Origin of the sequence: Mycobacterium sp. AMU20-3851, from assembly GCF_043974665.1 — a bacterium.
In the GTDB taxonomy this organism is placed as follows: domain Bacteria; phylum Actinomycetota; class Actinomycetes; order Mycobacteriales; family Mycobacteriaceae; genus Mycobacterium.
The window spans coordinates 4,210,481-4,325,126 of sequence record NZ_CP146371.1 but is presented as its reverse complement, the minus strand read 5'-3'; the positions used below and the strand labels follow the sequence as shown (position 1 = coordinate 4,325,126).

Sequence of the window (114,646 nt, the reverse complement as noted above, 5' to 3'; positions counted from 1 at the left end):
GTCGCTGAACCGGATCGGTTTCTTCCGCAAGCACCACCGCGCGGCCCTGCCGATCCTGCCCGCGTTCGCCTCGTCGATGTTCGTCGACGCCGACGTGGTGGTGACCAGCAGCAGCGGCTGGGCGCACGGTTTCCGCACCAACGGGGCCAAGCTGGTGCACTGCCACACCCCGGCGCACTGGCTCTACACGCCGGACATGTACCTCAAGGACGACGGCGACGTCCTCAAACGCGGGCTGCTGAAGGTGGCCGGACCCTCGCTCAAGGCGTGGGACCGTCGCGCCGCCCGGACGGTGGACCGCTATCTGGCGGTCTCGACCATGATCAAGGACCGCATCAAGGACGCCTACGGAATCGAGGCGGACGTATTGCCCTCGCCGGTGGCGATGCGCACCGACGTCGAGGTGCAGCCGGTGCCGGCCGTCGCCGAATGGGTGACCGAGGACCAGTCGTTCTACCTGTGCGTGTCCCGGCTGCTGCCCTACAAGAACGTCGACAAGGTGGTCCGCGCCTTCGCCGGCACCGACCGCCGTCTGGTGGTGGTGGGCCGCGGCCCCGAAGCCGGTCACATCGAGTCGATCCGCACTCCGAACGTGGCCCTGCTGTCGGATCTGACCGACGCACAGATGGCCTGGCTGTACAAGTCGTGCCGGGCCCTGATCGCGGCCAGTTACGAGGATTACGGCCTGACCCCGATCGAGGCCGCGGTGTGGGGCAAACCCGCGGTCGTGCTGCGCTGGGGCGGCTTCCTCGACACCGTGATCGACGGCGTCACCGGGACCTTCTTCGATGAACCGCAAGCGGATTCGATCGCCGCGGCCCTGGACCGTTTCGCCGCCGGGGGCTTCGACGCGGAGGTCATCCGCAAGCACGCCGACCAGTTCACCGAGCAGCGCTATTCCGAACGCCTCTACGAGGCGGTCGACGGACTCGTCGTGCCGTGCTGAACTCGCCCGTCGGGTACCGGTGCGCTTCCGGGCCCGGATCGGCGTACCTGTCGCTATCGTTGACGCGGTTTCCTCGACAAGGAGCAAAGATTCATGTTTCGTAAGCCGGCTACGGCAGACCCTGCCGACGTAGCGCGCAAGAAGGCCGCCGCGCCGGCCCTGCGGATGCCGCCGGAGTCGGAATACGTCCTCGACGAGAACAACCGGGTGACCCACTACAAGATGCAGAGCCTCGGGTTCGTGCCCAAGGCCAAGAACCGTCTCGGTGAACTGATCTTCAACCTGCTGGTCACCTACATCCCGTCGCACAAGATCCGGCAGGGCTGGCTGCGGCTGTGCGGGGCCGAGATCGGCAAGCACTGCTCGATCCTGCGCGGCACCACCGTGCTCGATCCGGCGTATCTGACCATCGGCGACGGGGTCGAGATCGGTTTCCGCTGCATGCTCGACGCGCGCGCCGGCATCTACATCGGCAACCAGGTCACCATCGCCAGCGACGTACAGATCATCGGCGGCGGCCACGACATCAACCATCCCGACTTCCTGCCGGTGCCGATCCCGACCGTGATCTGCGACTACGTGTGGATCGCCAGCCGGGCGATGGTACTGCCGTCGCTGGTCGGCCGCGGTGCGGTGGTGGCCGCGCAGGCCTTGGTCACCAAGGACATCGAGGAACTGAACATCGTGGGCGGCGTACCGGCCAAGGTGATCGGCAAGCGCGATCCGGATGTCTTGCTGTACACCAACACTCGTCGACCCCCGCCGTTCTACTGATGGGGGATCGGTTACGCGACCACCGGTTGGTGTTCGTCGCACCCGACGACGGGCAGACCGCGGTGGGTGACTACGCGCAGGATCTGGTGGACGCACTGCGCCCGCACATCGGCGAGATCGCCGAGGTGCGCACCGCCGGTCCCGGCCTGGACACCCTCGCCGACATCCGCCGGCACCGCAGCCGGGTCCGCAAACTGGTCGCCGACGGGCCGCCGGGGCGCACCCTGGTGCATGCCGAACTGTCCACCGGCGTGATGCCCACCTTCTGGGCGGTGGCCGGGCTGTCCGGGGTGCCGGTGACGGCCACCATCCACGACCCGCCGCAGGGCCTGTGGTTTCTGGCCCGGCCCCGGTTCATCGCCAGGTCCCGCCTGCTCACCCACGGCATCCACTACCCGCTGCGGCCGGTGTCGCGCGCGGTCGAAGGCCGGGTGCATGGGGATCGGACCCTCATCGCGCTGACCGAGACCGGTCGACAGTCGATCCAACGGACCTACCCGCGCACCCGCACCGCCTACATCCCGCACCTGGTGCGGCACCGGCCCGAGATCGCGCCCGCCCAGGACCGCCCCAAGGCGGTCGGCTTCTTCGGATTCGTCTACCGCGGCAAGGGTTTCGATCAGATCGCCGAGATCCGTGCCCAGCTGCCCGACGACATCGCGATCCGGGTCGCCGGCCGCGGCACCGAAGAACTGCCGCGCGCCGAGGGCATCGAGATCCTCGGCGGCGTCGACGGTGCCGCCGAAGACGCGTTCTTCGCCTCCGTCCGGGCCATCGTGGTGCCCTACGGCAAGCGGCACTTCTACGCCGAGACCTATCCCGCCTCCGGCGTGGTGGCGCACTCGATGGCCTACCGCACCCCGGTGATCTGCACCGGGTACGGGTCGCTGGCCGAGCTGGCCCCCGAACACGGGGTGGTGGCGGTGCCCCCGGCCGCAGATCCGGGCACCGGAGTGGCCGCCGGCCTGGCCGCGGAGATCACCGCGGTCCTGGGCGACGAGGCCCGGTTGACCGAACTGGGCGCCAACTCCGACCGTGCCCGGCAGGAGCGCTCGCCCGCACGTACCGCCGAGGCGTTCGTGGCGGTCTGGGAACAACTGATCGAACGTGGGCCCGCCGGTGACTGAGTCGACCGAACCCGCAGTCGCGAAGCCGGGTTCGCCGCATCTGTCGCGCGCGTTGTGGGCGGCGTTCTGGATGTACGGCGGCCGGGCCTGCGGCATGGTCTGGACGCTGGCCATCGTGGCGCAGCTGGGCATCGCCGACTACGGCAAGTACGCCATGGCGTACGCGGTGTACTCGCTGATCGGGTCGCCGCTGGACAACGTGTTCGTGGTCCGCTCGGTGCGCGAGTCGGAGGAACACTTCCTGGCCGACCGGGCCACCCGGTATCTGCTCGGGGTCGTCCTGATGCTGGTGGGCGTGGCCCTGCTGGAGGTGAACTACGTCGCGGCCTTCGGTCTGTTCGTCTCCGGCGGAGAACTGACCCTCAAGGCGTGGGAGAGTCGCTCACTGCGGGACGGTCAACCGCAGAAGGCCGCCCAGATCGACACCGGCAGACAATTCGCCAGCGTGGTGCCGGCCTGCCTCTACCTGTTCCTCGTGCCGGATCCGACGCTGCAGACCGCGACGATGATCCTGGTCGCGCCCTACGCGCTGGTGGCCCTCGGGGTCGGGCCGATCGCCTTGCGGCACAAGCCCGGAATGCCGGGATCCCCGCGGGTGATCGCCATCCTGGTGGGCGAGACCTTCTCCATCATGGCCGGTGTGCAGGGCGACCTGCTGCTGCTCGGGTGGCTGACCAACGACACCGTCGCCGGCTACTACGGCATCTGCACCACCGTCACCCTCGCCATCGTCGCGGTCGGGCAGACCTTCGGGATGTCCTACAACCAGGCTCTGCGCGAGGGCGAGGGCAATGTGTCGGTGGGACCGCCGCTGAAGGGCGCGATCCTGCTCGGACTGGCCGCCGGAGTGCTGGTGCTCATCACCGGCCTGGTCATGATGGTGGTGCCGGTGGTGCCGCAGGAGCTGGCCGTGGCGATGACGATCATGTCGTTGTTCTGCGGTATGCGCACCATCGGCATGGTGTTCCAGGCGGTGCTCTACAACCAGCACCGCGACGGTGTGCGGCTGATCGCCAACTCCGTCATCGTGCCGGTCAAGCTGGGTCTGGTCGCGCTGCTGTTCGGGCTCGGCGCGGTGGGCGCGGCGATCGCCTCGGTCATCGGTGACGCCCTGCTGATGGCCATCTACCTGCGGGTGCTCTACCGCAAGCCGGCCCCGGGAAAGCCGGAGACGTGAGCGCTGCCGGGGTGAAACCGACGGCCTGTTTCCTGCTGTCCAAGGATCCGGTGGCCGACCACGGTGGCGACGTCGAATTGTCGCGTCTGGTCCTGGAATTGGCCGCCCGGGATTTCACGGTGTCGGTGATCTGTCTGTCCCACGAGCCGCCGGGACGGCTGGACTTCGGTGGTGTGCCGCTGGTGCGGGTCGACAAGTCGGGAGTGCGGCCGCTGCGGCTGCTGGCCGACGTCGCCCGGACCGGACGCAGCCTGGTGCACGCCCGGTTCGACAACGACGACCTGGTCGCCGCGATCGATGCCGCCGCCGCCGACATCTACGTGGCCGAACACAGCTACATGGCCGAATCCTTCTTGCGCAGCTCACGTTCGGGTAAGTCCCGGTTCGTGGTGAACACCCACGTCAGCGAGTCCCTGGTGTGGCGTGCCACCCGGGGCGTGCTGGGCCGGCTGCAGGTCGGCCGGCTGCTGCGCGACGAGCTCCGGGTGGCCCGGGCCGCCGACGCGGTCGGCACCTTCGACGCCGAGGAAGCCGAGTTCTACCGGTCCCGCGGTGTGCGGGACGCCCGCTGGATGGACATCACGCTGCCGCCGGCGAAACAGGTCGCGGTGGCTTCCACGCCACGGCGACTGGTGCTGATGGGCACCCGGGACTGGCCGCCCAATCAGGAGGCCTTCGAAGAGGCCCTGCGGCTGTGGCCGCGGATCGCCGCCGGGATCGACGGCGCAGAACTGTGCGTGATCGGCGCCAAGGCCGCCAAGGCACCCGAACCCCGGTACCCGGCCGGCGTGCGGGATCTGGGCTTCGTCGACGATCTGCCCGCGTTCCTGGGAACCTGCCGGGCGATGATCGCCCCGATCCGGACCGGCGGCGGAGTGCGGGTGAAGATCCTGGACGCCGCGCGGATGGGATTACCGGTGGTCGGCACCACCGCGGCCGTCGGCTCGCTGGGGGATCTGCTCGGCCTGGGGGTGTTCGACGGCGACGCCGCCTTCATCGAGCAATGCCGAAAGTACCTGCTGGACAGCACCGGTGCCGCCGAGGCGGGGGACCGGCTGTATCGGCTCAACGAGGGATACTGGCGCGATCACCGGCCGCACCGGGCGGTCACCGAGCTGCTAGGTGGCAGCAGCGGGTAGTGGCGGGCCCTGGGCGGCAACGCTGCCCAGGCTCTCGGGGGACAGGGCCCCGCCCTTCGGTGCGGTGAGGGCACCTTCCTTGCGTAGCTCGTCGGAGTACTGCAGGAACACCAGGAAGAACGTGTACATGAAGGTCATCTGCGCGATCACGACGACCGGGTGATCCAGGTTCAGGGTGATGGTCGAGAACGCGATGAACACGCCGCCGTAGAACGCGTGCGGCAGTGAGTCGGTGCGGATCAGCTTGGCGGCCACCACACATCCGATGACGATCACCGCCAGGAAGGACAGGCCGGCCACCAGACCGCCTCGGTGCACCGCGATCAACGGCGCATTGGACACGAAGTTCTCGGTGAATGCGTAAGGGCCGTCTTTGAATTCGCGCAGCGACCAACCGTTGCCGAAGATCCAGTTGTCGCCCATGCGCCACGGGAACTCGCGGATCGCCGCGATGCGGTCCGACGCGCCGGCGTCGTTCTCGCCGAGTGAGCCCATCAACCGTTTGCGGACCGCCGGGATCATCATCGCGGTCGTGCCGCCCACGAACAGCGTGCCGATCATCAACATGCGGTCCCGGGAACGCATGTTGTGGAAGACGAAGACCAGCAACGCGCCGACCAGGACGCTGGCCAGCGCCGCCCGGCTCAGGGTCAGCACGATGGCCGCCATCAGGATGGTCATGAGGGTGACCCGCTGCCAACGGGTGAACAGGATGCCGGTGATGGCCAGTGCGATCACCAGGCCGATCCCGGCGGCGTTCGGGTCCACCCACAGCCCACCCAACCGCTGGAACGTCTCGCTGTCGTGACCGACGTCGAAACGGCCGGTCCGGGGCGTGGTGAGGGTGCCACCGGTGATGTAGAACTTGTCGACCGCGTAGTAGCCGATGATCTCGAACGGCTTGACGATGTACTTGGTGGAACCCAGCGCCACCGCGGCCAGGCCCCACAGCGCGCTGAAGGTGGCGGAGTAGACGAAAACCTTTCCGATGCTCCGCAATTGGTCATTCGGCAAGGCCAGCAGTGCGAACAGGAAACCGGTGGCCACTGCCCATTTGGTGAAGTCCATGATGTTGAGCGGCGTGGAGAACGTGACCGCCATGGACAAACCGGACATCACGATCAGCAGCAGGACCGCCGACATCAGCGGTGAGGACCGCCGCACCGCCCGGGGGTGCATCAGGAAGGCCAGGATCGACCCGCACCCGCACACGAGATAGATCGGCACGTGCACGCCGGGGAAATAGCCGAACGGGAACGTGGTGACGAAGACGACGGTGCCGTAGTACAGCCACAGCGGATGGCGCAAGCCGATGTACACGCCGACCACCACGGCCATCAGGCCGGCGATCGCGATCAGGATGGGTTTGCCACCCATGGCGGCGGCGACCGCCGCGAGGGGCCCGAGAACACAGGCCGCCGCTCCCGCCCAGATCTCGGTTCGTGAATATGTGGCCAGCTTCAAAAACGAACTCCTTTGCCGCCGGATCGGCGATCCATCACGCACTGAACTATCCTCGCATTGTCTTCGCTGGAATAGCCACACGTTCTTTTTCCCCTTGCACCTCACTTTGGTGTGGAGGGCAAGGTGGAGACGCTATCGTGATGACGTCATGGTGACCCAAAAGCGAACGGAGTGCCCAGTTGGCCGTCGGTGATTACGTGCGGATCTTTAGCCGGCTCTGGTGGGTGGTCCTGGCTGCGGTGGTGATCGGTGCCGCCGCCGGTGCTGTTTCGCAGCAGTTCGCCAAGCCGGAGTACACCTCCACAGCAAGGCTTTTCGTCAGCACCCAGAGCGGCACCTCGGTCGGCGACGCCTATCAGAACAACTTGTTCTCCCAGGAGCGGGTGTACTCCTACGCCGGGCTGGCCACCAGCGAGCAGGTCGCCGCACGGGCCATCGACCAGGCGAAGGCCACCATCACCGTCGATGAGTTGCGGGCCAAGATCACCGCGACCCCGCAACCTCAGACCGTGTTGCTCGACATCACCGCGACGGATCCGGACGCCGCGACCGCCCAGCTCTACGCCAACGCGGTCGCCGACCAACTCGTCAACGTCACCACCGAGCTGGAGACCTCGCGGCGCGGCGGGGAATCCGCCGCCGGCGCCATCGTCATCGACGACGCCAGTTTCGGCACCCCGGTCGAGTCGATGGGCCTGGTCACCCGCATCCTGTTGGGCGCGCTGGCCGGTCTCGTCATCGGCATCGTGCTGGCCGCGATCCTCGGCGTCTCCGACACCCGGGTGCGCCGCCGCGAGCGCATCGAGGACGTCACCTCCAACGCGTTGATCGGGTCGCTGCTGCAGAACAAGGGCCGCGAGGGCGTCCTGGATCTCGCCACCGGCGGACCCGCGGTCGAACGCCTGCGGGAACTGCGCACCAACATCCAGTTCGCGCGCACCCCGGACGGGGACCGCCCGCACGTCATCGCCATCACCAGCCCGTCGCCGCAGGACGGCCGCTCCACCACCGCCGCCGACCTGGCCGCTGCCTTCGCCGAATCCGGGCACTCGGTGCTGCTGGTCGACGGCGACCTGGTCGACCCGTCGCTGCCGGCCCTGCTGGGCCTGACCGGCGCCGAGCAGACCCGGGCCTCCCAGCGCGGTCTGACCACCCTGCTCGCCCGCCAGTCCGCACTGGCCGACTCGACCATCCGGGTCGGCAACCTGACGTTCCTGCCCGCCGGCCCGCTGCCGGCCACCCGCCGCCAGCTGTGGGGTGACGACGCGGCCGGGCAGGTGTTCGACGATCTGCGGGCGAACTTCGACTACGTCATCGTCGATACGCCGCCGCTGCTCAAGTACTCCGACGGTGCGGTGCCCGCCGGACTCGGCGACGGCGCGGTGCTGCTGGGCCGGATCGGCCACACCAAGGCCGGCGCGCTGCGCAAGGCGTTGGCGGTGCTGTCCGCGGCGCGCGTCAACCTGATCGGTGTGGCGGCCACCGGTGAACACGAGCATCGCAAGGACCGGACCGAGTTCAAGGCCGGCGAGAAGAAGGCGCTCGAACAGGAGGCCCGCGCGCAGAACAGCGGCGACCGCAATGGTTCGGGTGCCGAGGCCATCGGGCAGTTGCCGACGGTTCAGGCAGACCAGGAAGTCGGTCAGCCGCGCCACCGGGCTCAACTGGGACACCCGGAGTAGTCCGGTGCAGTCGCCGCGCCCGCGTCGGGTGACCGCGCTGCTGGCCGGTTCTCTAGCCGCGCTCGTGGTGGCCGCCTCGGTCAGTGCCTGCACCAGTGCCACCGAGACCCAGACGGCGCCCTACGTGCCGCCCACGATCAAGACCTTCGCCCCGCCCTTCGACGGCAAGCCGCACCTGGCGCCGCCGGACATGACCGACGACGGTCCGGGCTCGCTGGTCTCGGTCGAGCCGATCGCCTCCGGCGCCGAACTCCTCGACGAGGACGGCGCCACCTACATGCGGGTGGTGTACCGGTCCACCTCGGGCATCGACGGCACGCCGACCGAGGTGTCCGCCGCGATCGCCATCCCGGCCGGGACACCGCCGCCGGGCGGCTGGCCGATCATCGGCTTCGGGCAGGGCACCAAGGGCGTGCTCTACAAGTGCGCGTCCAGTCTGTTCCCGAACCTGCCGAAGCAGGCCTGGTCCATCGACCAGTTCATCAAGAACGGCTACGCGGTGGCGGCCAGCGATTTCCAGGGCTCCGGCGTGAAGGGCTATTCGCACCCGTTCCTGGATGCAAAGACATACGGCTACAACGTCATCGACTCGGTTCGGGCCGCCCGCCGGGTCGGCGCCGACATCAGCGACAAGTGGATGGCCTACGGACACTCGGCCGGCGGGCTGGCGGTGTGGGGCGCCGCCGAGGTGGCCCCGGAATACGGTCGGGGCCTGGACCTGCTGGGCACCATCTCGATGGCTCCGGCCGCCGACATCTCCGAACTGGCCGATGCCGCGTGGAACGGGACGCTGACCAACGCCCAGCGCGTCACCCTGGTGTACGCCCTGCAGTCGCTGTCCTGGTTCGAGCCGGAGATGAACCTGGACGACTTCCGCTCCGGGGTCACCGCCGAGAACTGGGACCTGGTCCTCAACTGCATCCCCACCGACTTCGACGCGGTCGCCAGGGTGTGGGAGACCATGGCCACCGAGGACCTCAAACCCCGGACCTACGAGAACGTGGAATGGCTGCGGGAGCGGCTGGCTTCCCGCGCGGTCCCCAATGTGGCGCGCATCGACACCCCGACCGTGGTCGCGTACGGCACCGATGACGAGCTGTACAACCAGGAGTGGTTCGAACGGGCGCTGAGCAAGGCGTGCGCGCTGGGCAGCAATCTGGAGATCAAGAGGGAACCGGGTAAGGGGCACGCCGACCTGGACCAGGCGTTCGTGATGGGCTGGCTCAACGACCGGTTGGCGGGTGTGCCCGCACCGCCCAGCAACTGCGCCCAGTGGCAGCAACAGTTGGACACGCCGAAATGAGGGCGCCGGTCGATGTCCCGCGGCTGCGTGACTACCTGGCGATGCTGCTGCGCGCCTGGCCGATGATCCTGGTCGCGACCCTGTTGTCGGCGGGTGCCGCCGCCGTCGTGGTGGCCCAGAAGACCCCCACCTACACCGCGTCCGCGCTGGCATTCGCCAAGGTGTCCAACGACCCGAGCACCTTCTCGCAGTACTACGGCGGCATGGGCGCCAAGCTGCGCATGCCCGGCTACGCCGAACTGGCCAAGTCCCGGTCGGTGGCCCAGCGGGCGATCGAGGCCATCGGCGAGGACACCACCGCCGAGGACCTGGCCTCCCGGATCTCGGCCGAATGGGAGCCGAGCGGGGTCGATCTGCGCGGCCGGGCCAACTCGGTGCTGCTGCGCATCACCGTCACCAACGAGAACCCGGACCTCGCCGTCGAGGAGGTCAACGCGGTGGGCAGCGTGCTGGTGAAACTGTCGCAGGACCTGGAGTGGTACGAGTCCGAGGTGTCCGACGACGTCCAGTACAAGGGGCCGCTGGCCGAACTGCTGCCGGTGGGGGTCGCCACGGCGGCGCGGCCGGTGCCCAACCCGATCCTCGGCCCGATGACGGTCGGCGCCGGGGTGGGTTTCGCCCTCAGTGTGCTGATCATGCTGTCGGTTCAGATCGCACGGGACACCCTGGTGACCCGCAGCCAAATCAATCAGATCGCCCGGGTTGCGACGCAACGGGAAGCGTAGGAGCTTCGTGAAAACTACGAGGACCGCGGCGCGTGTCCTGATGACTGGAGTGCTGGCCACGACGGTGGCGCTGACGGGCTGCGCCGGTGCGGAGACCGCGGCGCCGCCCGCGCCGCCGACGGACGGCGGCCAACTGCTGCTGCCGGCGGACTATGCCGGCGAGGGGCCGGGCACCCTGCGCTCCGCGGTCAACCTGCCGACGGTCGACCGCCGGATCGTGCGGGTGGCCGAGGTGGCCGCCCGCATCACCTACGACTCCACCTCGGGCATCGACGGTAGCCCGCAGACCGTCACCGGCAGTGTCTTCGAACCGCTCGGTGAGCCCCCCGAGGGCGGCTGGCCGGTCATCGTGTTCGGGCACGGCACCGTCGGTATCCACTCGGACTGCGCGCCGTCCCTGTCGCCCTCGCTGGCCGGTGCGGCGGACGCGATCCGGGCCCTGCTGTCACTGGGCTACATCCTGGTGGTGCCCGACTACCAGGGACTGGGCACAGACACGGGCTATCACCCGTACCTGGATGCGTCCACCGAGGGCTACAACATGATCGACGCCGCCCGGGCGACCCGCAAACTGCTGCCGACCGCCTCGGACAAGTGGGTGGCCTTCGGGGTCTCCCAGGGCGGCCAGGCATCCTGGGCGGCCAACGAACTCAACGCCACCTACTCCAGCCCGGATCTGAACCTGGTCGGATCGGTCAGTGTCTCGCCGGCCGCCGACATCGCCGGCCTGGCCGACCTGGCCTGGGCGGGGGAGTTGACCCCGCAGCAGTCGATCGCGGTGGTGCTGATCCTCACCACCCTCAAGGTCGAACATCCCGAGCTCAACCTCGACGATTACCGCCGCGGGGCGGCGCAGGAGAACTGGGCACTGCTGTCGGGCTGCTCGGCCGACTCGACCGATGAGCGCCTCGAGGTGGCCGACGCGCTGTCGCCGGATGACCTGCGCCCGGTGAACGAGGCCGCCACCGACGCGCTGCGCAACTACCTCATCCAGATGAGCGGACTGCCCCGGTCGCCGGCCAGCGCGCCGTCGCTCGTCCTGCAGGGCGACCAGGATCAGCTGATCCCGGTGGCGTGGACCGATGCCGCCGTCCAGCGCGCCTGCGACATGGGCGCCGAGATCGCGTCCTTCGTCGCGGTGGGGCGCGGCCACAGCGACTTCGACCCGACCGAGGCGCTGGACTGGATGCAGCAGCGGTTCCGGGGAGACCCGCCGGCGAGCACCTGCGCCGTCGAGGGGGGCCCGTCCATCCGTAAAGTGCCTCAACTGACATTGCCGGAATGATGACTGATAAAGCCGCAGCCAAGCTGCCCATCGAATCCCAGGTGATCGCGAGCTCGCCGACGCGCGGACGCGTCGTCGGTCTGGACGGCATCCGCGGCCTCGGCTGTCTGGCCGTCGTCGTCGGCCACGTCGGCGAGTTCTACACGCCGGAGACACACAGCAAGGCGCTGCTGGACGTGCTCGGGCTCGCGCTGATCCTGTTCTTCGTGCTCAGCGGGTTCCTGCTGTTTCTGCCCTACGTCCGCAGGCTGACCAAACCCGACGCGGCGATGCCGGACACCCGGCAGTACTTCCTGCACCGGGTGTTCCGGGTGTTCCCGGGGTATCTGGCCATCTTCCTGATCGCCAACTTCGTGTTCCGCGCGGTGTACGTCGAGAATCCGATCACCCAGGTGCCCGGCAGTGGGGACGGCACCGGGATGATCACCGACCCGGGCAAGCTGCTGGCGAACATGACGCTGGTGCAGACCTACATCCCGGATTACGTGCAGACCGGGATCAACCCGTCCTGGTCGCTGACCCTGGAGATCGCCTTCTACCTGTCCCTGCCGTTACTCGGGGTGCTGCTGTTCGCACTGCGCGGCCGGCTCAACATGCACCCGCTGAAACTGGCGCTGGTGGCCCCGGTCATCCTGCTGGCGATCTCCTACATCGGCCGACTGCTCATCCCGTACGTGTACCGCCACGTCAACGTGCACAACTACGAGCCGCCGGCCAGCGGATACATGCCCGACATCTGGCTGCAGAACTGGGGCCCGAACCTGGCGGCCGTGTTCAGTCGCAGCTTTTTGACCAATGCCGACCTGTTCGCCTACGGCATGCTGGCCGCCATCCTGTTCGTGGCGATCGAGCAGGCGGTCATCGGGCAGCGGGTGGCCAAGTGGATCCACCGGGTGGACATCCTGGCGCTGCCGGTGTTCGGCGTGCTGACCATCGTGCTGCTGCAGGCGCAGAATGCTTTCGGCTACGCCGCGCTGGGCATCGTGTCGGCGCTGTTCATCGTGATGGTGGTGCTGCCGCTGTCCTGGGGCACACCCTCGTGGTTGGCGCGGGGCCTGGACTGGAAACCGTTCTATTTCGTCGGGCTGATCTCCATGTCGGTGTATCTGTGGCACTACCCGGTGCTGCTGATGCTGGGCCGGTACGACCTCAACGCGGGGGACAGCTGGGGCGGCATGTTCCGCAACATGGCCGTGGTCACCGTGGTCACGTTGGTGCTGTCCACCATCACGTACTACGCCGTGGAGAAGCCGGGCCTGGATCTGGTCAAGAAGTTCCGGAAGCGTTGATGCGCCGCAACGTGCTGTGGGTGGCGGTGATCGCCGCGGTCGTGGTGCTGACCGCGGGATTCGTGCTGGTGGTGTCCCCGCCGGCCCGGCAGTTCGTCGGCATCGATGCCGCCGCCGACGACCCGCAGCCGATCGGGACCGCCGACCTCAGCGGGTCCGGTCCGGGCACCCTGGTCAGCGCGGTCACCATGCCAGAGTTCGACCGCCGCCTGAGCGGGTCGGCGGTGCGCGCGGCCCGGGTGGTCTACCGCTCCACCGACGGCGACACCGGTGCGCCGACGGTGGTGTCCGGGGCGGTGTTCATGCCCAGCGATCCGCCCCCGCCCGGCGGCTGGCCGGTGATCGCCTACGGCCACGGCACATTGGGCATCGACGAACCCTGTGGGCCGTCACTGTCGCCCACCCTGTTGGGCAGCGTGACCTGGGTGACCAATCTGGTGGGCGCCGGCTACGCGGTGGCCATGCCCGACTACCAGGGCCTCGGTATCGAGGGAGTGCATCCCTATCTCGACGCCCGCACGGCCGGCCTCAACCTCATCGACTCGGTGCGCGCAATGACGCGCACCTTCGACGGCGTCTCCTCGCGCTGGGCAGCTCTGGGTGGCTCACAGGGTGGCGGGGCGGCCTGGGCCGCGGGGGAGCAGGCGACGACCTACTCACCGGAGATGCTGCCGGTCGGGGTGGTGGCGCTGGCCCCGGCCGCGGACGTCGCCGGCCTGGTCGACCTGGCACAACGGCACGAACTGACCCGCGAGCAGATGCCCACCCTGGTGATCATCGTGGAATCGCTGGCGCGCCTGCACCCGGACCTCAACCGGGACGACTACCGGCGTGGACTGGCGGCCGAGAAGTGGGATGTGCTCACCGCGTGCAGCGGCAACCTGGTGCACGAGCGGGAATCGGTGATCGAGCAACTGGAGCCGGCCGATGTCGCGCCGCAGACCCCGGAGGCCGCCGACCGGTTGCGCGCGTACCTGGCCGCGTGGGCCCTGCCGCAGCAGCGTCTGTCGGCGCCGATGTCGGTGGTCTACGGAGGCGAGGACGAGTACATCGCCCCGAGTTGGACCGAGGGGGCGATCCGGCGGGCCTGTGATCTCGGCGGTGTGGTGACCGCGGATTTCCAGCCCGACAAGGGGCACGGCGACCTCGAATTCGGCACCCGGGTGGACTGGCTGGCCGAGCGTTTTGCCGGTGCTCCGGCCCAGAACGGCTGCCTTTCCACCCCTTGATCCGCGCCCGATCGGCGTTGCGACACGGCAGCCCGTGGCGCGCGTTTGCCGCCGGGATGTTCGCGCATACCCATTAGGTTGATTGGGTAACTATCCCCCGACAGAGTGGTCGCGCATTTTTGCTTGCTGAGCGGGGCGTTCCCAAAACCCGCACGGTCGTGCCGTTGTCGCGGTGGTCAATTAGTGGGGCGGCTGAGGTTTCTGGCAACATGCCATGTCGTTGCGGGTGCGGTAAGTTGCCTGCGCTGTTCGTACTCAGTCCAGTAGGCGGGGGTAGCTTCCGGTTCCCCAGCAAACTCGCAAATTTGCTCCGAAGCCTCCGATCCTGTGTAATATGTGGATTCTCGTGGGGTCTTACCCACAATTGAGAGGGAATCAGCGGTGACATTAGTTTCTCGTGACGTGAGCGCTCTCAGGGACTTCCGGGCGCCTGCAGAAGGTGGCTCCCCTCAACCGCTGGTCGCGGTTGCTGACCGCTCCCAGGGACTGGCCTGGCAGCGGCGCTACGTCGTCGGACTCCTCATCTCGGATGTCGTCGTCGTGAGCGCGGCCATGGCCTGCGCCCAGATGGTCCGGCTGGGACGTCCGGTCACCCAGTTCGACCCGCTGACCAAGTATTTCGGTCTGCTCTCGGTGGTGTTCGGCCTGATGTGGCTGGGCATGCTCGCCGCCTACGGGACCCGCTCGCCGCGGATCGTCGGCGCGGGCACCGAAGAGTACCGACGCGTGCTGTCGGCGACGATGTCCACCATCGGCGTCGTCGCGGTCACGGTGATGATCTTCCGGCCGGAGTACGCCCGCGGGTATCTCGCGGTGGCCTTCCCGCTCGGGCTCGTCCTGCTCCTGATCAGCCGCAGCTCGGCACGCCGGGTGCTGGGCTGGTACCGCAAGGACGGCCGGTGCATGAATTCGGTGCTGGCGGTCGGCAGCCCGACCGCCGTCAACAGCATGGTGCAATCGCTGTCGCGCGCACGCGATTACGGCTACTCCGTGGTCGGCGTGTGCCTGACCGGGCAGGCGGCCGGCGGCACCATCGAGGTCCCGGGGGTCGGAACGCTGCCCGTCCTGGGCGACGAACACGGCGTCGAGGCCGCCCTGGCGGCCACCGGAGCCGACACCGTGGCGCTGACCACCACTGATCACCTGGGCCCCGCGGGCCTGCGCGAATTGTCGTGGGACCTCGATCGCCTCGGGGTGGACCTGGTGGTCTCGCCCGGCATGGCCGACGTCGCGGGCCCGCGCCTGACCATGCGCCCGGTCGCCGGGCTGCCGCTGATCCACATGGAGAAGCCGCAGTACAGCGGGACCAAGAAGCTGCAGAAGCGCTTCTTCGACGTGGTGGTGTCGATGTCGGTGCTCCTCTCGGCCGCACCGCTGATGATCCTGGCCGCGATCGCCATCAAGCTCAGCAGCCGGGGGCCGGTCTTCTACGCCGCCGAACGCATCGGCATCGACGGCAAGCCGTTCAAGATGATCAAGTTCCGCACCATGGTGGTCGACGCCGACAAGCAGGTCGACCGCCTCACCGCGCTCAACGATTTCGACGGCGGCGTGCTGTTCAAGATGCGTGACGACCCGCGCGTCACCCCGGTGGGCCGGATCCTGCGGCGCTACAGCATCGACGAATTGCCGCAGTTCTTCAACGTGCTCAAGAAGGAGATGAGCGTCGTCGGCCCGCGGCCGCCGCTGCGTTGTGAGACCGACGCCTACACCGACCAGATCCGTCGTCGTCTGCTCGTGCTGCCCGGTATCACCGGACTGTGGCAGGTCAGCGGCCGCGCCGATCTGTCCTGGGACGACGCGGTGCGCCTCGATCTGTCCTATGTGGAGAACTGGTCGATCAGCGGCGATGTGCTGATCGCGTTCAAGACGATCCGCACGGTGCTCGGCGCGGTCGGCGCATACTGACCGGCGCTTGCGCCGCAGGTCCTCTGGTGCGGGCTCGGGTAATGTTGCGCCCATGCGGCGCTCGTCGGTGAACAGCCCGGCGGGATTGGCCAAGAAGATCTTCGCGGCCGTCGCCGCAGTGGTGTTGGTGCTCACCGGATTCAAACTCCTGCCGCTGGCGATCCCTGCCGCCACATGGCTTTTCAGCGCGACGTACAACTCGTTCTCGGCGCTGCAGGGCCCGCCGGTACCCGTCGCGGCGGCCGACCTGTCCGGCGACGGCCCCGGCTCGCTGATCTCGGCCACCACGATGCCCGCGGTGACGCAGACCTGGGAGGGACGCAGCCTGCGCGCGGCCCGCGTCATCTACCGCTCCACCTCCGGCGACACCGGCACCCCGACGGTGGTCTCCGGTTCGGTCTTCACCCCGCTGGGAGAGCCGCCGTCGCGTGGCTGGCCGGTGGTGGCGATCGGGCATGGCACGGTCGGTATCGACGGTCCGTGCGGACCATCGCTCTCGCCGTGGCTGCAGGGCGCGCTCAGCTTCGTGGCACCGCTGATCGACCGGGGGTACGCGGTCTCGGTGGCCGACTTCGAGGGCCTGGGCGTCAAGGGAGTACATCCCTACCTGGACGCCCGCACCGCGGGGCTGAACATGATCGATTCGGTGCGCGCGCTGCGGCACACCTTCCCGGGGCAGCTGTCGAGCACCTGGGCCGCGTTCGGCCACTCCCAGGGTGGGGCCGCCGCCTGGGCGGCCAACGAACAAGCCGGTGACTATGCCCCCGAGATGCGGTTCATCGGTGCCGTCGCCGCAGCACCGGCCGCGGACGTCGCCGGGCTGGTCGACCTGGCCGAGGCCGGCGCCCTGACCTCGGAGCAGCGGCTGAGCATGGCGATGATCATCGAATCGGCGGCGCGCCGGCACCCGGAACTCGATCGCGACGACTTCCGGCGCGGAGCCGCCGCCGAGCACTGGGCGGTGCTGACCGCCTGCCAGGGCTCGGAACTGATGCAGCGGTCGGCCGCCGCGGGCAAACTCACCGGTGACGACTTCGTGCCGCGCAGCCCCGAAGCCGCCCAAGCGCTTCGGAAACTGTTGCAGCAGTGGGCACTTCCGCAGCGTGCACTGTCGGGTCCGTTGTCGGTGTGGTACGGCGGGGCGGACGCCTACCTGGACCCGGAGTGGACCCGCGCCGCGATCGAACAGGCCTGCGCCCTGGGCGGTACGGTGACGGTTCAGTTCGAGCCGGACAAGGGGCATTCGGATGTGGACCTGGGGGCGCAGTTGACATGGTTGCTCGACCGTTTCGCCGGACAGCCGGTGCGCAATGACTGCTGAGGTGAGCCGGGTACCGCTCGACGCGGCGCGGCTGGGTGCGCAGATCGCCGGCACGTCATGGCGGCGCCTCGACGTCGTCGCCGAGACCGGCTCCACCAACGCCGACCTCGTCGCCCGTGTGGCCGGCGGGGAGGACATCGGTGGCGCGGTGCTGGTGGCCGAGCATCAGGCGTCGGGGCGGGGCCGCGGCGGCCGGGTGTGGTCCGACGTCCCGATGGCTTCCGTCGCGATGTCGGTCGGGGTCTCGGCGGCCGGGGTCGACGAGCAGAACTGGGCACTGTTGCCGCTGCTGACCGGGGTCGCGGTGGTGGAGGCGCTCGGTGACGCCGGGGTGGCCGGCTCGCTGAAGTGGCCCAACGACGTCCTGGTCGACGGCGCCAAGATCGCCGGCATCCTGGCCGAGGTGGCCTCCCCGCAACCGGTGGTGGTGGTCGGGATCGGCCTCAACGTGACCGTCGGCGCGGACGAGATCGAACAGCCCGGGGCCATCTCGGTCCTCGCCGCCGGCGGCGACACCGACCGTGAAGCCCTGGTGCTCGCCATGCTCGGGCGCCTCGGCGCCCGCATCGAGGACTGGCGCGCCGGCCGCGATGTGCTCGCGGACTATCGGCGGCACAGCGCCACGATCGGCGCGCGGGTCCGGGCCCTGCTGCCCGGGGACCGGGAGTTCGTCGGCACCGCTACCGGGGTCGACGACCGCGGTCAGCTGACCATCGAGTCGGGGGACACCGCGATGACGGTGGCGGCCGGCGACATCGTGCATCTGCGGCCCGCGCCGGACCCGCACGGGCAGTAAGGTCGCGCTGTGGGCTATCCGGACAATGTGCTGGCCAACGATGAGCAGGTGGTGCTGCACCGGCACCCGCACTGGAAACGGCTGATCGTCCCGGTCCTGGTGCTGCTGGTGGCCTCGGCGCTGGCCGCCTTCGCCGCGGCCGTGGTCGCCGAGACCGACTGGGACCCCACGGCCAAACAGGTGGTGCAACTGGTCATCGCCGCCGCCTGGCTGATCCTTGTCGGCTGGTTGACGGTGTGGCCGTTCCTGACCTGGTGGACCACCCACTTCGTGATCACCGACCGCCGGGTGATGTTCCGGCACGGGCTGTTGACCCGCAGCGGCATCGACATCCCGTTGGCCCGGGTGAACAGCGTGGAGTTCCGGCACGGGCTGGCCGACCGGATCCTGCGCACCGGCACCCTGATCATCGAGTCAGCGTCGCAGGATCCACTCGAGTTCTACGACATTCCGCGGGTGGAGCAGGTCCACGCGCTGCTGTATCACGAGGTCTTCGACACCCTGGGAACCGAGGAATCGCCGAGCTGATCGGCCCGCTTGGTGCGGCCGGGCCGGCGCCGTAGCGGGGTGACCGTCCCGGAGGGGTCGGCCTGCGGGGGATCCATCTGGTCCTCGATGGCCTCGGCGAGCCCGCCGCTGGACAGCGTCGATTCCAGGGCCGTGTCCCCGGCCCGGCCGAATTCGTCGGGGAACACCCAGCGACGGAACGCCCAGAACCGGAAGGCCATCTGCAGCAGATTGCCGATGATGTAGGCCGAGATGAAGTCCGCGACGTTCTCCACCGTCAGCGACACGTCGGGCACGCGGAGTTGCAGCACATAACTGGAGAAGTACAGCGGGGCCATGCTCAGCAGCACCCCGACCGCGCTGACCCCGAAGAACAGCAGTGCCTCGTGATGTCGCTCACGGCCGCCCCGGTCGCGGAAACTCCACTCGCGATTGAGGATGTAGGAGGCGATGACGGCGACCACGCCGGCGATGATCTTGGCGGTGACCGGCTTGGGTTCCAGCACCGTGAGTTTGAGCGTGTAGAAGATCGCCGAGTCGATGATGAACGTCGTCCCGCCGACGATCGCGAACTTGATCAGCTCATGGTGCCGCTCGGCATACGGTCGGATCACGCGCGGCAGCCGCGCGATCGTGGCATCTGCAAAGGACACGGATAGCCAGTGTACGGAACTGGCAGCCCAGGTGCTGAATCGTGCGTTCGTCGCAGGTCATGCCACCATGGTGGGCGTGTCAAAGCCGCGTAGAGAAACACGTTCGATGCCCGTGGTGGCCATGATCGGCGGCGGGCAGCTGGCCCGCATGACCCATCAGGCCGCCGTCGCGCTGGGTCAGACCCTGAGGGTGTTGGCGGAGAACCCCGGCGACCCGGCCGCCCAGGTCAGCCCCGACGTGGTGTTGGGGTCGCACACCGATTACGCCGCGCTGCGCGAGGTCGCTGCGGGTGCCACCGCGTTGACCTTCGACCACGAGCACGTACCCACCGAACTGCTGGACAAGCTCGTCGCCGCCGGCGTGAACGTGGCACCGCCGCCCGAGGCGCTGGTGCACGCCCAGGACAAGCTGGTCATGCGGCGCAAGCTGTCCGAGCTGGGGGCTCCGGTCCCGCGGTTCACCGCCGTTGCGACCGTCGACGATGTGGCCGCTTTCGCCGATGAGGTCGGCGGGCAGGTGGTGATCAAGACCATCCGGGGCGGATACGACGGCAAGGGCGTGGTGCTGGCCGAGGACACCGCGCAGGCCGTCGCCGCCGCCGAGCGCTACCTCGCCGACGGTGTCGCCATCCTGGTCGAGGAACGGGTCGCGATGCGGCGCGAGCTGTCCGCATTGGTGGCCCGCTCACCCTTCGGGCAGGGCGCGGCGTGGCCGGTCGTCCAGACGGTGCAGCGCGACGGCATCTGCGTCGAGGTGATCGCGCCGGCCCCGGAACTGTCTGCCGAGCTGGGGGCCCAGGCCCAGCAGTTGGGCCTGCGGCTGGCCGACGCACTCGGTGTGGTCGGGGTGCTGGCGGTCGAACTGTTCGAGACGACAGACGGTGCGCTGCTGGTGAACGAACTGGCGATGCGGCCGCACAACTCCGGGCACTGGACCATGGACGGCTCGGTGACCAGCCAGTTCGAGCAGCACCTGCGGGCGGTGCTGGACTACCCGCTGGGCGACACCGCCGCGCGTGCGCCGGTCACCGTGATGGCCAATGTGCTTGGCGCCCCGGAGATCCCGGCGATGAGCGTGGACGAGCGGTTGCATCACCTGTTCGCCCGGATGCCCGACGTCAAGGTGCACCTGTACGGCAAGGGCGAGCGCGCCGGGCGCAAACTCGGTCACGTCAACGTCGTCGGCGACCGCGCGGACGCCGAAGGGGTGGACGCCCTGCGGGAACGCGCCGACCGGGCGGCACACTGGTTGTCGCACGCGCAGTGGACCGATGACTGGAATGAGCACACAGCCGATGACTAATCAGCCCCGGGTCGGGGTCATCATGGGGAGCGACAGCGACTGGCCGGTGATGACCGATGCCGCCACCGCGCTGGCCGAGTTCGACATCCCTTTCGAGGTCGGTGTGGTGTCCGCGCACCGCACGCCCGGCCGGATGCTCGATTACGCACGCGATGCGGCCGGGCGCGGTATCGAGGTGATCATCGCCGGGGCCGGCGGCGCCGCCCATCTGCCCGGCATGGTCGCCTCGGCCACCCCACTGCCCGTGATCGGCGTCCCGGTGCCGTTGGCGCGCCTCGACGGACTGGACTCCCTGCTGTCCATCGTGCAGATGCCCGCGGGCGTCCCGGTGGCCACCGTGTCCATCGGCGGTGCCCGCAACGCCGGGTTGCTGGCGGTGCGGATCCTGGCGGCGGGCGACCCCGCGCTGCGCGCCCGGGTGGAGAAGTTCCAGGCCGACCTGGAGGCCACCGTGCTGGAGAAGGATGCGCGGCTGCGCGCCGACCTCCTGGGTGAGTGACGGCGGGGCCGTGCCGCCTCCGGTAACACGGGTCGCCCGCGCATCGATATGGCGGACAGCCGACTCACAGAAACGTCGGTGTCCAGGAAAAAGAGGTGCGATAACATGCCGTCCATGCTGAAGCCGCTGGGCCGGACCATCCGTCGGAGCGCCCTGATCGCCACTCTGGTCGCCGCACTCGTGTCGGCCGCGCCCGCGGTGTCGCACGCCGCGGACGTCGTCGCTCCCGCCGACGGCTACGGTTTCGGCCAGGGTGCCTCACCGACCTGGTCCTCGTTCGCCGACACCAACCGTGAGATCGAGGCTGTCGCGCGCACCGGCGCCTCCTGGTACCGGGTCGCTGTCGACTGGAGCGCGATCGAGAAGGCCAGGGGACAGTACGACTGGGCCTACCTGGACAACGCCGTCAACACCGCCAACGCCAACGGACTGCGGGTGCTCGGCGTACTGCTCTACAGCCCGGCGTGGGCACGCCCCCCGGCGCTGAACTCCCTGCTGCCGAGCGTGCCGCCGGCCAACCCGGCCGACTACGCGGCGTTCGCCAGTGCGGCGGCCGCACGCTACGCGGGCCGCGTGCAGGCCTGGCAGATGTGGAACGAGCCGAATCTGCCCATCTTCATGGGCTTCACGGAGAACCGGGCCGCCGCCTACGCCGGCCTGGCCAAGGCCGCGTACCCGGCCATCAAGGCCGCCGATCCGGGCGCGACCGTCGTGCTGTCCGGCCTGAGCCGAAAGCTGGGACCGGATTCGCCGTCGGGCTTCCTGCGTCAGCTCTACGACCTCGGTGTCGGGGGATCGTTCGATGCCGCCGCGGCGCATCCCTATGTGACTCCGGGCGGCATCGCCGCCAACCCCGAGGGCGGTTGGTCCGAGGTCGGCGCGATGCGCGGTGTGATGAACGGCGCCGGTGACGGTGGCAAGAAGATCTGGTTCACCGAGTTGGGCGCGCCGACGAGCGACACCGGCGAGGGGGTCAGCCAGCAGGAGCAGGCCAAGCAGATCACCGACGTGCTGGCCGCCGCCGCCGGACTGGGCTATGTGGGACCGGCGTTCATCTACAGCATCCGCGACAACAACAGCGGCAACCGCGGCGACAACGAGTCGAATTTCGGTGCGCTGCTGACGACGGACTGGCAGCCCAAGTACACCGCGAGCGTGCTGGCACGCTGAACCGCTGACGCGCCGCGAGCGACATCGGTCGTTGCTGTGAGGTGACCGGTAGTATTCGCGCCGTGATTCCGACAGAGCCTTCGCAGGGTGTAGTGGTGCAGCTTCTGAGAAAGTTCACGCCGCCGAAGTTGCTGGCGTTGATGCGGTGGCTTCTCATGCGGGTGCGGATCAAGGACATGCAGGCCCCGCCGTTCTGGATCGGACGGGGTTTCCAACTCCACGTCGGGCCGAACGCCAAGGTGCGGGGTTGCAAGTCGCTGTTCATCGACCGCTACAACGACTGGCGGATCGAGGGCGAACTCATCGTCGGCGACGGCGTGCGCTTCGCGCCCAAGGCCACCCTGTCGGTGCACAGCACGGTCACCATCGGCGACTATTCGCAGTTCGCCGAATGCGTGTCCGTGCACGACAACACCCATCTGGGTGCCGAGAACGACGTCCCGTTCCATTTCCGGCCCCGCGACGCCGCGCCGATCACCGTCGGCCAGAACGTCTGGGTGGGCGCCAAGGCCACCATCCTGATGGGCGTCACCATCGGTGACAACGTCGTCGTCGCGGCGAATGCCGTTGTCACCAAGGACATCCCGCCCGGCGTCATCGTCGGTGGTGTGCCGGCCCGGATCATCGGCACGACGGTCAAACAGGTCGATCCGACGGCGGGGTAGCATCGGCGAATCGCGACACCGGATACGGCGGCGCCATGCCCGGCGACTACTGGCGGTTTGCGGCGGAGCGCCCGTGAGGCGCTAAAGTTACCGGTGAGTAGCGAGGAGATTCCGATGGTTGCCAACCCTTCTTTCGACCTGTTCAAGCTCTCCGATGAGCACAACGAACTGCGCACGGTGCTGCGTGCGCTGTGCGAGAAGGAGATTGCGCCCTACGCCGCCGAGGTCGACGCGCAGGCGCGCTACACCGACGAGGCGCTCGCGGCGCTCGACGGCTCCGGGTTCTCCGCGGTCTACATCCCGGAGGAGTACGGCGGCCAGGGCGCCGACGCCGTCGCGGCCTGCATCGTGATCGAAGAGGTGGCCCGGGTGTGCGCGTCCTCCTCGCTGATCCCGATCTGCAACAAACTCGGCACCACCGGGCTGCTGATGCGCGGCTCCGAGGAGCTCAAGGGCAAGGTGCTGCCCTCGATCGCCGCGGGCGAGGCCACCGCGTCCTACGCGCTGAGCGAGCGCGAAGCCGGCAGCGACGCCGGGGCCATGCGCACCCGGGCCGTGGCCGACGGGGATGACTGGATCCTCAACGGCACCAAGTGCTGGATCTCCAACGGCGGCAAGTCGACCTGGTACACCGTGATGGCGGTGACCGATCCCGACAAGGGCGCCAACGGTATCTCGGCGTTCATCGTGCACAAGGACGACGAGGGGTTCTCTGCCGGACCCAAGGAACACAAGATGGGCATCAAGGGATCGCCCACCACCGAGCTGTATTTCGAGAACTGCCGGATTCCCGGCGACCGGATCATCGGCGAGCCGGGGACCGGCTTCAAGACCGCCCTGGCCACGCTGGATCACACCCGGCCCACCATCGGCGCGCAGGCCGTCGGCATCGCCCAGGGCGCCCTGGACGCATCGATCGCCTACACCAAGGAGCGCAAGCAGTTCGGTAAGAACATCGCCGAGTTCCAGAACACCCAGTTCATGCTGGCCGATATGGCGATGAAGATCGAGGCGGCCCGGCTGATGGTCTACACCGCCGCCGCCCGCGCCGAGCGCGAAGAACCCAACCTGCAGTTCCTGGCCTCGGCGTCGAAGTGTTTCGCCTCCGATGTCGCCATGGAGGTCACCACCAACGCGGTGCAGTTGTTCGGTGGGTACGGCTACACCGTCGACTTCCCGGTCGAGCGGTTCATGCGCGACGCCAAGATCACCCAGATCTACGAGGGCACCAACCAGATCCAGCGTGTCGTGATGAGCCGTCAACTGCTGAAGTGACGGGCCGGCCCGCGGCTGCGCTCAGGAGCGGGTGACCTTCTCCATCTCGCGGCGCCGGTCCAGTGCGGCCGGGTCCGGATGGGCCACCTGCACCAGGGACGCACCCGCGGCCAGCACCGCGAGGAAGTTTCCGATCAGCTCGTCCTCGGTGTCCCAGGACGCGGTGGAGAGCACCCGGTCGGTGTCGGTCAGGCCCTGCGCGGCAGCCGATGCGGTCGCCGCGGTCAGCAGATCCGCCGCCGCGCGGCCGTTCAGCGCCGCACCCGGGGAGCGTTCGGGGACGATCTGGTCTCCGTGCACCCGGACCGATGTCGCATAGTCGGTGACCCCGACCGGCAGGTCGGGCACCGGCTTGCCGAACGGGTCGAGGGAGAGCACCACCACCTCACCCATCGCGGCGCCGACCGCGGCGTCCGCCTCGTCGATGCGCTCGGCGGTGCACAGTGCGATCGCGGCCTCGGCCGCCTCGGTGCCCGCCTGCGGGCCCCAGAGCACCTCGGCCCCGATCCACCAGGCCCCCAGCAGGACCGCGGCCGTCTGCCAATGCGCGGGCAGCAGGACCGCCACCCGGCTGCCGGGCCCGGCGCCGAGCTCATCGCGCAACAGATTCGCGGTCTTGGCGGCCCAGTTCGCCAGCGTCACCGTCGACACCTCGATGCGTTCGCCGGTGGCGTCGTCGTAATAGGTGATCCGCGGGCCGACCGGGTCGCGCCTCATGATCGGATCGAGCAGGGCCGCACTGACTGTCGTCACGTCAGTTCACACATTGCGGGTCGTCGGAACCGGCGGTGATGATCGGCGACGGCGGTGGCGGCGGGACGGACTGCTCCGAGGAGACCAGATCGTCGCCCTGATAGCCCTGGTACCACTCGGTGGAGGCGGGGTCGGCCGAGCTGGTGCCCTCCAGGCCGGACCCGGGCCCGGTGTAGTCGTCGGACAGCACCACCTGCACCGTGCCGGGCGCCATCGAGGGATCCTCGATCACCATCAGATTGCCGAGCTGCTTCGAAACCGCCTGAACGCCAAGGTCATCGACGCTGGGTCCACGGACCTGGCTGTGGGCGACCCGTTCCCCCTCGTGGTTGCCGACGTTGCCCGCGGTGAATCCGCCCCCGGTGAGCACCTCCGATACCGCCGCGGCCAGACCGTTGATGTCGGTGTCGTTGACGACGTCGACGGTGGTCTTGTCGGGGGAGTAGGCGACCTTCTCGGTGTTGCCCTGCTCCTGCTCCTCGAGCAACCCGTGCACCCATTCCTTGACCGCGGTGGGATCGATGCGCACCACGCTCTGCATCCCGTCATCGCTCCACCCGTCCTCGCGCAGGATGGGAATGGTGGCGAACGCCACCGAACCGGCCGCGACCTCCTGCAGCTGGGTGACGAAATCCATGATGTCCCAACCCTCGGAGAGCACCACCGACCGCTGCACGGCGGTCTGCAGCCGGCCCAGGGTGGCCGGGCTGGACAGCGTCTTGCCCGAGATCACCTGGTGGGCCAGCGATGCCATCACGGCCTGTTGACGTGTCACCCGGTCCAGGTCGCCGCGCGGTAGGTCGTGGCGCTGCCGCACGAAGCTCAGCGCCCGTGGGCCGTCCAGCTTCTGCCAGCCGGCCGGGAAGTCGGCACCGGAAAGAGGTTCGTAGACAGGCTCTTTGAGGCAGACGTCCACACCGCCGAGCGCATCGGTGATCAAACTGAAACCGAGCAGCCCGATTTCGGCGTAGTGGTCGACGGTCACACCCGTCAGGTGGGCGACCGTCTCGATCAGCGCCTCGCGGCCGGCCTCGGTGCCTTCCTTCTCGCCCTGGGCCGGGTCCATGCCCTGAACCTCGATGAGGTCCTTCATGGTGGCGAGCTTGGCGTCGCCGTACACCCCGTTGATCTTCATCTTGCCCTGGTCGTCGGGCAGTTCGACATAGGTGTCGCGCGGGATCGAGATCGCGGTGGCCGACTTCCCGTTGTTCGGGATGCGGATCAGGATGATGGTGTCGGTGTTGGTCGCCACATCATTGCCGACCCGCAGCGACGCCAGCTCCTCCTCCGACAGCGGATTCCCGTGCGCGTCGGTGCGGCTGTCCACGCCGACCAGCAGGATGTCGATGGCACCGTCCTCGCCGCCCTCACCCAGGGCCGCGGAACTGACGTGGTTGATGCCGCCCTCGAAGGAACGCACCGTGCTCCAGGCCACGCCAGTGGACACCACAACCGCCACCGCGGCAATGACGCCGACCGTTCTGGTCAGCCGATTTTGCATCAGCCCAGGCTACTGTCCGCGGCCGCGATGACCGCCGAAGCGCGTCGGCGTGCCAACCATGAGTGAGGTAACTCCCGTGCCGGGCCGCTGCCGAGCTCGGTGGCGCGGACCGGGGGTCCAGTAACTTGACCGGTATGCGAAGGAGGCTGGGCAGATTCCTCGGGCGGGCCGCCGTCCTGGTCGCACTGGTGCTGTCCATGGTCGCGACCGGCCCGGCCACCGCGCACGCGGTGGTGGCCCCCGCGGACGGCTACGGTTTCGCCCAGGGGTACACGTGGGCGACCGGCGATCGCAACGATGTCCGCCGCGAGATCGCCGCGGTCTCCAGGACCGGCGCCTCCTGGGTCCGGCTGCCGCTGGACTGGTCGGTGGTGCAACCGCACTCGGGCCGCTACGACTGGGGCTACTTCGACAATCTGGTGAAGACCGCGGACCGCCACGGCCTGCGTGTGCTCGGGCTGATCTACAACACGCCGCTGTGGGCGCGCGGCGAGGGCCCGCGGTTGCTCTTCCCGTCCGCGCCGCCGCACAACCCGGCCGACCTCGCCGCCTTCGCCGCCGCCGCCGCCAAGCGGTACGCCGGGCGGATCAACGCCTGGGAGATCTGGAACGAACCGAACCTGCCGCTGTTCATGGGTTTCGTGGAGGACAAGGCGGTCCGTTTCACCGAGATGCTGCGGGCCGTGCACCCGGCGATCAAATCCGCCAATCCGAAGGCCACGGTGGTCGCCGCGGGTTTGAGCCCGCTGGGCGGCGACGATTCGCCACCCGGCTTCCTGGCGCAGATGTACGCCGCCGGCGCGCAGGGTTTCTTCGACGCGGCGGCCGCGCACCCCTATGTCTTTCCCGGCGGGCTGGCCGCCGACAGCAACAACGGCTGGTCCGATGTCCTACGCATGAATGAGGTGATGGTGGCCAACGGCGACGCCGGCAAGAAGATCTGGCTGACGGAGATGGGCGCGTCGACCAACGACACCCCCGAGGGGGTGAGCCAGCAGGAGCAGGCCCGACAGATCGTCGACGTGCTGGGTGCGGCGGCCGCCGTCGGCTGGACCGGGCCGGCCTTCATCCATGCGGTGCGCGATCTGGACACCGCCAACCGCGACGACCGGGAGGCCAACTTCGGCGCCCTGCTCACCACCGATTGGCAGCCGAAGTACGCCGCGACGGTGCTGGCCCGCTAGTGACCATGCCGAACCGAATCGTCATCGCCGGTGCCGGCGGACAGGTGGGACGCTTCCTGGCCGACGAACTGACCGCCGCCGACCGTGACCTGCTGGCCTGCACCTCGAAGCAGTGGGATGTCACCGATCCGGCAGCGGCCGAGATCGTCGAACCGGGCGACATCGTGGTCAACTGCGCCGCACTGACCGCCGTCGACGACGCGGAGGCCGACGAGCCCCGCGCGTTCGCCGTCAACGCGACCGGGGCCGGGAACATCGCCCGGGCCTGCGCGGCGGTCGGCGCCCGGCTGATCCACATCTCCACCGACTACGTGTTCAGCGGTGACTTCGGTGCCGTCGGAGACGGGACCCCGCATCCGTACGAGGTGGACGATCCGGTCGGGCCGCGCAGCGTGTACGGCCGCAGCAAGCTGGCCGGCGAGCAGCAGGTGCACGCCGCGCTGCCGGATGCCACGGTGGTGCGCACCGCGTGGGTGTACACCGGGGTGGGCACCGACTTCGTCGGCACCATGCGCCGGCTGGAGTCCGAGCGCGACACCATCGAGGTGGTGTCCGACCAGACCGGCTCGCCGACCTACGTCGCCGACCTCGTGGCGGCCCTGCTGCAGATCGCCGACGACCCGGCGCCCCCGCCGCTGCTGCACGTGGTGAACACCGGTCCGGCCAGCCGCTACGAACTGGCCTGCGCGGTGTTCGCGGGCGTCGGTGCCGATCCCGACCGGGTGCGGCCGGTAACCAGCGACCGGCATCCGCGCCCGGCGCCCCGCCCGGCGTACTCGGCGTTGTCCACGGCGCGCTATCAGGCCGCCGGGTACCGGCCGCTGCGGTCCTGGCGGGACGGGCTGGCCGCCGCGCTGGCGGCGTTGCGGTGACGGTGCCGGACCGGCCGGACATCGGACTGGCTACCCTCTAGCAACGTGGGCGACGAACTGGCTGGGCGCGGTGACTGACGAACTGAAGGTCGTGACGGTGACGTATTCACCGGGCCCGCATCTGGATCGCTTCCTGGCCTCGCTGGCACACGCCACCGAACGGCCGGTCACCGTCATCATGGCCGACAACGGGTCCACCGACGGCGCGCCCGAGGAGGCTGTGCAGCGGTATCCGAACGTGCGGCTGCTGCGCACCGGCGGCAATCTCGGGTACGGCACCGCGGTGAACCGGGCCGCCGCCGAACACGTCACCGACGGCGAGTTGTTCATCGTGGCCAACCCCGACGTGCAGTGGGGCCCCGGCAGTATCGACGAGTTGCTGGCGGCCGCCGCGCGGTGGCCGCAGGCCGGCGCGTTCGGGCCGCTGATCCGGGACCCGGACGGGGCGGTGTACCCGTCGGCGCGGCACCAGCCCAGCCTGGTCCGCGGAGGCATGCACGCCGTCGTCGGGCCGGTGTGGAAGTCCAACCCGTGGACGGCGGCCTACCGCCAGGAGCGGCTGGCACCCAGTGAACGCCCGGTGGGCTGGTTGTCCGGGGCCTGCCTGTTGCTGCGCCGCGAGGCGTTCAACGAGATCGGCGGATTCGACGAGCGCTACTTCATGTACATGGAGGACGTCGACCTGGGCGACCGGCTGGCCCGGTCGGGCCGGCAGAACATCTACGTGCCGAGCGCGGAGATCCTGCACGACAAGGGCCACTCGACCGGGCGCGATCCCGCGACGAATCTGGCGGCCCATCACCGCAGCACCTACACTTTCCTGGCTGACCGACATTCGCGCTGGTGGCAAGCTCCGTTGAGGTGGACGATCAGGGGTGCACTGGCAACCCGCGCCGGTCTGGTGGTCCGGAACTCTCGACGTAAACAGGCGAAAGGGCGCTGACGTGGCCAGCACACTCAAACCGTCGGATGTGGACGCGGTGATCCTGGTCGGCGGCCAGGGCACCCGGCTGCGCCCGCTGACCCTGTCCGCGCCCAAGCCGATGCTGCCGACCGCGGGTCTGCCCTTCCTCACCCATCTGCTGTCCCGGATCGCCGCGGCCGGTATCGAGCACGTGGTGCTGGGCACGTCCTACAAGGCCGAGGTGTTCGAGGCGGCCTTCGGCGACGGCTCCAAGCTGGGACTGGAAATCGAGTACGTCGTCGAAACCGAGCCGCTGGGCACCGGCGGCGGGATCGCGAATGTGGCGGGCAAGCTGCGCCACGACACCGCGCTGGTGTTCAACGGCGATGTGCTCTCCGGCGCCGATCTGGGCGCGCTGCTGGACCGCCACGCCGAACACCAGGCCGATGTGACCCTGCACCTGGTCCGGGTGGGCGATCCCCGGGCGTTCGGGTGTGTGCCCACCGACGCCGACGGCCGGGTCACCGCATTCCTGGAGAAGACCCAGGATCCGCCGACCGATCAGATCAACGCGGGCTGCTACGTGTTCCGCCGCGAGATCATCGATGCGATCCCCAAGGGCCGGGCGCTGTCGGTGGAGCGGGAGATCTTCCCGACGCTGCTGGCCGACGGGAACAAGGTGTGCGGCTACGTCGACGCCAGCTACTGGCGCGATATGGGCACCCCGGAGGACTTCGTGCGTGGGTCGGCGGATCTGGTCCGCGGCATCGCGCCCTCGCCGGCACTGCAGGGCGAGCGCGGTGAGTTCCTCATCCACGACGGGGCGGCGGTTTCCCCCGGCGCGCTGCTGATCGGCGGGACCGTGATCGGCCGCGGTGCCGAGATCGGGGCCGGGGCACGCCTGGACGGTGCGGTCATCTTCGACGGTGTCCGGGTCGAGGCCGGGGCGGTGATCGAACGGTCCATCATCGGGTTCGGCGCGCGGATCGGTCCGCGGGCGCTGATCCGTGACGGCGTCATCGGCGACGGCGCCGACGTCGGTGCGCGCTGCGAACTGCTGCGCGGGGCCCGGATCTGGCCGGGGGTCACCATCCCCGACGGCGGCATCCGGTTCTCCACCGACGTCTGAGCCGGCGTCAGCGGCGGGCGGCGGCCGCGAGCGCGAGCAGCGCCGGGTCGTCGCCGGGGAGCGCGTCGAGGCGCCACCAGCGCAGGTCCAGCGACTCGTCGCTGCGGGTGATCTCGGCACCCTCGGGCGCGGTCACCACGAACTGCATGTCGAGGTGGCGGGTCGGCAGTCCCAGCGAGCACGTGATCGGGTGCACGTGCAGTGCGGCCAGTTCCGATTGGATCCGTAGCCCGGCGATGCCGGACTCCTCGGTGGCTTCGCGCAGGGCGGCCGCGGTGATGTCGGTGTCGGACTCCTCGCAGTGTCCGCCCAGTTGCAGCCAGCGACCGACCCGCGGATGCAGGGTGAGCAGGGCGTGGGTCCGGTGCTGATCGAGCACCAGTGCCGAGGCGGTGATGTGCCCCGGTTCGCAGGCGCGCCGGCACGCGTCCGGGCGGCCCAGCACGAAGGACAGGACGGCGTGGCGCAGCGAATCCTGTTCGGGGCTGGGAGCATCCCAATCGGACAGGGTGTCCACGACGGAGGCGTGCAGGCTCATCGCAGCACCAGCAGGCCGTCGGTGGGCGCCGGGTCGCGCGGACCCTGCGGGTCGGCCGGATACCCGATCGCGATGGCGCCCAACGGCTCCCAGTCCGCGTCGACGGCGAGCGCGCGACGCGCCACGTCGGCGGCGAAGATCGTCGACCCGATCCAGCAGCTGCCGATGGTGCGGGCCGCCAACGCCACCAGCAGTCCCTGCACGGCTGCCCCCGCCGCGACGGTGAACATGGTGTGTTCGGCCGCGCTGCGCTGCGGATCCGGATAGCTGTGCGCGCCATCGGGAACCATGAACGGGATGACGAGTTCGGGCGCGTCGTAGAGGATCTGGCCGCGCGCGACCCGGCGGGACACCTCCTCGGCCGGACGGCCGTCGCCGGCCAGGTCGGCCTGCCACTGTTGTTTCATCGCGTCCAGCAGCCGGATTCGGGTGTCCGGATCGCGCACCCACACGAAGCGGACCGGCCGGGTGTGATGCGGGGCCGGGGCGGTCAGCGCCTCGGCGACGGCTTCGGTGATCAGGTCGGCGGGGACCGGTTCGGGGCTGAACTGCCGCACCGAACGGCGGAGCAACTGCGCCTGCTTGCGCCCCAGCTCGATGGACTCGGCGGTACCGAGCCAGAACAGGTCGTCCTCGCCGCCGCGGACCAGGGTGCGTCCGTTGGAGCCGTCGTCATGCAGGTGCAGTCCGCGCACCACCGCGACCGGGACGCCGGTCAGCTTGCCCTTCACCAGATCCCCGGCGGCGGCGAGTTCGTCGGCGACGGCGATCTCGGTGACGAAGAGCTCGTTGCCGTGCGCGTCGTGTGCCCCGGCGTAGCCGTGCAGCACGGTCAGGCCGGCGGCGCCGATGGCGACATCGGTCTGACCGTTGCGCCAGGCCCGGCCCATGGTGTCGGTGACCACGATGCCGACCCGCACGCCCAGGTGCCGTGCCAGACCGTCCCGGATCGCCGCGGCGCTGCCGTCCGGATCCACCGGCAGCAGCGCGAGTTCGCCCGAGTCGATGTTGGAGCCGTCCACGCCGGCGGCCGCCTGGACCAGCCCGATCGCATTCTCGGTGATGAACGTCTTGCCCTTGCGGGCCAGGACGCGCACGGCCTCGTCGTCGATGAGCTTGCGGCGCAGGATGTCTCGCTGCTCGGGATCGGTGGGGGCGGTGACGATGCGGCCCTCGGTCTTGGACAGCACCTTGCTGGTGATGACGACCACGTCGTCGTCGCGCAACCAACTCGCGGCACCGGCGATCGCCGCGGCGAGATCGTCACCGGGGCGGAACTCGCCGAGTCCGGTGACCGGGATGATCTCGATGGGCTTCGCGGTGCCGTGCTCGCCGGCCGGCTGCGGTGCGCTCACAGCGAGACGCCCGCCAGGTGCAGTCCGGCGCGGACCATCTCGGCGGTGGTGGCCGGATCGGTCATCAGCAGCGGGGCCGGCCGGACGTCGACACCCGCGATGGTGGCGGAGTCACCTTCGTCGATCAGCCAGCCGTCCAGGATGCCCACCCCGCTGCGGGCACCGAAATGCGCACCGACCGCCTCGGAGGTCGATTGCACGCCGATCACCGCGAGGCATTCGTCGGCCATGCCGCGCAGCGGCTTGCCGGCGATGATGGGGGAGTAGCCGATCACCGGGGCGGCGGTGGAACGCAACGCCCCGCGGATACCGCCGACGGCGAGGATGGAACCGATGCTGACCACCGGGTTGGACGGGGCGATCAAGACGATGTCCGCGCCGGCGATCGCCTCGGTCACCCCGGGTGCCGCGGTCGCCTTGTCCGCGCCGATGAAAGCGAAGCTGTGGGTGGGGATCTTCGCGCGGTAGCGCACCCACCATTCCTGGAAGTGGATGGCCTTACGTTCCCCGTCCGGATCGGTGACCACCACGTGGGTCTCGCTGCGGTCGTCGCTGGCCGGCAGCAGGCGTGCGCCGGGTGCCCAGCGCGAACACAGCGCCTCGGTGACCGCCGACAGCGGGTAGCCGGCCCGCAGCATCTGGGTGCGCACCAGATGGGTGGCCAGGTCGCGGTCGCCGAGCCCGAACCAGTCCGGTTGCACTCCGTAGGCGGCCAGCTCCTCTTTGGCATGCCACGTTTCGTCACGGTGACCCCAGCCGCGGTCCGGATCGATGCCGCCGCCCAGGGTGTACATGCAGGTATCCAGGTCGGGGCAGATCCGGACACCGAACATCCAGGCGTCGTCGCCCACGTTGACCACGGCGGTCAGTTCGTGTTGAGTGGGCGCCTCGGGATCGGCGGACGGGTCGGCAAACTGCCCCAGAGCCAGCAGATGCTGGACGCCGAGCAGAAATCGGGCGCCACCCACGCCGCCGGCCAGAACTGTCACCTTCACGCTCTCAGACCCTAGGCCAGCCGGCATTGTGAGGTGTGCCCGCCCGGGTGTGGCGAACACGCCGGAGCAAGGACACGCCGGATCTACGTCACGAGATGGTATGAAAAACGGCCCTTTAGCTTGACCGTGGCAGCTAACACGTGTCTAATCACATCAGTGTCATTTCGTGGTTCGCCCGCCGGTTTCGGTGCCGCAGACCGGGATTCGATCATCTGTTCGAATCCGGATGGCCTGACATCACAATAGTGATAGCTGGGGAAGTGCCGAGGGGCTTTGGGGATCCGCAATTTCCGGATCTGGCAAGATCTTTCAGCAGGGGCCCTAAACGGCAACAACGGGAAAACCAATCAGGTGAGGAGGCGGAACATGTCTTTTGAGCAGGTCGATTTCGACCGCGGGCTCCGGTTCGAAGACCGGATGCTCGGTTCAGTGGACAGCGCACCGCACACCACTACCGGCCCGACGACAAGCGATGCGGTTGCGCGCCCGCAATTGAGCTTGGTACCCGAACGTATCGAATTGGCGCTGGATCCGGTCGACGGCTCGTTCGACGAGGACGACCAGTGGCAGGAGCGCGGTCTGTGCGCGCAGACCGATCCCGAGGCCTTCTTCCCGGAGAAGGGCGGATCGACCCGCGAAGCCAAGCGCATCTGCCAGGGCTGCGAGGTCCGCGACCGGTGCCTGGAATACGCACTGGCCAACGACGAGCGGTTCGGCATCTGGGGTGGCCTGTCCGAGCGTGAGCGCCGCCGCCTCAAGCGCGGCATCATCTGACCCGGTTCCGGCCGCGTTACTCGTCGTCCAGCGACGGATCGATGACGGACGGCTCCACGCCCAGATAGGTGGCCACCTGCGCCACCAGTACCTCATGCAACAAATCCGCGAGTTCGTCGGTGTCCTTGGCACGCCGTTCGATCGGCTTGCGGAACAGCACAATTCGCGCCCGCGTGGGATTTCCGCGGACGTCCACCCCGGCCGGGATCAGGCGGGCCAGCGCGATCGGGCCGTCGGCGACGACCTCGGGCGGCCACTGCACACTGTCCGGGTCCTTGGGGGAGATGCGCGGGATCTCGTCGACCGCCACATCCAGATTCGACACCCGCTGATGCCACTGGCGTTCGATGGGTTCGTAGGCCTCCAGGACCGCCATGTCGAATCGCTCACTGCGGCTGCGCCAGCCCGGCACCGTCGGCGGCAACAGCGACCCGCGCATTCCACGTCCGCGTCGGGAGCCCCGATGGCTGCGCTGCACCACGGGACAGATGGTAACGGTTGGAGATCGGCCAACCGATCACGCGCGTGTCCGGGAGCCCGACGCGTCGCCGCACGATAATCTTCCCTGCGTGAACGTTCCCCGTCGCTGCTGCAGGCCAGGGTGCCCGCACTACGCCGTGGCGACGCTGACCTTCGTCTATTCGGACTCGACAGCCGTCGTCGGACCCCTCGCCACGGTGTCCGAGCCGCATTCCTGGGATCTGTGTGTCGTGCATGCCGGCCGGATCACCGCGCCGCGGGGCTGGGAACTGGTCCGCCACGCCGGTCCGCTGCCGACGCATCCCGACGAAGACGACCTGGTGGCGCTGGCCGACGCGGTCCGCGAGGGTCGCGACGGTGCGCAGTCGATGGTGAACGGTGCGACCGGCGTGACCGCCGGATTCTCCGACCCGGCCACCGGTGCGTCCGGCGGATCACTGATGGCGCCCCCGGTCCGTCGTCCGGAACCCAACGGCCGCCGGCGCGGGCATCTGCGGGTGCTGCCGGACCCCGAACCCGGGCCCGAATAGCCCGTCCGGGTCGCCGGCGCGTGCGGCCGCGGCGGTGCGGTCATGTCCGGTTCCCGACGTAGGTCATGGGACCCCCTACGGTCGTCGTGCCGAGACACTAGGCTGAGTGGCCAGAGCAGTCCGAATTTCCCCGTACACACAGAGAGCGAGGAGAGCCATGTCTCGGCCCGCTGAGGCTGTCCACGCTGTCATCAAGGCATACGACGTGCGGGGCCTGGTCGGTGACCAGATCGACGAGGCCTTCGTCCGCGACGTCGGCGGTGCCTTCGCCCGGCTGGTCCGCGACGAGGGTTCCGGCGAGGGTGTGGACACGGTGGTGATCGGTCATGACATGCGCGCCAGCTCGCCGGCGCTGTCCGATGCGTTCGCCGAGGGCGTCGTCGCGCAGGGACTCGACGTGGTGCGGATCGGGCTCGCCTCGACCGATCAGCTGTATTTCGCCTCGGGTCTGCTGGACTGCCCGGGCGCGATGTTCACCGCCAGCCACAACCCGGCCGCCTACAACGGCATCAAACTGTGTCGCGCCGGCGCGAAGCCGGTCGGGCGCGAAACAGGGTTGGCCACCGTCGCCCAAGAGGTGATCGACGGCGTGCCGGAGTACGCAGGCGCGCGCGGAACCATCCAGGATCGCGACGTGCTGGCCGAATACGGTGAGTTCCTGCGGTCCCTGGTGGACCTCGCCCGGCTGCGCCCGCTGCGGGTGGCCGTCGACGCCGGCAACGGGATGGGTGGGCACACCACCCCCGCGGTGCTCGGCGCGATTCCCGGAATCACCGTCCTGCCACTGTATTTCGAACTCGACGGCACCTTCCCCAACCACGAGGCCAACCCACTGGACCCGGCCAATCTCGTCGACCTGCAGGCCCATGTGGTGGCCACCGGGGCCGATATCGGCCTGGCCTTCGACGGGGATGCCGACCGGTGTTTCGTGGTCGACGAGTTGGGTGTGCCGGTGTCGCCGTCGGCGGTGACCGCGCTGGTGGCCGCCCGGGAGCTCGGCCGCGAGATCGGCGGCACGGTGATCCACAACCTGATCACCTCGCGGGCGGTGCCCGAGCTGATCACCGAGCGTGGGGGCACCGCGGTCCGCTCACGGGTCGGCCACTCCTACATCAAGGGGCTGATGGCCGAGACCGGCGCGATCTTCGGCGGTGAGCACTCCGCGCACTACTACTTCCGTGACTTCTGGGGAGCGGACTCGGGCATGCTGGCCGCCCTGCACGTGCTGGCCGCGCTCGGCGAGCAGCAGCGCCCGCTGTCCGATCTGATGGCCGACTACCAGCGCTACGAGGCGTCCGGCGAGATCAACTTCACCGTCGCCGACGCCCCGGCCTGCGTGGACGCCGTGCTCACCACCTTCGGTGGCCGCATCCAGTCCCTGGACCATCTCGACGGCGTGACCGTGGACCTCGGCGACGGCCGGTGGTTCAATCTGCGGACCTCCAACACCGAACCGCTGCTGCGGCTCAACGTCGAGGCCCGCACCACCGAAGAGGTCGACGAGGTGGTGGAGCAGGTGGCGAATCTGATCGCCGCGCGTAGCGAGTCCGCGCCATGACCTCCCGGGCCGCCATCATCGACCTCGACGACGTCGAGGGGTTGTTGGCTGCCGACCGGGATGGTTTGTTGCGGGCCGCGGCGATGGCCGGCGCCCAGGTGCGGGCCACCGCGGCGGCCGTCGACGAGGGCGCGCTGGGTCCGCTGCGTTCCGACGTTCCGCCCCGCACGCTGATCTGGGTGGCCGACGGCGGGCCTGCCCGCGCGGCCGGGTCCCTGTTGTCGGCGGCGCTGGGCCCGTCCAGCGCGGTGCCCATCGTGGTGGCCGCCGAAGTGCCGCCGTGGACCGGGGCGTTGGACGTCGTGGTGGTCGCCGGCGCCGACGCCGGGAACCCCGTACTGGTCACGGCCGCGGCGACGGGTGTGCGCCGCGGGGCGCGCGTCGTCGTGGTGGCCCCGCACGAAGGTCCGCTTCGCGAGGTGACCGCCGGCCGGGCCGCGGTGCTGGCCCCGCGGTTGCCGGTGCCCGAGGAGTTCGGCCTGACCCGCTACCTGGCGGCCGGGGTGGCCGTGTTGGCTGTCGTCGACGCCGGGGTCCGGGTCGACATTGCCGCGCTCGCCGACGAATTGGACGCCGAGGCGCTGCGCAACAGCGCGGCCCGGGATCTGTTCACCAATCCGGCCAAGAGCCTGGCCGATCGGCTGTCCGGGCGGGAGGTGGTGCTGGCCGGGGACAGCGAGGCGACGCTGGCACTCGCACAGCACAGTGCCGCGGTGTTGCTGCGGGTCGCCCGTCAGGTGGTGGCGGCCGTCGGGCTCTCCGATGCGCTGGTCGCGCTGAGCCGGATGGACGCCGCTCCGGTCGACCCCGAGACCGCGCTGTTCCACGACGAGGAACTCGACGGTCCGCTGCCCGCCGGCACCCGGACGGTCGTGCTGACCTCCGATGAACAGCGGCCGGTGGTGGTCACACGCACCGAGGGGTTCGCCGACCTCGACGTGGTCAGCGCCGACGATGTGCCCGATCTTGCGACCACGATCAGTGGCGTCCGCCCGGAGCAGCAATTGGCGACGGTGGCGGTGCGGTTGGAGATGACCGCCGTGTACCTACGACTGGTGCGAGGTTGAGAGCGTGAACCTGCTCCGTGGAGCAATCCGTAAATATGCTTGGGGGTCGCGGACCGCGATTGCCGAGTTCACCGGAAGGCCAAGTCCGACACAGCATCCCGAGGCCGAGCTGTGGCTCGGCGCGCACCCGGGGGACTCGGCGCACTGCGAGACCGACGCCGGGGAGCAGTCGCTGCTGCAGATGATCACCGATGACCCGGCCGGGCAGTTGGGAGAGGCGTCGCGCAGCCGGTTCGGTGACGCGCTGCCGTTCCTGGCCAAGGTGCTCGCCGCCGACGAGCCGTTGTCCCTGCAGGCCCATCCCAGCAGCCAGCAGGCGGTGCACGGTTTCGAACGCGAGGAGCGCCTGGGTATCCCGGTCAGCGCGCCGACCCGCAACTACCGCGATGCCAGCCACAAGCCGGAACTCATCGTGGCGCTGGGGCAGTTCGAGGCGCTGGCCGGCTTCCGGCCGGCCGCGCGCAGCGTGGAGTTCATGCGGGCGCTGTCGGTGGCCGACCTGGACCCGTTCATCACGCTGCTCAAGGGACAGTCCGACGCCGACGGGTTGCGGGCGCTGTTCACCACCTGGATCACGTTCCCGCAGCCCGATCTCGACGTGCTGGTGCCCTCGGTGCTCGACGGGGCGATCAACTACATCCGTTCGGGTGAAACGGCTTTCCAGGCCGAGGCCAAGACGATTCTGGAGCTCGGCGAGCGCTATCCCGGCGACGCCGGAGTGTTGGCGGCGATGCTGCTGAACCGGATCACCTTGGCGCCGGGGGAGGGCATCTACCTGCCCGCCGGGAACCTGCACGCGTATCTGCACGGTGTGGGCTTCGAGGTGATGGCCAACTCCGACAACGTGTTACGCGGCGGGCTGACACCCAAGCACGTCGACGTGCCGGAGTTGTTGCGGGTGCTCGACTTCACCCCGACCGATGATGCGCCGATCGTGGCGCGCCCCACCCGGGGTGGGCTGGAACTGGTCTACGACACCCCGGCGCCGGAGTTCGCGGTGTCGCTGCTGCAGGTCGCCGACGAGTTGGTGGGCCGCGAGATCGATGCGCCCGCCGAGCACGCCGGCCCGCAGGTGCTGCTGTGCATCGAAGGTGCGGTCAAGGTGGGGTCGGCCGCCGGGGCGGTGTCGCTGGCCCGCGGTGACGCTGCCTGGGTCGCCGCCGACGACGGCCCGGTGCGGCTGCTGGCCGACGAACCGGCCCGGCTCTTCCGGGTGACCGTCGGGCTCTGAGCCCACTGCCGCGCGCCGGCGGTGCGCTCGTTTTTTCGCGTCTTTTCCGTGCTCGGCGCACCGCCGTGCCGACCTCTGTTTACAAAACATCTGCTTTTGTCTAGACACGCGACAAAGCACGCTCTATAGTCAACACCGATGGTGATGGCACTCACAGGAGGTTGTCGACGATGACGACGCACATGGATGCGGACGCGAACGCGCCGGCCGTCGAATGGCGGGACCGCAAGCGGTATCTGTGGCTGATGGGACTGATCCCGCCCACCGCGCTGTTCGTGATCCTGCCGGTGGTCTGGGCGATGAACCAGTGGGGCTGGCAGACGGCCTCGCAGGTGCTGTTCTGGATCGGTCCGCTGCTGGTCTATGTGCTGCTGCCGATTCTCGACCGCAAGTTCGGCCCGGACGGCCAGAACCCGCCCGATGAACTGATGGAGCAGCTGGAGAACGACAAGTACTACCGCTACTGCACCTACCTGTACATCCCGTTCCAGTACGCCAGCGTCGTCTTCGGGGCCTATGCCTTCACGGCCTCGGACCTGAGCTGGCTGGGTTATGACGGCGGGCTCAGCTGGCCGGCCAAGATCGGCCTGGCGCTCTCGGTCGGTGTGCTCGGCGGCGTCGGGATCAACACCGCCCACGAGATGGGGCACAAGAAGGACGAACTGGAGCGCTGGCTGTCCAAGATCACCCTGGCCCAGACCTGGTACGGGCACTTCTACATCGAGCACAATCGCGGCCACCACGTCCGCGTCGCCACCCCGGAGGACCCGGCATCCTCACGCTTCGGCGAGACCTTCTGGGAGTTCCTGCCGCGCAGCGTGTGGGGCAGCCTGAAGTCCTCCTGGGAGTTGGAGGCCAAGCGGCTGGACCGGGCGGGCAAGCCCACCTGGCACTGGTCCAACGACGTGCTCAACGCCTGGGCGATGTCGGTGGTGCTATGGGGCGCGCTGATCGCCGTCTTCGGCCTCGGCGTCATCCCGTTCATGCTCATCTCGGCGGTCTATGGCTTCACCCTGCTCGAGACGGTGAACTACCTCGAGCACTACGGACTGCTCCGGCAGAAGACCGCCAGCGGCCGGTACGAGCGGTGCGCCCCGGTGCACAGCTGGAACTCCGACCACATCGTCACCAACCTGTTCCTGTACCACCTGCAGCGGCACAGCGATCACCACGCCAACCCGACCCGGCGCTACCAGACGCTGCGCAGCATCGAGGGCGCACCGAACCTGCCGAGCGGCTACGCCTCGATGATCGGGCTGACCTACTTCCCGCCGCTGTGGCGCAAGGTGATGGATCACCGGGTGCTCGCGCACTACGACGGCGATATCAGCCGGGTGAACATCCACCCGCGGGTGCGCGAGCGGGTGCTGGCCAAGTACGGCAACGGCGATGAGCGCTCGCGCGAAGAGCGGAAGGCCTGAGCCGATGAGTGCCTTCAAGTGCCCCGGCTGCGATTACGTCTACGACGAAGCGAAAGGCGCTCCGCGCGAAGGCTTTCCGGCCGGCACCGGGTGGGCGGAGGTGCCCGATGACTGGTGCTGCCCGGACTGCGCGGTCCTGGAGAAGGTCGACTTCGAGCCCGTCAACGAGGAGGCATCCCGATGAGCGAGAACGACTACAAACTGTTCGTCTGCGTGCAGTGCGGATTCGAGTACGACGAGGCCAAGGGCTGGCCGGAGGACGGGATCGCCCCGGGCACCCGCTGGGCCGACATCCCCGAGGACTGGAGCTGCCCGGACTGTGGCGCAGCAAAGTCCGACTTCGACATGGTCGAGATCGCCCGGCCGTGACGGTCGTCTCAGCCGTCCGCACAGCCCCGCCGGCATCCGCCCCCGTGGCGCGGCGAAGTTATAGGGTCGCGGCTATGAGCGGACCCGGACCTCGGCGTACGGCACAGCGCGTGCCGTACGCCGAGGCGTCGCGGGTGCTGCTGCGCGATTCGATCCTGGACGGCATGCGCGAGATGCTGCTGGTGCGGGACTGGTCCTCGATCACCCTCACCGATGTCGCCAAGGCGGCCGGGATCAGCAGACAGACCATCTACAACGAGTTCGGATCGCGGCAGGGTCTGGCCGAGGGCTACGCGCTGCGGCTGGCCGACCGCCTGGTGGACGCCGTGGACGAGGCGATCAACAACAACGTCGGGCAGGTCTACGACGCCTTCCTGGAGGGATTCCGGGCGTTCTTCGTCGAGTCGGCCTCGGACCCGCTGGTGATCTCGCTGCTCAGCGGGGAAGCCAAGCCGGACCTGCTGCAGATCATCACCACCGGCAGCGGTCCGATCATCGCCCGCTGCTCGCAACGGCTCACCGCGACGTTCCAAGACAGCTGGATGAAGGCCTCCGACGAGGACTCCGGGGTGCTGGCCCGCGCCATCGTCCGGCTGGCGATGAGCTACGTCTCGATGCCGCCGGAAGCCGACCACGATGTGGCCGGGGATTTGGCTAGGCTGATGACGCCGTTCGCCGAACGGTACGGTGTCATAGACACCCGGTAGCTGGCAGCGCGCTGAACAAGCGCCTGTCCCGCGAGCCCGCAGGCCGCCGGTGTCGCGTGCGCACAGCTGTGCGCTCCTAGGCAAAGCCTGTCGAAGGCCTGTTCGAGAACGAGTGACTTAAGGGGCTCTAAACATATGACTGAGTTGACCGCCGACGTACGCAACGGCATCGACTACAAGGTCGCCGACCTTTCCCTGGCCGAGTTCGGCCGCAAGGAGATCCGGTTGGCCGAGCACGAGATGCCCGGTCTGATGGAACTCCGCCGCGAGTACCACGACGTCCAGCCGCTCAAGGGCGCGCGGATCTCCGGCTCACTGCACATGACCGTGCAGACCGCCGTGCTGATCGAGACACTGACCGCCCTCGGCGCCGAGGTGCGCTGGGCATCCTGCAACATCTTCTCCACCCAGGACCACGCCGCCGCCGCGATCGTCGTCGGTCCGAACGGCACGGTCGAGGAGCCCAAGGGCACCCCGGTCTTCGCCTGGAAGGGCGAGACGCTGGAGGAGTACTGGTGGGCCGCCGAGCAAATGCTGACCTGGCCGAATGAGCCGGCCAACATGATCCTCGACGACGGTGGCGACGCCACCATGCTGGTGCTGCGCGGCGCGCAGTGGGAGAAGGCCGGCGTCGTCCCGCCCGCCGAGGACGACGACTCCGCCGAGTGGAAGGTGTTCCTCGAGCTGGTCCGCAAGGGCTACGAGCAGAGCAAGGACAAGTGGACCAAGATCGCCGAGTCGGTCAAGGGTGTCACCGAGGAGACCACCACCGGCGTGCTGCGGCTCTACCAGTTCGCCGCCGCCGGTGAACTGGCGTTCCCGGCCATCAACGTCAACGACTCCGTCACCAAGAGCAAGTTCGACAACAAGTACGGCACCCGGCACTCGCTGGTCGACGGCATCAACCGTGGCACCGACGCGCTCATCGGCGGCAAGAAGGTGCTGATCTGCGGCTACGGCGACGTGGGCAAGGGCTGCGCCGAATCGCTGGCCGGCCAGGGCGCCCGCGTCCAGGTCACCGAGATCGACCCGATCAACGCCCTGCAGGCGCTGATGGACGGCTACGACGTGGTCACCGTCGAGCAGGCGATCGGCGACGCCGACATCGTCATCACCTCGACCGGCAACAAGGACATCATCACCCTCGACCACATGAAGGCGATGAAGGATCACTCGATCTTGGGCAACATCGGCCACTTCGACAACGAGATCGACATGGCCGCCCTGGAGCGTTCGGGTGCCACCCGCATCAACATCAAGCCGCAGGTCGACGAATGGACCTTCGGTGACTCGGGCAAGTCGATCATCGTGCTCAGCGAGGGCCGCCTGCTCAACCTGGGCAACGCGACCGGCCATCCCTCGTTCGTGATGAGCAACAGCTTCTCCAACCAGGTCATCGCGCAGATCGAGCTGTGGACCAAGAACGACGAGTACGACAACGAGGTCTACCGCCTGGCCAAGCACCTCGACGAGAAGGTCGCCAAGATCCACGTCGAGGCACTCGGCGGCAAGCTGACCCGGCTCACCAAGGAGCAGGCCGAGTACATCGGCGTCGACGTCGAGGGCCCGTACAAGCCGGAGCATTACCGCTACTGATCCGGGTGCGGAAGCTACCTGTAATCGCCACGGCGGCACTGTGTGCCGCCGTGGCGATCGGCTGTTCGGGCACTTCGCAGGACGACACCGGCCCGGCGGACGCGGCGCCCCCGGCCGAGGTGCGCCACGACATCGCCGGTCTGGTCGAGGTGTTCCCCGGCGTCGGGGCCCCGGAGTCGGCGGCCTGGTTGCAGTGGGGTGAGCCCGCGGACGGCGGTATGGCGGTGCGCTGGACCGACGCCGTCGTCCGGTTGAGCCCGGCGGTGGCCGACGCCATGGTGGCCCAGTTCCAGCCCGCCGACATCGGCCGCGCGCCCCGGGTGCAGGACGCGCTCGCGGCCGAGGTGCCGGCCGGGCCGTTCCTCACCGGCGAACTTCTGGACGCCGGTTTCTCCTCCGACACCACGAGCACCTACGCGTTCCTGGATCGCGCACGGTCCACCCTCGTCCTGCAGGCGACCAGCCTCGACTGAGCCCGGTCGGCTAGACACCTCGGTTGCTGGCGTATGGTCAGGGGTGTCCGACGGCCGGCCCGCCGGGCAAAGTTCGGCGGACGGCGTTACATCTGGGCGCTGAAGCGCAACGTGATGAATCCGTAGTCATTTGGCTACCTCTTTGTTACTGTCCGGTAGTGATTCGGGCCGGGGCGCTGCTTGTCGTGATGTCATTCGGATTCGTCATCAGTTGTCTCACAACTGGTTTGGCGCATGCCGACGACTGGTATCCGTACTACAACGAGGACGAGTACACGGCGTTCTACACGCCACCGAATCCGTTGCCCGACGTACCGCCCGGCGACCTGGTGCGCTCCGAACCGTCCCGGTTGGTGATCGAACCGTCCGGTCAGGTCGGCCGGCTCAATGCCACCGGCACACGCGTCATGTACCGCAGCACCGACGGCCGCGGCAATCCGAATGTGGTCACCGGGACCTACTTCGAGCCGTTCAACGTGTGGCCGGGACAGGGCCCGCGCCCGCTCATCGTGTTCGGTCCCGGCACCCAGGGGCAGGGCGACCAGTGTGCGCCGTCGCGCCAGTTCAACCAGGGCATCCACTGGTCGCCGTATCTGGACATCATGGTCAACTACGAGTCCGGCTTCGTGAACACCATGGTGAACCGCGGGTTTGCGGTCCTGATGACCGACTACGAGGGCCTGGGCACCATCGGCACGACGCACACCTACGTCAACCGGCTCTCGCAGGGGCATGCCATGCTCGACGCCGCGCGTGCGGCCCGCAAGCTGCCGGGCACCTCCCTGACACCCGATGGGCCGGTGGCGTTCTGGGGCTACTCCCAGGGCGGCGGCGCGGCAGCCTCGGCCGCCGAATTGGCCGTCGCGTATGCCCCCGAGCTCAATGTGGTCGGCACCTATGCGGGCGCCCCGCCGGCCGACCTCGTCGACCTGATCCCGTACGCCGACGGCAGCGCGCTGGTCGGCGTGATCGGCTACGCGCTCAACAGCGTCATGCAGTCCTACCCGGAGACCGCCCCGAAGATCCGGGCGCTGCTCACCCCGCGCGGGATGGACTTCGTCGACAAGACCAGGGATCAGTGCGTCGGGGAGACCGTCACCAAGTTCATGTTCCGGCACCTGCAGCCCTACTTCAACCATCCGATCCCGGAGCTGTTGACCGACCCGCAGTTCCGCGGGATCTTCGATCTGCAGAAGCTCGGCACGCTGAAACCCAATGCCCCGGTACTGCTCAACAGCAACCGCTATGACCCGTTGGTGCCGTACGCGCCGGTGGTGCAACTCGGCAAGGACTGGTGCGCCAAGGGCAGTGACATCGAGTTCCGCACCAACGAGGGACCGCCGATCTTCAACAAGCTGGTCATCAACCACGCGTTGCCGATGGCGGTCGACGGGGAACCGGCCCTGCAGTGGATCGCCGACCGGTTCAACGGCGTGCCCACCGCGCCGAACTGCGGACAGTACTGACGCGGTGGGCGGAAACTGGTGGGGCAGCCCTCGATTCGGATGAACTAACGTAGGACCTCGGGGGAGGGATCACACGTGAGCGGTCCGGTGGCGGACGGCGAATACGCCATGCACGCGAAGGTGCGGGCGCTGCGCGGGCAGGGCCGGCTCGCGGAGGCCTTGGCGGCGGCATACCACGCCGTCACTGTGCACCCGAATTCCACTCGGGCGCATCACATTTATGCCGAACTACTGCGTGAGTGCGGACGCGAACGAGATGCCCTGGCGGTGATCGACGAGGTGCTGCGGGTCGATCCGTCGGCGGACGCTTTGGTGCTGCGCGGCGATCTGGCGCGGTGCCTGGTCGGTGCGTACGCGGCCGAGGCCGATTACCTGGAGGCGTTGCGCCGGCACCCGGGACATCCGCTGGCCGTACACAACCTGGCCGTCGCCAGGTTGCGGATGGGCACCACCACCGCGGCGGTGCGCGGGCTGCTGGAAGCGGTTCGGCTGGATCCCGGACTCGCGCGACCGGCTTTGAGCAACATCGGGTCGGCGCTCACCCGGGTGCTGCGCTGGGCGACGGCCTCGATCGTGTTCCTGGCCGCCGCGCTCATCGCGCTGACCGCACTGCAGGACGACGGTCAGTCGACCGGCTGGCCCCGACTGCTGGCGGCCGCCGCGACGCTGCCGATGATCACCGCCCTGATCTGGACGGTGCGCACCGTGCCCGGCCCGGCGCTGCGGGCGGTGCTGCGCGCCCACTGGCTGCTCGGCGCGCGACTGGTGGTGCTGGCGGTGGCGGCGATCGCCGGTGTGGTCGTGGCCGCGACAGGATCCGCGGGTGTCACCGGAATGCTGCTGCTGTTCGCGATGGTCGGGTTGACCGTGCTCGGCTGGATCGTCGGGCAGTGAACCGGCCGGCGGCTAGGCTCGCTGCGTGCTCATCGTGATCGAAGGCCTCGACGGTGCCGGCAAGCGAACCCTGACCGAGGGACTGCGCACGGCGTTCGAGACCGACGGGAAGACGGTCGGCACACTGGCTTTCCCGCGCTACGGCGCCTCCGTGCACGCCGACCTCGCGGCCGAGGCGCTGCACGGTGCGCACGGCGACCTGACCGATTCGGTGTATGCGATGGCGACCCTGTTCGCGCTGGACCGGGCCGGGGCCAGGGCGGAGATCGAGAATCTGGCGAGCACGCACGATGTGGTGATCCTGGACCGCTATGTCGCGTCGAACGCCGCCTACAGTGCGGCCCGGCTGAACCAGGGCATCGACGGTGAGGTCGTGGGGTGGGTCTACGCCCTGGAGTTCGACCGGTTCGCGTTGCCCAAGCCGGATCATCAACTGCTGCTCGATGTTTCGGTCGAGCTGGCCGACCGGCGGGCCCGGCAGCGCGCCGAGCAGGAAGCCGACCGGGCCCGCGACGCCTACGAACGTGACCGTGGGCTGCAGGAGCGCACCGCGGCGGCCTATGCCGAGCTGGCCGCCGCGAACTGGGCATCGGACTGGGTGGTGGTGCCCCCCGACAGTGACCCCGCGGCCCTGGCCCGGCGGCTCTGAGCGTTCGCCGCACTGGCGGCCCCGCGCGGGCACTGTGGCCGCCGTCATCGGGGCCAAACCGAGAAACCCGCGTGTGGCACCCGGGTTTTATCGCCTTGTGGTGACACCATGGTCACCATGAGGCAACGGATCCTGGTCGTCGACGACGACCCCTCGCTGGCCGAAATGCTCACCATCGTGCTGCGTGGGGAGGGTTTCGACACCGCCGTCATCGGAGACGGCAGCCAGGCGCTCACCGCCGTCCGTGAACTGCGGCCCGATCTGGTGCTGCTCGATTTGATGCTGCCCGGGATGAACGGCATCGACGTATGCCGCGTGCTGCGCGCCGACTCCGGCGTGCCGATCGTGATGCTGACCGCCAAGACCGACACCGTCGACGTGGTGCTGGGCCTGGAGTCCGGCGCCGACGACTACGTCATGAAGCCGTTCAAGCCCAAGGAGCTGGTGGCCCGGGTGCGGGCCCGGCTGCGGCGCAACGACGACGAGCCCGCCGAGATGCTGTCCATCCACGACATCGACATCGATGTGCCCGCGCACAAGGTCACCCGCGCCGGTGAGCAGATCTCGCTGACCCCGCTGGAGTTCGATCTGCTGGTGGCGCTGGCGCGGAAACCGCGCCAGGTGTTCACTCGTGATGTGCTGCTCGAGCAGGTCTGGGGCTACCGCCATCCGGCTGACACCCGGTTGGTGAACGTGCATGTCCAGCGTCTGCGGGCCAAGGTCGAAACCGACCCGGAGAACCCGCAGGTGGTGCTGACCGTTCGAGGAGTGGGATACAAGGCCGGACCTCCGTGATCGGTTCGTCCACGGTTGGGCGGCGTCCGTGATCTGGGGTTCGCGACGCCGGGTCCGTGGCCGTTTCCGCGGCCCGTCGCCGATGCTGCGCGGGCTGGGGGCGGTCGGCCGCGCCATCAGTTACGCCTGGCGCCGCTCCCTGCAGTTGCGCGTGGTGTCCCTGACCCTCGGCCTGTCGCTGGCGGTCATCATGGTGCTCGGCTTCGTGCTCACCAGCCAGATCACCGACCGCATCCTGGAAGTCAAGGTCCGGGCGGCCACCGAGGCGATCGAGCAGGCCCGCGGCACCGTCAGCGGCATCGTCGGCGGTGAGGAGGCACGGTCGCTGGACGCCAGCCTGCAGCTGGCCCGCAACACCCTCATCGACCGCAAGGCCGACGTCGGATCGGGGCTGGCCGGCGCGTTCGACGCCGTCCTCGTGGTACCCGGTGATGGCCCCCGGGCGGCGACGTCGGCCGGCCCGGTCCAACAGGTCCCGGATGCCCTGCGCGACTTCGTCAAGGCCGGTCAGGTCAGTTACCAGTACGCGGCCGTGCACACCGACGGGTTCTCCGGGCCCGCGTTGATCGTGGGCAGCCCCACCGCGTCGTCGACGTCCTCGGTCACCAATCTTGAGCTCTACCTGATCTTTCCGCTGAACAACGAGGAGTCCACCATCGCGCTGGTGCGCGGCACGATGGCGACCGGCGGGGTGGTGCTGCTCGGTCTGCTCGCCGCGATCGCCCTGCTGGTGGCCCGGCAGATCGTGCTGCCGGTGCGCTCGGCCTCCCGGATCGCGGAGCGGTTCGCCGAGGGGCATCTGACCGAGCGGATGCCGGTGCGCGGTGAGGACGACATGGCCCGGCTGGCGGTGTCGTTCAACGACATGGCCGAGAGCCTGTCCCGTCAGATCACCAACCTGGAGGAGTTCGGCAACCTGCAGCGCCGATTCACCTCCGACGTCAGCCATGAACTGCGCACCCCGTTGACCACCGTGCGGATGGCCGCCGACCTGATCCACGACCACAGCGAGGACCTGGACCCGGCGCTGCGCCGGTCCACCGAATTGATGGTCAACGAACTCGACCGGTTCGAGACGCTGCTGGCCGATCTGCTGGAGATCTCGCGGCACGACGCCGGTGTCGCCGAACTCGCCGTGGAGGCGGTCGATCTGCGCGCCACCGTGCAGAGCGCCCTGGACAACGTCGGCCACCTCGCCGCCGACGCCGGGGTGGCGCTGGAGGTGGACCTGCCGTCCGACGGGGTGATCGCCGAGGTCGATCCGCGCCGGGTGGAACGGATTCTGCGCAACCTGATCGCCAACGCCATCGATCACGCCGAACGCAAACCGGTGGAGATCCGGATGGCCGCCGACGAGGACACCGTGGCGGTCACCGTCCGTGATCACGGAGTCGGACTGCGACCCGGTGAGGAGAAGCTGGTGTTCAGCCGGTTCTGGCGTTCGGATCCGTCGCGGGTGCGCCGCTCCGGCGGGACCGGGCTGGGTCTGGCCATCAGCATCGAGGATGCCCGGCTGCATCAGGGCCGGCTGGAGGCCTGGGGCGAACCCGGCAAGGGCGCCTGTTTCCGGTTGACCCTGCCGCTGGTGCGCGGGCACAAGGTGACCACGAGTCCGTTGCCGCTCAAGCCGGCCGGGGTGTCGGGCGCCGCCACCGGTCCGCAGTCGCGGGTCCGGGACTCCGGGGCGCTGCGGCGTGACCGGGAGTCGGAGGGCGTATGAGTCACGTCCGCAAGACCTTCGGTGCGGTGATGGCCGCCGCGGTGGTGGTCGCCGGTTGCGCCGGGGTGCCGACGTCCTCGGCCCCGCAGGCCATCGGGACCGTCGAACGGGCGGCCCCGCCGAGCCTGCCCACCCCGACGCCGGGCATGGAACCCGATGTACTGCTGCGCGAATTCCTCAAGGCCACCGCCGATCCCGCCAACCGGCACCTGGCCGCCCGCCAGTTCCTCACCGAATCAGCCTCGCGCAGTTGGGATGACGCCGGCAGCGCCCTGCTGATCGACCGCGTCGTCTTCACCGAGACCCGCCGGCCCGATCTGGTGACGGTGAGCATGCAGGCCGACATCCTCGGCTCGCTGTCCGAGCTCGGGGTGTTCGAGACCGCTGAAGGTGCGCTGCCCGACCCCGGTCCGATCGAGCTGGTGAAGACGCCGGGCGGCTGGCGGATCGACCGACTGCCCAACGGGGTCTTCCTGGACTGGCAGCAGTTCCAGCAGACCTACAAGCGCAACACGCTGTACTTCACCGATCCCACCGGCCGGACCGTGGTGCCCGATCCGCGCTACGTGGCGGTCTCGGACGCCGATCAACTCGCCACCGAGCTGGTCACCAAGCTGATCGCCGGGCCACGGCCGGAGATGGCGCGCACCGTGCGCAACCTGCTGGCGGCGCCGCTGCGGCTGCGCGGCCCGGTGACCCGGGCGGACGGCGGCAAGACCGGTGTCGGCCGCGGATACGGCGGCACCCGCATCGAGCTGGAGAACCTGTCCAGTACCGACCCGCACACGCGGCAACTCCTTGCCGCACAGATCATCTGGACGCTGTCGCGGGCGGGCATCAACGGTCCCTATCTGATCAACTCCGACGGCGCCCCGCTGGATGACCGGTTCGCCGAGGGTTGGACCACCGCGGACGTCGCGGCCAGCGACCCTGGCGCGGCCGACGGCGCGGGAGCCGGACTGCACGCGCTGGTCGGCGGATCGCTGGTGTCCCTGGACGGTCAGCGTGCGCCCCGGGTGGCCGGTCCGTTCGGCCAGATGCCCGATCAGGTGTCGGCGGCGTTGTCGCGCACCGGGCGTGAGGTGGCCTCGGTGATGGTGTTGCGTGCCGGGGCGCCGGACATGGCCTCCTCGCTGTGGATCGGGCCGATCGGCGGCGACGCGGGGCAGGCGCTGGACGGCCGTACCCTGACCCGGCCCAGTTGGTCGCTCGACGATGCGATCTGGGTGGTCGTCGACGGGGTCAACGTGGTCCGGGTGTTGCAGGAGACCGCGTCCGGGCAACCGGCCCGCATCCCGGTGGACTCCACCGCGCTGGCCGCCAAGTTCCCCGGCGCCATCTCCGAACTGCAGCTGTCCCGGGACGGCACCCGGGCGGCCATGGTGATCGAGGGCAAGGTGATCCTGGCCGGCGTCGAGCAGACCCCGGGCGGGCAGTACGCGCTGACCTATCCGCGCCGGCTCGGTTTCGGGCTGGGCGCCACCGCGGTGTCACTGTCGTGGCGCACCGGGGACGACATCGTCGTCAGCCGCACCGACGGGTCCCACCCGGTGTCCTACGTGAACCTCGACGGGGTGAACTCCGACGGGCCGAGTGGCAATCTGCAGGGCCCGGTGACCGTCGTTGCTGCGAACCCGTCGACGGTGTACATCGCCGACCGGCGCGGCGTGCTGCAGCTGTCCGGGTCGGCCGCCGACAACGACCTCTCCTGGTCGGAGGTCCAGCCGCTGATGGTGGCCGGCGCCCAACCGGTGCTGCCCGGCTGAGTCAGCGCGGACGTTGCGCCGCGCGCTGCTGCGCGACGAACCGGATCGACATGCGCTGCAGCAGTCCCGGCGCGTAGCGGGCGAACCGCCACGCCGTGCGCGCTTGGCGCGGCCAGACCAGCAGCGCCTTGTTGCGTTCGATCGCACGCAGCGTGTCGGCGGCCAGGTCGTCGGCGGAGGCGAATCGCGTACTGCGCTGGCCCATCCGGTAGAACTCGCGGCCGACGAACCCGCCGACCGCACCCTTGTCCAGGATGGGCGTCTCGACCGCGGTCGGGCAGATCGCCAGCACCCCGACCCCGTGGCCGGCGGCCTCGCTGCGCAACGCCAGCGACAGCCCGACGACGGCATGTTTGGTCATCACATAGCTGGTGATCTGGCCGGCCGCGGCCAGCCCGGCCATGGAGGCGGTGTTCACGATGTGCCCTTGACCCTGCTTGACCAGCACCGGGTAGGCGGCGGCCACCCCGTGCACCACGCCGCGGATGTTGACGTCGATGATCGCGTTCCACTGGTCCAGGGTCAGCAGTTCGGTGTCCCCGCCCCAGGTGATGCCGGCGTTGTTGAACATCAGGTCGAGCCGGCCGGTCCGGTCCACCACCTCGGTGACACAGTCGGCGACAGCGGTCGCGTCGGTGACGTCCAGCCGGCGCCACCGGGCACCGAGCGGTTCGGCGGTGGCTCGCGCCGCGGCCTCGTCGACGTCGGTGCACAGCACCTCGGCCCCGGCCCCGGCCAGTGCGCGGCACAGCGCCGCCCCGATTCCGGACCCGGCTCCGGTGACGATGGCCTGCCGGCCGGTGAATGCTCCCACGTCTCTCCTGTCGTTGCAACGGTAAGAGGGACGGTAGTCGCCGGGCGTGCATCCTCGGCGCCGAAACCCGGCATTGGCCGCAGCGGTTTCACGCTCGGGGAGCTGTCACACCCCGGCGTCACACTGCAGAGATGCTGCTGGATCTGATCCTGCCGTTGGAGTGCGGCGGCTGCGGCGCGCCCTCGACGCGTTGGTGTCCCACCTGCGCGGGGGAGTTGGTGGCCCGTGCCGCCGAACCGCGACTGGTCACCCCGCGGCTGGATCCCGGGGTCCCGGTGTTCTCGCTGGGCCGCTACGCCGCGGGCCGGCGCCAGGCCATCGTGGCGGTCAAGGAACGCGGCCGCGCCGATCTGGTCGCCCCGCTGGCCGGCGCCCTGCACCTCGGCCTGTCCCGGCTGCTGCGCCGGGGGCTGCTGGCCGCTCCGCTGACGGTGGTGCCGGCCCCGACCCGACGGCTGGCCGCGCGCCGGCGCGGCGGCGACCCGGTGACCCGGGTGGCCGCCGCGGCGGTCCGGGCGCCGGGCCTGGACGGCGTCACGGTGGTCCAGGCGCTGCGGCTGACGGGCTCGGCGCGGGATTCGGTCGGCCTGTCCAGTGCCGACCGTCAGCGCAATCTGGCCGACCGGGTGCGGGTGGTCCGGCGGGTCCGCGGGCCGGTGCTGATCGTCGACGACGTCGTCACCACGGGGGCGACCGCGTGTGAGGCGGTACGTGCGCTGCAAACCGTCGGAGTACCGGTGCACGCCGTGTTGGCGCTGGCTGACGCCTGAAATCCACGGCCTCCCACGGCGGCCTGTTGCGCTCAGATGAAGAACTGAAAACACGTCTGCGAAATTGGTGGCACAGTCAGGTGAACAACGACTACCGTCGGGGCCAACGACCCCGTGACCTCACGGCGGCACCTGGCAGACCGGGCGCCCGTGCGGAATCGGGACTGCCCGAGTGCGGTAGGAGGTGATTACTCGACACCTGACGCCGCCGGGCGCAGCGACATGCAACGTGCCGACGGCGTATCACTCACCAATTGGGCACGTGATGCGCGTGCGACTTCCGAGAGAAACGAGTTGTCAAGCATGTCAACGAATTCCGTGGAAACCAACAGCTCCACCATGGTTATGGATGATCGGGACCAGTCGGCGGAGGCGCCGGCGCTCAAGGCCGACGTGGTCGTCAAGGGCCGCAACGTCGAGGTGCCCGATCATTTCCGGATCTACGTCGCCGAGAAGCTGGTGCGACTGGAGCGCTTCGACCGGACCATCTACCTGTTCGATGTCGAACTCGACCATGAGAAGAACCGGCGCCAGCGCAAGAACTGTCAGCACGTCGAGATCACCGCACGCGGGCGCGGCCCGGTGGTGCGTGGTGAGGCCTGTGCGGACAGCTTCTACGCGGCGCTGGAGTCCGCGGTGAGCAAACTCGAAGCACGGTTGCGTCGCAGCAAGGATCGCCGCAAGATCCACTACGGGGACAAGACGCCCGTCTCGGTCCATCAAGCCACCGCGGAACTGGCCGCGGTCGACGAGCCCGCGCCGCACGACCCCTTCGCGGTCGAGCCGCGTCCCGAGCCCGGCCGCATCGTGCGCGTCAAGGAACACGAGGCCACCCCCATGACCGTCGATGACGCGCTCTATGAGATGGAACTCGTCGGCCACGACTTCTTCCTCTTCCATGACAAGGAATCCGACCGGCCGTCGGTGGTCTACCGCCGGCACGCCTACGACTACGGACTCATCCGGCTGGCCTGAGCCAGCCCTTCACTGCGCGAGCCCCCGGCGTCCTGCCGGGGGCTCGTTGCGTGCCGGGTCCGGCGACGCCGCGCGCACTTGGGGCGGACTTTCAGACGGTCACCTCGACGGGTCGCCTACGATGGATTGTTGGCAGGCCGGGCAGCATTGCGTGAACCGGCCGACTCTATTCATCAACCCACAGGGGAAACAGCGTGCTCGATAAGTTGCTCCGTCTCGGTGAAGGCCGCATGGTCAAGCGCCTCAAGAAGGTCGCCGACTATGTGGACACCTTGTCCGACGACGTCGAGAAGCTGTCCGACGCGGAGCTGCGCGCCAAGACCGACGAGTTCCGTGGACGTATCGCCGGCGGGGAGGACCTCGACGACCTGCTGCCCGAGGCCTTCGCGGTGGCCCGCGAGGCCGCCTGGCGGGTGCTCGGCCAGAAACCGTTCGGAGTCCAGCTGATGGGCGGCGCGGCGCTGCACTTCGGCAACGTCGCCGAGATGAAGACCGGTGAGGGCAAGACCCTGACCGCCGTGCTGCCGGCCTACCTCAACGCCCTCTCCGGTAAGGGTGTGCACCTGGTCACCGTCAACGACTACCTGGCCAAACGCGATAGCGAGCAGATGGGTCGTATCCACCGGTTCCTCGGCCTGGAGGTGGGTGTCATCCTGTCCGGGCTGACCCCCGACCAGCGCCGCGATGCCTACGCCGCGGACATCACCTACGGCACGAACAACGAGTTCGGCTTCGACTATCTGCGCGACAACATGGCCCACTCGGTCCAGGAGATGGTGCAGCGCGGCCACAACTACGCCATCGTCGACGAGGTCGACTCCATCCTCATCGACGAGGCCCGGACCCCGCTGATCATCTCCGGCCCGGCCGACGGCGCCTCGCACTGGTACAGCGAGTTCGCCCGGCTCGCCCCGCTGATGGAGAAGGACGTCCACTACGAGGTGGATCTGCGCAAGCGCACCATCGGCGTGCACGAACTCGGCGTCGAGTTCGTCGAGGATCAGCTCGGTATCGAGAACCTCTACGAAGCCGCCAACTCGCCGCTGGTCAGCTACCTGAACAACTGCCTGAAGGCCAAGGAGCTGTTCCTGCGGGACAAGGACTACATCGTCCGCAACGGCGAGGTCGTCATCGTCGACGAGTTCACCGGCCGCGTGCTGGTGGGCCGGCGCTACAACGAGGGCATGCACCAGGCCATCGAGGCCAAGGAGCACGTCGAGATCAAGGCCGAGAACCAGACCCTGGCCACCATCACCCTGCAGAACTACTTCCGCCTCTACGACAAGCTCGCCGGCATGACCGGTACCGCCCAGACCGAGGCCTCCGAGCTGCACGAGATCTACAAGCTGGGCGTGGTGCCCATCCCGACCAACCGGCCGATGATCCGCGCCGACCAGTCCGACCTGATCTACAAGACCGAAGAGGCCAAGTACATCGCGGTCGTCGACGACGTGGTGGAGCGCTACGAGAAGGGCCAGCCGGTCCTGATCGGCACCACCTCGGTGGAACGCTCGGAATACCTGTCGCGCCAGTTCACCAAGCGCCGGGTCCCGCACAACGTGCTCAACGCCAAGTACCACGAGCAGGAGGCGAACATCATCGCCGAGGCCGGGCGGCGCGGGGCGATCACCGTGGCGACCAACATGGCCGGCCGCGGTACCGACATCGTGCTCGGCGGCAACGTCGAATTCCTGGCCGACAAGCGGCTCAAGGACCAGGGCCTGGACCCGGTCACCACGCCGGACGAGTACGAGGCGGCCTGGGAGTCCACGGTGGCCGCCATCAAGGCCGAGGCCAAGGAGGAGGCCGAGCAGGTGATCGCCGCCGGCGGTCTGTATGTGCTCGGCACCGAGCGGCACGAGTCCCGGCGTATCGACAACCAGCTGCGTGGCCGTTCCGGTCGTCAGGGCGACCCGGGCGAGTCCCGGTTCTACCTGTCCCTCGGTGACGAGTTGATGCGGCGCTTCAACGGAGCGACGCTGGAGACGCTGCTGACGCGGCTGAACCTGCCCGAGGACGTGCCCATCGAGGCCAAGATGGTGACCCGCGCGATCAAGAGTGCGCAGACCCAGGTCGAGCAGCAGAACTTCGAGGTCCGCAAGAACGTCCTCAAGTACGACGAGGTGATGAACCGGCAACGCACGGTCATCTACAAGGAACGCCGGATGATCCTGGAGGGCGAGAACCTCCAGCAGCAGGCGCACGACATGATGGTCGACGTCATCACCGCGTATGTCGACGGGGCCACGGCCGAGGGCTACTCCGAGGACTGGGATCTGGAGAAGCTGTGGGAGGCGCTGAAGGCGCTCTACCCGGTGGGCATCGATCACCACGACCTGATCGACTCCGACGCCGTCGGCGAGGCCGGCGAGCTGACCCGCGACGAACTGCTCGATGCGCTGGTCAAGGACGCCGAACGCGCCTACGCCGAACGTGAGGCGCAGATCGACGCCATCGGCGGCGAGGGTGCGATGCGTCAGCTGGAACGCAACGTGCTGCTCAACGTGATCGACCGCAAGTGGCGTGAGCACCTCTACGAGATGGATTACCTCAAGGAGGGCATCGGCCTGCGTGCGATGGCGCAGCGGGACCCGCTCGTGGAGTACCAGCGGGAGGGCTACGACATGTTCGTCGCCATGCTCGAGGGTCTCAAGGAGGAGTCGGTCGGCTTCCTGTTCAACGTCGCCGTCGAGGCCGCCCCGGCCCCGGCCGCGCCCACGGTGGCGCCGATGGCGTCCGGGCTGGCCGAGTTCGCCGCCGCAGCAGCCGCCAAGGCATCCGCCGCGAACGCCGAACAGCCCCAGGGGCAGGGCCAGGTGGCCACCAAGGAACGCCCCGGCATCCAGGCGAAGGGCATCGGCGAGGGCGGGGCGCCCAAGCTGACCTACTCCGGTCCGGCCGAGGACGGTTCCGCGGAGGTCAAGCGGTCCGGTGGGGCGTCGGCCCCGGCCGGCGGCGGGACCCGCAAGGAACGCCGCGAGGCGGCGCGCCGCAGCAAGAAGCGCTGACGCTCTCAGCCGATCTGCAGCGCCACCATCTGCCAGCGCCCACCGGTCAGCTCGATCCGGGCGGCCAGCGCCCGCACCCGCGGCCCGCGGGTATAGGTGGCGAAGACCTCGGCGACGGTCACCGGCAGATCGGTGCCCGCGCTGCATCCGATGCTGCGCAGCCGGATCCGGCGCAGCACGGCGGCGCCGTCCTGCTGCGGGGACCGCGCCAGAGTTTGCGCGATGTCGATCAACGACGGTGCCAGCAACCCGCGCAGTTGGGCGGCCGGACGGCGGCGATCCACCACCTCCAGCACCCGGCGCAGGGCGGCGTCGGCGAACACCACCGCGGCATGCGGGACGGGTGCCTCGCCGGCGACGGCGGCCGGTCGCGGCGGGCGTGAGCGACGGGGCCGCAGCGTTGCCGGATGTGCCGAAGGTCCTTGTGCCGCACCGCGTGCGGGTGGCTCGTAGTCGATGACTCCGGTGATGACCGGATGCGGGGACGGTTCTCGTACGTGGGACACAGGCACTCCAGCGGGCACAGAAACGGACGGGACGGCTGCTGGAGAGGCACAGTCCCTTTGATGATCGCACGGGTTCACCGGGCCCGGACGCACACATCGTGCGCAATACCGGGTACTCCCGGCTACGGTGGCGGGTAAGTCACAGCCGGGAGTGAGGGGGACGCTGTCTCGATGGTGACCAGGTTGTCGGCATCCGACTCGGCGTTCTACCGACTGGAGAACAGTTCGACCCCGATGTATGTGGGGTCCCTCTCGATCGTCCGGAAGCCGCGCGGTGGGCTGAGCTACGAGACGGTGCTGGCCACCGTCGAGCAGCGGTTGCCGCAGATCCCGCGATACCGGCAGAAGGTGCGCGAGGTCAGTCTTGGCCTGGCCCGGCCGGTGTGGATCGACGACGCCGATTTCGACATCACCTACCACGTGCGGCGCTCGGCTCTGCCCTCCCCGGGAAGCGATACCCAACTGCACGATCTGATCGCCCGGATCGGATCCCGCCCGATGGACAAGTCCCGGCCGCTGTGGGAGATGTACATCGTGGAGGGTCTGGCCGGCAACCGGATCGCCATCTACACCAAGTCCCACCAGGCGCTCGTCAACGGCATGTCCGCCCTGGAGATCGGGCACGTGATCGCCGACCGCACCCAGAAGCCACCCGAGTTCGGGGAGGACATCTGGATCCCGGGCCGCGAACCCGGCGATTCGGAGCTGTTCTTCGCCGCGGTCGGGGAGTGGATCACCCGGCCCACCGTCCAGTTGGCGGCGGTGCGGTCGGCGGTGCAGGAGATGACGACCAACACCGGGGTGCTGGTGGACGCCGGGCGCCGGATCGCCGATGTGGCCCGCACCCTGGCCCGGGGCGCCGCGCCGAGCAGCCCGCTGAACACCACGGTGTCGCGCAGCCGGCGTTTCACGGTGGCCTCGCACCCGCTGGAGGATTACCGCGCGCTGCGGGCACGCTACGACTGCGACGTCAACGACGTGGTGCTCGCGGTGGTGGCCGGGGCGCTGCGCAACTGGCTGCTGTCCCGCGGTGAGCCGGTGACCGCGACGTCGACGGTGCGGGCGATGGCGCCGAACTCGGTCTACCCCGACGCCGAAATCGATTCGGCCGGGCCGGGTCAGGCCATCAGTGAGGTCTCGCCGTTCCTGGTCGACCTGCCGATCGGGGAGGGCAACGCCGTGGTGCGGTTGTCCCAGATCACGCACGCCACCGAATCACATTCCACCGCAGCGAGTTTGGTCGACGCCCGCACCATCGTGACATTGTCGGGGTTTGCGCCGCCGACCCTGCACGCCATGGGCACCCGGGTGGCCACCAGCTTCTCGGCCCGCCAGTTCAATCTGTTGATCACCAATGTCCCGGGCGCGCAGAAGCAGATGTACATCGCGGGCACCAAGCTGCTGGAGTCCTACGCGGTGCCGCCGCTGCTGGCCAATCAGGTCCTCGCGATCGCGGTGACCTCCTACAACGGCAACCTGTACTTCGGCATCAACGCCGATCGCGACGCCATGAGTGACGTCGGGGTGTTGCCGTCCCTGCTGCGCGAATCCCTGGACGAATTGCTGGAATCCGCGCGCTGAGCGCGGGTAGGGCATTTGACTCGCCCCGCCGATCGCGATCTCATGGGTTGACCATGTCAAATCATTCGCCAAGCGAAGAACCCGTTCTGGATGTCATTCCGCACCCCGTGCTCGAGGTTCCCATCGACGAGGATGCACTGGTCAAAGGTGGTCGGCTGGACCTGGTGGTCTTCGGGGTCACCGCCGCCATCGCGGTCGGCTTCTTGATCTGGGGGTTCATCGACACCGCCGCGCTCGCGTCCGCGTCGGGCAACGCGCTGGGCTGGGTGATGACCAACACCGGGTGGTTGTTCACGCTGGCGGCCTCGGGATTCGTGCTGTTCGTGTTGTGGATCGCACTCGGGCGGTTCGGCAACATCCCGCTGGGCCGTGACGACGAGGAGCCCGAATTCCGCACGGTGTCCTGGGTGGCCATGATGTTCAGCGCCGGGATGGGCATCGGTCTGATGTTCTTCGGGGTCGCCGAACCGCTGGCCCATCTGGTGTCCCCACCACCGGGCACCGGCGCCGAGGGCAACCCGGACACCGTGCAGACGGCGATGGCGACCACGCTGTTCCACTGGACGCTGCACCCGTGGGCCATCTACGCGGTCGTCGGGCTGGCCATCGCCTACGGCGTGTACCGCAAGGGTCGCTTCCAGCTGATCAGCGCGGCCTTCGAGCCATTGCTCGGGGACCGCGCCCACGGCGGCTGGGGCAAGGTGATCGACATGCTGGCGATCTTCGCCACGCTGTTCGGTTCGGCGGCGTCACTGGGCTTGGGCGCGTTGCAGATTCGCAGCGGCCTGCAGATCGTCGGGGGTATCGGCGAGACCGGCAACGCGGTGCTGATCGGCATCATCGCGGTACTCACCTGCGCGTTCGTGTTGTCCGCGGTATCCGGGGTGGCGCGCGGTATCCAGTGGCTGTCCAACATCAACATGGTGCTGGCACTGCTGCTCGCGACGTTCGTCTTCGTCGCCGGCCCAACGATTTTCATCCTCAACCTGATCCCCACCTCGATCGGTAGCTACTTCCAGGATCTGGCGATGATGGCGGCGCGCACCGGCGCGGAGGGCGCCGAGACCGAGGCCTGGCTCGGCTCGTGGACCATCTTCTACTGGGCATGGTGGATCTCCTGGACGCCGTTCGTCGGCATGTTCATCGCCCGAATCTCACGGGGCCGCACCATCAGACAGTTCGTCACCGGGGTGTTGATGGTGCCCAGCCTGGTGTCGCTGGTGTGGTTCTGTGTCTTCGGTGGCGCCGCCATCAAGGCCCAGCAGGACGGGGCGAATCTGGCGGGGGAGGGCAGTACCGAGGCGCAGCTCTTCGGCCTGCTCAGCGAGTACCCGCTCGCCACGGTTTCCACGATCGTGGTCATGGTGCTGGTGGCGGTGTTCTTCGTCTCCGGCGCCGATGCGGCGTCGATCGTGATGGGCTCACTGTCCGAGCGCGGCACCATCGAACCGCACCGCAAGACCGTCATCTTCTGGGGTGTCGCCACCGGGGCGGTGGCGGCGGTGATGCTGCTGGTCGGCGGATCGGATGCGCTGACCGGGCTGCAGTCCATCACCATCGTGGCGGCCCTGCCGTTCGTGCTGGTGATGCTCGGCCTGGCCGTGGCCCTGGTCAAGGATCTCCGCCAGGACCCGATGATGGTGCGCCGCCGGTACGCCATCGCGGCAGTGGATTCGGCGGTGATCGCCGGCGTCACCCAGCACGGTGACGACTTCGTCATCTCGGTGGAGAAGGATCCGGACGCCGGGGCCGACACCGATGGCGACATCGAGGACACAGCGGCGCCGACGGCGGACTCCCCGGGCTAATCTCGCCTGGTGCGTGTCTACATACCGGCGACTCTGGCCATGCTGCAGCAACTGGTTGCCGACCGGTTGATCCATGCCCGCAGCGGCACGGCCTTCGCGGTGACGCCGGTCCTGCGTGAGTCCTACGCCGAGGGCGATGACGAGGAGCTGGCCGAGGTGGCGCTCCGGGAAGCGGCGCTGGCCTCGTTGCGGCTGCTGGCCGGGGAGGGATCGAGCTCGCTGCCGCCCCGGCGCGCGGTGCTGGTCGCCGACGTCGGGGGAGCCGAAGGCGGGGCGGAGGCCGTCACGCTGCGTCCCGACCTCGACGATGCGGTGGTGCGGTTGGCGGCGCCGGTGGCGCTCGACGACGTCATCGCCGCCTACGTGGACAACGCCGCAGCGGAACAGGCGGTGCTGGTCGCCGTCGACCGGATCGACGAAGCGGATCTCGGAGATGAGGACGCCGAGCTTGCTGTGGGCGACGCTCAGGACCATGACCTGGCCTGGTATGCCCCGCAGGAGTTGCCGTTCCTGCTCGAGTTACTGTGACGCAGGTCGCAGTGAAGGTTCCCGGAAGTTGACTACGCCCCCGTAAGTTACGGTACCGTAGGTTGCGTGGCGAAGAGTGAAATCAAGTTCTCGGCAAAAGTGGCCGAGACCGTGCGTCCTTCTGTTGTGGGCGCCGACCGCCACCGCGGCTGGCACGCGTTGCGCACCATCGCGGGCCGGATCACCACGCCGCTGCTACCGGACGACTACCTGAAGCTGGCCAACCCGTTGTGGTCGGCGCGCGAGTTGCGCGGCCGGGTGGTCGAGGTGCGGCGCGAGACCGAAGATTCGGCCACGTTGGTCATCAAGCCGGGGTGGGGTTTCTCGCTGGATTACGAGCCCGGACAGTACGTCGGTATCGGCCTGCTGGTCGACGGCCGCTGGCGTTGGCGGTCCTACTCGCTGACCTCGGCGCCGGCCCGCGGCACCGAGGACAAGCGGGCCGCCCGCACCATCGCCATCACCGTGAAGGCGATGCCGGAGGGGTTCCTGTCCACGCACCTGGTCGGCGGGGTGGAGCCGGGCACGATCGTTCGGCTGGCCGCGCCGCAGGGCAACTTCGTGATGCCCGATCCGGCTCCGGCGTCGGTGCTGTTCCTCACGGCCGGTTCGGGGATCACCCCGATCATGTCCATGCTGCGGACCCTGCAGCGGCACGACCAGATCACCGACATCGTGCATGTGCACTCGGCGCCGACCGAGTCCGACGTGATGTTCGGTGCCGAGTTGGCTGCCTTGCACGAGGCGCATCCGGGCTACCGGATGCTGCTGCGGACCACCCGTACCGAGGGCCGGCTGGACCTGAACCGGCTCGCCGAAGTGGTGCCGGACTGGCGTGACCGCCAGGCCTGGGCCTGCGGGCCCGAGGCCATGCTCAACGATGCCGAGCGGGTGTGGGCCGAGGCAGGTGTGCGCACGCACCTGCATCTGGAGCGGTTCGCTGTTTCGCGCGCCGCACCGCATGGGACCGGCGGCTCGGTCAGGTTCGAACGCAGCGGCAAGACCGTCGCGGCCGACGCCGCGACCTCGCTGATGGAGGCCGGTGAGAACGCCGGGATCCAGATGCCGTTCGGGTGCCGGATGGGCATCTGCCAATCGTGTGTGGTCGGTCTGGTCGAGGGCCACGTGCGCGATCTGCGGACCGGGGTGGAGCACGAACCGGGGACGCGGGTGCAGACCTGTGTGTCCGCCGCATCCGGCGATTGCGTACTGGACGCATAGCTTTTACTGACAGGTAACCTACGCATCCGTAGGTTACGTTAACGTAGCAACGGAAAGGAGGGCCGAGTAATGGCAGTTACCGACGTACCGGCGTTTACGCATCTCACCGAGGCGGACATCGAGACGCTGGGTGCCGAGCTGGACGCAATCCGACGGGACATCGAGGAATCGCGCGGCGAACGCGATTCGCGATACATCCGCAGGACGATCGCCGGTCAGCGCGCGCTCGAGATCATCGGCCGCCTGTTGCTTGCCGGAAGCTCCAAGCGGGCCTTCTGGTGGGCGGGAGCCTCGACTCTGGGCGTGGCCAAGATCATCGAGAACATGGAGATCGGCCACAACGTCATGCACGGCCAGTGGGATTGGATGAACGATCCCGAGATCCACTCCTCGAGCTGGGAGTGGGACATGGGCGGTGCATCCAAGCACTGGCGATTCACCCACAACTTCATGCATCACAAGTACACCAACATCCTGGGCATGGATGACGATGTGGGCTACGGCGTCATCCGCGTCACCCGCGATCAGCGGTGGAAGCCGATGAACCTGCTGAACCTCTTCTACAACGCCCTGTTGGCGACGTTGTTCGAGTGGGGCGTCGGTCTGCAGCACTTGGAGCTCGGCAAGATCTTCAAGGGCCGCGATGACCGCAAGGCGACGATGGTGCGCGTGAAGGAGTTCGGCGTCAAGGCCGGCCAACAGGTCACCAAGGACTACGTGCTGTGGCCCGCGCTGACCTCGCTGTCCCCGGGCGCCACCTACAAGTCCACGATGAAGGCCAACATCCTGGCCAACATCATCCGCAACGTCTGGTCCAACGCGATCATCTTCTGCGGCCACTTCCCGGACGGCGCAGAGAAGTTCACCAAGACCGACATGGTCGGCGAGACCAAGGGGCAGTGGTACCTGCGTCAGATGCTCGGCAGCGCCAATATCGACGGCGGCCGGGTGATGGACTTCATGAGCGGCAACCTGTCCTACCAGATCGAGCACCACCTGTACCCGGACCTGCCCAGCAACCGGTTGCGGGAGATTTCGGTCCGGGTCCGCGCACTCTGCGACAAGTACGACCTGCCGTACACGAGTGGGCCCTTCCTGGTGCAGTACGGCAAGGCCTGGCGCACCATCGCCAAGCTGTCGCTGCCCGACCGGTTCCTCAAGGACACCCGTGACAATGCGCCCGAAACGCGCAGCGAGCGGATGTTCTCCGAGCTCGAGGGCTTCGGCGTGACCGATCCGGTCACCGGCAAGCGCCGGGGCCTGAAGACGGCGATCGCCACCGTGCGAGGCTGGGGCCAGACCAAGTCCAAGGCTGCCTCCGCCGCCTGACACCCGGCTGAAACCACTTGACCGCGAGCGTGCGTGTCGGAACCCGACACGCCGCTCGCGGTTCGGTGTTTACGCACCTTCGCTGCTAGTACCCGGCCTCCGCCAGCGTCGCCAGCAGTAACCGGGCCGCGGCGACCCGGGCGGCCGCGGGCCCGGTCAGCGTGTCCAGCGCGCACTCCGGATCGGCCGGCGGGCCCATATGGCCGCAGCCCCTTGGGCATTCGTCGACCGCCTCGGCCAGATCCGAGAACGCCTGCACGACGTCGTCTGGTTGCACGTGGGCCAGCCCGAAGGACCGGATGCCCGGAGTGTCGATCACCCAACCGGATCCGCGCAGCGGCAGCGCCACCGACTGGGTGGAGGTGTGTCGGCCCTTGCCGACGCCGGTCACCGACCCGGTGGCCCGATCCGCCTCGGGCACGAGCCGATTCACCAGCGTGGACTTACCCACCCCCGAATGTCCCAGCAGCACGGTCACCTTGCCGGTGAGCAGCGGCGCCACCACGTCGAGCGGATCGTCGCGCCCGGCCGTCACCACCTGCAGGTCCAGATCCGCGAACTGCGCGGCGAACGGTTCGGGCGCCGCCAGATCGGATTTCGTCAGACACAGGATCGGTTGCAGACCACCGGTGTAGGCGGCGATCAACGCGCGCTCCACGAACCCGGTGCGCGGCGGGGGATCTGCGAGCGCGACCACGATCAGCAGCTGATCGGCGTTGGCCACCACCACCCTTTCGGTGGGGTCGGTGTCGTCGGCGGTGCGGCGCAACACGGTACGCCGCTCGCCGCGGCGCACGATCCGGGCCAGGGTGTCCGGCCGGCCGGACAGATCGCCCACGATGCCGACCTCGTCGCCGACCACGATCGGGGTGCGGCCCAGCTCCCGGGCCCGCATCGCGGTCACATTGCGGTCGGGGTCGCCGCCGAGCGCACAGCCCCACCGGCCGCGGTCGACGGTGACGACCATGGCCTCGGCGGCATCGGCGTGCTCGGGACGGTTCTTGGTGCGGGGACGTGAACCCTTGCCCGGGCGCACCCGGACATCGGATTCGTCGTACTCGCGAGATTTCAACGCGCGCCCAGCATGTCGGCCCACATGCCTGGGAAGTCCGGCAGCGTCTTGGCGGTGGTGGCGATGTCCTCGACCGCCACGCCGGGCACCCGCAGCCCGATGATCGCGCCCGCGGTGGCCATCCGGTGGTCGGCGTAGGACCGCCAGGTCCCGCCGTGCAGCGGTGTCGCGGTGATCTGCAGGCCGTCCGCGGTTTCGGTGCACTGCCCGCCGAGGCCGTTGATCTCCGCGCTCAGCGCCGCCAGCCGGTCGGTTTCGTGGCCGCGCAGATGCGCGATGCCGCGCAGCGTGGATACCGAACCGGGGGCGGCCAGGGTGGCCAGTGCGGCGACCGAGGGGGCCAGTTCGCCGATATCGTGCAGGTCGATGTCGATGCCACCGTAGCTCGCCGAGCCTTGGGCTTCCAGGTGGAAATCTGTCTGCCGGACATCGACATTCAACCGCTTCAGCAGGTCCAGGATGTCGCCGGCGGGCTGGATGCTGTCGGCCGGCCACTGCTCGATCCGCACCGTGCCGGCGGTGACCGCGGCCGCCGCCAGGAACGGCACCGCATTCGACAGGTCCGGTTCGATGGCCCAGTGCCGGGCCGCGACGGTGCCGGGGGCGACCTGCCAGCGGTTGGGCACGCTGTCATCGACGGTGACGCCGGCGCTGCGCAGCATCGACACCGTCATCGACACATGCGGCGCCGAGGGCACCGAATCGCCGGTGTGCAGAACGGTCAACCCCTCGGCGAAGGTGGCACCGGCCAGCAGCAGCCCGGAGACGAACTGCGAGGAGGCCGAGGCATCGATGCGCACCTCACCGCCGGTCACCGAGCCCTGTCCGCGGACGTCGAAGGGCAGGCCGTCACCGTCGATCGCCACCCCCAGTCCGCGCAGTGCCTCGAGCAGGGGTGCGATCGGCCGGGCCCGGGCCTGCTCGTCCCCGTCGAAGGTGACGGTCTCGGTGCTCAGCGCGGCCACCGCGGGCAGGAAACGCAGCACGGTGCCGGCCAGCCCGCAGTCGATCCGGCTGCCCGGGGCCGGGGCGATGGCGCCGCCGACGGACAGTTCGGTGCCCGCACCGTCGACGGCCAGGCCGAGGGTCTGCACCGCGGCGATCATCAGATCGGTGTCGCGGCTGCGCAGGGCGCCGCTGATGGTCGAGTTACCCCCGGTCCGGGAGGCCAGCGCAGCCAGTACCAGGGCCCGGTTGGTCAGCGACTTGGAACCGGGTACGGCCACCGTGGCGTGGATGGGGGCGGATGTCGACGGTGCCGGCCAGTTACTCACAGCCTCTATCCTGCCTGGTATGTGTGGGCGATTTGCGGTGACCACCGACCCGGCGCTGCTGGCGGAGAAAATCAAGGCTCTCGATGAAACTGTCGAGGCGTCGGAGAAAGGCGGCCCGGCCGCCGCCGGCAACGAGAAAGCCGCCAACTACAACGTGGCTCCGACCACCACCATCAGCACCGTGGTGAAACGTCATGACGAGCCCGATGACGAGTCGACCCGCCGGATCCGGTCCATGCGCTGGGGACTGATCCCGCCGTGGGCCAAGGCCGGGCCCGACGGTGCCCCGGACACCAAGAAGGGCCCGCTGCTGATCAACGCGCGCGCCGAGACGCTGACCACGTCCCCGGCGTTCCGCGGGTCGGCCAAGAACAAGCGCTGCCTGGTCCCGATGGACGGCTGGTACGAGTGGAAACCCGGTACCGACACCGGCACCGCCAAGAAGCCGGCCAAGACCCCGTATTACATGTACGCCGCCGACGGCGAGCCGCTGTTCATGGCCGGACTGTGGTCCACCTGGCGACCGAAAGACGCCGATCCGGGCAGCCGACCGCTGGTCAGTTGCACCATCATCACCACCGACTCGGCCGCCCAGCTTGCCGACATCCACGACCGGATGCCGCTGACCATCAGTGCCTCGGACTGGGACCGCTGGCTCGACCCGGACGCGCCGATCGACGAGGGCCTGCTGCGCGGGCACGGCGATCTGGACCGCATCGAGATCCGGGAGGTGTCCCGGTTGGTCAACAGTGTCCGCAACAACGGCCCCGAACTGATCGAGGCCGTCACACCCGAGGCGGGTCTGTTTTGACCCTCGGGCCGGTGGTGTGTGACGCCCTGGGCGCCGATCTGCGTTCGGCCGGCTACACCGTCGACGGCGTGGCCGAACTGCTCGGCGAGCAGGCCAATGCGGCCCTGGCCCGCGGGGTGTGGTGGCCGGCCGCCCGGGTGACCGAACCCGCCGACGCCGGCCGGCTGGCGACGCTGGTGCGGCTGTTCCTGCTGGGGGCCGAGGTGTCCCGGGAGCGGCTCGCCGAGGTGTTCGTGACGGTGCCGCTGGAGGCGCTGCTGGCCGGTGGGGTGCTGGAGCAGACCGCGACGGGTACGTTCCGGGCGGTCCTCGATATCCGGCCGTACAGCGACACGGACCGCGACTACCTGGTGGTCTCCGACCAGGACTCCGCGCTGCGGGACGGCCCGCTGCGCCGCGACCACGTGCTCGGCATCGGCGGGGCGGCGATGTCGCTGGCCCGAGCCGTCATCCGCACCCCGGTGCAGCGGGCGCTCGACCTGGGCACCGGTTGCGGTATCCAGGCGCTGCACCTGGACTCCCACTGTGCCGAGATCGTGGCCACCGACATCAACGAGCGGGCGCTGACGCTGGCCGGCGTCACCGCACGGCTCAACGCGATGTCCTGGGATCTGCGCTGCGGCAGCCTGTTCGAACCGGTGGCGGGGGAGCGGTTCGACCTGATCGTGTCCAACCCGCCGTTCGTGGTCGGCTCCGGCGCGGACGATTACACCTACCGGGACTCCGGTATGGCCGGAGATGCCCTGTGCCGCATCCTGATAGAACAGGTCGGGGACCACCTGAACCCCGGTGGTACGGCGCAGTTCATGGCGAACTGGATTGTCCGCCAAGATGACTGGCGTGAGCGTGTGCAGGAGTGGCTGGCCGGCACCGGACTGCATGCCTGGGTGGTGCAACGCGAACTGGCCGACCCGGTCAGCTACGTGTCGCTGTGGCTGGCCGATGCCGGCGAGACACCCGAGCAGACCGCCCGCCGGGGCGGCGACTGGCTGGACTGGTTCGCCGCCGAGGGCATCACCGGCATCGGTATGGGATTGATCTGCCTGCGCCGGCCCCGCGACGGCGAAGCGCCCGAGCAGATCCTCGAAGAGATCACCGGTGCCGACGAACTGGTCACCGGCGCGGAGGTGGAGGCGTTCTTCGCCCGCCGCGCCTATCTGCGCGACACCGATGACGAGGCGCTGCTGGGCGCGCGACTGTCTACGGCGCCGGTGTTTTTGGAGCAGCAGTCCCTGCCCGGCCCCGATGGTTGGCAGCAGGTGGGCGCCGCGGTGCGCCGACCCGGCGGACCGGGTGCGCTGCTCGGGGTCGACGAGGTGTTGACCGCGCTGCTGGCGGGGTGTCGCGGGGAGGTGCCGTTGGGCACCCTCATCGCGCTGCTGGCCGCCCACCACGGCGTGGACGCCGACGCGCTGGCCGAGGTGACGCTGCCCGAGGTCCGTGCGGCGATCGGCCACGGAATCCTGTACCAGGCGCGGTGAGCGAGCACAGCGAGCGAATCATGGATCCGGCACGGCGAAGCCGAGCCCGCGGGGCAGCGAGAAGACGGCTCAGCGCCGCCGCGCCGCCACCACCGCGTAGGACGCGTCGAAGGCGACCCCGTCGGCGGTGCTGTGCTTCTCGAACGCAGCACCGAACGCCTCCACGAGGCGGTCGCGGGTACCCACGTCGAGCCGGCCCAACACGTCGACGTGCATCGGGGATTCCTCGGTGACGAACGTGACGGCCGCTTGCAGCGAGGCGAATTGCCAGGTGTGCGCGCCGTTTTCGATGAATATCTCGTCGAAGTCTTCGGTGAGCCGGGTGGTGACGATGTCGGGTTCACCCCATTGATCCGGGGTGTAGGGGGCCGCGGGCGGCGTGCCCAGCACGTCGAGGATCGGGTTGAAGAACGGATTGTCGCCGTCGCGTACCCAGGTGGAGAAGCCGAAGTACCCGCCCGGGCGCAGCAGCCGGACCACCTCGGCGACCAGGCTGACCGGCTCCACGAAGATGATGCCCATGTTCGACAGCACGGCGTCGAACCTCTGATCGGGCAGGCCGGTCGCGGCGGCGTCGGCGGCGACCCACTGCACCGCGTCCGCGCCCGGCTTGGCGGCGGCGACGGCCAGCAGTTCGGGGGTGAGGTCGACGCCGGTCACCCGCGCGCCGGCCGCCGCGGCGGCCAGTGCGGCGTTTCCGGTGCCGCAGGCCAGATCGGCGACCACGGCGCCGTCGAGGGGACGGAGCCGGTCCATGGTCTCGACCAGTTGGGCGGCGATGGGCGCTATGCGTTGTCCGACGGCCTCATACCGTCCGGCTGACCAGATAGACACCTCGCCAGCCTATGTCACGTCAGGAATGCTCCAGCTGTGCAAGCACGGCCGGGGTCACCTCGTCGACCTCGGAGCCGAAGTCGTCGTGTTTGTCGATGAACTTGGCCACGAACGGGCAGACCGGGACGATGCGCAGGCCGGCATTGGTGGTCTCGGTGAGTGCGGTCTTGATCAATTGGGAGGCCAGACCCTTGCCGCCGAACTTCTCGGCGATCTCGGTGTGGTGGAAGATGCGTTGCTGCTCGTGGTCGACGTATTCGGCGAAGCCGGCGATCTCATCGCCTTCGTAGATCTCGAAGCGATGCAGTGCCGGTGCGTTCCTGACGATCTCGGTCATCGTGTTCCTCACGGTCCGGTGTAGCCGGGCGGGTTGGCGGAGTCGACCCACAGATCCACCCGGAGATCCTGCGATCCCGGGGTGCAGTTGTAGACCGACAGATCGGTGATACCCGATTCCAGCAGAACGTCCTCACACAGCAGCGTATTGCCGGTGAATTCGCGGGCCGGCCTGGTCAGCACCGCGTACGCCGCGTCGGAGTACACCTCGGGTCTACGGGATCGCCGCATCGACTCGTCGCCGCCGAGCAGGTTCTGCACGGCCGCGGTGGCCACCGAGGTCCGCGGCCACAACGTATTGGATGCGACTCCCGCTTCACGGAGCTCCTCGGCGATGCCCAACGCACACAGCGTCATCCCGTACTTGGCCATCATGTAGGCGGTGGGCCGCAACCATTTCTGCTCCAGCCGGATCGGCGGGGACAGGGTCAGGATGTGTGGGTTGTCCCGGCCGATCATGTGCGGGATGCAGGCCTGCGAGACGGCGTAGGTGCCGCGCACCTGGATACCGTTCATCAGGTCGAAGCGTTTGAGCGGGACGTCCAGGATGGGCGCGACGTTGATGGCCGAGGCGTTGTTCACGCAGATGTCGATGCCGCCGAACTGCTCGGCGGCCGCGGTCACCGCGGCGTGCACCGCCTCGCCGTCACGCACGTCACCGACGATGGGCAAAGCCTGCCCGCCGGCCTCCTCGATCTCCTTGGCCGCGGTGTAGATCGTGCCGGGCAGCTTGGGGTGCGGTTCGGCGGTCTTGGCCAGCAGGGCCACATTGGCGCCGTCGGCGGCCACCCGCTTGGCGATGGCCAGGCCGATACCCCGACTGGCACCGGAGATGAACATGGTCTTCCCGTGCAGAGACATGCGGCCAGCCTACGCGGCCCGAATGTCTCCCGTAACGCCAACGGTAAGCCGTACCAGATCGGCCGGGGCGAGCGCGACATCCCAGCCGCGCTTGCCCGCGCTGCACAGCACCCGGTCCCATTCCAGTGCCGAGGAGTCGATCACCGTCGGCAGCGGTCGGCGCTGGCCCAGCGGTGAGATGCCGCCCAGAACGTACCCGGTGGAGCGTTCCGCGGCGGCCCGGTCGGCCATCGCCGCCCTGGGTACTCCGAGCGCGGCCGCGGCGGCCTTCAGCGACAGCTTCGAGGGCACCGGGAGCACCGCGACCGCCAGCCCGTGTGGGACGGCCAGGATCAGCGTCTTGAAAATCTGTTCCGGTGCCAGGCCGTGCGCGGTGGCCAACTCGGCGACCGCCTCGTCGCCGAAGGAATCCGCGCGCGGGTCGTGCTGGTAGCGCAGGATCTCGTGGGCGGCGCCGTCGGCCACCAGAGCCGCGATCGCCGGGGTTGCCGCTCGTGCCACGCAGATCAGATTAGCCCGGGAAATATCGTGGCCCGACCTGCCGTTGTGCTCTCAGACGACACCCATGGACGGCCCTCCGCCCGGGAGATGTCGGTCATTGCCTTTAGGATCGTCAGATAGGGGATTTTGGTGCCAACGGCCTGCCTGGATCGTCCGGTGCTCACACCGGAGCTGTTCGGTGATGCCGCAACAGAAGGGACGGTGTTTCCCGCGATGACCGATATCGATGCGGAGGCTGCCACGCCGGCCGCGGAGACCGATGCCGAGTTGACGGCGCGGTTCGAACGCGATGCCATCCCGCTGCTCGACCAGCTCTACGGCGGTGCGCTGCGGATGACCCGCAATCCGGCCGACGCCGAGGACCTGCTGCAGGAGACGATGGTCAAGGCCTACGCCGGCTTCCGCTCCTTCCGGGCCGGCACGAACCTGAAGGCCTGGCTGTACCGCATCCTGACCAACACCTACATCAACAGCTACCGCAAGAAGCAGCGTCAGCCCGCCGAGTATCCGACCGACGAGATCACCGACTGGCAGCTGGCGGCCAACGCCGAGCATTCCTCGACGGGTCTGCGGTCGGCCGAGGTCGAGGCACTGGAGGCGCTGCCCGACACCGAGATCAAGGCGGCGCTGCAGGCGCTGCCCGAGGACTTCCGGATGGCGGTGTACTACGCCGATGTCGAGGGATTCCCGTACAAGGAGATCGCCGAGATCATGGACACACCGATCGGCACCGTGATGTCGCGGCTGCACCGGGGTAGGAAACAACTGCGTGAGCTGCTCGCCGATGTGGCCAGGGACCGGGGATTCATCCGGGATAACCAGCTCGGTGATCAACAGGTCGGTGCGCCCGAGGAGGTGTCGTCATGACCCAGTCGTCTGATGAGGAACGCTGGGCGCCGCCGGTCGGGCCGATCGACCCCGAGCATCCCGAATGCGCCGCGGTGATCGCCGAGGTCTGGACCCTGCTCGACGGTGAGTGCACCGCCGACACCCGGGACAAGCTCAAGCAGCATCTCGAGGAGTGCCCGACCTGCCTGCGCCACTACGGCGTCGAGGAACGGGTGAAGAAGCTGATCGCCTCGAAGTGCAGCGGGGAGAAGGCCCCCGAGTCGTTGCGGGCCCGGCTGCGCCTGGAGATCAGCCGAACCACCATCATCCGGGGCTGACGGCCCATACCCGCAGATAAAACAACCGCCCGGGCTCGTGGAGAGCTCGGGCGGTTTGTTGCGTCTGGCGACGCGTCAGGCGTTGGGACGACGGCCGTGGTTGGCCTTCGAGTGCTTACGATCGCGCTTCTTGCGGCCTCGCTTGGCCATGGTGAACCTCCGATTCAGGTGAATACTTGGCTATAAGTGTCTCATGCCGCGGGGAGTGCTTTTTCCCGCGTCGCGTTCGGTGGGTCATTTGGTGTTGTGGTTCGATATAGCACGGCAGGCGGACAGCTGTCGGCCGACGAGCAACGTGAGTGGGGTGAAGATGGCCGAGGATGTTCGCGCCGAGATCGTGGCCAGCGTGCTGGAGGTCGTGGTGAACAAGGGCGACCAGATCAATGCGGGCGACACCCTGGTCCTGCTGGAATCCATGAAGATGGAGATTCCGGTGCTGGCCGAGGTGGCCGGCACCATCAGCGAGGTGAGTGTCTCGGTGGGTGACGTCATCCAGGCCGGCGATCTCATCGCGGTGATCAGCTAGCCCGTCTGCGGTAGCGGCCCATGTCGACCCTCGGCGATCTGCTCGCCGAGCACACCGTTCTTCCCGGTAACGCCGTCGACCATCTGCATGCCGTGGTTGGGGAGTGGCAACTGCTCGCCGACCTGTCGTTCGCCGATTACCTGATGTGGGTGCGTCGCGACGACGACGTCCTGGTGTGTGTGGCGCAGGTGCGCCCCAACACCGCCCCCACGGTGCTGCTGTCCGACGCGGTCGGTACCTCCGCGCCGGCCGTGGAGATGCCGGTGGTGCGGGCGGCGTTCGACTCCGGCGCGATCGGCCGGGAGAAGGACGTCCAGCGACCCCACCTGACCCAGGGGCAGTGGCCCGAGCGCGGGTCGAACCCGGGGCCGGACCCGGACCGGCACGAGGTCGAGGCGGTGCCGGTGCGGCACGCCGACCGTGTCGTCGCCGTGCTGACCCACCAGACCGCGCTCGCCGAGGAACGCACCTCCAGCCCGCTGGAGCGCGCCTATCTCGACTGCGCGGCCGATCTGCTGCGGATGCTCAGCGAGGGCACCTTCCCCAACGCGGGGGACGCCGCCATGTCGCGGTCCAGCCCCCGGGTCGGTGACGGGTTCATCCGCCTCGACGTCAACGGTGATGTCACCTTCGCCAGCCCCAATGCGCTGTCGGCGTATCACCGGATGGGGCTCAATGCGGAACTGGCCGGGCACAACCTGATCGGCGTCACCCGCCCGCTCATGTCCGATCCGTTCGAGGCCCAGGAGCTGGCCAACCATGTGCGGGTCTCGGTGTCCGGCGGTGCCAGCACCCGGATGGAACTCGACGCCGGCGGCGCGGCCGTGCTCATCCGGACCATCCCGCTGCTGACCAGTGGCGAACCGGAGGGCGCGGCGGTGCTCATCCGCGACGTCACCGAGATCAAGCGGCGCGACCGCGCGTTGCTGTCCAAGGACGCCACCATCCGCGAGATCCACCACCGGGTGAAGAACAACCTGCAGACGGTGGCGGCCCTGCTGCGGTTGCAGGCCCGCCGCACCAACAATGCCGAGGGCCGGGAGGCGCTCATCGAGTCGGTGCGCCGGGTGTCGTCCATCGCGCTCGTGCACGACGCTCTGTCGATGTCGGTCGACGAAGAGGTCAATCTCGACGAGGTCGTCGACCGGATCGTGCCGATCATGAACGACGTCGCCTCGGTGGACACCCCGATCCGGATCACCCGCGAGGGCGACCTGGGTGTGCTGGACGCCGACCGGGCCACCGCGCTGATCATGGTGATCACCGAACTCGTGCAGAACGCCCTGGAGCACGCGTTCGACGGGGACGTCTCCAAGGGCGCGGTGACGATCCGCGCCGAGCGCTCGGCGCGCTGGCTCGACGTGGTGGTCCACGACGACGGCCGCGGACTGCCCGAGGGTTTCAGCCTGGAGAAATCCGACCGGCTCGGACTGCAGATCGTGCGCACACTGGTGGCGGCGGAACTGGACGGCTCACTGGGCATGCACGATTCGGATGCCGGGGGCACCGACGTGGTGTTGCGGGTGCCGCTCGGACGGCAGCGCAGAGCGGCCTTCTAATCGCATCGGGTGGCCGCCCGCTCAGTGAATTCCCAGCCAAATGTGATGCGATGCACAGAGATTCGCGCCACACCCGGTGTCGTCAGAACAAAAACTGCGGCCCCGACGTGATCGTCGGGGCCGCAGTTGGTGGTATGCGATGGATCGCTAGACGCTGGTGCGCGCCTTGGTCCGGGCGTTGCGACGCTTGAGGGCGCGACGCTCGTCCTCGCTCATCCCGCCCCACACGCCGGCATCCTGGCCGGACTCCAAAGCCCAGCTCAGGCACTCGGTGGTCACCGGGCAGCGATTGCAGACGAGCTTCGCATCAGCGATCTGCGCGAGGGCCGGGCCACTGTTTCCCACGGGGAAGAACAGTTCCGGATCCTCGTCGCGACAGACCGCCTTGTGACGCCAATCCATAGCTTCCATCTCCTCGTCAAATCGTTGCAAAGGCGCCACAAAGACGCTCTACATTTATCTCGGCTGTTAACGCGTGCACAGGAATGTTTCTGCACTGTTGCAACAATGCTTTCACAGGCTGAACAGATGTCAATAGAAGTGCGTTAACACGTGGGCAATGTCACTGAGGCACCGGGTTACCGGACCGCTCACCTGTTTGTACTACACTCAACTCACTTGCGCTCTAAAACCCGTTGGTGAAGGGTCAAGTCCCAGGTCACAGCGTTTTCGGTGCGGGGGCGACGACGCACAGCGCGTCCGGAACCGAAGTAAAAGTCATCACATCACGCAAACCGATGTAGTCGCCGTCGATCTGGCAGGCCACCGGTGTGTCACTGCTCACCCGCAGCCACGGTAGGTCGTCCTCGCGGATCAGATGGCGGCCCTTGATATCCGGCCGGGCGGACAGCATCCGGCGCACCAGCGCCAGGTTTCGCCACACGTTCATGCTGGTGATCGCGAAGACGCCGAGCCCGGTGTCGAAGGTCGTGGTCGGGTTCGTCCACACCGGCCGGGCGTTGGCGTAGGTCCACGGGCTGGAGTTGGACACGAAGGCGAAATGCGCACCGGATACCGGCTCGCGGCCGGGCAATTCGAGCGTCAACAGCGGCTCTCGGCGGGCGCTGGCCAGCATTTCGCGGATGGCCACCCGGATGTACCGGGACGCCGTCACGGTGCGCCCCTTGGCGCGCTGGGCCTCCACGGCGGCCACCACGTCACCGTCGACCCCCATACCGGCGGTGAACACGCCCCACCGTTCGCCGCAGTTCATCAGGCCGATCCGCCGCCACGGCGCGCCGCGGCGATACTCGCCGAGCAGGTCGACGAGCTGATTGGTGGCCACCACCGGATCCGGGCTGATGCCCAGAGACCGGGCGAACACGTTGGCCGATCCGCCCGGCACCACGCCGACCGCCGGGGCACGTTCGCAGGATTCCGACAGCACGCCGTTGACCACCTCGTTCACCGTGCCGTCGCCGCCGTGCACGATCAGCACGTCGATGCCGTCACGGGCGGCATCCCGGCCGATCTCGATGGCGTGGCCGCGATGGTCGGTGTGGGCCACGGTCAAATCGACGCGGCTCTCCAGCGCGTGGGCCAGCAGGTCACGCCCGGCCGGGGTCGTCGATGTCGCGTTCGGGTTGACGATCAGCACGGCGCGCACGGGATGTCAGCCTAACCCGGAATCGGCCGGTGACGAACCGGCCGAGTCGAGTTGTGACCGATGGCGTTGCCGCTCAACCCGTTCGGTGACCGCGGTCAGTGCGTGCCGGCGGCGTCGGGCAGCAGCGGCGGGCAGCCGCCGAACACGTCGGTGCTCAACTCAAAATGCCACGACTCATTGGCGTAGATCTGGCACAGCCCGAACCGCTGCCCGTTGGCGATCATCCACTGGTCGGCGCCCGGGCCTCCGATGTCGACGGCCGCGCCCACCACATGGCGGGACTGATCCGGGGTCTGGACGTAGCGCCGGGCCGCCTCGTAGGTGCCGTAGGTGCCGATGGCCTCGTCGAGCAGCTGCTGCTGGAATTCCGGCGAGCGCCATCCGGAGGTGACGGTCACGGTGACCCCTTCGGTGGCCGCGGCCGCGGTGGCGTTCTGGACCGCGGTGCGCAGCACCGGATCCAGTCCCGCGATCGCCGGATCGTGCACATCGAAGGCGGTCAACGGCTGCGGTTCGGGCACTGTGGTGCTCCCAACCGGACCGGTCGGATCGGCCTGGGCCACCGGCGCCGACAGGATGCCCGCGACCGCCAATGCCACTGTGACCGCCAGATTGCGCATCCGGCCAGTTTACGGATGGCCGCCGAGGCCGCCCTCGACGTCGCCGTCCAGATAGCGCCAGGAGCCGTCCCGGACCCGCCGGAACCGGCTGCGTTCGTGCAGGATGTGACGTCTGCCGTCCTGCACGTACTGGGCGCGGAATTCCACGATGCCGGTGACGTCCGCGGGGCCGCCGGCCTCGGTGTCCACGATCTGCAGGCGTCGCCAGGTGATGGTGTCGTCGAGATCCAGTTCCGCCGGCCGGGTATCGGGGTGCCAGCTGTGGATCAGATAGTCGGCGTGCCCACACGCGAAGGCGCTGAAGCGCGAGCGCATCAGCTCGACGGCGGTGCCGGCGCGCGATGTGCCGTCGTGCAGCGGGCCGCAACAGTCGGCGTAGGCCCGACCCGTCCCGCACGGGCAGCGCAGGGCCTCATCCGGTGGCATCGGGAGCCCCCACCGCCGCGGCGATCTGCTCGACGGCGTCGGCGATCTCGGCCGGGCGGGTCTGCCGGTCGGGTACCCAAGCCAACGCAATTCTGACTGGGGCCCAGGTACTTTCGTCGATCGGGATGAGTTTGAATTCCGGCGGGGAGAAGATCCGCCCGATCGCCGACGCCGGGGCGTAGGTCACCACCGCGACCAGGTGCCGATTGAACACCTGGGTGGCCATCTCCAGCTCGCCGCCGAGTTGGTTGGTGGTGCGCACGATCCGGTCCACGCCGCGGGCGTGCAGACTGCGGGTCAACCCGGCCAGCACCACCGGATTCGGCCGGGCGAAGTCGATCACCACGTCGCGGTCGCGCAGCGCCTCGATGCCGATCCGGTCGGCGGCGGCCAACGGATCGTCGTAGCGGACGGCGATGGCGCCCGGATAGCTGGCCACCACCCGATGGCGCAGCCGCTTGTCCGAGGTCGGCAGGTGGATCAGCCCGATATCGACGTGCCCGGAGACCAGTTTGGCGGTCACCTCGGCGGCCGAACCCGGAAGGCTGAACTCGGTGGCCGTCGGCAGCGCGCTCACCGCGGTTTCCAGCCTGGCCAGGAAATCCGACGGCGCGTATGCGGTCGCGCCGATCCGGATCGGCTTGTCACCCATGGTGATTCGCGCCGCGGTCGATTTGAGGTCGTCCACCCGGCGCAGGATGTCGCGGGCCGGGCCCAACAGTTTGGCGCCGAGCGGGGTGAGCCGCACGCTGTGGTAGTCCCGCTCGAACAGGGCGCCGCCGAGTTCGTTCTCCAGCAGCTTGATCTGCTTGCTCAACGGCGGCGGGGTGATCATCAGGCGGTCGGCGGCGCGCCGGAAGTGCAGTTCTTCGGCGACCGCGACGAAATACCGGAGTCTGGTGAAGTCGACTTGCATACGGGCACGTCCGAAACGGTTCGAGGCTGATGGGGGCCTCGATCCTAACCGCCGGTCGCCCGGCGTCCGGACGTCGACGCTCTACGTGGCCGCCTCCACCGGCGCGGCGAACCGTTCGAGCACGCCGCGGGCCAGCAGATCGTCGATCTGGGCGTCGTCGAGTCCGAGCAGTTGCCCGGCCAGTTCACGGGTCTGCTCGCCCAGCAGCGGTGCCTGTCCCAGCGGCGGATCCGCGATACGGTCCGAATGGATCTGCACGTTCTCCATCACGAACGGCGTGGTCCACAGCGGATGCAGCTCCTCGCGGAACGCGCGGCGGGCGACGTAGTAGTCCCAGCCGGGCAGTTCGGCCGCGCGCAGCGCCGCACCGGCGGGCACTCCGGCCCGCTGCAGCAGCGTCATCGCCTCGGTCGGGCTGTGCCTGGCAGTCCACTCGCCGACCGCCTCGTCGATGCGGGCGCGGTTGTGGACGCGACCTTCCCGGGTGCGCAACGCGTCCTCGGCAGCCAGGTCGGCACGTCCGATCACCGCGCACAGCGCCTGCCAGTCCGCGCTGTCGCGCACGGTCACCGCGACCCACTGGTCGTCCCCGGCCGATCCGAACACACCCCACGGTGCGTCCTGGGTGGGCGGCAGCGGCGTGGTCACCGCCTGTTCGGCGATTTCGGCAGCCAGGTGGCTGAGCATCACCTCCGATTGCGCGATGCTCACCGAACCGCCGGTTCCGCTGCGTTCGCGGCGCAGCAGCAGCGCCAGCGCCGCCACCACACCGATCCGCGCCGACACATGGTCGGGATAGACGGTCACGGTGTCGCAGAAGGTTTTGTGGGGCGAGCGCAGCGACGGGGATTGATTCCGGCGGGAGTCTTGCGACTCACCCGGATACACCCACAGGTCGGTGAACCCGGCGGCGGCGCGGACCAGCGGGCCGTAGCCCATCCGGGTGGCCCACGGACCGGTCGGGCCGAACGCCGAGCTGTCCACCACCACGACGCCCGGATTCACCGCCTCGAGCGTCTCGTGATCCATGCCGAGCGAGGCGGCCACCCCGGGTTTGAAGTTGGTGAGCACGACGTCGGCGTCGGCGACCAGTCGATGAGCCAACGCGCGGCCCTCGTCCGAACGCAGATCGATGCCGATGGAGCGCTTGTTGCGGTGCCCGGCGGCGTAGGTCTGCGACACCGAGGTCAGGTTGCCGCGCAGGCCATCCGGGAACGCCGAATTCTCGATCTTGACCACGTCGGCGCCGAGGTCGCCGAACAACCGTCCGGTGTCGCCGCCTACCACGATCACACCGAGATCGAGCACCCGCAGACCTTCCAGCGGGAGCCCCTCGTTGCGGCGCGGCCGGGCGGCCAGGATGGCCGCGGAGTCCGGACGGGGTTCCGGGACAACGGATTCGGTCAGCGTGCTGGCGCGGTGACCGTCGATCTCGGCGACACCCACCGGTACCGGGACCGTCAGCCCGGGTTCGAGTTCGACCTTCTGCAGGAAGCCGCGCTCGCGGATCTGATCGGTGCGCAGCGCCTCGGGCATCGTCAGCACCGCGGCCGCCGGTACCCGGTACCGCTGTGCCTGGGATTCCAGTTCGGCGCGGGTCTTGTCCCGGAAGAACTTCGCGATCGCCGGCATCAGCGTCGGGGACAGGAAGCGTTCCCGCAGTTTGTCGTATTTGGGATCGGCGAACTCCTCGGGCCGGCCCATCCATTCGAACATGCCGTGCCACTGACGCTTGGCCAATAGGCAGATCCGGATGTACCCGTCGGCGCACTTGATGATGGGGTAGCGCAGCTGCTCGGCGATCCAGTTGCGCTCCTGCTTGCTGACCGCGACGCCGACCGAGGCGGTACCGGCGCTGCCGTACGGCGGGTCCAGCGTCTGCATGGCGCCGTCGAGGACCGAGAAGTCGATGAGATCGCCTTCGCCGGTGCGCAACCGGTCCAGCAAGACGCTGACGACCATCACCGCGGCCTGCGCGGCGGCCACCGAGTAGGGCAGTTGCCGCGCGGGCGGCACCAGCGGGACCTGGCCGGGGATACCGGAGCGGGTCAGCTCACTGCTCAGCGCGTGCAGCACCGGCGTGGTGGCCTGCCAGCCGCGGAACTCGTTGTCCCGGCCGAAATCGCTGATGGACAACACCACCAGCCCGGGGTGCTCGGCGCGGATCTGTCGAACATCCAGTACCGCTTCGCTTTCCGATTCCGGGCGGGTGTTCTCGATGAGGATGTCCGCGCCGGCCAGCAGAGACTGCCATTGCCCGGCGTCGGCGTCGACGCGCTCCAGCCCGCGCCGGTTGATCGCGGTGTCCAGCACATCGGGCACCGGCCGGTCGGCGTCGTCGTTGACCCCGGCGAGCCGGACCACGGTGACCTGGGCGCCGAGGTCGGCCAGCAGGCGGCCGACGGCGGTCATCGGACCGGAGCTCAGATCCAGGATCCGAACCCCGGAAAGCGGTGGGTCGTGTTTTTTCGGGCTGCCCATGCTGCTCTAGTTCTTCCTGATCTCGCGGAACGGGATGTCGCGGTCGACCTCGGGTTCTTTGGGCAGCCCGAGTACGCGCTCGCCGATGATGTTGCGCTGGATCTGATCGGTGCCGCCGCCGATCGAGGTGAAGAACGCGTTGAGGGTCAGGAAGTTGATGTCATCGGCTTCCGGGTTCTCCTGCCCGGCCAGCAGCGCCTGGGCGCCGATGATGTCGGTCTTCAGCCGCGCCTCGGCGTGCAGGATGCCCGACATGGCCAGCTTGCCCAGCGACATGACCGGGCTCGAGGTGCCCTGCTTGGCTTCCGCCTTGGCGCGAGCGTTGTTGAGACTGTTGAGTTCTCGCAGTGCGAGCACGTCGGCCAGCGACCGGCGGGTCGCGGTGTCACCGAGCTTGCCGTGTTCGCGGGCCAGCTCGACGATGCCGTCGGCCTTGGAGTTGTTGCGGCCGGTCCGGCTGCCGGAGCCCATGATGGAACGCTCGTAGGCCAGCGCGGTCTGCAGCACCCGCCAGCCGTTGCCGACGCCGCCGACGACGTAGGCATCGGGCACCTTGGCATCGGTGATGAACACCTCGTTGAAGTGCGATTCACCGGTGATCTGGATGAGCGGGCGCACCTCGATGCCGGGCTGCTTCATCGGCACGATGAAGAACGTGATGCCCTTGTGCTTGGGCACATCCCAGTCGGTGCGCGCGATCAGCAACGCGTACTGCGAGGTCTGGGCCCCGGAGGTCCACACCTTCTGGCCGTTGATGATCCACTGGTCGCCGTCGCGCACCGCGGTGGTGCGCACGCCCGCCAGGTCCGACCCCGCGCCGGGCTCGCTGTAGAGCAGGCAGGTGCGGGATTTCTCGGTCAGGAATTCGTGCAGCAGGTCGGCCTTGAGCGCATCGGTGCCGAACGCCAGCGCGGTGTTGGCCGGGATGCTGAACTTGTCCTGGCAGGCGCCGGGGGCCCGGACCGCGCGGAACTCCTCGGCGATCACCTTGGCCAGCTTGTTGGGGTAGGCCCGGCCGTGCCATTCGGTCGGGTAGGTGGGCGCGCCGTAGCCGGCCGCCACCACCTTCTCCAGCCAGCTGATGCGCTCGGGGGAGCTGACCCACGGGTCGTCGGACTTGGGCAGCGTGACGCCGGTCCAGTTCTGGGCCAGCCATTCGCGGACCTCGGTGCGCAGTTCCTCGGCGCTGGGCAGATTGTTGTCGCTCATGACTCATGCGCCCTTCGAGAGTAGGTAGCGTTCGCGGTGCGAGTCCGAGTCGCCGAACAGTTGCAGGCCGCTACGGGCCCGGCGGACGTACAGATGCGCGGGGTGTTCCCAGGTGAAGCCGATGCCGCCGTGCATCTGCACCGCAGCCATGGTGGTCTTGACATAGGCCTCGGCGCAGGCGAATCCGGCCAGCGCGACCGCGCCGGCGCTGGCCTGTGCGTCCTCGAACTGTGCCGCGGCGTTCTGCGCTGCGGAGGTGGCCGACTCGACCTCCAGCAGCAGATCGGCGGCCATGTGTTTGAGCGCCTGGAAGCTGCCGATCGCCCGGCCGAACTGGAAGCGGGTCTTGAGGTAGTCCACGGTGATGTCGAAGATGCGCCGCGTGCCGCCGGCCTGCTCGCCGGCCAGCGCCACCACGGCAAGATCGAGCGCCTGCTGCACGGCCTCCCAGCCCGCGGTACCCAGGCGCCGGGCCGGGGTGTCGGCGAAGGTGTAGCTCGACAGCGGCACCGTCGGGTCGAAAACCGAAGACGGCGTGCGCTGGAAGCCGGCCGCGTCCGCGGCGACTTCGAAGACGCCGATACCGTCGCCGGTGTCGGCGACCACCAGGATCAGATCGGCGGGCTGGCCGTGGGTGACGTAGTGCGCGGCGCCGTTCAGGGTGCCGTCGGCGCCCGCGGCGACCTCGACGCCCGCGGCGGTCCAGGTGCCACGCGCACCTGTCACCGCGACGGTACCGATGGAGCTGCCGTCGGCCAGGCCGGGCAGCAGGCGTTGCTTGTCCGCATCGGTGCCGGCCGCCTGGACGAGCGCGACGGTGAGCACCGCACTGGAGATGAACGGGGCGGGCAGCAGCGCGGCGCCGGTCTCCTCGGCGACCGCTTCGAGCTCCAACGGGCCGAAGCCGAGTCCGCCGTACTCGTCGGCGACGAGCATGCCCAGCACACCCTGCTCGGCCAGCCGGCCCCACAGCTCCCGGTCGAAGCCTTCCGAGGATTCCGCGGCTCGGCGCACGTCCTGTTCGGAACACTTCTCGTGCAGCAAGTCGCGGACCGCGGATCGCAACTCCGCCCGTTCGGCCACGCTGATCGTCATGCTCTACCGCCCTTTCCGGCTGTCGGGATCCCATGTTTCGTGGTGCGCGAGGCGGTGTAAATCACGGATGTCGACACCGGTACGTTTCCGTTTGGGAAACGTCGCTCGCGGTTGGGTCCGGTACGCCGTGGCCTCCGGTGCGGCAGCGTCGGTACCGTACTGGCGTGACCCAACGCCGCTTGCTGCTCCTCAACGGCCCGAACCTGAATCTGCTCGGGACTCGTCAACCGGAGATCTACGGCTCCACCACGCTGGCCCAGATCGAGCAGCAGGTGGCGACGACGGCCGCCGAATACGGCTTTGACCTGCGGGCGGTGCAGAGCAACCACGAGGGCGCGCTGATCGACGCCATCCACGCCGCGCGGGCCGACTGTGCAGGCATCATCATCAATCCGGGCGGCTACAGCCACACCTCGGTGGCCATCCCGGATGCGCTGTCCGGGGTGGAATTGCCGGTCGTCGAGGTGCACCTGAGCAACATCCACCGTCGTGAGCCGTTCCGACACCATTCCTATGTGTCGGCGGTCGCCGAGGCCGTGATCGCGGGTGCGGGCTCGCTGGGCTACCAGTTCGCGGTGCAGCATCTGGCCGGCCGGCTGTCGTGATCCAGCCGCCGATCGTCCGTTACGCAGGTTTCCTGGTTGCGGCAGAGGGAGTCGCGGCGCTCGTCATGGCCGGTGTGCTGCTGGTGCGTGCCGCCGCGGGCGCCGATCAGCAGATCGTCAGCGGCTGGGGCACGGCCATCTGGTTCATCCTGATCGGCGCGGGCGTGCTGGCCGGCGGCTGGGCGCTGATCACCGGACGGCGCTGGGGGCGCGGGATCGCGGTGCCCACCAACCTGCTGCTGCTACCGGTGGCCTGGTACGTCATCACCAGCCACCACGCCGTCTACGGAATCCTGGTGGGCTTGTTGGCGCTCAGTGCGCTCGGCATGCTGTTGAGCCCGTCGGCGGTGCAGTGGATGGCAGGACGGGACTAGTCGCTAAGGCAACTGCGGCTTGATCGTTTCGATCACCCACTGGGCGTAGTCCAGATACTCCTGCACCCCGCTGACCGCCGGGATCGGCACCGAGCTGACGGTCACGCCCTGGGTGCCCAGCCAGCTGAGCCGGTCCACGATCTCGGTTTCGCCGCGGCCCGGCCGGGCGTCGGGGTCGTTGCGGACCACGTGCCCCTCGCCGACCCGATTCGTTCCGAGCCCGTGCACCACGTCGAACGGGCGGCCGTCGTAGCCGTCCTGGGACTTGATGAAATCGATCCGCTCGGCGATCTTCTCGGGCGGGGTGAGGAAACACCACCACCCCGACGCGTACTTGGCCGCCCGGCGCAGGGCGGCGTCGGCGTCGCCGCCGATCCAGATCGGTAGATGCGGTTTCTGCACCGGCTTGGGTTCGAAGCCGACGTTCTCGAACGACACATACTTCCCGGAGAAGCTGGGCGCCTCGGCGGTCCACAGTTCCTTGATGGCCGCGAGGTACTCGTCGGCGATCCGGCCGCGTTCGCCGAAGGGCACGCCGAGCATCTCGAACTCGCTCTGCAGCCAGCCCACCCCGAAGGTGACCATCATCCGGCCGCTGCTCATCCAGTCCGCGGTGGCCAGCGCCTTGGCCATCACCACCGGGTGCTGCAGGGGCAGCACCGTGATGCAGGAGTTCAACCGGATCCGCTGAGTGGCCCCGGCCAGGTACGCCTGGGCCACCGTGGACTGCAGATAGTGCGGGCCGGAGAGCTCCAGGTGCTCGCCGGGGATGATGAAATGCTCTGGGATCGCGATCATGTCGTACCCCCACTCGTCGGCGCACCGGGCCATGCGGGTCTGATCCGCGCCGGTCACGTCGGCCTCCCACGGCTGGGTGAGCGCCTTGAGTCGCATCATGTGGGGGAGCGGGAAGACGAGTTGCACTCTACGACCATAGAGTCCAGCGGATCTGCACGGGCCGAATCGGCGATCTTCGGCCGGTGGCCGTGCGCCGCCGCTAAACTCGTTGCCCACCATGCGAAATAGTCCCAACCCCGAGCAGCGTCGCCGGACCCTGTGCGATGTCGCGATCCGTCTGCTGGCCGAAGGTGGGCTGAAGAGTGCCACTCATCTGAAGGTGGACCGGGCGGCCGGATACCCCGACGGGACGACATCGTTCTACTTCCGCACCAGTTCGGCGCTGTTGTCCGCGGTGGCCGAGCGGGTCGCCGAACTCGACCTCAAGGATCTGCGGGCGGCGACCCGCGATCCCGGCGATGCCACCCGCGCCTCGGGCCTGGCCACGCTGGTGATCCGGTGTGGAAGCGGGGTCCGGCTGGTGCGCACCAAGGCGCGTAACGAGCTCGCCCTGCAGGCGGCCCGGGACCCGGCGCTCGCCGAGGCCCTGCGCGGATACACCGACGAGTTCTCGGCGCTGATCCGCGACGTCGTGATCCGCCTGCAGCCGCGCCGGCGGCGTGCCGATCCGGCGCTGGTGGAGGCGCAGACCTACGCCGTGACGATGTTCATCGGTGGGGTGATGCTGTCGGTGGCGACCGGGCACCGTGCCCCGCACACCGCCGCGGAACTGGACGTGCTCATCTCCGGAATGGTCCGCGGGCTCAGCGCCGGGTCCTAGACCGAGTCCGGCAAAGTCGGTGTCGGATCGTCTCTATGACAGTAGAGTCGAAAACGCCCACAGCTGGTTCGATTCCGGAGGTAGCCCGATGAATTCCGTCCCTGCGCTCGATGGCCGCACGGTGCTGGTGACCGGCGCGGGCCAGGGAGTGGGCCGTGGGCTCGCGCTCGCCTTCGCCGGCGCCGGGGCGCAGGTTCTGGTCAACGACCTGCGCGCCGAACGCTCCGAACAGGTCGCCGAGGAGATCCGGGCCGCCGGCGGCACGTCCTCGTCGGTGCCGTTCGACGTCACCGACTACGCCGCGGTCCACGACGCGGTCGCCGGGCACGGCGGCGTCGACGTCCTGGTCAACAACGCGGGCAATGCCGGTGCCGACGGGTTCGGTGACCGGGCCCGCTTCGCGGACTCCGATCCGGCCGATTGGGAGATGTTCCTGCGGGTCAACCTGTACGGCGTCCTGCACTGCACCCGGGCCGTGCTGCCGGCCATGATCGCCGGTAAGTGGGGGCGCATCCTGACGATCGTGTCCGACGCCGCCCGCACCGGTGACGCCGGCGGCGCGGTCTACGGGGCGGCGAAGGCGGGAGCCGCCGGGCTGACCCGATCGCTGGCACTGGAGAACGGCCGCTTCAACATCACCGCCAACAACATCTCACTGGGCACCATGCGGACCCCGCTGACCGAACCGCTGTGGTCCGAGCAGGCGGATTCGCCACAGGCCAAGGCGATTCTGCAGAACTACGCGATTCGCCGCCCGGGTCTGCCCGAAGACGTCAGCAATCTCGCGCTGCTGCTCGGCAGTGATCAGGGTGCGTGGATCACCGGACAGACGATCTGTGTCAACGGCGGATATTCGTTCGCGCTCTGAGCCGTTCAGTCGGCGGCGGCCGCCAGCGCGCTGAGCTCGTCGCCGGACACCCGGTAGGTGGTCCACTCGGTCTGCGGTTTCCCGCCGACCGCGTCATACAGCGCGATGGCATCGACGTTCCAGTTCAGCACCGCCCAGCTCAGTCGCGTATAACCGTTGGTCACGCACTCGGCGGCCAACGCCGACAACAGTTTTCGGGCCAGACCGCGCCGGCGGAAGGCCGGCCGCACGAACAGGTCCTCCAGGTAGATGCCGGCCACCCCGTCCCAGGTGGAGAAGTTGCGGAACCACACCGCGGTCGCGGCGACCCGGCCGTCCACCTCCACCACATGCGCGGAGGCGATCGGCTGATCGGTGAACAGCGCGGCGCGCATCTGGGATTCGGTGACGGTGCATTCCGCCGAGGCCTTCTCGAAGGCGGCCAGCTCCTCGATCATCGCCACGATCTCGGCCTCGTCGCCGGGCCGCGCCCGGCGGATCAGCTCGGTGGAATTCATGTGGCCCCCAGCCCTGTCAGGATCGTGCGGAACTTCGCGGTCGTCTCGTCGACCTCGTCGTCGGGATCGGATTCGGCGACGATCCCACCGCCGGCATGGGCCAGCGCGGTGCGCCGGTCGGCGGCCAGCGTCGCGCACCGGATCGACACCACCCAGCGGCCATCGCCGTGGGCGTCGCACCAGCCGACCGCACCGGCGTAGAAGCCGCGGTCGCCTTCCAGTTCGGTGATCAGGTCGGCGGCCAGATCGGTGGGCACCCCGCCGACCGCGGGTGTCGGGTGCAGCGCGAGCGCCAGGTCCAGGGCCGTGGTGTCCGCGGATCGCAGCCGCCCGCGGATCGGGGTGCTCAGATGCCAGAGCGCATCGGTGCCGTGCAGTTCGGGCTCGGTGGCGATGTCCAGATCCAGGCACAGCGGGTCCAGCGCCGCCCGCATCACCTCGACGACCAGGGCGTGCTCGTGGCGGTTCTTCTGCGATGCGGCCAGGGCTGCAGCGCTGGCCGCATCGGTCGCCGGGTCGGGCGATCGCGGCGCCGAACCGGCGAACGGCTGGCAGATCACGGTGTCACCGTCGCGGGCGACCAGCAGTTCCGGACTGGCACCCAGCAGCACCCGGTCCCGGTAGTCGGGACCGGCCGGGGACAGATCGGTCAGGTACACCGTCGCCGCGGGATCGGCGGCGGCCAGTCGGCGCAGCACCGCCCGCGGGTCCCATGCGGTGTCGGCGGTCAATCGCATCGCGCGTGCCAGCACCACCTTGTCCAGCGGAGATCCGGGTGCACGCAGCCGCCGGACGGCCTCGGCCACCCGCTCCCGGTGCACGGCCCCGGCCGGCAGGGTGTCGCGTTGCAGGATCGTCGGCGGGGCGGTGTCGGGCCAGTCGGGCAGTGCCGCGCAGCGCCGGACCGCGACGGGCCGGTGCAGCGCCGCGGGACGGTCGAGATCAAACGGCAACGCGCCCAACACCACCGGCGCGGTGCCGGTACGCAGGGCGTGCTGTGCCGCGGCGACCTCGGCGAAGCCGGTGTCGACGCCGTCGGCCAGCAGCGTGCCCGACGGGCCGGACAGCACGAAGGAGGGCATCACGCCGGCGGAAGGCATGGGTTGGTGTGCCCGGTCAGTCCGAGCGCGCTGATCTGGCGGATGCCCTTCTCGAACCCGCACACCGCGATGGACGCGGCCGCCATCGAGAACCGGACCCCCTCGGACACCGGCAGACCGATCCATCGGCTCAGCACGGAGCGGGAGAAGTGCCCGTGCCCGACGAACACCACGTCCCGCGACGCCATGTGCTCCAGGGCCAGGTCGATGGCCGCATCCGCGCGGTCGGACACCTGGGCGGCGGTCTCACCGCCCGGGCTGTCATGGGTCCACACCGTCCAGCCCGGAACCGTCTCGCGGATCTGCGGTGTGGTGAGTCCCTCGTAGTCGCCGTAATCCCACTCGGCGAGCAGCGGTGACACCTGGTCCACGGTCAACCCGGCGAGTTCCGCGGTGACCAGCGCGCGTTTGCGCGGGCTGCTGATCACCAGGGGAGTGCGCAACTGCAGATCGCCGATCGCACCGGCGGCCAGGTTGGCCTGCTCGCGGCCGAGGTCGAGCAGCTCGATGTCGGTGCGGCCGGTGTGCCTGCCGAGACGTGACCACTCGGTTTCACCGTGCCGCAGCAGCAAAAGCCGGTGCTGGTGGACGCTCACCGAGGCGATTCTGCCGCACAGGGCAGCCATCCGCCGCATCCGCGTGTCAGGATGGCCCTGTGACGCGAGTACTAGCGGTCGCCAATCAAAAGGGTGGGGTCGCCAAGACGACGACGGTGGCGTCGATCGGCGCGGCGATGGCGGAGAAGGGCCGGCGGGTGTTGCTCGTCGACCTCGACCCGCAGGGGTGTCTGACGTTCTCCCTGGGCCAGGATCCCGACAAGTTGGCGGTATCGGTGCACGAGGTGCTGCTCGGCGAGGTCGAGCCGGGCACCGCCCTGATCCAGACGGTGGAGGGGATGACCCTGCTGCCCGCCAACATCGACCTGGCCGGTGCGGAAGCGATGCTGCTGATGCGGGCCGGTCGCGAGTACGCGCTCAAACGGGCACTGGCGAAGCTGGTGGACGACTTCGACGTCGTGATCATCGACTGCCCGCCGTCGCTGGGAGTGCTGACGCTCAACGGTCTGACCGCGGCGCAGGAGGTGATCGTGCCGCTGCAATGCGAGACCTTGGCCCACCGGGGTGTCGGGCAGTTCCTGCGGACCATCAACGATGTCCAGCAGATCACCAACCCCGACCTCGCCCTGCTCGGTGCCTTGCCGACGCTGTATGACGCGCGCACCACGCACAGCCGCGATGTGCTGCTCGACGTGGCCGACCGCTATGACCTGCCGGTGTTGGCGCCGCCCATCCCGCGGACCGTCCGGTTCGCCGAGGCCAGCGCCTCCGGATCGTCGGTACTGGCCGGACGGAAGAACAAGGGCGCCAACGCCTATCGCGAACTCGCCGAGTCACTGATCAAGCACTGGAAGACCGGCAAGGCGCTGGCCACCTTCGCGCCGGAGATCTGAGTTCGCCGGCTGCGCCGGGCTAGGGCGATCCCAGTGCGACGACGGTGTCACCGCGCTGCTCGATCAGCGTGGAACCGGCCACGGCGGGCACCACGGCGGTGCTCTGCGCGGGCCGGTCGAGATCGATATGCCTGATGCCCCTGCCGGTGCCGACCTCGAACACGTCGTAGCCGTCGGTCACCGGAACCAGGAGCTCACCGGCCATCACGGTGGCCGGGCCGACCGGTGCGCCGTTCGGCGCGGGGGAGACGGTGTACTTGTAGCGCAGTCCGTCGGACTCGAAGACCAGCACCGAATCCCCGGTCCACCAGGTGATCACGTCACCGCTGCGCGTCATCGTCGCATGCTCGGAGGGGGCGCTGTCCAGACGTGTGCTCGCGGTGACCGTGCCGGTGTCGTCGACGATGTTGACCACCGGGTGCGGTGTGGGCAGGTAGACCGCGGTGGTGGTGTCCGAGACCGCGATGACGCGGGCGTCCGCGTCGGACGAAACACCGGGCTGCTGTTCGTATTTGACTTCGGGAACGTCCTCTTCGTCGGACACCCGCAGCAGGGTGAGTCGCATCTCGGACTGCTGAGGGCAGGATTCCATCACCGACACCGCGGCCGAACTGGCCGCAGCGGACACCAGTCGGCACAGCGGCGACTGCGGCACATCGGGTTTGATGCGGGCATCGAGCGCACCCCAGCTGAGCATCCGGACCATGTCCGACCGCCACAACTCCAGCCGGCTGTCTCCGGCCGAGAGCACCGTGCTGCCATCAGTGGACAACCGCACCTCGGGATCGGCGTAGGCGGTGCGGGCGGGACCGCGTTTACCGGTACCGGCATCGATCGTGCTGACCTGGCCGCAGCCGCGGGCATCGGGGTAGACCGCGACGGCGTACTGGTACACCGACGTCACCCCGCACAGCTCGAGATCGCGGCGGTAACTCCACAGTTCGGCGCCGGTCGCCGGGTCGCGCCCGACGACGGTGCCGCCCTCGCCGGTCACCACCGCACCGGAAACCACCAGGGCCGCTGTGGTTTTCGCGCTGTCCGCCGACCAGAGTTCCTTGAGGACGGCCGGGACCTGGGTCGCCGGGGTCAGACTCGGCACCGGTTCGGCGGCCGGCGTGCTGATGGTCGCCCGGGCGTCACTGGTCCACCAGATCAGCGCCGCGGTCACCGCGACGACGAGTGCGATGACCCCGGCCGCGATCAGATCGCCGCGCGTGCGGCGTTCCGGCGGTGGGCAGGAGCGCAGCGACCCGGGAAATCGGGTAGAGCCCATCCGACTGCTTAGCCGGCGGCAGGGGTGCTGGTCTTGCGGGGACGACGCCGGCGGCGCCGCTTGGCCGGGGCGTCGCCGCCCTCGGTCTCGTTTACGGTCTCGGCGGCGGGTGCGCTGGCGGTCTCCGGAGCGGTCGAGGTGTCGCTCTGCTCGGGATGACCGGTGGCGGGCTGGCCGCCGCGGGTGCGCTGGCGCGTGCGGTTACGGGTGCGGGCCGGTCGTTCGGCACGCTCGACGCGTTCACCTTCGGTGCGCGGCCGGCTGGTGCGCGGCTTGGCGATCGAACCGGTCGCTTCGGCCGGGATCTTCAGCTCGGTGTAGAGATGCTCTGAGCTGGAATAGGTTTCGGCCGGATCGGGGTTGTTGAGGCCCAGTGCCTTGTCGATCATGGTCCAGCGGGGGAGCTCGTCCCAGTCCACCAGGGTGACGGCGATACCGGTCTTGCCGGCCCGGCCGGTGCGGCCGATGCGGTGCACGTAGGACTGCTCGTCCTCGGGGATCTGGTAATTGATGACGTGGGTGATGTCGTCGATGTCGATACCGCGGGCGGCCACGTCGGTGGCGACCAGCACGTCGACCTCGCCGGTGCGGAAGGCCTTGAGGGCCTTCTCCCGGGCGATCTGGCCGAGGTCGCCGTGCACGGCACCGACCTTGAATCCGCGCTCGCCCAGTTCGTCGGCGACCTTCTGCGCGGTGCGCTTGGTGCGGGTGAAGATCATGGTCGCGCCGCGGCCCTCGGCTTGCAGGATCCGGCTGACCATCTCCACCTTGTCCAGCGCGTGCGCGCGGTAGACGAACTGTTCGGTGGTGTCGTGGGTCTGCGAGGACTGCGCGGATTCGGCCCGGATGTGGGTCGGCTGGTTCATGAAGGTGCGGGCCAGGGTGATGATCGGGCCCGGCATGGTCGCCGAGAACAGCATGGACTGCCGGTCATCGGGGGTCAGCCGCAGGATCCGCTCGATGTCGGGCAGGAAGCCCAGGTCGAGCATCTCGTCGGCCTCGTCGAGCACCAGCACCGACAGGCTGCCGAGCTGTAGGTGGCCCTGCTGGGCCAGGTCGAGCAGCCGGCCCGGGGTGCCGACGACGACGTCGACGCCCTTGCGCAGCGCCTCGATCTGCGGCTCGTAGGGGCGGCCACCGTAGATGGAGGTCACGACGAACTTGCGGTCGGAGTCCTCGGAGACGGCGCGCAGGTACTTCGAGGCGAGCTCCAGGTCGTTGTAGACCTGCAGGCACAGTTCGCGGGTGGGCACCACGATGAGGGCGCGGGGGGTGCCGTTGAGCGGGCGGCCCTGGTCGCTGCTGATGCGGTGCAGCAGGGGGACGCCGAAGGCCAGCGTCTTGCCCATGCCGGTGCGGGCCTGGCCGATGAGATCGTCGCCGGCCAGCGCGAGCGGCAGGGTCAGTTCCTGGATGGCGAAGGCGTATTCCTTTCCGGTCTCGGCGAGCGCGCGGACGATCTCGTCCCGGACTCCGAGTTCGGCGAAGGAAATGGAGGGTTTTGCGTCGGGTGCGGCAACCAAATCGGGTTCGATCTCGGTCGTTGCTCCGGTCGCGTTGGTATCAGGTGAAGTCATAGTGGTTCGGCGTCGCTTGCGATGCCGTCAGCCTTTCGGTGTCAATCCTCGTCGCGTCCACGCGCGCACGACGATGACGAGTAAAAGGCGGATATCCCCAGGTAGGCGGGCGATACCGCTCCGTCGGGCCCTGCCAATGAGGGGCGGGCCGAACCACGTGCACGCACATTTCTTCGGTAGCGGCAGGTCACAAAAACTTGTACGTTTCGCTCTTCAAAGTCGCTACCTGTCGTCCATGATAGCTGGTCATACCGGTTCTCGGTTGGCGGATGGCCCGGAGTCTAGAGTTGGGCCATGATTTCACCGACGCCTCAGACGTCGTCTGCGCAATCTGCCGGCCCCGCCGACGAGGCCGTCCGGCCGGGTGTCTCGGCCGATCATCCCGGTGTCACGGAGCTTTTCGCGGTGCTGGCCTACGGCGAGGTGGCCGCCTTCTACCGGCTCACCGAGGAGGCCCGGATGGCGCCGAATCTGTCCGGCCGGATCAACATGGCCAGCATGGCCGCCGCCGAGATGCGTCACTACGAGGTGCTGCACGAGGCGCTGGCCGCCCGCGGTGTCGACACCGTGCCCGCCATGACGAAGTTCGCGCCCGCGTTGGAGAACTATCACCGGCTGACCACTCCCAGCACCTGGCTGGAAGCGCTGGTCAAGACCTATATCGGGGATGCGTTGGCGGCGGATTTCTACCTGCAGATCGCCGATGCGCTGCCGCCCGAGGTGGCCGATGTGGTGCGGATGGTGCTGGCCGAAACCGGGCACTCGCAGTTCGTGGTGGCCGAGGTGCGGGCGGCGGTCACCGCCAGCGACCGGCAGAAGCACCGGCTGGCGCTGTGGTCGCGGCGGCTGCTGGGGGAGGCGATCACCCAGGCCCAGTACGTGCTGGCCGACCACGATGAGTTGGTCGACCTGGTGATGAGCAGTCAGGGGCTGGCGCAGCTGCCGGAGTTCTTCGACCGGTTGCAGCGCACCCACGCCAGCCGCATGCAGGAACTGGGCCTGGCCTGACCCGCTACCGGGTGCAGGTGGCGATCATCGAGTCGTTGGCCTGCACCGCGACCGCGGCGCCGCTGCCGTCGACGATCGAGCAGTTGAGCTGACCGCCCACGCTGGTCGCCGTCACCGATGACAACGTCACCCCTGGATCGAGGGTGACGGTTTTCACCCAGGGGAGTGCGACGTTGACGTCGGTCTGCAGGGCACCCCGCGCATCGGTGTAGATGACGGTGACCAGATCGAGGAGCTGCCGGTTGCCGGTCACGTGATAGGTGACGGTGCGCGCCGCCAGCGCCGGATCGGGCACCGGCGCCTCCGGGACGACGACCGGGGCCGGCACCACGGGGGCGGGCTCGGGAACCGGCGCCACCGCACTCGGGGTGGGTGTGACGGTCGTGACAGTCTCGGGCAGCGTCGCGCCGGGGCCGGGCGGCACCGGCGCGGGGGCAGTTGCAGACGGGGTCGGCGCCGCCGTCGCGGTCGCCGTGGGCGCGGCCGGTTCGGTGGTCGCCGACGATGGGGCAGCCGACACGGTGCCGCTGTCGCCGCCACCCAGGATGATGCCGGTGCAGATGACCGCGGCCATCAGGATGACGCCGGCGACACCGGCCACCCAGATCCACCGCCGGTCGAGTTGGTCGTGGTAGTCGGCGGGGAACTCGTACTCGGTGTAGTCGGTGTCGACATCGGCGGCGTAACGCGGGATTTCGTTCGGGTCGCCGCTGTTCGGGTCGTAGTCGCGCGGCTGATAGCCGTCGTACCCGTCGTGGTCGCGCGGGGCCCGGTAGGCGTCCCCCGAGTCGAAGCTGGTGTCAAACCTGTCCGCGCTGTCCCAGTCGTCGGTCGTGTACTCCGATCGGTAGCTACCCGAATAGCTACTGCGGGTTGTCGAATATGGCGAATATTGCCTGCTCATAACGTAATTCCCAGATCGTTCCGGCACGTACCTGGTCGATGCTAGTGGTGCAAAAGTGACAGTTGATGTTGACGCGGTCGCGGTCCGGTCACGGTCCGGACTCGGTCTGGTCAGGGCGCTACGCTGCCGGCGCAATCCGCAGGTCACGGCACGTCAGGGCATCCGCGACGGCGCCGAAGCGATCCCCCTTGTCGGTGTGCGCGCGTGCGCCGTACTAGCCTGATTGCACGCATCGCCATCCAACCGAAAGGGCCACAGCGTGGACATCAAGATCGGGGTCACCGACAGCCCGCGAGAGCTGATCATCAGCACCGCGCAGACACCCGACGAGGTGGAAAAGGCGATCGTCGCGTCACTGTCGGACGCCTCCGCGGTACTCGCGCTGTCCGACGAGAAGGGCCGCCGCTACCTGGTGCCGTCGGCGAAGATCGCCTACGTCGAGATCGGTGCCGCCGACAATCGCCGGGTCGGTTTCGGGGTCGGCGCCGAGGCCATCAAGACAAACTAGTTGCCAGGCTGGCCCGGTCCTCAGGACCGGGTCAGCGGCACGTGTGACAGGCCGCCCCAGGCGAACTGCACGGTGCCTTCGACCGCAGCCTCCTTGGAGATCGGGCGGTCATTGTCCAGCCAGTAGCGCGCGCAGTCGACGCTGGTGGACACCAAACCCACCGCGATCATCCGGGCCCGGTGGGCCTCCAGGCCGGAATCCCGGCTGATCAGGTCGAACACCGCGTCCGTACAGGACTCGGTGGCCACCTTCACCTGAGCCGCGACCTGCGGTTCGGTCACGTAGTCGTTCTCGAAGATCAACCGGTAGCCCTGGCTGTCGTGTTCGACGAACTCGAAGAACGCCTGGACCGCCGCGCGCAACCGCTGCCGGTTGTCGGTGGTGGTGCGCAGGGCCTGCCGGACGCCGGAGACCAGGTTGTCCACGTGCCGTTGCAGGACCGCGAGGTACAGCTCCAGCTTCGACGAGAAGTGTTGGTAGAGAACAGGTTTGCTCACGCCCGCGCGATCGGCGATTTCGTCCATGCCGGCGGCGTGGTAGCCGCGGTCGACGAACACCTCGCTGGCCGCGATCAGCAGTTGGCCCCGGCGTTCGTCGCGGGGCAGGCGGTTGCCGCGCCGATTGCCGGTGCCCGCCTTGGTGCCGCGCGCTCCGGCGGCGTTGGCGAGATCGCTCATCACGTCCTCAATCTCAAAATCTGTGCTGTGTGCGCTGAGGCACTTCTCGGGCCGTTTATCGGCAGCTTCCACCTGCTGATCGCCACGACATTACTACCGCACCCAGCCAGAGAGTCGGGTGTAGGTCGTTAGGCGCCGGTCGACGTGTCGGTGGCGTGCCGGAATGGGATGCGGCGCGCCTTGTGCCATTCTGGTTCGGTGACCTACGACCCGGGGCGTCGCGTCGGCGACCGAGTTCGGTCCGGCGGGCGGGAGCGGAGCGACCCGGGGAATGAGTACCGCGGGCGGGAGCGCAGCGACCCGGGGAATGAGTACCGCGGACGGGAGCGCAGCGACCCGGGATATCAGCGCAGTGACGCGGGATATCAGCGCAGCGGGCCCGGGGGAGCGCCTCCCCGTGTGCGGCAGTACGACGACCCGGACCGGATTCCGGTGCGGCGCGACGATATGCGCGAGCCGCTGCGCGCCCAGCGCGATCCGCTGGCCGAGGACCACGGCCGGCCCCGTGCCAACCGCGACGAGCACCAGCAGTGGCGCAAGCAGACCTGGCTGGGCCGCTTCGTATCGACCTACGGCTGGCGCGCCTATGCGCTGCCGATCCTCGCCGTGGTGACCTGCGTCGTGCTCTATCAGACGGTGACCGGCACCGGCGCGCCCAGCCCGGTCAGCGCGGAGGGGCCCGTCCAGGGCCCGCCGACGATCGACGCCCCGAGCACCGGCATCGTCGGCGCGCCGCCCAAGGGACTCACCGAGTTCGACGCGAATCTGCCCACCGGGATCCTGCCCGGCGGTGGACCGTTCACCCAGGCCGGCGCCAAGACCTGGCACATCGTGCCGGGCACCTCACCCAAGATCGGCCAGGGCACCGACAAGACCTTCACCTACACCGTCGAGGTCGAGGACGGTCTGGACACCGCCTCCTTCGGCGGTGACGAGGGGTTCGCGCGGATGGTCAGCGAAACCCTGGCCAACCCGAAGAGCTGGACGCACAACGCGCAGTTCGCGTTTCTGCGGGTGGACAACGACAGCGAGGGCCCGCCGGACTTCCGGGTGTCGCTGACCTCGCCGCAGACCATTCGCGAGGGTTGCGGTTACGACATCCCGCTGGAGGCGTCCTGCTACAACCCGGCCTACCTGGGCGATCAGGCCCGGGTGTTCATCAATGAGGCGCGCTGGGTGCGCGGGGCGACCTCGTTCCAGGGCGACATCGGGTCCTACCGGCAGTACGTGATCAATCATGAGGTCGGTCACGCCATCGGCTACCGCCAGCACGAACCGTGCCCGGAGAACGGCGCGCTGGCGCCGATCATGATGCAGCAGACGTTCTCGACCAGTAACAACGACGGCGCGCGCTTCGACGCGGAGTCCGTCAAGGCCGACGGCCTGACCTGCCGGTTCAACCCCTGGCCGTACCCGATCGCCTGATCCCGGGTGCCGGGTGCACGAATCCGGGTGCGGGCCGCCGCCGGGCAGCCGATGAAGGCGCACACTGGAGTGTGGGCTCGGGAACGTATTGAGCTGAATTGCTGTTGAGTACGTGTGCCTGGTCTGATGGGCCGGAGAAATTCGTCGTCGATTCGAGGAGCGCACGGTGACGTCGTTGCCACCACTGGTGGAGCCAGCCGCTGAACTGACCCGCGAGGAGGTTGCCCGGTACAGCCGGCACCTGATCATCCCGGACATGGGGGTGGACGGTCAGAAGCGTCTGAAGAACGCCAAGGTGCTGGTCATCGGCGCCGGCGGTCTCGGCTCGCCGACATTGCTCTACCTGGCCGCCGCGGGTGTCGGCACCATCGGCATCGTCGAGTTCGACGTGGTCGACGAGTCCAATCTGCAGCGCCAGATCATCCACGGCCAGTCCGACATCGGCCGGTCCAAGGCGCAGAGCGCGCGGGATTCGGTGCTCGAGGTCAACCCGCTGGTGAACGTGGTGCTGCACGAGTTGCGGCTGGAGCCGGAGAACGCGGTGCAGCTGTTCTCCCAGTACGACCTGATCCTGGACGGCACCGACAACTTCGCCACCCGCTACCTGGTCAACGATGCCGCGGTGTTGGCGGGCAAGCCGTACGTGTGGGGCTCGATCTACCGCTTCGAGGGCCAGGTGTCGGTGTTCTGGGAGGACGCCCCCGACGGTCTGGGCCTGAACTACCGCGATCTGTACCCCGAGCCGCCGCCGCCCGGGATGGTCCCGTCCTGCGCCGAGGGTGGGGTGCTCGGCATCCTGTGCGCGTCGATCGCGTCGGTGATGGGTACCGAGGCGATCAAGCTGCTCACCGGCATCGGCGATCCGCTGCTGGGCCGACTGATGGTCTACGACGCGCTGGACATGACCTACCGGACGATCAAGATCCGCAAGGATCCGTCGACCCCGAAGATCACCGAACTCATCGACTACGAGGCCTTCTGCGGTGTGGTCTCGGACGAGGCGGCCCAGGCGTCGGCGGGAGCCACCGTCACCCCGCGTGAACTGCGCGAACTGCTCGACTCGGGCAAGCCGGTGGCCTTGATCGACGTCCGTGAGCCGGTGGAGTGGGAGATCAACCACATCGAGGGCGCCACGCTGATCCCGAAGTCGGTGATCGAGGCGGGCGAGGGCCTGGCCACCGTCCCGCAGGACAAGACCGCGGTGCTGTACTGCAAGACCGGGATCCGTTCGGCGGAGATGCTGGCCGTCCTGAAGAAGGCCGGCTTCGCCGATGCGCTGCACCTGCAAGGCGGAATTGTGGCGTGGGCGAAACAACTCGAGCCCGACATGGTCATGTACTGACCGCGTGTCGACCTCCGCACCGCTTAGGCTGACGTGCGTGTCTGAGGATCTGCCGCCCGATCATGTGATGGCGGCCTTCGGTTTGGCCGGCCTGTCGCCGGTGCCGCTGGGCTCCAGTTGGGAGGGCGGCTGGCGGTGCGGCGAGGTGGTGCTGTCGATGGTCGCCGATCACGCCCGCGCCGCCTGGTCGGCCAAGGTCCGCGAGACGCTGTTCGCCGACGGGATCCGGTTGGCCCGCCCGGTCCGCTCCACCGATGGCCGCTACGTGGTGGCCGGCTGGCGCGCGGACACCTTCGTCGCGGGCACCCCCGAACCCCGCCATGACGAGGTCGTCTCGGCCGCCGTCCGGTTGCACGAGGCCACCGCGAAGCTGGAGCGCCCGCGGTTCCTCACCCAGCCTCCGGTGGCGCCCTGGTCCGACGTCGACGTCTTCATCGCCGCCGACCGCGCGGCCTGGGAGGACCGGCCGCTGCACGGTCTGCCGCCGGGAGCCCGGGTGTCCCCGGGATCGGCCGACGGCCAGAAGTCGGTGGAGCTGATCAACCAGCTGGCGACGTTGCGTAAACCGACCCGCAGCCCGAGCCAGCTGGTGCACGGCGACCTCTACGGCACAGTGCTTTTCGCCGGCACCGCGGCACCCGGCATCACCGATATCACCCCGTACTGGCGGCCGGCATCCTGGGCCGCCGGGGTCGTGGTGGTCGACGCGCTGGCCTGGGGCGAGGCCGACGACGGCCTGGTCGAGCGGTGGGCACCGCTGCCGGAGTGGCCGCAGATGTTGTTGCGGGCGTTGATGTTCCGCCTCGCCGTGCATGCCCTGCACCCGCGCTCGACGGCCTCGGCGTTCCCGGGTCTGGCCCGCACCGCCGCGTTGGTCCGGCTCGCGCTCTAGCTTCCTTGCGATTTGTGGAGATTTAGCCGGAATGAGTCCGGGTTTCGCTCCACAAATCGCTAGAACACGTGGCGGTATTCGCGCAGCGCCACCCGGCCGTCGACGGCCAGCACCCCTTCGGCGCGTAGCCGTTCCAACTGCCTGGTGGCCAGGTGCTGCGCCGGGCGCCCGGACGCCGGGATCACCCGGTGCCACGGCAGATCCGAGGAATCGGTGCGCATGATCCAGGCCACGATGCGGGGGCTGGACAACCCCGCCACCTCGGCGAGATCCCCGTAGGTGCTCACCCGGCCGGCCGGGATGGCGGCCACCAGCGCCCGCACTGTCTCGACCTGATCCTCGGTGATGGGCGCCATGGCTCAGCCCAGATGGGTTCGGATGATCGCAGCGGTCTCGGCGGGCAGCGCCTGGGACACCATGTGATCGCAGTCCAGCTCGGTCAGCGTGAACGCCTCGCCCAGCGCGTCGCGCAGCGTGCCGATCAGCTCGGGCGTCGCGTACGGCGGGGTGGTGCGGGTGGCCAACACCAGGGTGGTGGGGGTTCCGTTGCGCGGCAACGTGATCGGGCGGGTGAGTTCACTCCAGTACGACATCGTGGCCGGGACGCTGATGCGCCAGCCGAGACGGCCGTTGGGCAGCTCGATGAGGTGCTCGTCGAGTTCACGCTCCAGCTCCTCGGGGAACTTCGCGGCGACCTCACCCCACGACCCGGACAGCTTGTCGGCGATCGCCTCGTCGCGGTCGGGGTAGTCCGGGGAGGACAGCATGGCGTCGGCGATCTCGGCCATCCAAGCGCCGTCGAGCGCCACCGCCGGATCGAGCAGCACCAGCCCGGAGACCAGGTCGGGCCGGGCCGCGGCCAGGTTGAGCGCCACCGCGCCCCCGAACGAGTGCCCGACCACCAGGACGGGCCCGTCGGCCTCGGCGTCCAGCAGCGCCGCCAACGCCTCGACGTTGGCCTCCAGCGTCCAGGGGGCGGCCCAGCTGGACCGGCCGTGCCCGATCAGATCCGGTGCGAGCACCGAGAACTCGGGCAGATGCCGGGCGGACAACGTCTCCCAACGCCGGCCGTGCCCGGTCAGTCCGTGCACCGCGAGGATCTGCGGTGGACGGGACGGGCCGTAGCGGTACACGTGGAGGTCGTCGGTCACCCTTCGATGCTAGGTGGGACCGGCGTGAGCGACGGCGGCGACCCAGGTCAGCGTCACTTGTCAGACCCCCATGATGTAGTTCAGGCCATGTCCGCACCGCACACCGACCTGATCCCGCAGGCACTCACCCGGCCGGGTGTGCGGGGCACGGTGCGGGTGCTCGGCGGCGCCGGCACGGGCAAGAGCACCCTGCTGGTCGACACCGCGGTCGGGCACATTGGCGCCGGGGTGGATCCGGAATCTGTTCTGCTGCTGACGGGCTCGGCGCGGCTCGGGGCACAGTCGCGCGCCGCGATCACCGCCGCGCTGCTCAACGCCGGGTCGCGCGGGGTGATCCAGGAGCCGGTGGTCCGCACCGTGCATTCCTACGCGTTCGCCGTGCTGCGGCTGGCCGCGCAGCGCAACGGTGATCCGCCGCCACGGCTGATCACCAGCGCCGAACAGGATGGGATCATCCGCGAACTGCTCGCCGGCGATCTGTTCGACGGTGCCGAGAATTGGCCATTGCCACTGCATCCGGCGCTGGGCACCGCCGGGTTCGCCACCGAGCTGCGCGACCTGCTGGCCCGCTGCGCCGAGCGCGGGGTCGACCCCCAGGCGTTGCAGCGTCTCGGCAAGCTGTCGGGCCGTCCGGAATGGGTGGCCGCCGGCCGGTTCGCCACCACCTACGAACAGGTGATGTTGTTGCGCTCCTCGGTCGGCATGGCCGCGCCGCAGGCCACCGTGCCCGCGCTCGGCGCCGCCGAACTGGTCGGCGCAGCGCTGGACGCCTTCGCACTGGACCCGGCGCTGCTGGCCGCCGAACGTGCCCGGGTGCGGGTGTTGCTGGTCGACGACGCCCAACAACTCGACCCGCAGGCCGCCCTGCTGGTCCGGGTGTTGGCCGCCGGGGCCGATCTGGCGGTGCTCGCGGGTGATCCGGATCAGGCGGTGTTCGGTTACCGCGGCGGCGATCCCGCGCTGCTGCGCGCCGAAACCCCCGCGGTCGTGCTCACCGAATCGCACCGCTGCTCGGCGGCGGTCGCCGAGGCGGTCACCGGCATCGCTCGCAGACTGCCCGGCCACGAAGGGCTGCGCGAGTTCACCGGCGCGTCAGGCAGTCGCGGTTCGGTGACGGTCCGGGTCGCGGCCTCCGCGCACGCCGAAGCCACCCTGATCGCCGACTCGCTGCGGCGCGCCCACCTGCTCGACGGGGTGCCGTGGTCCCAGATGGCGGTGATCGTGCGGTCGGTGCCGCGGGTCGGCGCCGCGCTGGGCCGGGCCCTGACCGCCGCCGGGGTGCCGGTGGATCTGCCGCCGGCCGATCCGGGTCTGGCGCAGCAGCCCGCGGTGCGCGCTCTGCTCACCGTGCTCGATGCCACCGCCAACGGGCTGACCGGTCCGGCCGCACTGGATCTGGTGACCGGTCCGATCGGCCGGGTCGACCCGGTGTCGTTGCGGCAGTTGCGGCGTGCGCTGCGCCGCACAATGGGGCAGCGCGACGAGTTCTCCACCCTGCTGGTTCGGGCCGTGCAGCGGGTCCCCGACGACCTGGCCGCCGACCTGGCCCGCTGCCTACAGCGGGTGCAGGCGGTCCTGCGTGCCGCCCAGCAGAGTCACCGCGGCGGGGACGATCCACGGCACACGCTGTGGCAGGCCTGGAACCGCAGCGGCTTGCAACGCAGGTGGGTCACGCTGGCCGACCGGGGCGGCGCCGGAAGCGTTGCCGCCGAAGGCGATCTGGCCGCGGTGACGGCACTGTTCGACGTCGCCGACCAGTACGTCACCAACACCACCGGGGCGACGCTGAGCGGTTTGGTGGCCCACGTCGACGCGCTGGAATTGCCGCCCGTCGGTGCGCGCCCCGAACGGCCCGACACGGTCGCGATCTGCAGCCCGCACGCCGCGCTGGAACAGGACTGGGACTTCGTGGTGCTCGCCGGTGTGCAGGAAGGGTTGTGGCCCAACACTGTTCCGCGCGGCGGTGTGCTGGGCACCGGACATCTGGTCGACATCCTGGACGGGGTCGTCGACACCGAGGCCGGCCCGACGGCGCGGCTGTCCACCCGCGCGCCGCTGCTCGCCGAGGAACGGCGACTGCTGATCGCGGCGATGGGCCGCGCACGGCACCGGCTGCTGGTGACCGCCGTGGACAGCGATAGCGGCGATGCCGCGCTGTTGCCCTCCCCGTTCTGCGCCGAACTGGCCGCACTGAGCACCGACACCGATCCCGACGCCGGCCCGGAGCGTCAGTTGAGCCCGCTGCCGCAGCCGCGGGTGCTGACCCCGGCCGCGCTGGTCGGGCGGCTGCGCGCGGTGGTGTGCGCCCCCGACGGTGAGGTCGACGAGGACGAACGAGCTTGTGCGGCCACGCAACTGGTCCGGCTGGCGGCCGCCGGCGTGGCGGGCGCCGATCCGGCGCAGTGGCATCCACGCACCGCCCCGTCCACCGCGGAGCCGCTGTGGACCGGCGACGACCACGTCAACACCCTGTCACCGTCCACCCTGCAGACCCTGACGGACTGCTCGCTGCGCTGGCTGCTGGAGCGCCACGGCGGCAGCGACGGCCGCGACGTGCGCTCCGCGGTCGGATCGCTGGTGCACGCCATCGTTTCCGACTCGACCAGGAGCGAGAGCCAGATGCTGGCCGAGCTGGAACGAGTCTGGGCGGCCATGCCCTACGAATCGCAGTGGTACGCCGACAACGAACTGGCCCGGCACGGGGAGATGCTGGCCGCCTTCGCGCGTTGGCGTGAGGCCACCCGCGGGCAGCTGACCGAGGTCGGCACCGAGGTCGAGGTCGACGGCATGGTCGCCCCCGGGGTACGGGTGCGCGGGCGCATCGACCGGCTGGAACGCGACAACGCCGACCGCCTGGTCATCGTCGACGTCAAGACCGGCAAGAGCCCGGCCACCAAGGACGATGCCCAGCGCCACGCCCAGCTGGCGATGTACCAGCTGGCCGTCACCGAAGGCGTGCTGCCCGAGGGCGATGAGCCCGGCGGCGGGCTGCTGGTCTACCCCGGCAAGACCACCGCCGCCGGGGTCACCGAACGCACTCAGGACGCGCTCACCCCGGAGACCGCGCAGCAGTGGCGCGACACCGTGACGGCGGCCGGGGCGGCCACCCGGGGACCGGAGTTCGTGGCCCGGGTCAATGATGGATGCGGACACTGCCCGGTACGGGCGATCTGCCCCGCCCAGAACCCGGAGACCCCGACGTGATCGCCCAGCCGCAGTACAGCCCCGAAGACCTGGCCCAGGCGCTCGGCCTGTTCACCCCGACCCCCGAGCAGGCCGCGGTGATCGCCGCCCCGCCCGGCCCGCTGGTCGTCATCGCCGGGGCCGGCGCCGGCAAGACCGAGACGATGGCGGCTCGGGTGGTGTGGCTGGTCGCCAACGGCTACGCCCGGCCCGGTGAGGTGCTCGGCCTGACGTTCACCCGCAAGGCCGCCGGGCAATTGCTGCGCCGGGTCCGGACCCGGTTGGCCCGGCTCGCCGGCACCGGGATCGGCACCGAGGTCCGCGGCTCGCACATCGGTACCGACGACCCGCCGACCATCAGCACCTACCACGCGTTCGCCGGTGCGCTGCTGCGCGATCACGGGCTGCTGCTGCCGGTGGAGCCGGATACCCGGCTGATCGGTGAGACCGAGTTGTGGCAGCTGGCCTACCGCGTGGTGTGCGAGCACCCGCTGGAGCTGGACACCGACAAGTCCCCGGCCGCGGTCACCGCGCTGGTGCTGCGGCTCTCCGGTGCGCTGTCCGAGCATCTGGTCGACACCGGGGCGCTGCTGGACACCCACGTCGAACTGGAACGGCTCATCCATCACCTGCCCGCCGGGGGCAACCAGCGTGACCGCGGGCCAGCCCAGTGGCTGCTCAAACTGCTGGCCACCCAGACCGAACGCACCGAACTGGTGCCGCTGATCGACGAGTTGCACCGCCGGATGCGTGCAGAGAAGGTGATGGACTTCGGTGCCCAGATGTCGGCGGCGGCAAGGCTGGCGATGTCCGCGCCGCAGGTCGGTGCCCAGTTGCGGCAGCGCTACCGGGTGGTGCTGCTCGACGAATACCAGGACACCGGGCACGCGCAGCGCATCGCGCTGTCCTCGTTGTTCGGTGGCGGGGTCGACGACGGACTGGCGCTGACCGCCGTCGGGGACCCGATCCAGTCCATCTACGGCTGGCGCGGCGCCTCGGCGGCCAACCTGCCGCGGTTCGTGACCGACTTCCCGCTCGCCGACGGCAGCCCCGCCCCGACCCTGGAACTGCGCACCAGCTGGCGCAACCCGCCCGAGGTGCTGCATCTGGCGAACGCGACGTCCGAGTTGGCCCGCAGGCGCTCGGTGAACGTCCGCGAACTGCTGCCCCGCCCGGATGCCGAACCGGGCACCATCCGGGCCGCACTGCTGTCCGATGTTGTGGCCGAACGCAATTGGGTGGCCGACCAGATCGCCGCCCGCTACCTGGAGAACCCGACACCCCCGACCGCGGCGGTCCTGGTGCGGCGCAATGCCGACGCCGCGCCGATGGCCGAGGCGCTGACCGCGCGCGGGGTGCCGGTGGAGGTGGTCGGACTGGCGGGCCTGCTGGCGATCCCGGAGGTCGCCGACGTGCTCGCCATGCTCCGGTTGGTGGTCGACCCGACCGGCGGGGCGGCGGCGATGCGGGTACTGACCGGTCCGCGCCTGCGCCTCGGGGCCCGCGACATCACGGCGCTCTGGCACCGCGCCGTCGCCATCGACGTGCCGGTGCCCGGTGAGCAGGGGCCGCTGGAACGCATCGTGGCCCAGGCCGCCCCCGACGCGGACACCGCCTGCCTGGCCGACGCGATCTGCGACCCCGGCCCGGCGGACCGGTACTCCGCGCAGGGCTACCACCGCATCGTCGCGCTGGGACGCGAATTGACCGGGCTTCGGGCCCATCTCAGCCATCCGCTGCCCGATCTGGTCGCCGAGATCCGCCGCGTGCTCGGCGTCGACGTCGAGGTCCGGGCGGCGCGCCCGGTGGCCAACGGCTGGGGCGGCACCGAACATCTGGACGCCTTCGGTGACGTGGTCGCCGACTTCGCGGCCCGCTCCGACGGCTCGCCGGCCGGCCTGCTGGCCTACCTGGATGCGGCCGCGGAATTGGAGAACGGTCTGGCCCCGGCCGAGGTGACGGTATCGGCCGATCGCGTGCAGATCCTGACCGTGCACGCCGCCAAGGGCCTGGAATGGCAACTGGTGGCGGTGCCGCACCTGAGCGGGCGGGTGTTTCCGTCCACCGCGATGGCGCGGACCTGGCTCTCGGATGCCGGCGATCTACCGCCGCTGCTGCGCGGGGACCGGGTCACCGTCTCCGAACACGGGGTGCCGGTGCTGGACACCTCCGATGTCAACGATCGAAAAACGTTGGCCGACAAGATCGGCGATCATAAGGACATGCTCGCGCAACGCCGCGGGGACGAGGAATGCCGGCTGCTGTACGTGGCGCTGACCCGGTCCGAGCACACCCTGCTGCTGTCCGGGCACCACTGGGGCGCCACCGAATCCAAACCCCGTGGGCCGTCGGAGTTCCTCACCGAGCTCAAGCACGTCATCGACGCCTCGGCCGAGGCGGGCCAACCATGCGGCACCATCGACGAATGGGCGCCGGATCCGCCGGACGGGGAACTGAACCCGTTGCGGGGCAACGTCGTCGAGGCGGTATGGCCGTCCCGGCTGGACGGCGGCCGGCAGGCCGGCATCGAACGGGGTGCCGAACTGGTGGCCCGGGCCGCGGCCGGTGCGATCGGTCCCGGTTCGGACCCGGAGAACTGGGCCGCCGACGTCGATGCGCTGCTCGCCGAGCGGGAACGCGTCGCCGAACCGGTGCCGGTACCGCTGCCCGGGCAATTGTCGGTCAGCACCCTGGTCGAACTGGGCAAGGACCCGGCCGCGGCCCTCGCCCGGCTGCGCCGCCGGCTGCCGGCTCGCCCCGAACCACATGCCCTGCTGGGCACCGCATTCCATGAATGGGTGCAGCGCTACTTCCATGCCGAGCGGCTGTTCGATCTGGAGGATCTGCCCGGTGCCGTCGACGGCGAGGCCGGTCGCGCGCACGCCGAGGCACTGGCCGATCTGCAGGCGTCGTTCGCGGCGTCGCGGTGGGCGTCGCGCACCCCGACCGACGTCGAGGTGCCCTTCGACATGATCCTCGACCCGCAACGCGGCACGGTGGTGCGCGGCCGCATCGACGCAGTCTTCGCCGAACCGGACGGTGGTGCGGTGGTGGTCGACTGGAAGACCGGCGAGCCGCCGAGCACCCCGGAAGCGCAGCGCCACGCCGCCATCCAGCTCGCGGTCTACAGGCTGGCGTGGGCGGGACTGCAGGGGTGCCCGCCCGAATCCGTGCGGGCCGCCTTTCACTACGTGCGCAGCGGGGTGACCGTCATGCCCGAGGACCTGCCCGGGCCCGAGGAACTCGCCGACCTGCTGAGCGCCGCCGCAGCGGACGCTGCGCCCGTTCAGGAGGTGCGATAGACCTTGTAGGCCTGGGCGATCATCGGGATCTGCAGCGGCAGCCGGGCCCACGCACCGGCGCGCATGATGGCCGGCTTGTCCCGCCACAACCGCACCATGTTCACGTTGGCCGGGAACACCCCGAGATACAGCGCGATCGCGGCCAACGCGCCGAGCTTGCGGGTCTGCGGGACGATCAGCGCGGTGCCGACGGCGACCTCGGCCACCCCGGAGCCGTGGGTGTACAGCCGTGCGCTGCCGGGCAGTTCCGCCGGCACGATGGTGTCGAACGGCTTGGGCGCCACGAAGTGCAGAACGCCCATACCCACCAGCAGTCCGCCCATTCGGACGGCGCGGCGGGCATTTGCTTGTTGCTGATCTCCGGCTTGCGAGGTTGTCATGGTTACATTGTGGCGTGCCGACCCTGCACCGATTGGTGAATCGTGGCCAGAGGTAGGTTGCGCCGGCGGTTGGCGGCGGTCAACCAGAACCTCACGTCGCGTCATGACGCCGACCTCGTCGACGTACTGAGCATTCCGGAGAAGTTCGTCAGCCCCGGCCGGCGAATCTTCCAGCGGGTCCTCTACGCGCTCGGCGCGCTGTTCGCCGCGGTGCTCATCGTCTACCTGGACCGGCACGGGTACCGCGACATCAGTGACAGCCCGAACCCGGATGACCCGCTGTCGTTCCTGGACTGCCTGTACTACGCCACGGTGTCGCTGTCGACCACCGGCTATGGCGACATCACCCCGGTGACGCCGTCGGCGCGACTGGTCAACGTCCTGGTCATCACCCCGCTGCGGGTGGCGTTCCTGATCGTGCTCATCGGCACGACGGTCGAGACCCTGACCACCCAGTCGCGGCAGGCGTTGAAGATCCAGCGATGGAGGAGAAGCGTGCGTAACCACACCGTCGTCGTCGGCTACGGCACCAAGGGCCGGACCGCGGTCGCGGCCATGATCGGTGACGACGTCGCGCCCGCCGACATCGTGGTCGTCGAGAACAACCCGGCCGCCCTCGAGCGCGCCAAGAACGCCGGGTTGGTCACCGTGCGGGGCAACGCCACCGATTCGGAGATCCTGCGGCTGGCCTCGACCCAGCACGCCAAGTCGATCATCGTGGCCGCCAATGACGACAACACCGCGGTCCTGGTCACGCTGACCGCCCGCGAGCTGAACCCGAACGCCACCATCATCGCGGCGGTGCGCGAATCGGAGGGCCAGCACCTGCTGAAGCAGTCCGGCGCGACGACCACCGTCGTGACCTCCGAGACCGCGGGCCGGCTGCTGGGTCTGGCCACCCAGACCCCCAGCGTCGTCGAGATCATGGAGGACCTGCTGACCCCCGATGCCGGGTTCGCGATCGCCGAGCGCCCGGTGGACATCAAGGAGGCCGGCGGCTCACCCCGTCACCTCACCGACATCGTTCTGGGCGTCGTGCGCGAGGGCCAGCTGCTGCGCGTGGACGACGAACGCGTCGACGCCCTGGAGCTGACCGACCGGCTGCTCTACGTCCGCTCGAAGGAAGACCGGTAACACCCCGTGAGTTTCACGCTCCGCAACGTTCCACTGCTGTCCCGCATCGGGGCCGACCGCGCCGACACGCTGCGCACCGATATCGACGCCGCCATCGCGGGCTGGCCCGATGCGCTGGTGCTGCGGGTGGACCGCCGCAACCAGGTGCTGATCGCCGGCGACAGCGTCGTGCTCGGGCGCGCCACCGGCCTGGGTGACGCACCGCCCGCGCACGCGGTGTTCCTCGGCCGGCTCGACGACGGCCGGCACGTGTGGGCGATCCGCGCCGCCCTGGAAGCACCCGAGGATCCTTCGGTCGAGGCCTCGGTGCTCGATCTGCGCCGGGCCGGCTCGATCTTCGACGATGCCAGCGCGCAACTCGTGGCCACCGCGACGGCCCTGCTGAACTGGCACGACAGCGCCGGCTTCAGCCCGGTCGACGGTTCGCCGACCACGTCGATCAAGGCGGGCTGGGCGCGGATCAACCCGGTCACCGGGCACGAGGAGTTCCCGCGGATCGATCCGGCCATCATCTGCCTGGTGCACGACGGGCACGACCGTGCGGTGCTGGCCCGCCAGGGTGTCTGGCCGGACCGGATGTTCTCGATCCTGGCCGGATTCGTCGAAGCGGGGGAGTCCTTCGAATCCTGCGTGGTCCGCGAGATCGCCGAGGAGGTCGGCCTCGACGTCACCGATGTGCAGTATCTGGGCAGCCAGCCGTGGCCGTTCCCGCGGTCGTTGATGGTCGGATTCCACGCCCTCGGCGACCCCGAGCAGCCGTTCGCGTTCAACGACGGCGAGATCGCCGAGGCGCAGTGGTTCACCCGCGCCGAGGTCCGGGAGGCCCTCGAACACGGCGACTGGAGCAGCAGTTCGCCGCCGCGGCTGCTGCTCCCGGGCTCCATCTCCATCGCCCGCGAGATCATCGAATCCTGGGCGGCGCAGGACTGACGATGGAAGCGCTGATACCCGAAACCGTCCGGCAGGCACGCTGGTACATCGCCGGCGGGATTCTCGCGATCATCGTCGGCGTCGTCCGCGCCTCCGGGTTCGCCACCCACGGCGGGATCGTCTACCTCGTGATGGCGGTGCTGTTCCTGACGCTCGGCGTTGCCTCGGTGGCCGCCGGCGTCATCCGGATCCGGCGCGGCGACGGCGGCCCCGAGCGTTAACCCAGCTTGGCCTTGACCTGCTTGATGTTCGGGTTGGTCAGGGTGGACCCGTCGGCGAACTTGACGGTGGGCACCACGTGATTGCCGTTGTTGACCGAGCCGACGAACTCCGCGGCGGCCGGGTCGGCCTCGATGTCGACCTCGGTCCAGGCGATGCCCTCGGCCTTGAGTGCGGTCTTGAGCCGATTGCAGTATCCGCACCAGGTGGTGGTGTACATGGTCAGCTGGGCGTTGCTCATGGCGCGGTCAACCTATCGACGTCGGTGCGTATTCCCACAAACCCTAGAAGACCCCGAGGAGACTTCCGGGTGCAGGGATGAATCACCCGCCCACAGCACTTGTAAACATCACCGAATACAGGGGGATCACATGCGGATCGCAGTAGCCGGAGCCACCGGGAACATCGGTGCCCGCACCGTCGCCGTGCTGACCGGCCAGGGTCACGACGTGGTGCCGATCAGCCGGTCCGCCGGGGTGGACCTGTCCACCGGGTCCGGCCTGGACGAGGCGCTGACCGGGGTGGGTGCGGTGATCGACGTCATCAGCGCACCGCCGCATTCCCGGGACCAGACCGTCGACTATCTGGGCAGTGCCACCGCCCGGCTGCTGGCCGCCGAACAGCGCGCCGGGGTCGGCCATCACGTGCTGCTGTCCATCGTCGGGATACACGGCATCGACGGCAATCCGCACTACGCCGGGAAGCGGGAACAGGAACGGCTGATCGCCGAGAGCCCGGTGCCCTGGACCGTGGTGCCGGCCACCCAGTTCCACGATTTCGCCGAGATGGTGGTCGGTTGGACCGAGTGCGACGGCGTCGCCGAGATCGCGCCACTACTGGTGCAGCCCATCGCCCCGGACGACATCGCGGCCGTCCTCGCCGAGGTCGCCGCGGGCAGCCCGCAGGGCCGGCACGTCGACGTCGCCGGCCCCGAAACCCAGGATCTGGTCGACATGGCCCGGCGCACCCTGACCGCGCGCGGGCGGACCGTCCGGCTGGTGCCGACGTGGTCGTCGGTGTTCGGTCCGGAGATGGCGGGCAACGCCCTGCTGCCGGGACCGGACGCCCGGCTCGCGCCGACGACCTTCGAGCAGTGGCTGAGCCAGCAGCGGTAACACGACTGTCGGAGGCTCCTGCCATGATGGACGGCATGCCGTCCGTCGACAGTCTGCTCGGCGACCTCGACGACGAACAGCGCGAGGCCGTCCTCGCCCCCCGCGGACCGGTCTGTGTGCTGGCCGGCGCCGGTACCGGCAAGACCCGCACCATCACCCGACGCATCGCGCACCTCGTGGTGGGCGGCCATGTAGCCCCGGGTCAGGTGCTGGCCGTGACGTTCACCGCGCGGGCGGCCGGGGAGATGCGCGGCCGGCTGCGAGCGCTCGGTGAGCAGGCCGGCGTGCCCACCGCCGCGGTGCAGGCCGTCACCTTCCACGCCGCGGCCCGCCGTCAGTTGCAGTACTTCTGGCCGCGGGTGGTCGGCGACACCGGCTGGCAGTTGCTCGACAGCAAGTTCTCGGTGGTGGCGCAGGCCGCAAACAAGGCCGCCGTCAAGGCCAGCACCGACGACGTGCGCGACCTCGCGGGGGAGATCGAGTGGGCCAAGGCCTCACTGATCACCCCGGAGCAGTACGCCGACGCGGTCGCCCGGGCCCGCCGCGACATCCCGATGGAGGCCGGCACCGTCGCCAAGGTCTACAACAACTACGAGCGGCTCAAGACGCACCGCGACGGCACCGCACTGCTGGACTTCGACGATCTGCTGCTGCACACCGCGGCCGCCATCGAGAACGACCCGGCCGTCGCACAGGAGTTCCGGGACCGGTACCGGTGCTTCGTCGTGGACGAGTACCAGGACGTCACCCCGCTGCAGCAGCGGGTACTCAACGCCTGGCTGGGGCAGCGCGACGACCTGACCGTGGTCGGGGACGCCAACCAGACCATCTACTCGTTCACCGGGGCCACCCCGAAGTTCCTGCTCGACTTCTCCCGCCGGTTCCCCGAGGCGACGGTGGTGCGGCTGGAACGCGACTACCGATCCACCCCCGAAGTGGTGTCGCTGGCCAACCGGGTGATCGCGGCCGCCCGCGGCCGGATGGCCGGCAGCAAGCTGCACCTGATCGGCCAGCGCCCGCCGGGGCCCAAACCGTCGTTCGCCGACTATCCCGATGAGGTGGCCGAGGCGGCCGGGGTCGCCAAGATGGTGAAGGCACTCATCGAATCCGGGACCCCGGCATCCGAAATCGCGGTGCTGTACCGGATCAACGCGCAGTCCGAGGTGTACGAGGAGGCGCTCACCGAAGCCGGTATCGCCTTTCAGGTCCGCGGCGGCGAGGGGTTCTTCAGCCGACAGGAGATCCGGCAGGCGTTGATTGCTTTGCAGCGCAACGTCGATCATCCCTACGATTCGCTTCCGGACCTGGTGCGGGTACTGCTGGAGCCGCTGGGATTGACCGAGGAGCCCCCGGCGGGCACCAAGGCCCGTGAGCGCTGGGAGGCGCTGGCCGCGCTCGCCGCACTGGTGGACGATGAAGTGGCACAACGACCTTCGCTGGACCTGCCGACCCTGCTCGGCGAGCTGCGCCAGCGCGCCGACTCCCGCCACCCACCGGTCGTACAGGGTGTCACGCTGGCTTCGCTGCACGCGGCCAAGGGGCTGGAATGGGATGCGGTCTTTCTGGTCGGCCTCGCCGACGGCACCATGCCGATCTCGCATGCGCTGGCCCACGGCCCGGACAGCGAGGCGGTGGAGGAGGAGCGTCGACTGCTCTACGTCGGGGTCACCCGCGCGCGGGTGCACCTCACGCTGAGCTGGGCGTTGGCCCGCGCCCCCGGCGGCAGGCAGAGCCGGCGGCCCTCCCGGTTCCTCAACGGGCTGGCGCCGCAGTCCTCCTCCGATACCAACCCGGCGCGCCCCAAACGCGCCCGCGGTGCGGCACCGCGATGCCGGGTCTGCAACGGTGCGCTGAACAGTTCGACCGCGATCATGCTGCGCCGGTGCGAGAACTGCCCGTCCGACGTCGACACCGAACTGTTGGCCGAACTCAAGGACTGGCGGTTGCGCGTCTCCCAGGAGATGAAAGTACCCGCCTTCGTGGTGTTCACCGACAACACCTTGATCGCCATCGCCGAAACCCTGCCGGCGGATGCGGCGGCCCTGGTCGCCATCCCCGGGATCGGCGCCCGCAAGCTGGAGCAGTACGGTCCGGATGTGCTGGCGCTGGTCAAGGCCCGGGCCTGAGAACCTGCCATCTTCCGCACAGATTCCGCCAAAACCGCTGGTCAAAAAATCGCTTGTGCGTTTGTGCTGCTAGCCTCTAGCCTCAGACACACACGTTCTACGTGACTAAACGGCTGTACGGAAGCGGAAGGAGGGACTCGGCATCATGGAGATCATCACCATGAATCGCGGCGTAGCCGCCAGCGCCATGCCGCTGCCCGTCCGCGCCGTCGCCGGCATTCCCGCCACGCATCGAGCTGGTTGGGCGCCCGCTGCCGCCGCGCCGCAGCACAAGCGCCGCTACGCCGATGCGATCCCCGCGTCCGTGAAATGGGGTACCACCTAGGTAACCCCAGCACCGCCGAAAAGGCCACGGACCCGCGACAACCGGATCCGTGGCCATTGTTTTTCGGAACACCCGAACACTCTGGTCGCCCGGTCCGGTCAATACATCGACACCGAACAATCGACCAGGAAGTAGGGAAAGACATGTCCGTTCAGGCATGCGCTGAACGAATACTGCCCGCGGTGCCGTGCCACCAGGCCGATCCCGACCTGTGGTTCGCCGAGAGCCCGACCGAACTCGAACGGGCCAAGGCGCTGTGCGCAGATTGCCCGATCCGCAGCCTGTGCCTCGACGAAGCCCTGGAAAGGCAAGAGCCATGGGGCGTTTGGGGCGGCGAGATCCTCGAACGTGGAACCATCGTGGCGCGCAAGCGGCCACGGGGGCGTCCGCGCAAGAACAGCCGCGAAGGGCAGGCAGCCTGATGGCCGTGCGCGAGACTACGGGTTTTGGCGGGATCGGTTCGAAAACCCGCCAGAACCCGTAGTCTCGGCGAACGGATCAGCCGGTGAAGCCCGGAACCAGTTCGGTGGCAATGGCTTTCACCGGAACATGGGCATCGAGCTGGCAGCAGATCGCGATGGTCGACGCGATCACCCGCAGCGGGATGGCCAGGTTGGCCGGCAGGTCGAGCTGGCGGGCCATCTTGATCTGGGCCACCGAGTTGTCCATCTGGCCGGCGGCCATTCGCTGAATCCAGCGCCGGGTGTAGTGGAACACCTCGACCTCCACCGGCTCCACGTACTGGCGCAGCATGTCGTCGATTTCCTCGACCGAGACCTGCTCACCCTTCTGGATGAACCCAGCCTCTTCCATCGCCGGCAGCAGCGCGTCGTAGTTCTTGTCCCGGGCCAGCCGGATACAGGTCCCCAGCGAGGGCGGGAATCCGCCGGGCAGCGGGGCCACCGCACCGAAGTCGATGACGCCCATCCGGCCGTCGGGCAGCAGCATGAAGTTCCCCGGATGCGCGTCGCCGTGCATCATCTCCAGGCGCTTGGGGGCGCCGAAGGTCAGCTCGGTGAGCCGGGTGCCCATCAGGTCGCGCTGCTCGGGGGTGCCCTCGCGGATGATCACCGACATCGGGATGCCATCCATCCACTCGGCGATCACCACCTTGGGCGCGCTGGCCACGATGTGCGGCACCGCGAAATGCGGGTCGTTCTCGTAGGCCTTGGCGAACGCGCGCTGGTTGTCGGCCTCCAGCCGGTAATCCAGCTCCATCTCGGTGCGCTCGATCAGCTCGGCGACCACGGCCTCGATGTCGGCACCGGGGGCGAGCTGCTTGAACACGCCGGTCAGACGCTGGATGGTCTTCAGGTCGGCACGCAGCGCTTCGTCGGCGCCCGGGTACTGGATCTTGACCGCGACCTCGCGCCCGTCCGCCCACACCGCCTTGTGCACCTGCCCGATGCTGGCCGACGCGATCGGCTTGTCGTCGAAGGACAGGAACCGCTCCCGCCACTTGGTCCCGAGCTGGCCGTCCAGCACGCGGTGCACCTTGGCCGCCGGCAGCGGGGGAGCCTCCCGCTGCAACTTGGTCAGCGCCTCGCGGTAGGGCTTGCCGTACTGCTCGGGGATGGCCGCTTCCATCACCGACAGCGCCTGGCCGACCTTCATGGCCCCGCCCTTGAGTTCACCCAGAACGGTGAACAGCTGCTGGGCAGCCTTATCCATCAGCTCCGCGGTGACATCGTCCTTGGACTTACCGGCCAGCCGCTTGCCGAAGCCCAGAGCCGCTCGGCCGGCAAACCCGACGGGCAGGGTGGCCAGCTTCGCGTTACGGGAGACGCTGCGCCGTTTGATTTCAGACACCCAACCATCATCCATGACGCGGCTGAACTACCTGCAACGAACTGGCAACAACTGATGTCAACAGGCGCACGCCGGGTGGCGCGACCAGCGCCGGGTGACCACCGATCCGGTGCCGACATCGAACTCCACCGTGGTGTCCAACGTCATCGGGGCCGCCCCGGCATCGGCGCCGTCGGGGTCATCACGCATCGCTCGGACCACCAGGTCGACCTGGGTGAGCGCCAACGCCGCGGTGCCGAGCACGGTCGCCCGGTCGGCCGTGGTCACCGCGTGGCGAAGCTGGGCGGCCAGGGCCGGCCAGGCGGCGTCGCGGTCGCTGCGGTGTAAATCCGCGCACGACAGGCACGACGTGACCCCGGGAATCACCAGCGGCCCGATCAGGCCGGTGCCGTCGCGCACCCGGACCGGCAGGTGCGGCACCCGGGCGGCATGCAGATCGCGCAGCACCCGCGGATCGCTGACCAGCGTGTCGGCCAGCACCACCAGATCGGTGTGCTCGGCGGTCACCACCGCGTGCCGCCTGCTGCTGCGGCTGATCCGGGTCCCCGAACAGCGCAACGCGCCGGCCAGCAGATC

General features: G+C 69.1%; 113 protein-coding genes (2 of these 113 cut by a window edge). 74 read left to right on the top strand and 39 right to left on the bottom strand.

What is annotated here, in order from left to right:
* The 5 genes from V4U86_RS20625 to V4U86_RS20605 form a co-directional block, all read left to right on the top strand.
* Positions 1-946: the 3' portion of a glycosyltransferase gene (locus V4U86_RS20625; RefSeq protein WP_395307779.1), read on the top strand. It extends 197 nt beyond the left edge of the window; the window shows 946 of its 1,143 coding nt (coding positions 198-1,143); its start codon lies off the left edge, out of view; the stop codon is at positions 944-946.
* 93 nt (positions 947-1,039) lie between these two features.
* A complete protein-coding gene (locus V4U86_RS20620; RefSeq protein ID WP_395307778.1) occupies positions 1,040-1,720 on the top strand; it encodes an acyltransferase in 681 nt (226 codons plus the stop codon).
* Positions 1,720-2,847: a glycosyltransferase family 4 protein gene (locus tag V4U86_RS20615; RefSeq protein ID WP_395307777.1), complete on the top strand. Its 1,128-nt coding sequence runs from the start codon at positions 1,720-1,722 to the stop codon at positions 2,845-2,847. Before V4U86_RS20620 ends, V4U86_RS20615 begins: the two co-directional genes overlap by 1 nt.
* Entirely contained in the window at positions 2,840-4,024 is a 1,185-nt protein-coding gene (locus V4U86_RS20610) for a lipopolysaccharide biosynthesis protein (protein WP_395307776.1), read from the top strand. Before V4U86_RS20615 ends, V4U86_RS20610 begins: the two co-directional genes overlap by 8 nt.
* Complete coding sequence (locus tag V4U86_RS20605) at positions 4,021-5,163, top strand: glycosyltransferase (RefSeq protein WP_395307775.1); 1,143 nt, start codon at positions 4,021-4,023, stop codon at positions 5,161-5,163. Before V4U86_RS20610 ends, V4U86_RS20605 begins: the two co-directional genes overlap by 4 nt.
* Here V4U86_RS20605 and V4U86_RS20600 read toward each other — a convergent pair.
* On the bottom strand, positions 5,143-6,627 hold the full coding sequence (locus V4U86_RS20600) for an O-antigen ligase family protein (protein WP_395307774.1): 1,485 nt from the start codon (positions 6,625-6,627) through the stop codon (positions 5,143-5,145). The two genes, V4U86_RS20605 and V4U86_RS20600, sit on opposite strands and share 21 nt — an antisense overlap.
* A gap of 197 nt (positions 6,628-6,824) precedes the next feature.
* Here V4U86_RS20600 and V4U86_RS20595 point away from each other — a divergent pair, with 197 nt between their 5' ends.
* From V4U86_RS20595 to V4U86_RS20550, 10 genes are all read left to right on the top strand, one after another.
* Positions 6,825-8,309 (top strand): P-loop NTPase, encoded by a 1,485-nt coding sequence (locus V4U86_RS20595; protein WP_395307773.1) that lies wholly within the window; start codon positions 6,825-6,827, stop codon positions 8,307-8,309.
* A 4-nt stretch (positions 8,310-8,313) separates the two neighbouring features.
* Positions 8,314-9,612: a lipase family protein gene (locus V4U86_RS20590; protein ID WP_395307772.1), complete on the top strand. Its 1,299-nt coding sequence runs from the start codon at positions 8,314-8,316 to the stop codon at positions 9,610-9,612.
* Positions 9,609-10,337: a YveK family protein gene (locus tag V4U86_RS20585; protein WP_395307771.1), complete on the top strand. Its 729-nt coding sequence runs from the start codon at positions 9,609-9,611 to the stop codon at positions 10,335-10,337. Before V4U86_RS20590 ends, V4U86_RS20585 begins: the two co-directional genes overlap by 4 nt.
* Before the next feature lie 40 nt (positions 10,338-10,377).
* The gene (locus V4U86_RS20580; RefSeq protein WP_395307770.1) at positions 10,378-11,622 is read left to right on the top strand and encodes a lipase family protein; all 1,245 of its coding nucleotides are present in this window, start codon (positions 10,378-10,380) and stop codon (positions 11,620-11,622) included.
* Complete coding sequence (locus V4U86_RS20575; RefSeq protein WP_395307769.1) at positions 11,619-12,911, top strand: acyltransferase family protein; 1,293 nt, start codon at positions 11,619-11,621, stop codon at positions 12,909-12,911. Before V4U86_RS20580 ends, V4U86_RS20575 begins: the two co-directional genes overlap by 4 nt.
* Complete coding sequence (locus V4U86_RS20570) at positions 12,911-14,140, top strand: lipase family protein (protein WP_395307768.1); 1,230 nt, start codon at positions 12,911-12,913, stop codon at positions 14,138-14,140. The genes V4U86_RS20575 and V4U86_RS20570 overlap by 1 nt, the downstream gene beginning before the upstream one ends.
* 552 nt (positions 14,141-14,692) lie before the next feature.
* Positions 14,693-16,048 (top strand): sugar transferase, encoded by a 1,356-nt coding sequence (locus tag V4U86_RS20565; protein WP_395312138.1) that lies wholly within the window; start codon positions 14,693-14,695, stop codon positions 16,046-16,048.
* Between the two features lie 52 nt (positions 16,049-16,100).
* Positions 16,101-17,369, top strand: coding sequence for a lipase family protein (locus tag V4U86_RS20560; protein WP_395307767.1), 1,269 nt, complete (start codon positions 16,101-16,103; stop codon positions 17,367-17,369).
* Positions 17,359-18,165, top strand: a complete 807-nt coding sequence (locus V4U86_RS20555; RefSeq protein ID WP_395307766.1) for a biotin--[acetyl-CoA-carboxylase] ligase — start codon at positions 17,359-17,361, stop codon at positions 18,163-18,165. Before V4U86_RS20560 ends, V4U86_RS20555 begins: the two co-directional genes overlap by 11 nt.
* A gap of 9 nt (positions 18,166-18,174) precedes the next feature.
* The gene (locus V4U86_RS20550; RefSeq protein ID WP_395307765.1) at positions 18,175-18,693 is read left to right on the top strand and encodes a PH domain-containing protein; all 519 of its coding nucleotides are present in this window, start codon (positions 18,175-18,177) and stop codon (positions 18,691-18,693) included.
* Here the strand turns inward: V4U86_RS20550 and V4U86_RS20545 are convergent.
* Positions 18,648-19,325 (bottom strand): GtrA family protein, encoded by a 678-nt coding sequence (locus V4U86_RS20545; protein WP_395307764.1) that lies wholly within the window; start codon positions 19,323-19,325, stop codon positions 18,648-18,650. The genes V4U86_RS20550 and V4U86_RS20545 overlap by 46 nt on opposite strands.
* Positions 19,326-19,431: 106 nt before the next feature.
* On the opposite strand from V4U86_RS20545, the gene V4U86_RS20540 reads away from it, so the two are divergent.
* The 5 genes from V4U86_RS20540 (at position 19,432) to V4U86_RS20520 (ending at position 24,237) form a co-directional block, all read left to right on the top strand.
* Entirely contained in the window at positions 19,432-20,628 is a 1,197-nt protein-coding gene (locus tag V4U86_RS20540) for a 5-(carboxyamino)imidazole ribonucleotide synthase (protein WP_395307763.1), read from the top strand.
* A complete protein-coding gene (purE, locus tag V4U86_RS20535) occupies positions 20,606-21,127 on the top strand; it encodes a 5-(carboxyamino)imidazole ribonucleotide mutase (protein ID WP_395307762.1) in 522 nt (173 codons plus the stop codon). Before V4U86_RS20540 ends, purE begins: the two co-directional genes overlap by 23 nt.
* A 105-nt stretch (positions 21,128-21,232) precedes the next feature.
* Positions 21,233-22,297: a beta-galactosidase gene (locus V4U86_RS20530; RefSeq protein ID WP_395307761.1), complete on the top strand. Its 1,065-nt coding sequence runs from the start codon at positions 21,233-21,235 to the stop codon at positions 22,295-22,297.
* Positions 22,298-22,392: 95 nt separating this feature from the next.
* Positions 22,393-22,962 carry an acyltransferase gene (locus V4U86_RS20525; protein WP_395307760.1) on the top strand — a complete coding sequence of 190 codons (570 nt, stop codon included), beginning with the start codon at positions 22,393-22,395 and terminating at the stop codon, positions 22,960-22,962.
* A gap of 114 nt (positions 22,963-23,076) precedes the next feature.
* Positions 23,077-24,237, top strand: coding sequence for an acyl-CoA dehydrogenase (locus V4U86_RS20520; protein WP_395307759.1), 1,161 nt, complete (start codon positions 23,077-23,079; stop codon positions 24,235-24,237).
* Positions 24,238-24,258: 21 nt separating this feature from the next.
* Here V4U86_RS20520 and V4U86_RS20515 read toward each other — a convergent pair whose 3' ends face one another.
* Both V4U86_RS20515 and V4U86_RS20510 read right to left on the bottom strand, forming a co-directional pair.
* Positions 24,259-24,954, bottom strand: a complete 696-nt coding sequence (locus tag V4U86_RS20515) for a TIGR03089 family protein (RefSeq protein ID WP_395312137.1) — start codon at positions 24,952-24,954, stop codon at positions 24,259-24,261.
* Positions 24,955-24,991: 37 nt separating this feature from the next.
* Positions 24,992-26,491: an LCP family protein gene (locus V4U86_RS20510; protein ID WP_395307758.1), complete on the bottom strand. Its 1,500-nt coding sequence runs from the start codon at positions 26,489-26,491 to the stop codon at positions 24,992-24,994.
* Between the two features lie 134 nt (positions 26,492-26,625).
* Here V4U86_RS20510 and V4U86_RS20505 point away from each other — a divergent pair, with 134 nt between their 5' ends.
* From V4U86_RS20505 to V4U86_RS20490, 4 genes are all read left to right on the top strand, one after another.
* A complete protein-coding gene (locus V4U86_RS20505) occupies positions 26,626-27,675 on the top strand; it encodes a beta-galactosidase (RefSeq protein ID WP_395307757.1) in 1,050 nt (349 codons plus the stop codon).
* 5 nt (positions 27,676-27,680) lie between these two features.
* On the top strand, positions 27,681-28,547 hold the full coding sequence (rfbD, locus tag V4U86_RS20500) for a dTDP-4-dehydrorhamnose reductase (protein ID WP_395307756.1): 867 nt from the start codon (positions 27,681-27,683) through the stop codon (positions 28,545-28,547).
* A 70-nt stretch (positions 28,548-28,617) separates the two neighbouring features.
* Positions 28,618-29,490 carry a glycosyltransferase family 2 protein gene (locus V4U86_RS20495; RefSeq protein WP_395307755.1) on the top strand — a complete coding sequence of 291 codons (873 nt, stop codon included), beginning with the start codon at positions 28,618-28,620 and terminating at the stop codon, positions 29,488-29,490.
* A gap of 28 nt (positions 29,491-29,518) precedes the next feature.
* Positions 29,519-30,580 (top strand): sugar phosphate nucleotidyltransferase, encoded by a 1,062-nt coding sequence (locus V4U86_RS20490; protein ID WP_395312136.1) that lies wholly within the window; start codon positions 29,519-29,521, stop codon positions 30,578-30,580.
* A gap of 7 nt (positions 30,581-30,587) precedes the next feature.
* Here V4U86_RS20490 and V4U86_RS20485 read toward each other — a convergent pair whose 3' ends face one another.
* The 3 genes from V4U86_RS20485 to cofD are packed head-to-tail and all read right to left on the bottom strand — an operon-like array spanning position 30,588 to position 33,468.
* Positions 30,588-31,118 carry an NUDIX hydrolase gene (locus V4U86_RS20485; protein WP_395307754.1) on the bottom strand — a complete coding sequence of 177 codons (531 nt, stop codon included), beginning with the start codon at positions 31,116-31,118 and terminating at the stop codon, positions 30,588-30,590.
* Complete coding sequence (locus V4U86_RS20480; RefSeq protein ID WP_395307753.1) at positions 31,115-32,473, bottom strand: coenzyme F420-0:L-glutamate ligase; 1,359 nt, start codon at positions 32,471-32,473, stop codon at positions 31,115-31,117. Before V4U86_RS20480 ends, V4U86_RS20485 begins: the two co-directional genes overlap by 4 nt.
* Positions 32,470-33,468 (bottom strand): 2-phospho-L-lactate transferase, encoded by a 999-nt coding sequence (gene cofD, locus V4U86_RS20475; RefSeq protein ID WP_395307752.1) that lies wholly within the window; start codon positions 33,466-33,468, stop codon positions 32,470-32,472. Before cofD ends, V4U86_RS20480 begins: the two co-directional genes overlap by 4 nt.
* Before the next feature lie 513 nt (positions 33,469-33,981).
* Between cofD and V4U86_RS20470 the strand changes: the two genes are divergently transcribed.
* A complete protein-coding gene (locus V4U86_RS20470) occupies positions 33,982-34,242 on the top strand; it encodes a WhiB family transcriptional regulator (protein ID WP_395312135.1) in 261 nt (86 codons plus the stop codon).
* A gap of 16 nt (positions 34,243-34,258) precedes the next feature.
* Here V4U86_RS20470 and V4U86_RS20465 read toward each other — a convergent pair whose 3' ends face one another.
* Positions 34,259-34,681 (bottom strand): metallopeptidase family protein, encoded by a 423-nt coding sequence (locus V4U86_RS20465; RefSeq protein ID WP_395307751.1) that lies wholly within the window; start codon positions 34,679-34,681, stop codon positions 34,259-34,261.
* Positions 34,682-34,811: 130 nt separating this feature from the next.
* Here V4U86_RS20465 and V4U86_RS20460 point away from each other — a divergent pair, with 130 nt between their 5' ends.
* The 16 genes from V4U86_RS20460 to lpqB all read left to right on the top strand — a co-directional run bounded on the left by V4U86_RS20460 (position 34,812) and on the right by lpqB (position 50,964).
* Positions 34,812-35,252 (top strand): DUF3499 domain-containing protein, encoded by a 441-nt coding sequence (locus V4U86_RS20460; protein WP_395307750.1) that lies wholly within the window; start codon positions 34,812-34,814, stop codon positions 35,250-35,252.
* Positions 35,253-35,409: 157 nt separating this feature from the next.
* Entirely contained in the window at positions 35,410-36,810 is a 1,401-nt protein-coding gene (locus V4U86_RS20455; RefSeq protein ID WP_395307749.1) for a phosphomannomutase/phosphoglucomutase, read from the top strand.
* A complete protein-coding gene (locus V4U86_RS20450; protein ID WP_395307748.1) occupies positions 36,807-37,877 on the top strand; it encodes a TobH protein in 1,071 nt (356 codons plus the stop codon). Before V4U86_RS20455 ends, V4U86_RS20450 begins: the two co-directional genes overlap by 4 nt.
* A 4-nt stretch (positions 37,878-37,881) precedes the next feature.
* Complete coding sequence (manA, locus tag V4U86_RS20445) at positions 37,882-39,108, top strand: mannose-6-phosphate isomerase, class I (RefSeq protein ID WP_395307747.1); 1,227 nt, start codon at positions 37,882-37,884, stop codon at positions 39,106-39,108.
* A 170-nt stretch (positions 39,109-39,278) separates the two neighbouring features.
* Complete coding sequence (locus tag V4U86_RS20440) at positions 39,279-40,529, top strand: alkane 1-monooxygenase (protein WP_395307746.1); 1,251 nt, start codon at positions 39,279-39,281, stop codon at positions 40,527-40,529.
* A 4-nt stretch (positions 40,530-40,533) separates the two neighbouring features.
* Positions 40,534-40,713 (top strand): rubredoxin, encoded by a 180-nt coding sequence (locus tag V4U86_RS20435; protein ID WP_395307745.1) that lies wholly within the window; start codon positions 40,534-40,536, stop codon positions 40,711-40,713.
* Positions 40,710-40,898 (top strand): rubredoxin, encoded by a 189-nt coding sequence (locus V4U86_RS20430; protein WP_395307744.1) that lies wholly within the window; start codon positions 40,710-40,712, stop codon positions 40,896-40,898. Before V4U86_RS20435 ends, V4U86_RS20430 begins: the two co-directional genes overlap by 4 nt.
* A gap of 74 nt (positions 40,899-40,972) precedes the next feature.
* A complete protein-coding gene (gene alkX / locus V4U86_RS20425; RefSeq protein WP_395307743.1) occupies positions 40,973-41,605 on the top strand; it encodes a TetR family transcriptional regulator AlkX in 633 nt (210 codons plus the stop codon).
* 135 nt (positions 41,606-41,740) lie between these two features.
* Positions 41,741-43,201: an adenosylhomocysteinase gene (gene ahcY, locus V4U86_RS20420; RefSeq protein ID WP_395307742.1), complete on the top strand. Its 1,461-nt coding sequence runs from the start codon at positions 41,741-41,743 to the stop codon at positions 43,199-43,201.
* A 50-nt stretch (positions 43,202-43,251) separates the two neighbouring features.
* Positions 43,252-43,674, top strand: coding sequence for a hypothetical protein (locus tag V4U86_RS20415; protein ID WP_395307741.1), 423 nt, complete (start codon positions 43,252-43,254; stop codon positions 43,672-43,674).
* Positions 43,675-43,862: 188 nt separating this feature from the next.
* A complete protein-coding gene (locus tag V4U86_RS20410) occupies positions 43,863-45,140 on the top strand; it encodes a lipase family protein (protein ID WP_395312134.1) in 1,278 nt (425 codons plus the stop codon).
* Positions 45,141-45,215: 75 nt separating this feature from the next.
* Positions 45,216-46,034: a tetratricopeptide repeat protein gene (locus tag V4U86_RS20405; RefSeq protein WP_395307740.1), complete on the top strand. Its 819-nt coding sequence runs from the start codon at positions 45,216-45,218 to the stop codon at positions 46,032-46,034.
* Positions 46,035-46,059: 25 nt separating this feature from the next.
* Positions 46,060-46,683 carry a dTMP kinase gene (locus V4U86_RS20400; RefSeq protein ID WP_395307739.1) on the top strand — a complete coding sequence of 208 codons (624 nt, stop codon included), beginning with the start codon at positions 46,060-46,062 and terminating at the stop codon, positions 46,681-46,683.
* 108 nt (positions 46,684-46,791) lie between these two features.
* Entirely contained in the window at positions 46,792-47,478 is a 687-nt protein-coding gene (gene mtrA, locus V4U86_RS20395; protein ID WP_087020248.1) for a two-component system response regulator MtrA, read from the top strand.
* Positions 47,479-47,506: 28 nt separating this feature from the next.
* On the top strand, positions 47,507-49,198 hold the full coding sequence (gene mtrB / locus V4U86_RS20390) for an MtrAB system histidine kinase MtrB (protein WP_395307738.1): 1,692 nt from the start codon (positions 47,507-47,509) through the stop codon (positions 49,196-49,198).
* A 29-nt stretch (positions 49,199-49,227) separates the two neighbouring features.
* Positions 49,228-50,964 (top strand): MtrAB system accessory lipoprotein LpqB, encoded by a 1,737-nt coding sequence (lpqB, locus tag V4U86_RS20385; protein WP_395312133.1) that lies wholly within the window; start codon positions 49,228-49,230, stop codon positions 50,962-50,964.
* A gap of 1 nt (position 50,965) precedes the next feature.
* On the opposite strand, the gene V4U86_RS20380 is transcribed toward lpqB, so the two are convergent.
* The gene (locus tag V4U86_RS20380; protein ID WP_395307737.1) at positions 50,966-51,778 is read right to left on the bottom strand and encodes an SDR family NAD(P)-dependent oxidoreductase; all 813 of its coding nucleotides are present in this window, start codon (positions 51,776-51,778) and stop codon (positions 50,966-50,968) included.
* Positions 51,779-51,912: 134 nt separating this feature from the next.
* On the opposite strand from V4U86_RS20380, the gene V4U86_RS20375 reads away from it, so the two are divergent.
* From V4U86_RS20375 to secA, 3 genes are all read left to right on the top strand, one after another.
* Positions 51,913-52,548 carry a ComF family protein gene (locus V4U86_RS20375; protein WP_395312132.1) on the top strand — a complete coding sequence of 212 codons (636 nt, stop codon included), beginning with the start codon at positions 51,913-51,915 and terminating at the stop codon, positions 52,546-52,548.
* 345 nt (positions 52,549-52,893) lie between these two features.
* Positions 52,894-53,523: a ribosome hibernation-promoting factor, HPF/YfiA family gene (gene hpf, locus V4U86_RS20370; protein ID WP_395312131.1), complete on the top strand. Its 630-nt coding sequence runs from the start codon at positions 52,894-52,896 to the stop codon at positions 53,521-53,523.
* 194 nt (positions 53,524-53,717) lie between these two features.
* Positions 53,718-56,531, top strand: coding sequence for a preprotein translocase subunit SecA (gene secA / locus V4U86_RS20365; RefSeq protein ID WP_395307736.1), 2,814 nt, complete (start codon positions 53,718-53,720; stop codon positions 56,529-56,531).
* Positions 56,532-56,536: 5 nt separating this feature from the next.
* Here secA and V4U86_RS20360 read toward each other — a convergent pair whose 3' ends face one another.
* Positions 56,537-57,037: an Rv3235 family protein gene (locus V4U86_RS20360; RefSeq protein WP_395307735.1), complete on the bottom strand. Its 501-nt coding sequence runs from the start codon at positions 57,035-57,037 to the stop codon at positions 56,537-56,539.
* A 171-nt stretch (positions 57,038-57,208) separates the two neighbouring features.
* Between V4U86_RS20360 and V4U86_RS20355 the strand changes: the two genes are divergently transcribed.
* From V4U86_RS20355 to V4U86_RS20335, 5 genes are all read left to right on the top strand, one after another.
* Positions 57,209-58,618, top strand: coding sequence for a WS/DGAT/MGAT family O-acyltransferase (locus V4U86_RS20355; protein WP_395307734.1), 1,410 nt, complete (start codon positions 57,209-57,211; stop codon positions 58,616-58,618).
* A gap of 53 nt (positions 58,619-58,671) precedes the next feature.
* Positions 58,672-60,426, top strand: coding sequence for a BCCT family transporter (locus V4U86_RS20350; protein ID WP_395307733.1), 1,755 nt, complete (start codon positions 58,672-58,674; stop codon positions 60,424-60,426).
* 6 nt (positions 60,427-60,432) lie between these two features.
* The gene (locus tag V4U86_RS20345; protein WP_395312130.1) at positions 60,433-60,954 is read left to right on the top strand and encodes a DUF6912 family protein; all 522 of its coding nucleotides are present in this window, start codon (positions 60,433-60,435) and stop codon (positions 60,952-60,954) included.
* 66 nt (positions 60,955-61,020) lie between these two features.
* Positions 61,021-62,175, top strand: coding sequence for a ferredoxin reductase (locus V4U86_RS20340; RefSeq protein WP_395307732.1), 1,155 nt, complete (start codon positions 61,021-61,023; stop codon positions 62,173-62,175).
* A gap of 69 nt (positions 62,176-62,244) precedes the next feature.
* Positions 62,245-63,504: a fatty acid desaturase family protein gene (locus V4U86_RS20335; RefSeq protein WP_395307731.1), complete on the top strand. Its 1,260-nt coding sequence runs from the start codon at positions 62,245-62,247 to the stop codon at positions 63,502-63,504.
* Positions 63,505-63,589: 85 nt separating this feature from the next.
* Here V4U86_RS20335 and rsgA read toward each other — a convergent pair whose 3' ends face one another.
* Together rsgA and aroA are read right to left on the bottom strand one after the other, a co-directional pair.
* Entirely contained in the window at positions 63,590-64,576 is a 987-nt protein-coding gene (rsgA, locus tag V4U86_RS20330; protein ID WP_395307730.1) for a ribosome small subunit-dependent GTPase A, read from the bottom strand.
* Positions 64,573-65,859: a 3-phosphoshikimate 1-carboxyvinyltransferase gene (gene aroA, locus V4U86_RS20325; RefSeq protein ID WP_395312129.1), complete on the bottom strand. Its 1,287-nt coding sequence runs from the start codon at positions 65,857-65,859 to the stop codon at positions 64,573-64,575. The genes rsgA and aroA overlap by 4 nt, the downstream gene beginning before the upstream one ends.
* A 10-nt stretch (positions 65,860-65,869) precedes the next feature.
* On the opposite strand from aroA, the gene V4U86_RS20320 reads away from it, so the two are divergent.
* Together V4U86_RS20320 and V4U86_RS20315 are read left to right on the top strand one after the other, a co-directional pair.
* Positions 65,870-66,661: an SOS response-associated peptidase gene (locus V4U86_RS20320; protein ID WP_395307729.1), complete on the top strand. Its 792-nt coding sequence runs from the start codon at positions 65,870-65,872 to the stop codon at positions 66,659-66,661.
* 11 nt (positions 66,662-66,672) lie between these two features.
* The gene (locus tag V4U86_RS20315) at positions 66,673-68,142 is read left to right on the top strand and encodes a DUF7059 domain-containing protein (protein ID WP_395307728.1); all 1,470 of its coding nucleotides are present in this window, start codon (positions 66,673-66,675) and stop codon (positions 68,140-68,142) included.
* 69 nt (positions 68,143-68,211) lie between these two features.
* On the opposite strand, the gene V4U86_RS20310 is transcribed toward V4U86_RS20315, so the two are convergent.
* From V4U86_RS20310 to V4U86_RS20295, 4 genes are read right to left on the bottom strand one after another with little or no spacing between them, the layout of a single operon-like run.
* Positions 68,212-68,976, bottom strand: a complete 765-nt coding sequence (locus V4U86_RS20310) for a class I SAM-dependent methyltransferase (protein ID WP_395307727.1) — start codon at positions 68,974-68,976, stop codon at positions 68,212-68,214.
* Between the two features lie 19 nt (positions 68,977-68,995).
* On the bottom strand, positions 68,996-69,313 hold the full coding sequence (locus tag V4U86_RS20305) for a GNAT family N-acetyltransferase (protein WP_395307726.1): 318 nt from the start codon (positions 69,311-69,313) through the stop codon (positions 68,996-68,998).
* Positions 69,314-69,321: 8 nt separating this feature from the next.
* Positions 69,322-70,173, bottom strand: a complete 852-nt coding sequence (locus tag V4U86_RS20300; RefSeq protein WP_395307725.1) for an SDR family oxidoreductase — start codon at positions 70,171-70,173, stop codon at positions 69,322-69,324.
* A 9-nt stretch (positions 70,174-70,182) separates the two neighbouring features.
* Positions 70,183-70,674: a YbaK/EbsC family protein gene (locus V4U86_RS20295; RefSeq protein WP_395307724.1), complete on the bottom strand. Its 492-nt coding sequence runs from the start codon at positions 70,672-70,674 to the stop codon at positions 70,183-70,185.
* A gap of 213 nt (positions 70,675-70,887) precedes the next feature.
* Here V4U86_RS20295 and V4U86_RS20290 point away from each other — a divergent pair, with 213 nt between their 5' ends.
* Together V4U86_RS20290 and rsrA are read left to right on the top strand one after the other, a co-directional pair.
* Positions 70,888-71,541 carry a sigma-70 family RNA polymerase sigma factor gene (locus V4U86_RS20290; RefSeq protein ID WP_395312128.1) on the top strand — a complete coding sequence of 218 codons (654 nt, stop codon included), beginning with the start codon at positions 70,888-70,890 and terminating at the stop codon, positions 71,539-71,541.
* Complete coding sequence (gene rsrA, locus V4U86_RS20285) at positions 71,538-71,840, top strand: mycothiol system anti-sigma-R factor (protein WP_395307723.1); 303 nt, start codon at positions 71,538-71,540, stop codon at positions 71,838-71,840. The genes V4U86_RS20290 and rsrA overlap by 4 nt, the downstream gene beginning before the upstream one ends.
* 75 nt (positions 71,841-71,915) lie before the next feature.
* Here rsrA and V4U86_RS20280 read toward each other — a convergent pair whose 3' ends face one another.
* Positions 71,916-71,990: a 50S ribosomal protein bL37 gene (locus V4U86_RS20280; RefSeq protein WP_085976028.1), complete on the bottom strand. Its 75-nt coding sequence runs from the start codon at positions 71,988-71,990 to the stop codon at positions 71,916-71,918.
* Between the two features lie 160 nt (positions 71,991-72,150).
* Between V4U86_RS20280 and V4U86_RS20275 the strand changes: the two genes are divergently transcribed.
* Both V4U86_RS20275 and V4U86_RS20270 read left to right on the top strand, forming a co-directional pair.
* Complete coding sequence (locus V4U86_RS20275; RefSeq protein ID WP_073857898.1) at positions 72,151-72,366, top strand: biotin/lipoyl-binding carrier protein; 216 nt, start codon at positions 72,151-72,153, stop codon at positions 72,364-72,366.
* Positions 72,367-72,386: 20 nt separating this feature from the next.
* The gene (locus tag V4U86_RS20270) at positions 72,387-73,925 is read left to right on the top strand and encodes a sensor histidine kinase (protein ID WP_395307722.1); all 1,539 of its coding nucleotides are present in this window, start codon (positions 72,387-72,389) and stop codon (positions 73,923-73,925) included.
* Positions 73,926-74,072: 147 nt separating this feature from the next.
* Here the strand turns inward: V4U86_RS20270 and whiB1 are convergent, their stop codons facing one another.
* From whiB1 to V4U86_RS20230, 8 genes are all read right to left on the bottom strand, one after another.
* Positions 74,073-74,327: a transcriptional regulator WhiB1 gene (gene whiB1 / locus V4U86_RS20265; RefSeq protein WP_029373613.1), complete on the bottom strand. Its 255-nt coding sequence runs from the start codon at positions 74,325-74,327 to the stop codon at positions 74,073-74,075.
* Between the two features lie 256 nt (positions 74,328-74,583).
* Entirely contained in the window at positions 74,584-75,531 is a 948-nt protein-coding gene (locus V4U86_RS20260; RefSeq protein WP_395307721.1) for a diacylglycerol/lipid kinase family protein, read from the bottom strand.
* Between the two features lie 95 nt (positions 75,532-75,626).
* On the bottom strand, positions 75,627-76,151 hold the full coding sequence (locus tag V4U86_RS20255; protein ID WP_395307720.1) for a M15 family metallopeptidase: 525 nt from the start codon (positions 76,149-76,151) through the stop codon (positions 75,627-75,629).
* A 9-nt stretch (positions 76,152-76,160) separates the two neighbouring features.
* Positions 76,161-76,577 (bottom strand): YchJ family protein, encoded by a 417-nt coding sequence (locus V4U86_RS20250; protein ID WP_395307719.1) that lies wholly within the window; start codon positions 76,575-76,577, stop codon positions 76,161-76,163.
* Positions 76,564-77,493, bottom strand: a complete 930-nt coding sequence (locus tag V4U86_RS20245; RefSeq protein ID WP_395307718.1) for a LysR family transcriptional regulator — start codon at positions 77,491-77,493, stop codon at positions 76,564-76,566. The genes V4U86_RS20250 and V4U86_RS20245 overlap by 14 nt, the downstream gene beginning before the upstream one ends.
* Positions 77,494-77,574: 81 nt before the next feature.
* Positions 77,575-79,974, bottom strand: coding sequence for a CaiB/BaiF CoA-transferase family protein (locus V4U86_RS20240; protein ID WP_395307717.1), 2,400 nt, complete (start codon positions 79,972-79,974; stop codon positions 77,575-77,577).
* Between the two features lie 6 nt (positions 79,975-79,980).
* Positions 79,981-81,183: an acyl-CoA dehydrogenase family protein gene (locus V4U86_RS20235; protein ID WP_395307716.1), complete on the bottom strand. Its 1,203-nt coding sequence runs from the start codon at positions 81,181-81,183 to the stop codon at positions 79,981-79,983.
* A gap of 3 nt (positions 81,184-81,186) precedes the next feature.
* Positions 81,187-82,278, bottom strand: a complete 1,092-nt coding sequence (locus V4U86_RS20230) for an acyl-CoA dehydrogenase family protein (RefSeq protein WP_395307715.1) — start codon at positions 82,276-82,278, stop codon at positions 81,187-81,189.
* A 164-nt stretch (positions 82,279-82,442) separates the two neighbouring features.
* On the opposite strand from V4U86_RS20230, the gene aroQ reads away from it, so the two are divergent.
* Together aroQ and V4U86_RS20220 are read left to right on the top strand one after the other, a co-directional pair.
* Positions 82,443-82,883 carry a type II 3-dehydroquinate dehydratase gene (gene aroQ / locus V4U86_RS20225; protein WP_395307714.1) on the top strand — a complete coding sequence of 147 codons (441 nt, stop codon included), beginning with the start codon at positions 82,443-82,445 and terminating at the stop codon, positions 82,881-82,883.
* Positions 82,880-83,257: a hypothetical protein gene (locus V4U86_RS20220; RefSeq protein ID WP_395307713.1), complete on the top strand. Its 378-nt coding sequence runs from the start codon at positions 82,880-82,882 to the stop codon at positions 83,255-83,257. The genes aroQ and V4U86_RS20220 overlap by 4 nt, the downstream gene beginning before the upstream one ends.
* A 3-nt stretch (positions 83,258-83,260) precedes the next feature.
* Here V4U86_RS20220 and V4U86_RS20215 read toward each other — a convergent pair whose 3' ends face one another.
* Positions 83,261-84,181 carry a TIGR03619 family F420-dependent LLM class oxidoreductase gene (locus tag V4U86_RS20215; protein WP_395307712.1) on the bottom strand — a complete coding sequence of 307 codons (921 nt, stop codon included), beginning with the start codon at positions 84,179-84,181 and terminating at the stop codon, positions 83,261-83,263.
* Positions 84,182-84,272: 91 nt separating this feature from the next.
* On the opposite strand from V4U86_RS20215, the gene V4U86_RS20210 reads away from it, so the two are divergent.
* The gene (locus V4U86_RS20210) at positions 84,273-84,875 is read left to right on the top strand and encodes a TetR/AcrR family transcriptional regulator (protein ID WP_395307711.1); all 603 of its coding nucleotides are present in this window, start codon (positions 84,273-84,275) and stop codon (positions 84,873-84,875) included.
* Positions 84,876-84,963: 88 nt separating this feature from the next.
* Positions 84,964-85,743, top strand: coding sequence for an SDR family NAD(P)-dependent oxidoreductase (locus V4U86_RS20205; protein ID WP_395307710.1), 780 nt, complete (start codon positions 84,964-84,966; stop codon positions 85,741-85,743).
* Between the two features lie 5 nt (positions 85,744-85,748).
* On the opposite strand, the gene V4U86_RS20200 is transcribed toward V4U86_RS20205, so the two are convergent.
* Genes V4U86_RS20200 through V4U86_RS20190 form a run of 3 tightly spaced genes read right to left on the bottom strand, consistent with a single transcriptional unit; the run spans position 85,749 to position 87,936 of the window.
* Positions 85,749-86,240 carry a GNAT family N-acetyltransferase gene (locus V4U86_RS20200; RefSeq protein ID WP_395307709.1) on the bottom strand — a complete coding sequence of 164 codons (492 nt, stop codon included), beginning with the start codon at positions 86,238-86,240 and terminating at the stop codon, positions 85,749-85,751.
* A complete protein-coding gene (locus V4U86_RS20195; protein WP_395307708.1) occupies positions 86,237-87,340 on the bottom strand; it encodes an isochorismate synthase in 1,104 nt (367 codons plus the stop codon). Before V4U86_RS20195 ends, V4U86_RS20200 begins: the two co-directional genes overlap by 4 nt.
* Positions 87,322-87,936, bottom strand: a complete 615-nt coding sequence (locus tag V4U86_RS20190; protein WP_395307707.1) for an acid phosphatase — start codon at positions 87,934-87,936, stop codon at positions 87,322-87,324. The genes V4U86_RS20195 and V4U86_RS20190 overlap by 19 nt, the downstream gene beginning before the upstream one ends.
* 59 nt (positions 87,937-87,995) lie before the next feature.
* Between V4U86_RS20190 and V4U86_RS20185 the strand changes: the two genes are divergently transcribed.
* Positions 87,996-88,790, top strand: coding sequence for a ParA family protein (locus V4U86_RS20185; RefSeq protein WP_395307706.1), 795 nt, complete (start codon positions 87,996-87,998; stop codon positions 88,788-88,790).
* A gap of 19 nt (positions 88,791-88,809) precedes the next feature.
* Here V4U86_RS20185 and V4U86_RS20180 read toward each other — a convergent pair whose 3' ends face one another.
* Together V4U86_RS20180 and V4U86_RS20175 are read right to left on the bottom strand one after the other, a co-directional pair.
* Positions 88,810-90,063 carry an Rv3212 family protein gene (locus V4U86_RS20180; protein ID WP_395307705.1) on the bottom strand — a complete coding sequence of 418 codons (1,254 nt, stop codon included), beginning with the start codon at positions 90,061-90,063 and terminating at the stop codon, positions 88,810-88,812.
* Between the two features lie 8 nt (positions 90,064-90,071).
* Entirely contained in the window at positions 90,072-91,640 is a 1,569-nt protein-coding gene (locus V4U86_RS20175) for a DEAD/DEAH box helicase (RefSeq protein ID WP_395307704.1), read from the bottom strand.
* A gap of 294 nt (positions 91,641-91,934) precedes the next feature.
* Between V4U86_RS20175 and V4U86_RS20170 the strand changes: the two genes are divergently transcribed.
* Positions 91,935-92,648 carry a ferritin-like fold-containing protein gene (locus tag V4U86_RS20170; protein ID WP_395307703.1) on the top strand — a complete coding sequence of 238 codons (714 nt, stop codon included), beginning with the start codon at positions 91,935-91,937 and terminating at the stop codon, positions 92,646-92,648.
* Positions 92,649-92,652: 4 nt separating this feature from the next.
* On the opposite strand, the gene V4U86_RS20165 is transcribed toward V4U86_RS20170, so the two are convergent.
* On the bottom strand, positions 92,653-93,552 hold the full coding sequence (locus tag V4U86_RS20165) for a hypothetical protein (protein ID WP_395307702.1): 900 nt from the start codon (positions 93,550-93,552) through the stop codon (positions 92,653-92,655).
* Between the two features lie 259 nt (positions 93,553-93,811).
* Here V4U86_RS20165 and V4U86_RS20160 point away from each other — a divergent pair, with 259 nt between their 5' ends.
* Complete coding sequence (locus V4U86_RS20160; RefSeq protein ID WP_395307701.1) at positions 93,812-94,060, top strand: DUF3107 domain-containing protein; 249 nt, start codon at positions 93,812-93,814, stop codon at positions 94,058-94,060.
* Between the two features lie 20 nt (positions 94,061-94,080).
* Here the strand turns inward: V4U86_RS20160 and V4U86_RS20155 are convergent, their stop codons facing one another.
* Positions 94,081-94,737, bottom strand: a complete 657-nt coding sequence (locus V4U86_RS20155; RefSeq protein ID WP_087020378.1) for a TetR/AcrR family transcriptional regulator — start codon at positions 94,735-94,737, stop codon at positions 94,081-94,083.
* Positions 94,738-95,184: 447 nt separating this feature from the next.
* On the opposite strand from V4U86_RS20155, the gene V4U86_RS20150 reads away from it, so the two are divergent.
* From V4U86_RS20150 to V4U86_RS20140, 3 genes are all read left to right on the top strand, one after another.
* Complete coding sequence (locus V4U86_RS20150; protein WP_395312127.1) at positions 95,185-96,162, top strand: DUF3152 domain-containing protein; 978 nt, start codon at positions 95,185-95,187, stop codon at positions 96,160-96,162.
* Positions 96,163-96,328: 166 nt separating this feature from the next.
* Positions 96,329-97,504 carry an adenylyltransferase/sulfurtransferase MoeZ gene (gene moeZ, locus V4U86_RS20145; RefSeq protein WP_395307700.1) on the top strand — a complete coding sequence of 392 codons (1,176 nt, stop codon included), beginning with the start codon at positions 96,329-96,331 and terminating at the stop codon, positions 97,502-97,504.
* A 37-nt stretch (positions 97,505-97,541) separates the two neighbouring features.
* A complete protein-coding gene (locus tag V4U86_RS20140; protein ID WP_395307699.1) occupies positions 97,542-98,396 on the top strand; it encodes a TIGR02569 family protein in 855 nt (284 codons plus the stop codon).
* Between the two features lie 59 nt (positions 98,397-98,455).
* Here V4U86_RS20140 and V4U86_RS20135 read toward each other — a convergent pair whose 3' ends face one another.
* Positions 98,456-98,752: an MGMT family protein gene (locus V4U86_RS20135; protein ID WP_395307698.1), complete on the bottom strand. Its 297-nt coding sequence runs from the start codon at positions 98,750-98,752 to the stop codon at positions 98,456-98,458.
* Positions 98,753-98,755: 3 nt separating this feature from the next.
* Positions 98,756-99,547, bottom strand: a complete 792-nt coding sequence (locus V4U86_RS20130; RefSeq protein ID WP_395307697.1) for an alpha/beta hydrolase — start codon at positions 99,545-99,547, stop codon at positions 98,756-98,758.
* An 87-nt stretch (positions 99,548-99,634) separates the two neighbouring features.
* Between V4U86_RS20130 and V4U86_RS20125 the strand changes: the two genes are divergently transcribed.
* Positions 99,635-102,751, top strand: a complete 3,117-nt coding sequence (locus V4U86_RS20125; protein ID WP_395307696.1) for an ATP-dependent helicase — start codon at positions 99,635-99,637, stop codon at positions 102,749-102,751.
* Positions 102,691-106,032, top strand: coding sequence for an ATP-dependent helicase (locus V4U86_RS20120; RefSeq protein ID WP_395307695.1), 3,342 nt, complete (start codon positions 102,691-102,693; stop codon positions 106,030-106,032). The genes V4U86_RS20125 and V4U86_RS20120 overlap by 61 nt, the downstream gene beginning before the upstream one ends.
* On the opposite strand, the gene V4U86_RS20115 is transcribed toward V4U86_RS20120, so the two are convergent.
* The gene (locus V4U86_RS20115; RefSeq protein WP_395307694.1) at positions 106,017-106,412 is read right to left on the bottom strand and encodes a DoxX family protein; all 396 of its coding nucleotides are present in this window, start codon (positions 106,410-106,412) and stop codon (positions 106,017-106,019) included. The genes V4U86_RS20120 and V4U86_RS20115 overlap by 16 nt on opposite strands.
* Positions 106,413-106,454: 42 nt before the next feature.
* Here V4U86_RS20115 and V4U86_RS20110 point away from each other — a divergent pair, with 42 nt between their 5' ends.
* Genes V4U86_RS20110 through V4U86_RS20100 form a run of 3 tightly spaced genes read left to right on the top strand, consistent with a single transcriptional unit; the run spans position 106,455 to position 108,697 of the window.
* The gene (locus V4U86_RS20110) at positions 106,455-107,546 is read left to right on the top strand and encodes a potassium channel family protein (RefSeq protein ID WP_395307693.1); all 1,092 of its coding nucleotides are present in this window, start codon (positions 106,455-106,457) and stop codon (positions 107,544-107,546) included.
* 6 nt (positions 107,547-107,552) lie between these two features.
* The gene (gene nudC, locus V4U86_RS20105) at positions 107,553-108,476 is read left to right on the top strand and encodes an NAD(+) diphosphatase (protein WP_395307692.1); all 924 of its coding nucleotides are present in this window, start codon (positions 107,553-107,555) and stop codon (positions 108,474-108,476) included.
* Between the two features lie 2 nt (positions 108,477-108,478).
* Complete coding sequence (locus V4U86_RS20100) at positions 108,479-108,697, top strand: hypothetical protein (RefSeq protein ID WP_395307691.1); 219 nt, start codon at positions 108,479-108,481, stop codon at positions 108,695-108,697.
* Here V4U86_RS20100 and mrx1 read toward each other — a convergent pair.
* Positions 108,694-108,936: a mycoredoxin Mrx1 gene (gene mrx1 / locus V4U86_RS20095; RefSeq protein ID WP_395307690.1), complete on the bottom strand. Its 243-nt coding sequence runs from the start codon at positions 108,934-108,936 to the stop codon at positions 108,694-108,696. The genes V4U86_RS20100 and mrx1 overlap by 4 nt on opposite strands.
* Before the next feature lie 130 nt (positions 108,937-109,066).
* Between mrx1 and V4U86_RS20090 the strand changes: the two genes are divergently transcribed.
* The 4 genes from V4U86_RS20090 (at position 109,067) to V4U86_RS20075 (ending at position 112,683) form a co-directional block, all read left to right on the top strand.
* Positions 109,067-109,810, top strand: a complete 744-nt coding sequence (locus tag V4U86_RS20090) for an SDR family oxidoreductase (protein WP_395307689.1) — start codon at positions 109,067-109,069, stop codon at positions 109,808-109,810.
* Positions 109,811-109,845: 35 nt separating this feature from the next.
* Complete coding sequence (locus V4U86_RS20085; RefSeq protein ID WP_395307688.1) at positions 109,846-111,936, top strand: ATP-dependent DNA helicase UvrD2; 2,091 nt, start codon at positions 109,846-109,848, stop codon at positions 111,934-111,936.
* A 145-nt stretch (positions 111,937-112,081) separates the two neighbouring features.
* A complete protein-coding gene (locus V4U86_RS20080) occupies positions 112,082-112,261 on the top strand; it encodes a hypothetical protein (RefSeq protein ID WP_395307687.1) in 180 nt (59 codons plus the stop codon).
* A 143-nt stretch (positions 112,262-112,404) separates the two neighbouring features.
* Positions 112,405-112,683, top strand: coding sequence for a WhiB family transcriptional regulator (locus V4U86_RS20075; RefSeq protein ID WP_395307686.1), 279 nt, complete (start codon positions 112,405-112,407; stop codon positions 112,681-112,683).
* A 76-nt stretch (positions 112,684-112,759) separates the two neighbouring features.
* Here the strand turns inward: V4U86_RS20075 and V4U86_RS20070 are convergent, their stop codons facing one another.
* Together V4U86_RS20070 and V4U86_RS20065 are read right to left on the bottom strand one after the other, a co-directional pair.
* A complete protein-coding gene (locus V4U86_RS20070) occupies positions 112,760-114,085 on the bottom strand; it encodes a macrolide-binding ATPase MABP-1 (protein ID WP_395307685.1) in 1,326 nt (441 codons plus the stop codon).
* Positions 114,086-114,127: 42 nt separating this feature from the next.
* Positions 114,128-114,646: the 3' portion of a cyclodehydratase gene (locus V4U86_RS20065; protein ID WP_395307684.1), read on the bottom strand. Its footprint extends 327 nt past the window's final position; the window shows 519 of its 846 coding nt (coding positions 328-846); its start codon lies beyond the right edge, outside the window; its stop codon occupies positions 114,128-114,130.

Coding starts and splice junctions, on each gene's coding strand:
- V4U86_RS20620 (WP_395307778.1), top strand. CDS start 1,040: ATGTTTCGTAAGCCGGCTACGGCAGACCCTGCCGACGTAGCGCGCAAG.
- V4U86_RS20615 (WP_395307777.1), top strand. CDS start 1,720: ATGGGGGATCGGTTACGCGACCACCGGTTGGTGTTCGTCGCACCCGAC.
- V4U86_RS20585 (WP_395307771.1), top strand. CDS start 9,609: ATGAGGGCGCCGGTCGATGTCCCGCGGCTGCGTGACTACCTGGCGATG.
- V4U86_RS20580 (WP_395307770.1), top strand. CDS start 10,378: ATGACTGGAGTGCTGGCCACGACGGTGGCGCTGACGGGCTGCGCCGGT.
- V4U86_RS20575 (WP_395307769.1), top strand. CDS start 11,619: ATGATGACTGATAAAGCCGCAGCCAAGCTGCCCATCGAATCCCAGGTG.
- V4U86_RS20570 (WP_395307768.1), top strand. CDS start 12,911: ATGCGCCGCAACGTGCTGTGGGTGGCGGTGATCGCCGCGGTCGTGGTG.
- V4U86_RS20565 (WP_395312138.1), top strand. CDS start 14,693: ATGGCCTGCGCCCAGATGGTCCGGCTGGGACGTCCGGTCACCCAGTTC.
- V4U86_RS20560 (WP_395307767.1), top strand. CDS start 16,101: ATGCGGCGCTCGTCGGTGAACAGCCCGGCGGGATTGGCCAAGAAGATC.
- V4U86_RS20555 (WP_395307766.1), top strand. CDS start 17,359: ATGACTGCTGAGGTGAGCCGGGTACCGCTCGACGCGGCGCGGCTGGGT.
- V4U86_RS20540 (WP_395307763.1), top strand. CDS start 19,432: ATGCCCGTGGTGGCCATGATCGGCGGCGGGCAGCTGGCCCGCATGACC.
- purE (WP_395307762.1), top strand. CDS start 20,606: ATGAGCACACAGCCGATGACTAATCAGCCCCGGGTCGGGGTCATCATG.
- V4U86_RS20530 (WP_395307761.1), top strand. CDS start 21,233: ATGCCGTCCATGCTGAAGCCGCTGGGCCGGACCATCCGTCGGAGCGCC.
- V4U86_RS20520 (WP_395307759.1), top strand. CDS start 23,077: ATGGTTGCCAACCCTTCTTTCGACCTGTTCAAGCTCTCCGATGAGCAC.
- V4U86_RS20515 (WP_395312137.1), bottom strand. CDS start 24,954: ATGAGGCGCGACCCGGTCGGCCCGCGGATCACCTATTACGACGACGCC.
- V4U86_RS20510 (WP_395307758.1), bottom strand. CDS start 26,491: ATGCAAAATCGGCTGACCAGAACGGTCGGCGTCATTGCCGCGGTGGCG.
- V4U86_RS20505 (WP_395307757.1), top strand. CDS start 26,626: ATGCGAAGGAGGCTGGGCAGATTCCTCGGGCGGGCCGCCGTCCTGGTC.
- rfbD (WP_395307756.1), top strand. CDS start 27,681: ATGCCGAACCGAATCGTCATCGCCGGTGCCGGCGGACAGGTGGGACGC.
- V4U86_RS20485 (WP_395307754.1), bottom strand. CDS start 31,118: ATGAGCCTGCACGCCTCCGTCGTGGACACCCTGTCCGATTGGGATGCT.
- V4U86_RS20465 (WP_395307751.1), bottom strand. CDS start 34,681: ATGCGCGGGTCGCTGTTGCCGCCGACGGTGCCGGGCTGGCGCAGCCGC.
- V4U86_RS20455 (WP_395307749.1), top strand. CDS start 35,410: ATGTCTCGGCCCGCTGAGGCTGTCCACGCTGTCATCAAGGCATACGAC.
- V4U86_RS20450 (WP_395307748.1), top strand. CDS start 36,807: ATGACCTCCCGGGCCGCCATCATCGACCTCGACGACGTCGAGGGGTTG.
- V4U86_RS20440 (WP_395307746.1), top strand. CDS start 39,279: ATGACGACGCACATGGATGCGGACGCGAACGCGCCGGCCGTCGAATGG.
- V4U86_RS20435 (WP_395307745.1), top strand. CDS start 40,534: ATGAGTGCCTTCAAGTGCCCCGGCTGCGATTACGTCTACGACGAAGCG.
- V4U86_RS20430 (WP_395307744.1), top strand. CDS start 40,710: ATGAGCGAGAACGACTACAAACTGTTCGTCTGCGTGCAGTGCGGATTC.
- alkX (WP_395307743.1), top strand. CDS start 40,973: ATGAGCGGACCCGGACCTCGGCGTACGGCACAGCGCGTGCCGTACGCC.
- ahcY (WP_395307742.1), top strand. CDS start 41,741: ATGACTGAGTTGACCGCCGACGTACGCAACGGCATCGACTACAAGGTC.
- V4U86_RS20410 (WP_395312134.1), top strand. CDS start 43,863: ATGTCATTCGGATTCGTCATCAGTTGTCTCACAACTGGTTTGGCGCAT.
- mtrA (WP_087020248.1), top strand. CDS start 46,792: ATGGTCACCATGAGGCAACGGATCCTGGTCGTCGACGACGACCCCTCG.
- lpqB (WP_395312133.1), top strand. CDS start 49,228: ATGGCCGCCGCGGTGGTGGTCGCCGGTTGCGCCGGGGTGCCGACGTCC.
- hpf (WP_395312131.1), top strand. CDS start 52,894: ATGGATGATCGGGACCAGTCGGCGGAGGCGCCGGCGCTCAAGGCCGAC.
- V4U86_RS20355 (WP_395307734.1), top strand. CDS start 57,209: ATGGTGACCAGGTTGTCGGCATCCGACTCGGCGTTCTACCGACTGGAG.
- V4U86_RS20350 (WP_395307733.1), top strand. CDS start 58,672: ATGTCAAATCATTCGCCAAGCGAAGAACCCGTTCTGGATGTCATTCCG.
- V4U86_RS20335 (WP_395307731.1), top strand. CDS start 62,245: ATGGCAGTTACCGACGTACCGGCGTTTACGCATCTCACCGAGGCGGAC.
- V4U86_RS20320 (WP_395307729.1), top strand. CDS start 65,870: ATGTGTGGGCGATTTGCGGTGACCACCGACCCGGCGCTGCTGGCGGAG.
- V4U86_RS20305 (WP_395307726.1), bottom strand. CDS start 69,313: ATGACCGAGATCGTCAGGAACGCACCGGCACTGCATCGCTTCGAGATC.
- V4U86_RS20300 (WP_395307725.1), bottom strand. CDS start 70,173: ATGTCTCTGCACGGGAAGACCATGTTCATCTCCGGTGCCAGTCGGGGT.
- V4U86_RS20290 (WP_395312128.1), top strand. CDS start 70,888: ATGACCGATATCGATGCGGAGGCTGCCACGCCGGCCGCGGAGACCGAT.
- rsrA (WP_395307723.1), top strand. CDS start 71,538: ATGACCCAGTCGTCTGATGAGGAACGCTGGGCGCCGCCGGTCGGGCCG.
- V4U86_RS20275 (WP_073857898.1), top strand. CDS start 72,151: ATGGCCGAGGATGTTCGCGCCGAGATCGTGGCCAGCGTGCTGGAGGTC.
- V4U86_RS20270 (WP_395307722.1), top strand. CDS start 72,387: ATGTCGACCCTCGGCGATCTGCTCGCCGAGCACACCGTTCTTCCCGGT.
- whiB1 (WP_029373613.1), bottom strand. CDS start 74,327: ATGGATTGGCGTCACAAGGCGGTCTGTCGCGACGAGGATCCGGAACTG.
- V4U86_RS20255 (WP_395307720.1), bottom strand. CDS start 76,151: ATGCGCAATCTGGCGGTCACAGTGGCATTGGCGGTCGCGGGCATCCTG.
- V4U86_RS20250 (WP_395307719.1), bottom strand. CDS start 76,577: ATGCCACCGGATGAGGCCCTGCGCTGCCCGTGCGGGACGGGTCGGGCC.
- V4U86_RS20245 (WP_395307718.1), bottom strand. CDS start 77,493: ATGCAAGTCGACTTCACCAGACTCCGGTATTTCGTCGCGGTCGCCGAA.
- V4U86_RS20240 (WP_395307717.1), bottom strand. CDS start 79,974: ATGGGCAGCCCGAAAAAACACGACCCACCGCTTTCCGGGGTTCGGATC.
- V4U86_RS20235 (WP_395307716.1), bottom strand. CDS start 81,183: ATGAGCGACAACAATCTGCCCAGCGCCGAGGAACTGCGCACCGAGGTC.
- V4U86_RS20230 (WP_395307715.1), bottom strand. CDS start 82,278: ATGACGATCAGCGTGGCCGAACGGGCGGAGTTGCGATCCGCGGTCCGC.
- V4U86_RS20210 (WP_395307711.1), top strand. CDS start 84,273: ATGCGAAATAGTCCCAACCCCGAGCAGCGTCGCCGGACCCTGTGCGAT.
- V4U86_RS20205 (WP_395307710.1), top strand. CDS start 84,964: ATGAATTCCGTCCCTGCGCTCGATGGCCGCACGGTGCTGGTGACCGGC.
- V4U86_RS20200 (WP_395307709.1), bottom strand. CDS start 86,240: ATGAATTCCACCGAGCTGATCCGCCGGGCGCGGCCCGGCGACGAGGCC.
- V4U86_RS20195 (WP_395307708.1), bottom strand. CDS start 87,340: ATGCCTTCCGCCGGCGTGATGCCCTCCTTCGTGCTGTCCGGCCCGTCG.
- V4U86_RS20180 (WP_395307705.1), bottom strand. CDS start 90,063: ATGGGCTCTACCCGATTTCCCGGGTCGCTGCGCTCCTGCCCACCGCCG.
- V4U86_RS20175 (WP_395307704.1), bottom strand. CDS start 91,640: ATGACTTCACCTGATACCAACGCGACCGGAGCAACGACCGAGATCGAA.
- V4U86_RS20170 (WP_395307703.1), top strand. CDS start 91,935: ATGATTTCACCGACGCCTCAGACGTCGTCTGCGCAATCTGCCGGCCCC.
- V4U86_RS20165 (WP_395307702.1), bottom strand. CDS start 93,552: ATGAGCAGGCAATATTCGCCATATTCGACAACCCGCAGTAGCTATTCG.
- V4U86_RS20155 (WP_087020378.1), bottom strand. CDS start 94,737: ATGAGCGATCTCGCCAACGCCGCCGGAGCGCGCGGCACCAAGGCGGGC.
- V4U86_RS20150 (WP_395312127.1), top strand. CDS start 95,185: ATGCGCGAGCCGCTGCGCGCCCAGCGCGATCCGCTGGCCGAGGACCAC.
- V4U86_RS20135 (WP_395307698.1), bottom strand. CDS start 98,752: ATGGCGCCCATCACCGAGGATCAGGTCGAGACAGTGCGGGCGCTGGTG.
- V4U86_RS20125 (WP_395307696.1), top strand. CDS start 99,635: ATGTCCGCACCGCACACCGACCTGATCCCGCAGGCACTCACCCGGCCG.
- V4U86_RS20120 (WP_395307695.1), top strand. CDS start 102,691: ATGCGGACACTGCCCGGTACGGGCGATCTGCCCCGCCCAGAACCCGGA.
- V4U86_RS20115 (WP_395307694.1), bottom strand. CDS start 106,412: ATGACAACCTCGCAAGCCGGAGATCAGCAACAAGCAAATGCCCGCCGC.
- V4U86_RS20100 (WP_395307691.1), top strand. CDS start 108,479: ATGGAAGCGCTGATACCCGAAACCGTCCGGCAGGCACGCTGGTACATC.
- mrx1 (WP_395307690.1), bottom strand. CDS start 108,936: ATGAGCAACGCCCAGCTGACCATGTACACCACCACCTGGTGCGGATAC.
- V4U86_RS20090 (WP_395307689.1), top strand. CDS start 109,067: ATGCGGATCGCAGTAGCCGGAGCCACCGGGAACATCGGTGCCCGCACC.
- V4U86_RS20085 (WP_395307688.1), top strand. CDS start 109,846: ATGCCGTCCGTCGACAGTCTGCTCGGCGACCTCGACGACGAACAGCGC.
- V4U86_RS20080 (WP_395307687.1), top strand. CDS start 112,082: ATGGAGATCATCACCATGAATCGCGGCGTAGCCGCCAGCGCCATGCCG.
- V4U86_RS20075 (WP_395307686.1), top strand. CDS start 112,405: ATGTCCGTTCAGGCATGCGCTGAACGAATACTGCCCGCGGTGCCGTGC.
- V4U86_RS20070 (WP_395307685.1), bottom strand. CDS start 114,085: ATGGATGATGGTTGGGTGTCTGAAATCAAACGGCGCAGCGTCTCCCGT.